The sequence below is a fragment of the Cyclobacteriaceae bacterium genome (assembly GCA_025808415.1).
Lineage (GTDB): Bacteria > Bacteroidota > Bacteroidia > Cytophagales > Cyclobacteriaceae > UBA2336.
The window spans coordinates 519044-634386 of the sequence record CP075525.1 but is presented as its reverse complement, the minus strand read 5'-3'; the positions used below and the strand labels follow the sequence as shown (position 1 = coordinate 634386).

General features: G+C 44.2%; 112 protein-coding genes, 1 tRNA gene and 1 pseudogene (3 of these 114 only partly in view). 53 read left to right on the top strand and 61 right to left on the bottom strand.

Annotation, left to right across the window (positions count from 1 at the left end; translation table 11 throughout):
* Positions 1–222: the 3' portion of an AraC family transcriptional regulator gene (locus tag KIT51_02930; GenBank protein ID UYN87247.1), read on the top strand. 660 nt of this gene lie to the left of the window's left edge; only the last 222 of its 882 coding nucleotides appear in the window; its start codon lies beyond the left edge, outside the window; its stop codon occupies positions 220–222.
* A 3-nt stretch (positions 223–225) separates the two neighbouring features.
* On the opposite strand, the gene KIT51_02925 is transcribed toward KIT51_02930, so the two are convergent.
* Positions 226–678 carry a MarR family transcriptional regulator gene (locus KIT51_02925; GenBank protein UYN87246.1) on the bottom strand — a complete coding sequence of 151 codons (453 nt, stop codon included), beginning with the start codon at positions 676–678 and terminating at the stop codon, positions 226–228.
* A 61-nt stretch (positions 679–739) separates the two neighbouring features.
* On the opposite strand from KIT51_02925, the gene KIT51_02920 reads away from it, so the two are divergent.
* Positions 740–1252 carry a DUF1905 domain-containing protein gene (locus KIT51_02920; protein ID UYN87245.1) on the top strand — a complete coding sequence of 171 codons (513 nt, stop codon included), beginning with the start codon at positions 740–742 and terminating at the stop codon, positions 1250–1252.
* Positions 1253–2135: 883 nt separating this feature from the next.
* Here KIT51_02920 and KIT51_02915 read toward each other — a convergent pair.
* Together KIT51_02915 and KIT51_02910 are read right to left on the bottom strand one after the other, a co-directional pair.
* Positions 2136–2210 (bottom strand) — tRNA-Val (locus KIT51_02915).
* Positions 2211–2311: 101 nt separating this feature from the next.
* Positions 2312–2872 carry a hypothetical protein gene (locus tag KIT51_02910; protein ID UYN87244.1) on the bottom strand — a complete coding sequence of 187 codons (561 nt, stop codon included), beginning with the start codon at positions 2870–2872 and terminating at the stop codon, positions 2312–2314.
* A 285-nt stretch (positions 2873–3157) separates the two neighbouring features.
* Between KIT51_02910 and KIT51_02905 the strand changes: the two genes are divergently transcribed.
* The 4 genes from KIT51_02905 to KIT51_02890 all read left to right on the top strand — a co-directional run bounded on the left by KIT51_02905 (position 3158) and on the right by KIT51_02890 (position 9546).
* Positions 3158–4495, top strand: coding sequence for an ammonium transporter (locus KIT51_02905; GenBank protein UYN87243.1), 1338 nt, complete (start codon positions 3158–3160; stop codon positions 4493–4495).
* Positions 4496–4618: 123 nt separating this feature from the next.
* A complete protein-coding gene (locus KIT51_02900) occupies positions 4619–5836 on the top strand; it encodes a porin (protein ID UYN87242.1) in 1218 nt (405 codons plus the stop codon).
* A gap of 28 nt (positions 5837–5864) precedes the next feature.
* Entirely contained in the window at positions 5865–6920 is a 1056-nt protein-coding gene (locus tag KIT51_02895; GenBank protein ID UYN87241.1) for a glutamine synthetase beta-grasp domain-containing protein, read from the top strand.
* A gap of 157 nt (positions 6921–7077) precedes the next feature.
* Positions 7078–9546: a hypothetical protein gene (locus tag KIT51_02890; GenBank protein ID UYN87240.1), complete on the top strand. Its 2469-nt coding sequence runs from the start codon at positions 7078–7080 to the stop codon at positions 9544–9546.
* A 4-nt stretch (positions 9547–9550) separates the two neighbouring features.
* On the opposite strand, the gene KIT51_02885 is transcribed toward KIT51_02890, so the two are convergent.
* Both KIT51_02885 and KIT51_02880 read right to left on the bottom strand, forming a co-directional pair.
* On the bottom strand, positions 9551–10210 hold the full coding sequence (locus tag KIT51_02885; protein UYN87239.1) for a DUF2461 domain-containing protein: 660 nt from the start codon (positions 10208–10210) through the stop codon (positions 9551–9553).
* A 59-nt stretch (positions 10211–10269) separates the two neighbouring features.
* Complete coding sequence (locus KIT51_02880) at positions 10270–11553, bottom strand: UDP-N-acetylmuramoyl-tripeptide--D-alanyl-D-alanine ligase (protein ID UYN87238.1); 1284 nt, start codon at positions 11551–11553, stop codon at positions 10270–10272.
* A 67-nt stretch (positions 11554–11620) separates the two neighbouring features.
* Between KIT51_02880 and KIT51_02875 the strand changes: the two genes are divergently transcribed.
* The 5 genes from KIT51_02875 to ftsY all read left to right on the top strand — a co-directional run bounded on the left by KIT51_02875 (position 11621) and on the right by ftsY (position 15598).
* The gene (locus KIT51_02875) at positions 11621–13810 is read left to right on the top strand and encodes a T9SS type A sorting domain-containing protein (protein ID UYN87237.1); all 2190 of its coding nucleotides are present in this window, start codon (positions 11621–11623) and stop codon (positions 13808–13810) included.
* A 128-nt stretch (positions 13811–13938) separates the two neighbouring features.
* Complete coding sequence (gene rpmB / locus KIT51_02870) at positions 13939–14178, top strand: 50S ribosomal protein L28 (GenBank protein ID UYN87236.1); 240 nt, start codon at positions 13939–13941, stop codon at positions 14176–14178.
* Positions 14179–14191: 13 nt separating this feature from the next.
* Positions 14192–14374 (top strand): 50S ribosomal protein L33, encoded by a 183-nt coding sequence (gene rpmG / locus KIT51_02865; GenBank protein ID UYN87235.1) that lies wholly within the window; start codon positions 14192–14194, stop codon positions 14372–14374.
* 2 nt (positions 14375–14376) lie between these two features.
* Positions 14377–14532 (top strand): DUF4295 domain-containing protein, encoded by a 156-nt coding sequence (locus KIT51_02860; GenBank protein UYN87234.1) that lies wholly within the window; start codon positions 14377–14379, stop codon positions 14530–14532.
* Between the two features lie 106 nt (positions 14533–14638).
* Entirely contained in the window at positions 14639–15598 is a 960-nt protein-coding gene (ftsY, locus tag KIT51_02855; GenBank protein ID UYN87233.1) for a signal recognition particle-docking protein FtsY, read from the top strand.
* On the opposite strand, the gene KIT51_02850 is transcribed toward ftsY, so the two are convergent.
* Together KIT51_02850 and KIT51_02845 are read right to left on the bottom strand one after the other, a co-directional pair.
* Positions 15599–16210, bottom strand: a complete 612-nt coding sequence (locus KIT51_02850) for a hypothetical protein (GenBank protein ID UYN87232.1) — start codon at positions 16208–16210, stop codon at positions 15599–15601.
* Between the two features lie 31 nt (positions 16211–16241).
* Positions 16242–16694, bottom strand: coding sequence for a hypothetical protein (locus tag KIT51_02845; GenBank protein ID UYN87231.1), 453 nt, complete (start codon positions 16692–16694; stop codon positions 16242–16244).
* An 85-nt stretch (positions 16695–16779) separates the two neighbouring features.
* Between KIT51_02845 and rimO the strand changes: the two genes are divergently transcribed.
* From rimO to KIT51_02830, 3 genes are all read left to right on the top strand, one after another.
* Positions 16780–18093, top strand: coding sequence for a 30S ribosomal protein S12 methylthiotransferase RimO (rimO, locus tag KIT51_02840; protein ID UYN87230.1), 1314 nt, complete (start codon positions 16780–16782; stop codon positions 18091–18093).
* 84 nt (positions 18094–18177) lie between these two features.
* Positions 18178–19743, top strand: coding sequence for a bacillithiol biosynthesis cysteine-adding enzyme BshC (gene bshC, locus KIT51_02835; protein ID UYN87229.1), 1566 nt, complete (start codon positions 18178–18180; stop codon positions 19741–19743).
* The gene (locus tag KIT51_02830) at positions 19740–20312 is read left to right on the top strand and encodes a 5-formyltetrahydrofolate cyclo-ligase (GenBank protein UYN87228.1); all 573 of its coding nucleotides are present in this window, start codon (positions 19740–19742) and stop codon (positions 20310–20312) included. Before bshC ends, KIT51_02830 begins: the two co-directional genes overlap by 4 nt.
* On the opposite strand, the gene KIT51_02825 is transcribed toward KIT51_02830, so the two are convergent.
* The 5 genes from KIT51_02825 to mnmD all read right to left on the bottom strand — a co-directional run bounded on the left by KIT51_02825 (position 20309) and on the right by mnmD (position 29361).
* Entirely contained in the window at positions 20309–21346 is a 1038-nt protein-coding gene (locus KIT51_02825; protein ID UYN87227.1) for an agmatine deiminase family protein, read from the bottom strand. The genes KIT51_02830 and KIT51_02825 overlap by 4 nt on opposite strands.
* A 77-nt stretch (positions 21347–21423) precedes the next feature.
* Positions 21424–22269, bottom strand: a complete 846-nt coding sequence (locus tag KIT51_02820; GenBank protein UYN88480.1) for a carbon-nitrogen hydrolase — start codon at positions 22267–22269, stop codon at positions 21424–21426.
* Positions 22270–22555: 286 nt separating this feature from the next.
* Positions 22556–24025 carry a glutamate synthase subunit beta gene (locus tag KIT51_02815; GenBank protein UYN87226.1) on the bottom strand — a complete coding sequence of 490 codons (1470 nt, stop codon included), beginning with the start codon at positions 24023–24025 and terminating at the stop codon, positions 22556–22558.
* Between the two features lies 1 nt (position 24026).
* Complete coding sequence (gene gltB, locus KIT51_02810; protein UYN87225.1) at positions 24027–28547, bottom strand: glutamate synthase large subunit; 4521 nt, start codon at positions 28545–28547, stop codon at positions 24027–24029.
* A 151-nt stretch (positions 28548–28698) separates the two neighbouring features.
* Complete coding sequence (gene mnmD / locus KIT51_02805; GenBank protein ID UYN87224.1) at positions 28699–29361, bottom strand: tRNA (5-methylaminomethyl-2-thiouridine)(34)-methyltransferase MnmD; 663 nt, start codon at positions 29359–29361, stop codon at positions 28699–28701.
* On the opposite strand from mnmD, the gene KIT51_02800 reads away from it, so the two are divergent.
* The gene (locus KIT51_02800; GenBank protein UYN87223.1) at positions 29360–30457 is read left to right on the top strand and encodes an AI-2E family transporter; all 1098 of its coding nucleotides are present in this window, start codon (positions 29360–29362) and stop codon (positions 30455–30457) included. The two genes, mnmD and KIT51_02800, sit on opposite strands and share 2 nt — an antisense overlap.
* Here KIT51_02800 and ispF read toward each other — a convergent pair.
* Genes ispF through KIT51_02780 form a run of 4 tightly spaced genes read right to left on the bottom strand, consistent with a single transcriptional unit; the run spans position 30454 to position 32839 of the window.
* Positions 30454–30936 (bottom strand): 2-C-methyl-D-erythritol 2,4-cyclodiphosphate synthase, encoded by a 483-nt coding sequence (gene ispF / locus KIT51_02795; GenBank protein UYN87222.1) that lies wholly within the window; start codon positions 30934–30936, stop codon positions 30454–30456. The genes KIT51_02800 and ispF overlap by 4 nt on opposite strands.
* 4 nt (positions 30937–30940) lie before the next feature.
* Positions 30941–32182 carry an insulinase family protein gene (locus tag KIT51_02790; GenBank protein UYN87221.1) on the bottom strand — a complete coding sequence of 414 codons (1242 nt, stop codon included), beginning with the start codon at positions 32180–32182 and terminating at the stop codon, positions 30941–30943.
* Between the two features lie 7 nt (positions 32183–32189).
* A complete protein-coding gene (locus tag KIT51_02785) occupies positions 32190–32600 on the bottom strand; it encodes a PIN domain-containing protein (protein UYN87220.1) in 411 nt (136 codons plus the stop codon).
* The gene (locus KIT51_02780) at positions 32600–32839 is read right to left on the bottom strand and encodes a hypothetical protein (protein UYN87219.1); all 240 of its coding nucleotides are present in this window, start codon (positions 32837–32839) and stop codon (positions 32600–32602) included. The genes KIT51_02785 and KIT51_02780 overlap by 1 nt, the downstream gene beginning before the upstream one ends.
* Positions 32840–32929: 90 nt before the next feature.
* Here KIT51_02780 and KIT51_02775 point away from each other — a divergent pair, with 90 nt between their 5' ends.
* From KIT51_02775 to ytxJ, 3 genes are all read left to right on the top strand, one after another.
* Positions 32930–34906 (top strand): dehydrogenase E1 component subunit alpha/beta, encoded by a 1977-nt coding sequence (locus tag KIT51_02775; GenBank protein UYN87218.1) that lies wholly within the window; start codon positions 32930–32932, stop codon positions 34904–34906.
* Positions 34907–34981: 75 nt separating this feature from the next.
* The gene (locus tag KIT51_02770) at positions 34982–37612 is read left to right on the top strand and encodes a hypothetical protein (GenBank protein ID UYN87217.1); all 2631 of its coding nucleotides are present in this window, start codon (positions 34982–34984) and stop codon (positions 37610–37612) included.
* A 10-nt stretch (positions 37613–37622) separates the two neighbouring features.
* Positions 37623–37955, top strand: a complete 333-nt coding sequence (gene ytxJ / locus KIT51_02765; GenBank protein ID UYN87216.1) for a bacillithiol system redox-active protein YtxJ — start codon at positions 37623–37625, stop codon at positions 37953–37955.
* On the opposite strand, the gene KIT51_02760 is transcribed toward ytxJ, so the two are convergent.
* Entirely contained in the window at positions 37952–38356 is a 405-nt protein-coding gene (locus KIT51_02760; protein UYN87215.1) for an OsmC family protein, read from the bottom strand. The genes ytxJ and KIT51_02760 overlap by 4 nt on opposite strands.
* A 70-nt stretch (positions 38357–38426) precedes the next feature.
* Here KIT51_02760 and KIT51_02755 point away from each other — a divergent pair, with 70 nt between their 5' ends.
* Together KIT51_02755 and KIT51_02750 are read left to right on the top strand one after the other, a co-directional pair.
* Complete coding sequence (locus tag KIT51_02755) at positions 38427–39155, top strand: hypothetical protein (protein ID UYN87214.1); 729 nt, start codon at positions 38427–38429, stop codon at positions 39153–39155.
* Positions 39156–39221: 66 nt separating this feature from the next.
* Positions 39222–39896 (top strand): TonB family protein, encoded by a 675-nt coding sequence (locus KIT51_02750; GenBank protein UYN87213.1) that lies wholly within the window; start codon positions 39222–39224, stop codon positions 39894–39896.
* An 85-nt stretch (positions 39897–39981) separates the two neighbouring features.
* Here KIT51_02750 and chrA read toward each other — a convergent pair whose 3' ends face one another.
* Together chrA and KIT51_02740 are read right to left on the bottom strand one after the other, a co-directional pair.
* Positions 39982–41193, bottom strand: coding sequence for a chromate efflux transporter (gene chrA, locus KIT51_02745; GenBank protein ID UYN87212.1), 1212 nt, complete (start codon positions 41191–41193; stop codon positions 39982–39984).
* 13 nt (positions 41194–41206) lie between these two features.
* Complete coding sequence (locus KIT51_02740) at positions 41207–42181, bottom strand: isopenicillin N synthase family oxygenase (GenBank protein UYN87211.1); 975 nt, start codon at positions 42179–42181, stop codon at positions 41207–41209.
* A 103-nt stretch (positions 42182–42284) separates the two neighbouring features.
* Here KIT51_02740 and KIT51_02735 point away from each other — a divergent pair, with 103 nt between their 5' ends.
* Positions 42285–43031, top strand: a complete 747-nt coding sequence (locus tag KIT51_02735) for a superoxide dismutase (GenBank protein UYN87210.1) — start codon at positions 42285–42287, stop codon at positions 43029–43031.
* A 7-nt stretch (positions 43032–43038) separates the two neighbouring features.
* On the top strand, positions 43039–43752 hold the full coding sequence (locus KIT51_02730; protein UYN87209.1) for a DUF2071 domain-containing protein: 714 nt from the start codon (positions 43039–43041) through the stop codon (positions 43750–43752).
* Positions 43753–43816: 64 nt separating this feature from the next.
* Here KIT51_02730 and KIT51_02725 read toward each other — a convergent pair whose 3' ends face one another.
* Together KIT51_02725 and KIT51_02720 are read right to left on the bottom strand one after the other, a co-directional pair.
* Entirely contained in the window at positions 43817–46360 is a 2544-nt protein-coding gene (locus KIT51_02725) for a phosphoenolpyruvate carboxylase (GenBank protein UYN87208.1), read from the bottom strand.
* Positions 46361–46491: 131 nt separating this feature from the next.
* The gene (locus tag KIT51_02720) at positions 46492–46902 is read right to left on the bottom strand and encodes a DUF1573 domain-containing protein (GenBank protein UYN87207.1); all 411 of its coding nucleotides are present in this window, start codon (positions 46900–46902) and stop codon (positions 46492–46494) included.
* A gap of 154 nt (positions 46903–47056) precedes the next feature.
* Between KIT51_02720 and KIT51_02715 the strand changes: the two genes are divergently transcribed.
* Positions 47057–48325 carry a HAMP domain-containing histidine kinase gene (locus KIT51_02715; protein UYN87206.1) on the top strand — a complete coding sequence of 423 codons (1269 nt, stop codon included), beginning with the start codon at positions 47057–47059 and terminating at the stop codon, positions 48323–48325.
* Positions 48322–49032: a response regulator transcription factor gene (locus KIT51_02710; protein UYN87205.1), complete on the top strand. Its 711-nt coding sequence runs from the start codon at positions 48322–48324 to the stop codon at positions 49030–49032. The genes KIT51_02715 and KIT51_02710 overlap by 4 nt, the downstream gene beginning before the upstream one ends.
* Here KIT51_02710 and KIT51_02705 read toward each other — a convergent pair.
* The 5 genes from KIT51_02705 to KIT51_02685 are packed head-to-tail and all read right to left on the bottom strand — an operon-like array spanning position 49010 to position 53282.
* The gene (locus KIT51_02705; protein ID UYN87204.1) at positions 49010–49366 is read right to left on the bottom strand and encodes a response regulator; all 357 of its coding nucleotides are present in this window, start codon (positions 49364–49366) and stop codon (positions 49010–49012) included. The two genes, KIT51_02710 and KIT51_02705, sit on opposite strands and share 23 nt — an antisense overlap.
* Before the next feature lie 28 nt (positions 49367–49394).
* A complete protein-coding gene (recO, locus tag KIT51_02700) occupies positions 49395–50063 on the bottom strand; it encodes a DNA repair protein RecO (GenBank protein ID UYN87203.1) in 669 nt (222 codons plus the stop codon).
* Positions 50064–50103: 40 nt separating this feature from the next.
* The gene (locus KIT51_02695) at positions 50104–52317 is read right to left on the bottom strand and encodes a T9SS type A sorting domain-containing protein (GenBank protein ID UYN87202.1); all 2214 of its coding nucleotides are present in this window, start codon (positions 52315–52317) and stop codon (positions 50104–50106) included.
* Positions 52310–52915 carry a thymidine kinase gene (locus tag KIT51_02690; protein ID UYN87201.1) on the bottom strand — a complete coding sequence of 202 codons (606 nt, stop codon included), beginning with the start codon at positions 52913–52915 and terminating at the stop codon, positions 52310–52312. The genes KIT51_02695 and KIT51_02690 overlap by 8 nt, the downstream gene beginning before the upstream one ends.
* 46 nt (positions 52916–52961) lie before the next feature.
* A complete protein-coding gene (locus tag KIT51_02685) occupies positions 52962–53282 on the bottom strand; it encodes a (2Fe-2S)-binding protein (GenBank protein ID UYN87200.1) in 321 nt (106 codons plus the stop codon).
* 77 nt (positions 53283–53359) lie between these two features.
* Here KIT51_02685 and KIT51_02680 point away from each other — a divergent pair, with 77 nt between their 5' ends.
* Positions 53360–54337 (top strand): hypothetical protein, encoded by a 978-nt coding sequence (locus KIT51_02680; protein ID UYN87199.1) that lies wholly within the window; start codon positions 53360–53362, stop codon positions 54335–54337.
* 10 nt (positions 54338–54347) lie between these two features.
* Entirely contained in the window at positions 54348–54875 is a 528-nt protein-coding gene (locus tag KIT51_02675; protein ID UYN87198.1) for a CYTH domain-containing protein, read from the top strand.
* On the opposite strand, the gene rodA is transcribed toward KIT51_02675, so the two are convergent.
* The 8 genes from rodA to dusB form a co-directional block, all read right to left on the bottom strand.
* Complete coding sequence (rodA, locus tag KIT51_02670) at positions 54872–56146, bottom strand: rod shape-determining protein RodA (protein ID UYN87197.1); 1275 nt, start codon at positions 56144–56146, stop codon at positions 54872–54874. The two genes, KIT51_02675 and rodA, sit on opposite strands and share 4 nt — an antisense overlap.
* Positions 56143–58005, bottom strand: coding sequence for a peptidoglycan glycosyltransferase (locus tag KIT51_02665; protein ID UYN87196.1), 1863 nt, complete (start codon positions 58003–58005; stop codon positions 56143–56145). The genes rodA and KIT51_02665 overlap by 4 nt, the downstream gene beginning before the upstream one ends.
* On the bottom strand, positions 58002–58385 hold the full coding sequence (locus KIT51_02660; GenBank protein ID UYN88479.1) for a Rod shape-determining protein MreD: 384 nt from the start codon (positions 58383–58385) through the stop codon (positions 58002–58004). Before KIT51_02660 ends, KIT51_02665 begins: the two co-directional genes overlap by 4 nt.
* A 125-nt stretch (positions 58386–58510) precedes the next feature.
* A complete protein-coding gene (gene mreC / locus KIT51_02655) occupies positions 58511–59338 on the bottom strand; it encodes a rod shape-determining protein MreC (GenBank protein ID UYN87195.1) in 828 nt (275 codons plus the stop codon).
* A gap of 4 nt (positions 59339–59342) precedes the next feature.
* The gene (locus tag KIT51_02650; GenBank protein UYN87194.1) at positions 59343–60368 is read right to left on the bottom strand and encodes a rod shape-determining protein; all 1026 of its coding nucleotides are present in this window, start codon (positions 60366–60368) and stop codon (positions 59343–59345) included.
* 108 nt (positions 60369–60476) lie between these two features.
* Positions 60477–62003, bottom strand: coding sequence for a bifunctional phosphoribosylaminoimidazolecarboxamide formyltransferase/IMP cyclohydrolase (gene purH / locus KIT51_02645; protein ID UYN87193.1), 1527 nt, complete (start codon positions 62001–62003; stop codon positions 60477–60479).
* A gap of 74 nt (positions 62004–62077) precedes the next feature.
* The gene (locus tag KIT51_02640) at positions 62078–62962 is read right to left on the bottom strand and encodes an EamA family transporter (protein ID UYN87192.1); all 885 of its coding nucleotides are present in this window, start codon (positions 62960–62962) and stop codon (positions 62078–62080) included.
* 66 nt (positions 62963–63028) lie between these two features.
* Complete coding sequence (dusB, locus tag KIT51_02635; protein ID UYN87191.1) at positions 63029–64024, bottom strand: tRNA dihydrouridine synthase DusB; 996 nt, start codon at positions 64022–64024, stop codon at positions 63029–63031.
* A gap of 203 nt (positions 64025–64227) precedes the next feature.
* Here dusB and KIT51_02630 point away from each other — a divergent pair, with 203 nt between their 5' ends.
* The 5 genes from KIT51_02630 to KIT51_02610 all read left to right on the top strand — a co-directional run bounded on the left by KIT51_02630 (position 64228) and on the right by KIT51_02610 (position 69407).
* Complete coding sequence (locus KIT51_02630) at positions 64228–65109, top strand: CPBP family intramembrane metalloprotease (GenBank protein ID UYN87190.1); 882 nt, start codon at positions 64228–64230, stop codon at positions 65107–65109.
* Entirely contained in the window at positions 65013–65936 is a 924-nt protein-coding gene (locus tag KIT51_02625; GenBank protein UYN87189.1) for a phosphatidate cytidylyltransferase, read from the top strand. The genes KIT51_02630 and KIT51_02625 overlap by 97 nt, the downstream gene beginning before the upstream one ends.
* Positions 65937–66097: 161 nt before the next feature.
* Positions 66098–67372: a Glu/Leu/Phe/Val dehydrogenase gene (locus KIT51_02620; GenBank protein ID UYN87188.1), complete on the top strand. Its 1275-nt coding sequence runs from the start codon at positions 66098–66100 to the stop codon at positions 67370–67372.
* A 141-nt stretch (positions 67373–67513) separates the two neighbouring features.
* Positions 67514–68170, top strand: coding sequence for a phosphatidylserine decarboxylase family protein (locus tag KIT51_02615; protein ID UYN87187.1), 657 nt, complete (start codon positions 67514–67516; stop codon positions 68168–68170).
* Positions 68171–68294: 124 nt separating this feature from the next.
* A complete protein-coding gene (locus KIT51_02610; GenBank protein ID UYN87186.1) occupies positions 68295–69407 on the top strand; it encodes an acyl-CoA desaturase in 1113 nt (370 codons plus the stop codon).
* Here the strand turns inward: KIT51_02610 and KIT51_02605 are convergent, their stop codons facing one another.
* The 8 genes from KIT51_02605 to ribD all read right to left on the bottom strand — a co-directional run bounded on the left by KIT51_02605 (position 69408) and on the right by ribD (position 75212).
* Positions 69408–70637, bottom strand: a complete 1230-nt coding sequence (locus tag KIT51_02605; GenBank protein ID UYN87185.1) for a CHASE2 domain-containing protein — start codon at positions 70635–70637, stop codon at positions 69408–69410.
* The gene (locus KIT51_02600; protein UYN87184.1) at positions 70634–71773 is read right to left on the bottom strand and encodes a histidinol-phosphate aminotransferase family protein; all 1140 of its coding nucleotides are present in this window, start codon (positions 71771–71773) and stop codon (positions 70634–70636) included. The genes KIT51_02605 and KIT51_02600 overlap by 4 nt, the downstream gene beginning before the upstream one ends.
* Before the next feature lie 13 nt (positions 71774–71786).
* The gene (locus KIT51_02595; GenBank protein UYN87183.1) at positions 71787–72815 is read right to left on the bottom strand and encodes a hypothetical protein; all 1029 of its coding nucleotides are present in this window, start codon (positions 72813–72815) and stop codon (positions 71787–71789) included.
* A 112-nt stretch (positions 72816–72927) separates the two neighbouring features.
* Positions 72928–73410 carry a GAF domain-containing protein gene (locus KIT51_02590; GenBank protein UYN87182.1) on the bottom strand — a complete coding sequence of 161 codons (483 nt, stop codon included), beginning with the start codon at positions 73408–73410 and terminating at the stop codon, positions 72928–72930.
* Positions 73411–73435: 25 nt separating this feature from the next.
* Complete coding sequence (locus KIT51_02585) at positions 73436–73624, bottom strand: type II toxin-antitoxin system HicA family toxin (protein UYN87181.1); 189 nt, start codon at positions 73622–73624, stop codon at positions 73436–73438.
* Between the two features lies 1 nt (position 73625).
* Positions 73626–73838, bottom strand: coding sequence for a type II toxin-antitoxin system HicB family antitoxin (locus KIT51_02580; GenBank protein UYN87180.1), 213 nt, complete (start codon positions 73836–73838; stop codon positions 73626–73628).
* 11 nt (positions 73839–73849) lie between these two features.
* Complete coding sequence (locus KIT51_02575) at positions 73850–74209, bottom strand: cupin domain-containing protein (protein UYN87179.1); 360 nt, start codon at positions 74207–74209, stop codon at positions 73850–73852.
* Positions 74196–75212: a bifunctional diaminohydroxyphosphoribosylaminopyrimidine deaminase/5-amino-6-(5-phosphoribosylamino)uracil reductase RibD gene (gene ribD / locus KIT51_02570; GenBank protein UYN88478.1), complete on the bottom strand. Its 1017-nt coding sequence runs from the start codon at positions 75210–75212 to the stop codon at positions 74196–74198. The genes KIT51_02575 and ribD overlap by 14 nt, the downstream gene beginning before the upstream one ends.
* Positions 75213–75277: 65 nt before the next feature.
* Between ribD and prmC the strand changes: the two genes are divergently transcribed.
* Entirely contained in the window at positions 75278–76135 is an 858-nt protein-coding gene (gene prmC, locus KIT51_02565; protein ID UYN87178.1) for a peptide chain release factor N(5)-glutamine methyltransferase, read from the top strand.
* Complete coding sequence (locus KIT51_02560; GenBank protein ID UYN87177.1) at positions 76132–76809, top strand: alpha/beta fold hydrolase; 678 nt, start codon at positions 76132–76134, stop codon at positions 76807–76809. Before prmC ends, KIT51_02560 begins: the two co-directional genes overlap by 4 nt.
* Here the strand turns inward: KIT51_02560 and KIT51_02555 are convergent.
* A complete protein-coding gene (locus tag KIT51_02555; protein ID UYN87176.1) occupies positions 76806–77378 on the bottom strand; it encodes a hypothetical protein in 573 nt (190 codons plus the stop codon). The genes KIT51_02560 and KIT51_02555 overlap by 4 nt on opposite strands.
* A gap of 56 nt (positions 77379–77434) precedes the next feature.
* Here KIT51_02555 and KIT51_02550 point away from each other — a divergent pair, with 56 nt between their 5' ends.
* The 3 genes from KIT51_02550 (at position 77435) to KIT51_02540 (ending at position 80245) form a co-directional block, all read left to right on the top strand.
* Positions 77435–78040 carry a DUF4254 domain-containing protein gene (locus KIT51_02550; protein ID UYN87175.1) on the top strand — a complete coding sequence of 202 codons (606 nt, stop codon included), beginning with the start codon at positions 77435–77437 and terminating at the stop codon, positions 78038–78040.
* Positions 78041–78108: 68 nt separating this feature from the next.
* Entirely contained in the window at positions 78109–79167 is a 1059-nt protein-coding gene (locus KIT51_02545; protein ID UYN87174.1) for a glycosyltransferase family 9 protein, read from the top strand.
* Between the two features lie 187 nt (positions 79168–79354).
* A complete protein-coding gene (locus tag KIT51_02540; GenBank protein ID UYN87173.1) occupies positions 79355–80245 on the top strand; it encodes a DNA-3-methyladenine glycosylase 2 family protein in 891 nt (296 codons plus the stop codon).
* Here the strand turns inward: KIT51_02540 and rocD are convergent.
* Positions 80235–81482, bottom strand: coding sequence for an ornithine--oxo-acid transaminase (rocD, locus tag KIT51_02535; GenBank protein ID UYN88477.1), 1248 nt, complete (start codon positions 81480–81482; stop codon positions 80235–80237). The two genes, KIT51_02540 and rocD, sit on opposite strands and share 11 nt — an antisense overlap.
* A 171-nt stretch (positions 81483–81653) precedes the next feature.
* Here rocD and KIT51_02530 point away from each other — a divergent pair, with 171 nt between their 5' ends.
* The 4 genes from KIT51_02530 to KIT51_02515 all read left to right on the top strand — a co-directional run bounded on the left by KIT51_02530 (position 81654) and on the right by KIT51_02515 (position 85387).
* The gene (locus KIT51_02530; protein ID UYN87172.1) at positions 81654–82943 is read left to right on the top strand and encodes a hypothetical protein; all 1290 of its coding nucleotides are present in this window, start codon (positions 81654–81656) and stop codon (positions 82941–82943) included.
* 410 nt (positions 82944–83353) lie between these two features.
* On the top strand, positions 83354–83743 hold the full coding sequence (locus tag KIT51_02525; protein UYN87171.1) for a hypothetical protein: 390 nt from the start codon (positions 83354–83356) through the stop codon (positions 83741–83743).
* A 13-nt stretch (positions 83744–83756) separates the two neighbouring features.
* Positions 83757–84548 (top strand): hypothetical protein, encoded by a 792-nt coding sequence (locus KIT51_02520; protein UYN87170.1) that lies wholly within the window; start codon positions 83757–83759, stop codon positions 84546–84548.
* The gene (locus tag KIT51_02515) at positions 84533–85387 is read left to right on the top strand and encodes a hypothetical protein (GenBank protein ID UYN87169.1); all 855 of its coding nucleotides are present in this window, start codon (positions 84533–84535) and stop codon (positions 85385–85387) included. Before KIT51_02520 ends, KIT51_02515 begins: the two co-directional genes overlap by 16 nt.
* Positions 85388–85424: 37 nt before the next feature.
* Here KIT51_02515 and KIT51_02510 read toward each other — a convergent pair whose 3' ends face one another.
* The 4 genes from KIT51_02510 to KIT51_02495 form a co-directional block, all read right to left on the bottom strand.
* Positions 85425–87602, bottom strand: a complete 2178-nt coding sequence (locus KIT51_02510; protein ID UYN88476.1) for a TonB-dependent receptor — start codon at positions 87600–87602, stop codon at positions 85425–85427.
* Between the two features lie 45 nt (positions 87603–87647).
* Complete coding sequence (locus KIT51_02505) at positions 87648–89192, bottom strand: phosphatase PAP2 family protein (GenBank protein UYN87168.1); 1545 nt, start codon at positions 89190–89192, stop codon at positions 87648–87650.
* An 11-nt stretch (positions 89193–89203) separates the two neighbouring features.
* Positions 89204–90118 (bottom strand): transporter, encoded by a 915-nt coding sequence (locus tag KIT51_02500; GenBank protein UYN87167.1) that lies wholly within the window; start codon positions 90116–90118, stop codon positions 89204–89206.
* A 149-nt stretch (positions 90119–90267) separates the two neighbouring features.
* On the bottom strand, positions 90268–90807 hold the full coding sequence (locus KIT51_02495) for a hypothetical protein (protein ID UYN87166.1): 540 nt from the start codon (positions 90805–90807) through the stop codon (positions 90268–90270).
* Positions 90808–90903: 96 nt separating this feature from the next.
* On the opposite strand from KIT51_02495, the gene KIT51_02490 reads away from it, so the two are divergent.
* Both KIT51_02490 and KIT51_02485 read left to right on the top strand, forming a co-directional pair.
* Positions 90904–91278, top strand: coding sequence for a co-chaperone GroES (locus tag KIT51_02490; GenBank protein ID UYN87165.1), 375 nt, complete (start codon positions 90904–90906; stop codon positions 91276–91278).
* Positions 91278–91484 (top strand): hypothetical protein, encoded by a 207-nt coding sequence (locus KIT51_02485; GenBank protein ID UYN87164.1) that lies wholly within the window; start codon positions 91278–91280, stop codon positions 91482–91484. The genes KIT51_02490 and KIT51_02485 overlap by 1 nt, the downstream gene beginning before the upstream one ends.
* Before the next feature lie 56 nt (positions 91485–91540).
* Here KIT51_02485 and KIT51_02480 read toward each other — a convergent pair whose 3' ends face one another.
* Genes KIT51_02480 through KIT51_02465 form a run of 4 tightly spaced genes read right to left on the bottom strand, consistent with a single transcriptional unit; the run spans position 91541 to position 96261 of the window.
* A complete protein-coding gene (locus tag KIT51_02480) occupies positions 91541–92602 on the bottom strand; it encodes a hypothetical protein (protein ID UYN87163.1) in 1062 nt (353 codons plus the stop codon).
* A 9-nt stretch (positions 92603–92611) separates the two neighbouring features.
* Positions 92612–93838, bottom strand: a complete 1227-nt coding sequence (locus KIT51_02475) for a right-handed parallel beta-helix repeat-containing protein (GenBank protein UYN87162.1) — start codon at positions 93836–93838, stop codon at positions 92612–92614.
* A gap of 60 nt (positions 93839–93898) precedes the next feature.
* Complete coding sequence (locus tag KIT51_02470) at positions 93899–95056, bottom strand: serine hydrolase (GenBank protein UYN87161.1); 1158 nt, start codon at positions 95054–95056, stop codon at positions 93899–93901.
* 11 nt (positions 95057–95067) lie between these two features.
* The gene (locus KIT51_02465; GenBank protein UYN87160.1) at positions 95068–96261 is read right to left on the bottom strand and encodes an acyltransferase family protein; all 1194 of its coding nucleotides are present in this window, start codon (positions 96259–96261) and stop codon (positions 95068–95070) included.
* 153 nt (positions 96262–96414) lie between these two features.
* Here KIT51_02465 and KIT51_02460 point away from each other — a divergent pair, with 153 nt between their 5' ends.
* Both KIT51_02460 and KIT51_02455 read left to right on the top strand, forming a co-directional pair.
* Complete coding sequence (locus tag KIT51_02460; GenBank protein UYN87159.1) at positions 96415–96933, top strand: GNAT family N-acetyltransferase; 519 nt, start codon at positions 96415–96417, stop codon at positions 96931–96933.
* A 23-nt stretch (positions 96934–96956) separates the two neighbouring features.
* Entirely contained in the window at positions 96957–98453 is a 1497-nt protein-coding gene (locus KIT51_02455; GenBank protein UYN87158.1) for a serine hydrolase, read from the top strand.
* Here the strand turns inward: KIT51_02455 and KIT51_02450 are convergent, their stop codons facing one another.
* Positions 98454–100265 carry a serine hydrolase gene (locus KIT51_02450; protein ID UYN87157.1) on the bottom strand — a complete coding sequence of 604 codons (1812 nt, stop codon included), beginning with the start codon at positions 100263–100265 and terminating at the stop codon, positions 98454–98456.
* Between the two features lie 154 nt (positions 100266–100419).
* Here KIT51_02450 and KIT51_02445 point away from each other — a divergent pair, with 154 nt between their 5' ends.
* Positions 100420–101892, top strand: coding sequence for an aminopeptidase P family protein (locus tag KIT51_02445; GenBank protein UYN87156.1), 1473 nt, complete (start codon positions 100420–100422; stop codon positions 101890–101892).
* 182 nt (positions 101893–102074) lie between these two features.
* On the opposite strand, the gene KIT51_02440 is transcribed toward KIT51_02445, so the two are convergent.
* Positions 102075–103124 carry an NAD(P)-dependent alcohol dehydrogenase gene (locus KIT51_02440; GenBank protein UYN87155.1) on the bottom strand — a complete coding sequence of 350 codons (1050 nt, stop codon included), beginning with the start codon at positions 103122–103124 and terminating at the stop codon, positions 102075–102077.
* Positions 103125–103302: 178 nt separating this feature from the next.
* Positions 103303–104448, bottom strand: a complete 1146-nt coding sequence (locus tag KIT51_02435) for an AraC family transcriptional regulator (GenBank protein UYN87154.1) — start codon at positions 104446–104448, stop codon at positions 103303–103305.
* Positions 104449–104531: 83 nt separating this feature from the next.
* Here KIT51_02435 and KIT51_02430 point away from each other — a divergent pair, with 83 nt between their 5' ends.
* Positions 104532–105752, top strand: coding sequence for a M20/M25/M40 family metallo-hydrolase (locus KIT51_02430; GenBank protein ID UYN87153.1), 1221 nt, complete (start codon positions 104532–104534; stop codon positions 105750–105752).
* Positions 105753–105811: 59 nt separating this feature from the next.
* On the opposite strand, the gene KIT51_02425 is transcribed toward KIT51_02430, so the two are convergent.
* Complete coding sequence (locus tag KIT51_02425) at positions 105812–106048, bottom strand: helix-turn-helix transcriptional regulator (GenBank protein ID UYN88475.1); 237 nt, start codon at positions 106046–106048, stop codon at positions 105812–105814.
* A gap of 218 nt (positions 106049–106266) precedes the next feature.
* Between KIT51_02425 and KIT51_02420 the strand changes: the two genes are divergently transcribed.
* The 5 genes and pseudogenes from KIT51_02420 to KIT51_02400 all read left to right on the top strand — a co-directional run bounded on the left by KIT51_02420 (position 106267) and on the right by KIT51_02400 (position 110111).
* Positions 106267–107079, top strand: coding sequence for a hypothetical protein (locus KIT51_02420; GenBank protein ID UYN87152.1), 813 nt, complete (start codon positions 106267–106269; stop codon positions 107077–107079).
* Positions 107080–107173: 94 nt separating this feature from the next.
* On the top strand, positions 107174–107638 hold the full coding sequence (locus tag KIT51_02415; GenBank protein ID UYN87151.1) for an SdpA family antimicrobial peptide system protein: 465 nt from the start codon (positions 107174–107176) through the stop codon (positions 107636–107638).
* A gap of 62 nt (positions 107639–107700) precedes the next feature.
* Entirely contained in the window at positions 107701–108384 is a 684-nt protein-coding gene (locus KIT51_02410; GenBank protein ID UYN87150.1) for a hypothetical protein, read from the top strand.
* A gap of 29 nt (positions 108385–108413) precedes the next feature.
* A pseudogene (locus tag KIT51_02405) lies at positions 108414–109477 on the top strand (IS3 family transposase).
* Positions 109478–109781: 304 nt separating this feature from the next.
* The gene (locus KIT51_02400) at positions 109782–110111 is read left to right on the top strand and encodes an SdpI family protein (GenBank protein ID UYN87149.1); all 330 of its coding nucleotides are present in this window, start codon (positions 109782–109784) and stop codon (positions 110109–110111) included.
* Positions 110112–110152: 41 nt separating this feature from the next.
* Here the strand turns inward: KIT51_02400 and KIT51_02395 are convergent, their stop codons facing one another.
* The 5 genes from KIT51_02395 to panC all read right to left on the bottom strand — a co-directional run bounded on the left by KIT51_02395 (position 110153) and on the right by panC (position 114422).
* Complete coding sequence (locus KIT51_02395) at positions 110153–111295, bottom strand: acyl-CoA dehydrogenase (protein ID UYN87148.1); 1143 nt, start codon at positions 111293–111295, stop codon at positions 110153–110155.
* Positions 111296–111395: 100 nt separating this feature from the next.
* The gene (locus KIT51_02390) at positions 111396–112091 is read right to left on the bottom strand and encodes a zinc metallopeptidase (protein UYN87147.1); all 696 of its coding nucleotides are present in this window, start codon (positions 112089–112091) and stop codon (positions 111396–111398) included.
* 87 nt (positions 112092–112178) lie between these two features.
* Positions 112179–113210, bottom strand: coding sequence for a flippase-like domain-containing protein (locus KIT51_02385; GenBank protein UYN87146.1), 1032 nt, complete (start codon positions 113208–113210; stop codon positions 112179–112181).
* A 19-nt stretch (positions 113211–113229) separates the two neighbouring features.
* Positions 113230–113577, bottom strand: coding sequence for an aspartate 1-decarboxylase (locus tag KIT51_02380; protein ID UYN87145.1), 348 nt, complete (start codon positions 113575–113577; stop codon positions 113230–113232).
* A complete protein-coding gene (gene panC / locus KIT51_02375; protein ID UYN87144.1) occupies positions 113574–114422 on the bottom strand; it encodes a pantoate--beta-alanine ligase in 849 nt (282 codons plus the stop codon). Before panC ends, KIT51_02380 begins: the two co-directional genes overlap by 4 nt.
* A gap of 119 nt (positions 114423–114541) precedes the next feature.
* On the opposite strand from panC, the gene KIT51_02370 reads away from it, so the two are divergent.
* Positions 114542–115343, top strand: the 5' portion of a protein-coding gene (locus KIT51_02370; GenBank protein UYN87143.1) for a glycogen/starch synthase. It continues 2 nt past the right edge of the window; 802 of the gene's 804 nt are visible here — the first part of the coding sequence; it begins with the start codon at positions 114542–114544; its stop codon straddles the right edge of the window (only 1 of its three bases is visible, at position 115343).
* On the top strand, positions 115329–115343 hold the beginning of the coding sequence (locus KIT51_02365) for a hypothetical protein (GenBank protein ID UYN87142.1). The gene runs 1422 nt beyond the window's last position; only the first 15 of its 1437 coding nucleotides appear in the window; its start codon is at positions 115329–115331; its stop codon lies beyond the right edge, outside the window. The genes KIT51_02370 and KIT51_02365 overlap by 17 nt, the downstream gene beginning before the upstream one ends.

Below are 115343 nucleotides of genomic sequence, written 5' to 3'. Positions count from 1 at the left end.
CCAAAATTGTTTGCCGACTTGATTCGCTTGCAGGAGACTGCAAAAAATATCCGCTACGACAAACATGATTCAATAAGTCATGGCGATTTAGTGGAAGCACTTGGATTTGGCTATTACGATCAATCACATTTTGTAAAAGCTTGCAAAAAAATTACGGGGTTAACGCCAAAGCAATTGTTCACAAAGCTTCCAGGGCAGGTAACGGATTTTCTGATTGAGTAAAAGTTATCCTCGTAATTTATCCAGTAATCGGTTTAATTCCTGTACTTCAGCTTTAGTCAGGTTCTTCAGCGAATTTTGCCATCCATCCGATGCACGATCAATTTTCACTAACAGGTTCAATCCTTTATCGGTAATGCTTATGTCCACCTGCCTGCGGTTGTTCTTGCAGATTTCACGTTTTACCAAACCCTTTACACGAAGTTTCTCTACCAAGCGTGTAGCATTGCTATTTTTATCAATCATACGGCAGGTAATGTCGGCCAGCATGATGGGTTTAGGATGGCTGCCCCGTAAAATGCGTAATACGTTAAATTGTTCCGGGGTAACATCAAACGTTTTTAGAAAAGTTGCGTTCAGGTTATACAGCCAGCTTCCGGTAAACAAAATGTTTACAGCCGCTTTTTGGAATTCGCTTTGAAATTTTTCCTGTTTAACTTCACTTTCAATGGAAGCCATAGCGCTGGTATTTTAGATCAAACCAAAATTAATACAATAGTTGTAGATACAATTAAATCCCATGATCGCTTTTACCGCCACCATACAACGTTTTGATAAAAAAGGAGAAAAAACCGGCTGGAGTTACATTGAAATAAGTGCTGCGCATGCCAAAAAACTCAAACCAGATACCAAGACTTCTTTTCGGGTTAAAGGAAAACTGGATCAATTCGACATCAAGCAAATTGCACTAATCCCGATGGGTGATGGGAAATTCATTATTCCCTTTAACGCTACCATGCGCAAGAGCACCGGTAAAAAGCAAGGCGACAAACTGAAGGTTGTGCTTGAGCCTGATGAAAGCAAGTTTGTGATGAATGCAGATTTCGTTGCCTGCCTGAAAGATGACCCGATGGCGAACGCCTTTTTCAAAACCTTACCGGCCGGTCATCAACGTTATTTCAGTAAATGGATTGATAGTGCAAAAACAGCACAAACCCAGACCAAACGAATTGTAATGGCTGTTAATGCGCTCGCGCGAAAAATGGGCTTTCCGGAAATGTTGAGGGAGGAGAAGCGGAATAAATTTAATTAAGGAGCTAATCCAAGGAGAAGGAGACTTGAAATGTGGGAGCTGAGGGATTCCCTGCCTGACTGCGTCACGCAGGCAGGGAACCCCTCGACCCTCGCAGTAGGCCGGATGCTGTAACCAGCTATACTTATCGGCAGTTGAAGAATTAAGAATATAAAATATGGCTTGCATAAAAAAGTCTCCCAAGATAAGGAGACTTCTTTACGTGGGAGCTGAGGGATTCCCTGCCTGACTGCGTCACGCAGGCAGGGAACCCCTCGACCCTCGCAGTAGGCCGGATGCTGTAACCAGCTATACTTATCGGCAGTTGAAGAATTAAGAATATAAAATATGGCTTGCATAAAAAAGTCTCCCAAGATAAGGAGACTTCTTTACGTGGGAGCTGAGGGATTCCCTGCCTGACTGCGTCACGCAGGCAGGGAACCCCTCGACCCTCGCAGTAGGCCGGATGCTGTAACCAGCTATACTTATCGGCAGTTGAAGAATTAAGAATATAAAATATGGCTTGCATAAAAAAGTCTCCCAAGATAAGGAGACTTCTTTACGTGGGAGCTGAGGGATTCCCTGCCTGACTGCGTCACGCAGGCAGGGAACCCCTCGACCCTCGCAGTAGGCCGGATGCTGTAACCAGCTATACTTATCGGCAGTTGAAGAATTAAGAATATAAAATATGGCTTGCATAAAAAAGTCTCCCAAGATAAGGAGACTTCTTTACGTGGGAGCTGAGGGATTCCCTGCCTGACTGCGTCACGCAGGCAGGGAACCCCTCGACCCTCGCAGTAGGCCGGATGCTGTAACCAGCTATACTTATCGGCAGTTGAAGAATTAAGAATATAAAATATGGCTTGCATAAAAAAGTCTCCCAAGATAAGGAGACTTCTTTACGTGGGAGCTGAGGGATTCGAACCCCCGACCCTCTGCTTGTAAGGCAGATGCTCTGAACCAGCTGAGCTAAGCTCCCTTGTTTTGGGACTGCAAATGTAGCAGAGAAAATTATTTACGCAAAAATCTTTTGTTGGCTATTAAAACTATTGAAGTAGCCCACAAAATCTCGTGGCCCAATTAGTCCCTTATCGGGGAATGATATTGCATAATGTCGAATGCATCGCGCAAACTTGTGCTCATCAGAATCATATCATTTAACTTTTTCTTTCTAAAGGTAGGTTCGCCCAGTTTCCAAACCTCGTTTTTATAAAATCCTTTGCGCGTTATCTTGCTTTGGTGACGGGACACCTGCTGCGGTTCGTTTTCAAAATAAAGCCCATAAATCGTTACCCGATAGCCTTGATCGGCCATTTCTACAACAAATTTACCTTTCCATTCTCCACTCCAGTATATTAGTGGGGTGTTGTTGTACTTTCGGCCATACCGCTGACAGTCAACCTGGTAATGACGGATTTCCCCATTATAACCAAGTTCGTTTCGCACCACGTTTTGGGTAAAAATTTTTGACTTCAGCATCGACACCACTTCGCGCCTCAGGCTGTCCTGCGGGCCATCGTACAAATAGGTACAGCGCCATACCAATTCATTGTTTTCGATTTCAAACAAATTGAATTTCTGGGCGTGACTCAATGTAGCAATGCCCAGGCACACAACCCACAACAACCGTAAATATGCCATGCTGCAACAAACTCACTTTTGATTGAAAATACAACCCACTAACGGACAGGAATCATATGTAAACTGTCTCTCTAAGAAAGTGGGTATTTACAGACTAATGGGTTAAAAAATACCCTTATTATTAAAAATAAATAAGTTTTTTTGAGAATCAGGGTCAAAAAATACCCTATTTAAATCGTTTTCGATACTTTTTATTAACAATACGGTAAAAATCCAATAAAACATTCTGAAGTTTGCTTGAGATTCAAAAGAAAATCCTTCAATCAAACCTAAACCCAGAATTTTATGAAACGATCCTTACTCTACCTTGCACTTCTGGTCGGGTTCAGCATACTGGCTGTATTTATGCCCGCTGTACCGGCCACCATCAACACCGAGGGCATCGACTCCGGGGATGTGGCCTGGATGCTTGCCGCCACAGCCCTCGTGTTATTAATGACCCCGGGCCTCGCCTATTTCTATGGAGGCATGATCAACACCAAAAACATCATCTCTACTATGCTTCAAAGTTTTATCGCCATGGGCGTGATTAGCGTACTGTGGATTGTCGTGGGTTTCAGCCTGGCCTTTGGCGATTCCATCGGTGGGGTTATCGGTAACCCAACCACCTACTTCATGTTCCAGAATGTATTGGACGCACCCGTGTTCGGTACAATACCATTGGTGTTATTTGCCTTCTTCCAACTCAAGTTTGCCATCATCACGCCAGCTCTGATTACCGGCACCTTTGCTGAACGCATACGCTTTAAGTCGTACATTATTTTCCTGGTACTGTTCTCACTATTCATTTATGCGCCACTGGCACATATGACGTGGCATGCTGATGGGTTCTTCTTCAAGCTTGGCGTTTTGGATTTTGCCGGAGGAACAGTTGTGCATATGTCTGCGGGCTTCGCGGCCCTTATCGCTTCCATGTATTTAAGAAATAAAACAGAAGTAAAAGAGGCGATTAAACCGGCTAACATTCCCTTTGTACTGCTGGGCACAGGCTTGCTCTGGTTTGGTTGGTTCGGCTTCAACGCTGGCAGTGCGCTCAGCGCAGGAACACTTGCAGCTTCAGCCTTTGCAGCAACAAACACAGCTTCGGCTGCTGCTGGATTATACTGGGTACTGTTTGATTCTGTTCGCGGCAAGAAACCCTCTGCCCTTGGCTTCTGCATTGGTGCTGTGGTAGGGCTTGTTGCCATAACACCGGCTGCCGGATTTGTAACTATACCGGCCAGTCTTTTCATAGGAACAATGGCCGCGCTGATCAGCAATGTGGTGGTGCATTGGAAATCTAAAACTTCCCTGGAAGATACTCTTGATGTATTCCCTTGCCATGGTGTGGGTGGTGCTGTAGGTATGGTAATGACAGGATTACTCGCCAGCACTGCAGTGAACAGTGGAAACGGAACAGGTAACGGACTGTTCTTTGGTGAGTTTGAATTATTCAAAGTGCAAATGATCGGACTCGTGGTTGCCGTTGCTTTTATCAGCATTGGGTCATTTGTCATCCTGAAAATTACCGATCTTATTTCACCGATGACCATCAGCCGAGAAGAAAAACAAGTTGGATCAGATTACAGCCAACACGGTGAAAACCTGAATTCATTAGAACTGGATAAGGGAATTGCTGCCTGATGCATCACCAAAGCGTTCCGGAGGGTGTAAGAGACCCTGCCGGAACCACTTTAGCTTATTGTTTAAAAAAACACACCCAAAAATATGAAAAATTCAGCTTTACACTTTTTGAAATATGTCATCATGCTTTTCGTTCTGATGAATGGTTTCAGCTTAATGGCCCAGGAGAACTTGATTGTTGCGTCCACAGTGAAGTTTCCGCCAAAAGAAGAACGTATTGTTACAGCCGGTGACCTGGCCGAGCAATCACTAAAGAAGGAAGAAAATGAGGAAGATGAAATCCCTAAACTGACTTTCTCCGGCTCGGTTGATACCTACTTTCACAGTTCATTCAAAACGAAGAACTTTTATTATGACGATGCCTTTGCGCCCTCCTCATCATTTGCAGATTCAAAAGGCTTTTCCATTGGCATGGTGAATCTTATTACTTCCTATGCCGGAAGCAAAGCAGGATTTACAGCCGACCTCGTTTTCGGCCCTCGTGGAAAAGCTGCCGTGTTCGGATCGGCATCCGGGCAGGCCATTATCAACCAGGCATTTGTGTACTATAACTTTTCTGACAAAGTAACACTCAATGTAGGGCAGTTCAATACCTTCCTTGGCTATGAGGTTATCTCACCAGCTGTAAACTTTCATTACTCAACTTCTTACTTGTTCTCTTATGGACCATTCAATCACACAGGTGCGCGACTTGATTTTGCATTAGATAAAGGAATTGTTGCCAAGATTGCCGTTATGAACCCAACCGACCTGGTTGAGTTCAATCCGGTAAACACGTATACACTGGGTGCTCAAATTGGAAAAACTTCTGATGCTGGCGGAATCTGGTTCAACTTTCTGTATGGTGATCAGGATGGAAAATTGGTAAAAGATGAAGCCACTATCGGTGAAAGCTCTGCTGGAAAATTATTTCAGGCTGATATTACACTGGGCTATGAGTTAACACCGGTATTTTACCTCGGATTCAATGCATCGATGCAAAGTACAGCAGCTGGTGAAGAGGTGAATGACAATGGCAACATTGTAAAAACAGCTGGACCAACGTCTTCCTTTCTGGGCTTTGCCGTGTATCCTAAAATCAGTCTTTCAAAAAACTTCGGCCTGGGATTGCGCGCTGAATACTTTTCGATCAAACATAATCACCTAAGCATTTTCGGTCTTGGCGAAGATGGCGCGGGAAGTGTTGCTGAATTCACTCTTTCTGGAAATTACAAAGTCGGTAACCTGATGCTTATACCGGAAGTACGCATCGATAAAACTTCAGAAAACTCCTTTTATAAAGGATCAAGCACCCAAGACACAATAGCTACACTTAACCTTGCTGCTGTATATAAATTTTAAACCACTATAAACTTTAAATTTTATAATTATGTCGAAAGTAAAACTCGAATACATTTGGTTGGATGGTTATACCCCAACCCAAAGTCTGCGGAGCAAAACCAAAATCATCAGAAACTTTGATGGCACGTTAGATGGTTGCCCTATGTGGTCGTTTGATGGCAGTTCAACCGAGCAAGCACCCGGGGGATCTTCTGACTGTTTATTACTGCCTGTTGCCTTGTTTCCTGACCCTGCGCGAAGAGATGCCTATCTTGTGATGTGCGAAGTGCTGAGCCCGGATGGGACGCCCCATCCTTCCAATGCCCGCGCCACCATTCAAGATGATGACCGCGATTTTTGGTTTGGTTTTGAACAAGAGTACTTTCTTTGGAACCCAGAAACCAACAAGCCGCTTGGGTTTCCTGAAAATGGTTATCCATCACCACAAGGACCCTACTATTGTTCCGTTGGTGCAGGTAAAGCCTATGGCAGGGAAATCATTGAAAAACATCTTGACTACTGCTTAACAGCCGGCATTAATGTAGAAGGTATTAATGCCGAGGTGGCACCGGGTCAGTGGGAGTTCCAAATTTTTGCGAAAGGTGCTAAAGAAGCAGGTGACCAGGTTTGGGTAGCGCGCTACCTGCTTGAACGAACGGCTGAGCAATATGGTGTATCCATAAATTGGCATTGCAAACCCTTGGGCCAAACCGACTGGAATGGATCAGGCATGCACGCCAACTTCTCTAATGCGTTGTTAAGGGAATGCGGCTCTCGTGAAGTGTATGAACAAATATGCCAGGGATTTGCTCCGCTTGTTAAAGAGCATATTGAGGTTTACGGGGCCGACAATCACTTGCGTCTTACCGGCAAACACGAAACACAGTCTATCGACAAGTTTTCTTATGGAGTTTCCGATCGCGGAGCATCCATACGCATTCCTATTGCCACCGTGGAAAATGGTTGGAAGGGCTGGCTAGAAGACCGAAGACCGAATTCATCGGCCGATCCGTATAAAGTTGCAGCCCGCATAATTACCACGGTCAAGCATGCATCAAACTTTGAGTTTGCCGCCATTAACGGAAACGGGGTAGCCCATTATTAGTCTATCTCTCTATATTCTATTTGTCGGCCTGTAAATAAGGAGGGGTAGGTTGCCCCTCCTTTACTTTTACCGCCTTAAATTCTTTTCACCAAACAATATATCAGGTTCAGGTTGGTTTAAACTTTGTGAGCTATTTTTGCAAAACCATTTTTTAAACTTGAAAACCTTCCGGAAAGTCCTTTTTTATGTGGTTCTCGTCATCCTGGTAACGGTGGTGTCATTGGTTGTTTCTGCTTTTTTATTTAAAGACCAGATCATCAAGCAATTCATACTAAAGGCCAACGAACAACTGAGCACACCGGTAAAGATTGGCAAGATTGACGTTTCGGTTTTTCAAAGCTTCCCTAAAATATCCATCGTGTTTAGGGACGTATATGTAGAGGATAGCCACGAAGGTTTGTATCCCCTCCTTACTGCCAGGCAAATATCCTTTCACCTTAACCCTATGGACGTTTATCGTGGGGAGTATACCATACTGGGCTTAAAAGTAGTTGATAGTGAGGCAACCCTTAAAGTAAACGCAAAAGGAGAAAACAATTATACGATAACAAAAGAAACTTCAGGCGGTGGTCTTATACGCTTTGAATTGAAAAACGTGAACCTCAAAAACACACGCGTTCGATACATTGACCTTCAACGGGTTGATGAATTCATTTTTACAAGTGAGCAACTCTATGCTTCCATCAAAGCTGTAAACGATAGTTACTCGATTACTGCCAAAGGCGATGTGGACACAGAAAAAATCAACATTGGCAATCAATCCCTGTTGGAAGGAAAGTCATTCATAGTAACTACTGTACTTAACTATGATGATTCGGAAAAGTTGCTAACCATTCAATCAGCCGACTTGCAACTGGGCACTTCCTTGTTTGCTGTTAAAGGAACCTACTACTGGAAAGAGAACAGTACCATTAACCTGATAACAGAAGGCGAGAATACTGATATCCAAACCTTGCTTTCATTATTACCCGAGACAATAGCCGGAAGCTTTAGTCAGTATAAAAGCCGGGGCGATGTTTACTTTCGTGCCATCATGCAGGGTGAAATAAGTGAAAAGAAAAGCCCCGCTTTCTCGGCCAGCTTTGGGTTTTCAAAAGCCACACTCTTTCACCCACAGTATAAGTCGAAAATTGAAGAGGCCAGTATGGAAGGTTCTTTTGCCACATCCTCTTTACGCGATCCGGCAAAGGCTGTTTTGTCTTTAAAAAATATCCAGGGCAAACTCAACAATAATCCCTTTCAGGCCAACCTTATCGTGCGGAATTTCAACGACCCTGATGTGATACTGGATTTTAAAGGCGATGTAGATTCCGAAGCATTGACAAATTTTTACCCCATGGAGAACCTGAGGCAAGTAAACGGGGTATTGGCAGCTGACATTGCCTTTGAAGGAAAATTATCGTGGTTGAAAAACAAGACAACAGCACAACGCGTTTCTACACGTGGATCTATTGAGGCTTACGATTTAAGTTTTACCTATGGAAAAGACGAAGCTCAGTTAAAAAAACTGAATGGTGTATTCCAGTTTAACAACAACGACCTGGCGTTAAGTAACGTTAGCGCTTACCTTGGCTCCAGCGAAATCCGTTTAAACGGATTTTTTAAAAACATCATTACTTTTTTGCTATTCGATAATCAACCGGTAGGCATTGAAGCCGACCTGAAATCATCATTCATGAATGTTGATGAATTGTTTACCTATGCATTTGGCAAGGAAGTAAAAGGAAGTTCAACCGGGGAATATGAATTTCAAATCTCACCGCACGTCTATCTTAACTTTAACTGCGATGTTAGCAGGCTAAAATATAAAAGGTTTACCGGCCGCTCGCTTAAGGGCGACTTGCTGGTAAAAAACCAAGTGGCCGTTTCACGCAGCATTCAGGTAAAGACCATGGGCGGCAGCCTCGCCTTAACCGGTATTGTAGATGCAACCAACCGTAAGGCCATTGATGTCTCCAGCACATTCAAACTCGATGGCCTTTCTGTAGACAGTATTTTCTATGTATTCGAAAACTTTCAACAAACATTTATTCAGGATAAGCACTTGAAAGGAAAAGCCTTTGCCGATATAACCCTGGAACTTACGCTTAACCAAAACCTGAAACTTTTCCCCGAAACATTGGTAGCCGACATTACGGCCAACATAAAAAATGGTGAGCTTAACCAGTTTGAACCCCTTAAACGACTTAACCGGTACCTGGATGATGAAGGGCTATATGCTTTACGCTTTGCTGAACTGAAAAACGAAATCCATATTGAAAACAAGACCGTTTACATTCCGCAGATGGAGGTCCGCAGTAACGTTACCGTACTTCAGATCAGTGGTACACACACCTTTGATCAACACATTGATTACCGGATTGTTACCCCCCTAAACAACAGGAGAAAAATCGATATTACGGAAGCCAGTGGTGCCATTGAGGAAATGGAAGGACGCACCAAGCTTTACTTGAAAATAACCGGCACCACGGAAGATTATCGCGTTCAATATGATACAGAAGCCGTTAAGAAAAAAATAATTTCCGACCTGAAAAAAGAAGTACAGGAGTTAAAAGATGTTTTTAAAAACAAAAAGAAAAAGAAAGAGGTCGAACTTTCAAAAGACGAGTTTGACTGGGACAATTAAGATTTTAACTAATCGCTTCGTTCAAAAAATCGTTTAGCGGCTTTAGGGCCTTGCATACTTCCGCAACCCGCTTCCCAAACTTTTTGTCCTTCACCTGTGTGTCATTAAAATAATAGGAAACCACAAAGCTTTTATTCTTTAACAATTCAAGGTGTGGATGATCTTTAGCATAGCCTTTGGGCGCTGTTTTTAACCGGTCGAAATCATCAAGGCCGGAAAAGTACTTTTTGAATCTTTTATCTTTAAGTATTTTCAAAAAATTTTCGGCATTATAATCAATCTCCTGACGCACCCTGGCAAGATTATCGGCATTGGGCATATACAATCCTCCCGCAACAAAACTTTTACCGGGTTCAATGTGCACGTAATAACCCGGTTCTTGTTCCATTTTGCCATGGGCAGAAAAACCAGCTCCCAGGTTTACTTTATAAGGCCGTTTGTCTTTGCTGAAGCGCACATCGCGATAAATGCGAAAAGCCTGCTTGCGCGGGTTCAAACCAGCAAGGCTTTCATCAAATTTTAATAATTCTTTGTGCAACTCTTCCAGAAAATCATCGAATGCAGTTTTAGCTTCGAGGTACCGGGGTTTATTTTTTTCAAACCAATCACGGTCATTATTCTTCGAAATGTCTTTCAGGAATTTTAAGATTCTATCGAACGGCATAGGTGAAAAAATTAGTAGCTGAATCAAAACACGAAGCGCACTTTATGGTATAATCTGAACTATAAAGCATCCATCACCGCCTCCAATCCAATTCCCCTGGATGCCTTTACTAAAACCGTTGCCTGGTTGATGGGGTTTTGCCGTAAATAATCAAGCAGCAACTCTTTTTTGTAAAAGTGCCGGGCTTTTGGGAGCTCTTGTAATGCTGCGGTCATTAATTCACCACATAATAGCACATCGGTAAAACCAAGTTCTCGGATAAACTTCCCCAGGTTGCGGTGTTCTGCCTCTGCCTCCTCTTCCAGTTCAAACATATCGCCCAAAATCAAAACCTTTCTAAGAGCCCTCATACCGGCCAGGGTTTCAATAGCAGCCGCCATAGAGCTGGGGTTGGCATTGTAAGCATCCAGCAAAATAGTATTCGTTCCCTTCTTTATAACCTGCGACCGCATATTAGCCGGTACGTAGTCAGCAATGGCTTTATTTGCCAGTTTTGCATCTACACCAAAATATTTCCCAACACATAAGGCAACTGCTATATTTTCAAAATTGTACTGACCAATTAGCTGCGTTTGAACCTCATCGCCCGATTCAGTTTTAATTTTGATATACGGATCGGCTCCCACCAGTTCACATTGGTAATAATCTCCAACAGCAGGATAAAACAACGGATTACTAAACCGCTTCGCCATGTTGGTCAAAATACGATTCTGTGAATTGATAAATACAACGCCACCCTGCTGTATTAAATGATTATACAATTCTGACTTACCGCGAATAATATTATCAAATCCACCAAACGTGCCGATGTGGGCTTTTCCAATATTGGTAATAAATCCATGGGTTGGGTTTGCCATGTTGCACAGTTCAGCGATTTCACCAACATGGTTAGCCCCCATTTCAATTACAGCCATTTCAACTGAGTGATCGATGGAAAGCAAGGACAGGGGCACACCAATGTGATTGTTCAGGTTTCCTTTTGTGGCAAAGGTTTTATACGTTGTGGCCAGCACGGCATACAACAATTCTTTTGAGGTGGTCTTTCCGTTTGATCCCGTAAGCCCGATTACCGGAATGGTTAGTTGGTCGCGGTGATATCGGGCCAACTGCTGCAAAGTTTTCAGTACATCGCTCACCACCACGTAACGGTTATCTTTGGCAAAACCAACATCATCTATTACAGCCAATTGAGCGCCCTTTGCCAATGCCTCTTCGGCAAACTGATTGGCATTGAATTTATCGCCTCGCAATGCAAAAAAAATCGAACCGGGCGTGATCTGCCGTGTATCGGTAGAAACTTTACCGCTCTTCAGGTAGTTTTGATATAAGTTCTGAATATCCATGATTATCTTACCCACCAAGATAACAGGAGGATAAACGCCAGCGTTAAATCATCATAAAAAAGTTTCCATGCGCCTGATTGTAGTTTTTGTTTTTGTTACGCGCTTCGCGGTGGCGCAATTCACCTACACGTTTCATCAGCAGGTGCCTGTTATCGTGGGGCAGGATACGTTAAAAATGCCGTGGGCGGGTGGATTAAATACGGCTCAGTTCAATACAATTGATTTAGATGGTGATGGGAAAAACGACCTGGCTTTATTCGATCGTATGGCCAACCGGGTTATCACTTTTCTGAATGTCGATAATACCTGGAAATATGCGCCAGAATATGAACCCTTCTTTCCGGATGAAGTATCCGGATTTATGATCTTGCGCGACTACAACTGCGATGGGAAAAAAGATTTATTTACAAAGGATGTTCAGGGTGTAAAAGTTTTCAGAAACACCACGCAAGCCGGTCAGCCTCTTTCGTGGGAACAGGTACTTTTTTATACAGGTTATCCCGGGGCCAAAAGCCCGGTTTTGCTAACAAAAGGTTTCTCCGGAAAAATCAACCTTCAACTGCAGGCCGATGATTTACCCGCGTTGGTAGACTTAGATGGCGATGGGGACCTGGACATCCTGAACGTTAAATTTGTCGGCTCCAGCACCATTGAATTCCACAAAAACTTCAGCAAGGAACGCTACGGCACCTGCGACTCGTTGGACTTTGAGCGCATCACACAAACGTGGGGCGATGTAGAAGAATGTGATTGCGGGGTATTTGCTTTTGGTGAACCCTGCAACACAGGCGGACGCACCAAGCATGCCGGTGGCAAAAGCCTGCTCGCCCTCGACTTGGACAACGATGGCGATATGGATATCCTCTTTTCGGAAGCCGGATGTACACGGATCTATCAACTTACCAACACCGGCACCCATGAAACCCCGCTGATTACATCGGCCTCAAACTTTCCTTCCGGTGCACCCATTTCCATTCTTCAATTTCCAGCCGTATTCTATGAAGATGTGGACTTTGACGGAAGGAAAGATCTCATGGCTTCGCCCAGCATTTTTGCGCGCGAATTTATTCAAACCGACCTGCAACAATCTACCTGGTTTTATAAGAATACCGGTACGCAGCAGCTTCCACAATTTACTTTTGAAAGAAGAAATTTCCTTCAACACGAGATGATTGACGTAAGCGACAACGCTGTTCCTGCCTTTTACGATGCCGATGGTGATGGAGACCTTGACATGTTTATTGGCACGTTTGTAAACGGAACCCGCGGATCAATCTACTATTATGAAAACATAGGCAATCGCAACGACCCGGTATTTAAACTGGTAACGGATAATTTACTTGGTCTTTCATTCTATAATTTCACCAACATCAAACCCCAGTTTGCCGATGTAAATGGCGATGCAAAAATGGATTTGGTTTTTACGGCATCCAATGCAACTGGCATTGGCACCAATTTGTACTACGTACTTAATAACAATAATGTAGGCTTGAATTTCAACGAACAGCAGGTGCAATCGTTGAACTTCCCGATTTTCTCATCCGAGAATATTTTAGTGACCGATATCAACAACGACCTTAAACCCGATTTACTGGTAGGCAAGCGCGATGGCTCATTGCAATATTGGCAAAATATGGGAACAACCTCTGTACCTGTTTTTATCCTTACCAACAATGCTTACCTGGGGTTGGGTGCCAGCATTTTACGGCAAAACCTTTCCATGGCGGTTGGCGACTTAAATGCCGATGGCTTGCCCGATCTTATCCTGGGTGACCAAAATGGCAAACTATCCATCATCAATAATTTCAAGGAAGGCACAAACGCCAATAATGCCGTTACTGATATTATCTATAACCCACTTAATCAAAATTATGTAAGCCATAACCTGGGTGGTCGGGTGTGGCCCGCCATTGCAAACCTATTTAACACCACAAAACCCGCTATTGTGGCAGGCAATATCCTGGGCGGCTTGCACATGCTTCAGCACGATGAAAGTGTGGCTTTACCGGAAGATCCGCAAATAACCATTTACCCAAATCCCGTAAGGCTTGACCTTTCGCCCACAATTAATATTAGTGTAGACCGGCCTGCAATGGCCTATGTGCTATCCCTTACCGGTCAGGAAGTTGGCCAACCTATACTGCTACAAGGCCAGCAGCTTTACCAATTCAAAGTCGATTCCCTGGCTCCGGGCATGTACATCATGCGGTTTTTCATAAACCAAAAGTCGTATGCACGAAGGTTTATCGTGCATTAAATGCTTTCATAATGCCGATTTTCAGCCCCAAAACCGCACCAAAGCTAATTTTGGCTTAGGCTTGGAAAATTGGGGGTGTTTTCCCGATATTTGCAGTCCCTTTTTAAGGGGTAAACTATTAAAAGCACATGGCGCGAGTTTGTGAAATTACCGGAAAACGGCCTCAGGTTGGAAACAACGTTTCCCACGCGAACAATAAAACCAAGCGCAGGTTCTATCCGAACCTTCAAAAGAAGCGTTTTTTTGTTCCTGAGGAAGGGAAATGGATTACCTTAAAAGTATCCACAAAGGCTATCAAAACGATCAATAAGCTGGGTATTTCTGCGGTTTTGAAAGAAGCAAAACAAAAAGGAACCCTGGCTAAATAAATAAGAAGCAATCATGGCAAAGAAAGGCAACAGGATTCAGGTGATTTTAGAGTGCACAGAGCACAAGGCTACCGGTATGCCGGGCATGAGCCGTTACATCACTACCAAAAACCGTAAAAACACTACCGAGCGCCTGGAGTTGAAGAAATACAACCCCATCCTCAAAAAAGTAACTGTTCACAAAGAAATTAAGTAATCATGGCAAAGAAGGTTGTTGCTACATTGAAAAAAGGTGACGGAAAAAACTTCGCGAAAGTGATCCGTGCCGTAAAGTCTGAGAAAACCGGTGCTTACACATTCAAGGAAGAAATCGTTCCTGCCGAATTGGTGAAGGAAGTATTGGCCAAGAAGTAAGCATTCAGGAACGAAGCATTGCAAAAAGTCCCTGTTGGGACTTTTTTTATACCCATTCAGTAACAGCTCGCTATAGAGTTGGGATTAATTTTTACTAAGTTGTGCTATGGCATTTTTAGGCGGATTATTCTCTAAAGAAAAAAAAGAGTCGTTGGATAAAGGGCTCGAAAAAACTTCCAGCAATATCTTCAGCCGTCTGGGTAAAGCTCTTGTGGGTAAATCTACCGTTGACGATGATGTGCTGGACAACCTGGAAGAAATCCTGGTATCGTCCGATGTAGGCATCAACACCACATTGAAAATTATTGAACGCATCCAACAACGGGTAGCGCGCGATAAATACCTGGGCACAGGTGAACTTGACAAAATACTTAAAGAAGAAATCGCTGCTTTGCTTTCCGAAAACCAATCTGCCGATCAGGCAGATTTTGACATCCCGGGAGGTAAAAAGCCCTATGTAATAATGGTGGTAGGGGTAAACGGTGTTGGGAAAACAACCACCATAGGCAAGTTATCTGCCCAATTTAACGAGCGAGGCAAATCGGTAGTGTTGGGCGCAGCAGATACATTTCGTGCTGCTGCGGTAGATCAATTAAAACTTTGGGGTGAACGCGTTGGTGTGCCTGTGATTAGTAAAGGCATGAACACCGACCCTTCCGCTGTAGCTTTTGAAGCCGTGCAGGAAGGCGTTAAGCTGGACGCTGACATTATCATTATTGATACCGCAGGACGTTTGCACACCAAAGTTAACCTGATGAACGAGCTCTCGAAAATCAGAAGGGTGATGCAGAAAGTAATACCGGATGCGCCACACGAAGTGTTGCTGGTGTTGGATGGCAGCACCGGGCAAAATGCGGTAATCCAGGCCCGCGAATTTACCAAGGCTACTGATGTTACTGCTTTGGCCATAACCAAACTTGATGGTACCGCTAAGGGCGGTGTGGTCATCGGCATATCGGATGAGTTTAAAATCCCGGTGAAGTACATTGGTGTGGGCGAAAAAATTGGCGACTTGCAGGTATTCAACAAAGCCGAGTTTGTTGATTCGCTCTTCCGGAAAGGGTGATTACTTTTTTACACCCTTAAACGGCACCCGAACTAAAACATAATAGGTAAATCCCCAGGTTGTATTTTTATCGGTGCGGCCATAGCCCGGCACATCATAGGGAACCAAACCACTGGATTCATTTGTATTCAACCCGAATTTATAACGAATGGTATAGCCCATCCACAACACGCTGAACATCCGCACCCGTAAACCGGTTGTCAACTCAGCCCAAGAGGCGCCAACATCGATATTTTCATTTTGAATGATGCCCTCACCAAAAACCGGATCATTTACCCGGGTAATCAGCTGCTCAGAAAACGAACCCCGTGCATAGCGAAGGCCCAGAAAAAAATTATTCCGTTCAGGGTCGTTCTTTAAAAAATTCATATCAACCCCTGCACGCCAAAAATTTCCCCGATTGGAGTAGGTGTCATTTTCAGAACTAAGATCGCGAGACCATCGGCCCGCTTCAAGCACCAGGTAATACCTATCAAAATCGATATCAGCCGCTGCTTCCCATCCGCTAAACTTTGGCTCAATAGGAGTGCGAATAATACTGATCATATCCACGCCAAACCGAACACCGGTAGGTACGTAACTCCGTTCCACCGTATCGGCCTTTTGAGCCATTACATGTAGTGCTATAATTAAAAAAAATATGCTAATTAAATATCTCAATGTTAACAGTACGGTTTCGGGTAAGCTGACGGTTTACGACTCGGACAGAATCGAATGTGGTATTTAAAATTTCCAGCGATGACAGAAAAATTTCGCTGCCGCATTCATCCGAAATGAAGCGCGCTTCCCTTCTATATCCTACCAACAATTCCTTCTGGTTCTGGTGAAAATAAAATGTAAAAAAAGTTTCGTTGCTAAATGGGCTTACCGCAAGGATTGCATTGGTGCCCCGCAGGGTATCCGGCACATTACCCGGGCTATAAAAAATACTATCGGCACCAGTGGCCACAACCTGGTACAGCACAACGGTGTCCCTCACTCCGCCTTCCAACTTCCTGAAGGCAACAACCAGGGCCGTATCAGCTGTGCGCAAACAATCGGGCTGGTCCAAACAGGAAAACAAGGGTAAAAACAGTATCCAAAACGCTTTTTTCACGGTTGTAAAGATAGTTTTTGATCCCCAAGGCCAAACTTCACGCCCGTTTATTTTTAGTACTTTTGCGGATTCTTATCCGGCTTACGTGAAAACAAAAGGAAACAGGAAAACAAAAGTCAACATTGTTACGCTGGGGTGCTCCAAAAATGTGGTGGACTCAGAAGTATTGCTGACCCAACTTCGGGGCAACGGCATTGAGGCCATACATGAATCCAAAACCGATGATGCCAGCGTAGTGGTTATTAACACATGCGGTTTTATTGACAATGCCAAGCAGGAATCGATTGACACCATATTGCGCTATGTTGATGCCAAAGAAGAAGGTATTGTTGACAAGGTTTATGTTACCGGATGCCTGTCAGAACGCTATAAAACTGATCTGGAAAAAGAAATTCCGGATGTAGATGCCTGGTTTGGAACGCGTGATTTGTCGCGCTTACTCAAGCAGTTCAAAGCTGATTACAAGCAAGAACTGGTTGGCGAGCGAATCCTCACCAACCCCAGCCACTATGCCTACATGAAAATTTCAGAAGGCTGCGACCGCCCGTGTTCTTTTTGTGCTATTCCGCTTATGCGTGGCAAGCACATTTCACGGCCTATGGAGGAACTTGTGCTGGAAGCGAAAAATCTGGCGAAAGGTGGCACTAAAGAATTACTACTCATTGCCCAGGATTCAACCTATTACGGACTCGATCTTTATAAGAAACGAAACCTGGCTGAATTACTGCAACGGCTTTCCGATGTGGAAGGCATTGACTGGATCAGGTTGCACTATGCTTTTCCGTCAGGCTTTCCGTTGGATGTGCTTGATGTAATGGCCGAACGCACCAACATCTGTAATTATTTGGATATTCCTTTACAGCATGGCTCAAGTCGCATATTACAACTCATGCGCAGAGGCACTACCCGTGAAAAAACAGAAGAGCTATTACAAACCATTCGCGATAAAGTTCCGGGTATCGCCATTCGTACAACACTTATCGCGGGCCATCCCGGGGAAACGGAAGAAGACTTTCAGGAGATGGTTGATTTTGTAGAAAAATCCAGGTTCGACAGGTTGGGGGTTTTTAGCTACTCGCACGAAGAAAATACCCACGCTTATTCCATGGTTGATGATGTGCCCGCTGAAGTCAAGCAGCAACGCATAGATGAGATCATGGAAATTCAGCAAGGGATTTCACTGGAGCTGAACCAGGAAAAAATTGGTAAGACTTTTAAGGTGCTGATCGATCGTAAAGAAGGCGGTGAATTTATCGGACGAACGGAGTTTGATTCACCCGAAGTGGATAATGAAGTGATCATTAGTGCGGCACAGGAATACCTTCGTATTGGGGATTTTACTAACATCAACATTACTTCAGCCACTGAATTCGACCTGTACGGAGAAGTAGCGAAGTAATCTTCGTGTAAATTATGTGGAACTCAATGGCGAAATAAACGTTATTTCGGTATGTTTTTACTCACCTCAAGCTGTTGTTAACCCATGCACCGCCAGAAAATTCCTTTTGAGGCCACCAACTCGTTTACCCCGTTTTTTCTGGACTATATCCACCAAAAGGAATCGCTGAAACCCTTTTATGGTCGCTTCCCAACCGTTGCAAATTTCAGTGATCAACTCAAAGAAAAGTCTGCTTCTTTTGCGGTTCAAAACCGGGAAGTATTAGTAGCCGCTTTACAACAACAGTACAAACCTTTTGACATTGCTGAACAGGTTAAAACCAACCTGGAAAAACTAAAACATAAAACCACCTTCACCGTAACAACCGGTCATCAGCTAAATGTTTTTACTGGTCCTCTTTATTTCATTTATAAAATCGTTACGGTTATCAATACCTGTAAACGACTAAAGAAAGCCTATCCAGATTACGATTTTATTCCGGTTTATTGGATGGCCGCGGAGGATCATGACTATGAGGAGATCAGGAGTTTCCGGTTATATGGCAAGAAGTACACCTGGGAAACCAATCAGCAAGGAGCTGTCGGCAGGTTTAACACCAACGATTTTAAAAAACTGCTGGCTGATATTCCGGGAGACATCAATCTGTTTAAAGAAGCTTACACCAAGCACAAAAAATTAAGTGATGCCGTTCGCTATTATGTGAACGCATTGTTTGGCAACGAGGGGTTGATTGTTGTTGATGGTGATGATCAGGCGTTAAAAAAATTATTCATTCCGGCTATTGAGCAGGATCTTTTTGAGCAACGCCATAAACCAGTTGTTGACAAAGCTGATGCCGCATTAGAAGCAATCGGGTACAAAACTCAAATTCATTGTCGTGAAATAAATCTTTTTTACCTGGAAGATGGATTAAGAAATAGAATTGAAAAAATTGGAAATAACTTCAACGTAGTCGATGCTAACATTTCCTTTACAGAATCTGAACTACGAGAGCTGGTACAGAAATCGCCAGAAAAATTCAGTCCCAACGTGGTGCTGCGCCCACTGTACCAGGAAATGATTTTGCCAAACCTGGGCTACGTTGGTGGCCCCGCAGAGGTGGTGTACTGGCTTCAGCTTAAAGGCGTTTTTGAACAGCATGACACTGCATTTCCGATATTGATGCCTCGTAATTTTGCTTTGGTGTTGGATTCACCAACCGAACGAAAGCTTACCAAAACAGGCCTTACACTCGAGGATTTTTTCTTAGACAAGCATCATCTCTTCAATAAGGTTGCCCTAAAATTTTCCGCCAGCCCGATTATGCTGAACGGTGAAAAAGATTCCATTATTAAGCATTTTAAGGTTATCCAGCAGAATGCACTAGCTATTGATAAAACGCTTGGCGGATTGGTCGATGCAGAAAAACAACGGGCCATTAATAGTCTGGAGAAAATTGAAAAGAAACTGCTCAAGGCTGAAAAAAGAAAACAATCGGATCGCTTACAGCAGGTTGAAGCCGTAAAGGACAATTTGTTTCCAAACGGAAGTTTACAGGAACGCACGGATAACTTTCTGAATTTCTATCAGCAAGACCCAAATTTTATTGCCTCATTGATCCAGCATTTCGATCCATTTGATTTCAGCTTCAACGTGCTCCACTATTCATGACCAAACAAGAGCTTCGCAAAGTCTACCTCGAAAAACGAATGGCACTTAGCGAAGCTGAGTACCAACAATTGAATTACAGGCTCTGCGAAAATTTCTTTACTCATATTGACCTGTCTTTTCTAAAGGTCATTCACACCTTTCTGCCTTTAGTTGAAAAGCGAGAGCCGGATACCTGGCTGATTATCGATCGCATCCGAAGAGAGTTTCCGCACATACGGTTAAGCATTCCGAAAGTAAACCCTGAAACCAATCAGCTTGATAATTATTTTTTTGAAGGCTTACATCAACTAAAGAAAAATGAATGGGGCATTATGGAACCACAACAAGGTATACCAACACCTCCCGAAAAAATTGACTTAGTGCTGGTTCCGCTGTTGGCCTTTGATAAGCAAGGCAACCGGGTAGGATATGGCAAGGGGTATTATGATAAGTTTCTGGCAACCTGTAATCCTTCGTGCACATTTGTTGGTGTCTCACTTTTTGCCCCTGTTGACAGGATTGACGACATCCATTCAAATGACTTTTTATTATCGTCAACAATTACCCCACAACAGGTTTACTATTTCTAAACCTCAGGCTCCTGTTGGCTCAGGCAATGAAAGGAACCTAATCCCCAGATTATGTCAGTCGAGTCAAGACCAATTACTGTTCGATCCTTAAAACATTCCTGAAGAATGGCACAGGCCTTATCATCGTTTTTATCACGGAAGGTTGGCACGACAATATACTTGTTGGTGATATAAAAGTTGGCATAGGATGTTGGCAGACGCATGCCTTCGTAAACCAGGGGCGAAGGCATGGGCAATTCAATAATATTCATCTGCTTGCCACTCTCAAGCCGAAGGGTCTTTAACAACTTCAAATTTTCCTGAAGTGGTTCATAGTTCGGGTCTTGTTTATTCGTCTCAACTACTGTTACAACAGTGTCTTCATTCACAAACCGCGTCAGGTCATCAATGTGGCCATCGGTATCATCGCCCTCAATGCCATCGCCTAACCAAAGTATATGGTCAACACCATAGTAACTATGCAGATATTCTTCAATTTGCTTTTGGGTGAGTTGCGGGTTACGGTTTGGATTTAATAAGCAGGCTGTTGTTGTCAATAAAGTTCCTTTACCATTAAATTCTACAGAACCACCCTCCATGACAATGCCCGGATGAAATACCGGGATGTTATAATGCTTTGCAATTAATGTTGGTATAATATCATCCAAATCATACGGTGGATACTTTCCGCCCCACGCATTGTAGCCCCAGTCAACGATTGCTTTCTTTTGTTCGGCTTTAGGATTAATAAGAAAAGCCGGGCCATGATCCCTGCACCAGGCATCGTTGGTAGGGTGAAAGAAAAAATTAATCTTCGAGAGATCAGCCTTTACTTTTTCCAGTTGCTGAACAGCAAACTGTTTCATGGCTTCATCAACAACATTAATGTTCACCAACTCACCTTCTGCTACAAGTTTTACAAACTGGGCATACACCGGAAAAATGGTATGGATTTTTCCGGGCCATGAAGCTTCCTTGTGCGGCCAGCTAAGCCAGGTGGCAGTGTGTTTGGCAAATTCTGCTGGAAAATAGTAACCGAGTTGTTTTGGAGTCATACCATTAGTTGTTGGTTGTTAGTTGTTAGTTCATGGTTAATTTTTCTAACAACCATCAACGAAAAACTAACAACTGTTTAGTCTTCATCAATAAAACGTTTGGTTATGGGCTGATAGGAATCAATCCTCCTGTCGCGCAGAAACGGCCAATGCGTTCTGTAGCTGTCAGTCTTATTCAGATCAACCTCAAGCACATGCACTTCTTCCTGATCGTGTGAAGCTTTGTACAGAATGCTACCGAAAGGATTTGCTATAAATGAACCGCCCCAAAACTTCATTCTTCCTTCTTGTTCAAAACCAACACGATTCACACTTACAACATGTACTCCGTTGGCCACGGAATGACTTCGCTGTATGGTTTGCCAGGCATTGTATTGTTCGGTGTTGGTCGCCTCATCCTGTGATGTTGCCCACCCGATAGCCGTGGGATAAAATAACACTTCGGCACCCATAAGTGAAGTTATGCGTGCAGCTTCAGGATACCATTGATCCCAGCAGATAAGTACACCAATGGTGGCAAATTTTGTTTTGAACACTTTGTACCCCAAATCGCCTGGTGTGAAATAAAATTTTTCAAAATACGATGGATCATCCGGGATGTGCATTTTTCTATACTTACCCAGGTACGAACCATCGGCATCAAGCACAGCGGTTGTATTATGGTAGATGCCCTGTGTGCGCTTTTCAAATAATGAAGCTATTATAACCACACCCAATTCTTTCGCTATAGCCGTCAACGCATCGGTTGATGGTCCCGGAATGGCTTCGGCCAACTTGAAGTTTTCGTAATCCTCTACATCACAAAAATAAAGTGAGGTAAAAAGCTCTTGCAGGCAAACAATTTGTGCGCCCTTCTTTGCGGCCTCACGAATACCTTTAATGGCTTTGTGAAGATTTTCCTCTTTGTTGTTCGTGCACGACATCTGCACGGTGCCTATTTTAACAAGTTTACTGGCCACGCTACTGAAATTTAGGTGGTAAAATTACTCCGATTAATTAAGTCCGGAAAGCGTGGCGTGAGAAAAGTATATAGCCGACTTATTGTGCCAAGCAATCCATCATAAGAAACATGGTTTGTGAGGACACAAACCACAGAAGTAGAGTATAAAATTGATTTATTGCTCCATACCGCACAGATCGTAAAAAAACGTGGTTCGTGAGGACACGAACCACGGACTTAGAAGTAATAACAAGTATATCAGGTCCTGATCAGACAGAAACCCTTACAAAGGATTCGTCTTTTGATTCAAGCTTCGATTCGCCCATCAGCCATTCATCGACTGCGCGCGCAGCTTCCCGGCCTTCGGATATAGCCCACACCACCAGCGATTGTCCCCTGCGGATGTCGCCTGCAGCAAATATGCCTACCTGGTTTGTTTGGTATTGCTGGGTTTTGATATTGCCCCGCTCGTCCAGTTCAAGGTCTAATTCCTTAACAAGCCCGCCTTTTTCAGCCCCGGTAAAGCCAATGGCCAACAAGGCCAACTCGCACGGTATAATGCGTTCTGAATCTTTCCGCTCAACAAAACCCTGCTTTCCATTTTCCCCAATCGTCCACTCAATGTCCACCACTTTTAAACCGGTAAGCCTGTTGAGATGATCGCCTATAAATTCTTTTGTCAGTATAGCCCACTTACGATCCACACCTTCTTCGTGTGAAGAAGAGGTGTTCAACACCATAGGCCACAACGGCCAGGGATTGGTTTCTTCATTTCGTGTAAGTGAAGGTTTGGCCAGCAGTTCAATTTGCGTTACCGACTTTGCCCCCTGCCGGTTTGAGGTTCCAACACAATCCGAACCGGTATCCCCACCGCCAATTACCAACACTTGTTTTCCACCGGCCAGAATATCACCCGAAAAAATCCGGTCACCGGCAACGCGTTTGTTTTGCTGACTGAGAAAATCCATCGCAAAGTGAACACCTTGTAACGGTCGTCCCGGAATGGGTAAATCACGCGGAGCGGAAGCACCACCACAAACAACTACCGCATCAAATTCATCGTGTAAAAATTTCGCGCTAATATTTACACCAACATGCGCATTGACCCGAAAAATTATACCTTCCTGCTCCAGCAATTTCAATCTTCGGTCCAGTACTTTTTTCTCGAGTTTAAAATCAGGGATACCATAACGAAGCAATCCGCCAATACGATCACTTCGCTCAAACACGGTAACCCAATGACCTGCCTTATTAAGTTGAGCGGCAGCGGCTAAACCTGCAGGGCCCGATCCTACTACAGCAACGCGTTTGCCGGTTCGGTGTTTGGGTGGTTGTGGTTTTATATAGCCTCGCTCAAAAGCAGTCTCGGCAATACTTTTCTCGATGTATTCAATGGCCACCGGTTTGTTGTTGATGCTCAGCACACAGCTGGCCTCACACGGTGCCGGGCAAATTCTTCCGGTAAACTCAGGGAAATTATTTGTTGTACTCAGTATCGTAATTGCTTCTTCCCAATCACCACGATAAACAGCATCATTAAAATCAGGAATGGTATTGCCCAGCGGGCAACCATGGTGACAAAATGGAACACCGCAATCCATACAACGGGTCGACTGTGTATGGACATGTTGATGATCCAAGGGCGGATAAATTTCCTTATAATCTTTAATCCGCTCGTGCGGATCGCGAGTCTTGGGCATCTCGCGGTTGAATTTCATAAATCCGTCTGGCTGGCCCATATTATAATGCTATCTTTTCCTTTTGTGTATTCACCTTCCTCAACAGGAGCACTTTCTTATAATCGCGCGGCATCACTTTAACAAACATTTCTGTAGCGAGCTCCCAATTCTCAAGTATCCAGTCGGCAGGATCGCTTTTGGTGTACTGAAAATGTTTTTCAATCATACCATGCACATGCACCTTATCTTCCTCCTCCATCTTCTCCAGTTCAACCATTTCCGGGTTGTACAATTCCTTCAGGGTTTGTTCCGGATCAAACACGTAAGCAATTCCACCACTCATGCCTGCGGCAAAATTTTTACCGGTCTTCCCTAATACTACCACGCGCCCACCGGTCATGTATTCACATCCATGATCACCCACGCCTTCCACCACGGCATTTACGCCTGAGTTGCGCACACAAAAGCGCTCGCCTGCCTGCCCGCGTATGTAAGCCTCACCTGATGTAGCACCATAAAAGGCCACGTTGCCAATGATAATATTGTCTTCCGGTTTAAAGGTTGCTTCTTTATCAGGATGGACAATAAGCTTTCCACCTGATAACCCTTTGCCGAAATAATCATTGGCTTCGCCTTCCAGTTCAAACGTTACACCTTTGGTAACAAATGCCCCGAAACTTTGCCCGGCTGATCCCTTAAACTTAACGTGAATCGTATCTTCAGCCAGTCCATTGCCTTTATAAAGTTTTGATATTTCATTCGACAACAGTGCGCCCGTAGATCGATTGGTATTCTCAATGACAACTGCGGTTGTAACTTTTTCAAGATGCTCTAATGCTGGTTGTGCCGCAGCTAGCAGCTTCCAGTCCAACACTTTCTCCAATTCAAAATCCTGCTCAATTTGTTTGTACAAACCAACACCTTCTCCAGCTGACTCGCGATATAGCAAAGGTGACAGATCGAGTTTCTTTACCTTCCAGTGTTCAACATCCTGACGAACGCGCAGCGTATCCGTGCGCCCGATCATTTCGTTGATAGTACGGAAACCAAGGGAGGCCATAACTTCACGAAGATCTTCAGCGAGGAAGGTAAAGAAGTTTACCACATGATCAGGATCACCGGTAAATAATTTTCGCAACTCAACATCTTGGGTAGCAATGCCAACCGGACATGTATTGAGATGGCACTTACGCATCATAATACAACCCTCCACCACAAGTGCAGCCGTGGCTACGCCCCACTCTTCGGCACCCAGCAGTGCAGCAATGGCAATATCACGGCCCGTTCGTATTTGTCCATCGGTTTGAAGCGTTACCCTGCTTCGTAAATTATTTTTTACAAGGGTTTGATGCGCTTCGGCCAAACCAAGTTCCCACGGCAACCCGGCATGCCGAACAGAACTCAACGGAGAGGCTCCGGTGCCGCCATCGGCACCAGAGATTAAAATAGCATCGGCTTTTGCTTTTGCCACACCGGCCGCCACGGTGCCCACGCCTGCCTGCGAAACCAGCTTCACATTTATACGCGCCTGACGGTTGGCATTTTTTAAATCAAAGATTAGCTGTGCTAAATCTTCTATGGAATAAATATCGTGATGAGGTGGCGGAGAAATTAACCCGACACCCGGTGTTGAATGCCGTACTCTGCCAATCCATTCGTCAACTTTATCACCGGGCAACTGGCCGCCTTCACCGGGTTTAGCCCCTTGCGCCATTTTTATCTGAAGTTCATCAGCATTGGTCAGGTAATAACTCGTTACACCAAATCGCCCGGAAGCCACCTGCTTAATGGCTGAGCGTTCCCAATCCCCATTAGCCTTTTTTGCAAAACGTGCCTCATCTTCACCACCTTCGCCACTATTACTCTTTCCGCCAATGCGGTTCATGGCAATAGCCAAGGTTGTGTGTGCTTCGTGTGAGATAGAACCAAACGACATGGCACCCGTGGCAAAGCGCTTAAAAATTTCTTCTGCGGGTTCAACTTCATCCAACGGCACAGGATTGCGCTTCTTAAATTCCAGTAATCCGCGAAGGGTTAATTGATTTTTCGATTGATCGTTAATTACCTGTGCATATTTTTTATAGAGATCAAAATTGTTGATGCGTGTGGAGTGTTGCAGCCAATGGATTACCTCAGGGCTGAACAAATGTTTTTCACCTTTGCGTTTCCACTGGTAGATACCCCCAACGGGAAGATTTGTGTTTGAAGATTGAAATGCATAACGATGCCGTACCAGTACTTCTTCGGCAATGTCATCAAAGCCCAACCCTTCTATACGACTGATGGTTCCGCGAAAGCTTTTATCAATAACTTCCGTGCTTAAGCCAATGGCTTCAAATATCTGTGCCGACTGATACGACTGAAGGGTGCTGATGCCCATCTTCGACATTACTTTCAGCAACCCATTGCCAATAGCTTTCTGATAATTCGAAAAGGCTTCTTTATCGGTTAGCTTTTTACTCAACGCATCCTGTTCATTCAAATGATGCACAACTTCCAGCGCGAGATAAGGATTAATGGCGCTGGCTCCATAACCAATTACCGTGGCAAAGTGGTGTACCTCCCAAACATCACCAGCTTCCACCACCAACCCCGCATGCGTACGAAGTTTTTTATCGATAAGATGATGATGAACTGTACCTGTTGCCAGCAAGGAAGGTATTGGTGCATACCCTTCGTTAATCTTTTTATCCGAAAGGATGATAATTTTTTTGCCGGATTGCACGGCTTGTTCAGCTTCCCGGCAGATAGCCTCCAAACCTTCTTTCATTCTTCCCGCTTTCCCATCGGCTTTAAAAACACAGTTGACCACGGCATAATCATAGCCTTGATCATGCATGGCTTTCAGCTTGGCTAAATCAGAATTCAATAGTACCGGTTGAGAAATATGGATTTGTTGGGTGTGATCCGGACTTTCCTCCAGCACATTTAAGCTCGCCCCAACACGGGTAAACAACGACATCACCAATCGTTCACGAATAGGATCGATGGGCGGATTGCTGACTTGCGCAAAATGTTGTTTAAAATAATTTGAAAGATGCCGGCTTTCTTTTGATAAGACGGCCAAGGGTGTGTCGTCACCCATGGAGCCAATGGCCTCATAGCCTTTCTCCGCCATGGGTATGATAATCGTTTTAATATCCTCGCTGGTATAACCAAAAGCCTGTTGGCGTTGTGCGAGGGTTTCGATGTCAAAATCTTCTTCAAACGTTAATGGAACGGGTTCCAGCCTAAGCTTAATCCTGTTTTCAATAATCCATTGATAGTACGGCTTGCCTTCATACACCGAGCGCTTCACACGATCATCATCAAAAACTTTTCCTTTCTCTAAATCCACCAGCAACATTTTTCCCGGTGTAATCCTTCCCTTCTCCAGTACATCTTTTGGATCAACAGGAAGTGCGCCAACTTCAGATGCTGCCACCACACGGCCTGACCGTGTTATACAATACCGCAAGGGGCGCAATCCATTCCGATCGAGCGTGGCACCAATGCGGCAACCATCAGTAAACACCAGGGCAGCAGGGCCGTCCCACGGCTCCATCATCGAAGCATGATATTTATAAAACGCTTTACGGTGTGGATCCATTAGTTTATTGTCTTGCCAGGCTTCTGGCACCAACATCATCAGCACATGCGGCAAGGAACGACCGGACAATACCAGCATCTCCACCAATGCATCCAGGTTGGCGGAGTCAGAGCCTGTGGGATTGGTTATAGGCAACAGCATTTTCAATTCTTCATCAGTAAAGTTTGAAGATTTGAACAATGCTTCTTTGGATTTCATTTTATTCACGTTGCCACGAATGGTGTTGATCTCACCATTGTGTGCGATATACCGGAAGGGCTGAGCGAGTTTCCAGTTTGGAAAGGTATTAGTAGAGAAACGCGAATGCACCAGAGCCAGTGCAGTAGTAAGTCGTTCATCTTGCAGATCGTTGTAATAGGCGCGCAATTGATCTGTACGCAACTGGCCTTTGTAGATTATGGTTTTGCAGGAGAGGCTGGTGATATAGAATTCCTTCACCGCAGCTTTTAGCTGCTTGGCAACCGTGTGGGTAACAGCATTGCGAAGGATGAAAAGTTTGCGCTCTAAGCTCTGTCTATCAAGATCATCATCAATCGGGCGTATAAAAATTTGCTCAATAACAGGTTCCACTTCGGAAGCGCCAGGCCCGGGGATACTGTGATCCACCGGCACCGGACGATAACCGATTAAAGCCAACCGAAGTGTTTTGCTTAAGCTTATCAATACATCTTTGCATTGCTGCCTGATTTTTTTGTTTCGCGGAAAAAAGATCATCCCAACACCATACTTTCCAGGATCGGGTAAATCAAAACCAAGGCGTGTGGTTTCTGTTCGGAAAAAATCGTGTGGAATTTGAAGGAGAATACCCGCACCATCTCCTGTTTTAGGACTACTACCCCGGCCTCCACGGTGCTCCATATTTTCGAGCATCGATAAAGCATCGCGCAGTACCTGGTTGCTTTTTGATCCGTTTATGGTGGCGATAAAACCTATGCCACAAGCATCGTGTTCAAGGGTTGGCGTATAGAGCCCATGACTGGCCTTTCTTGTCATCAGTCGTAAAGGGTGGTTGTTCTGACTAAAAAGATTATTTCAAAATAATATTTCGAAATAACTTGAAAGTGCGGAATAATAGTAGCTAAAAGCTAAAAAAATTACAACAAACGTTTGCTGCAAACGTGTTCGAAAAATGAGGATGCAGAATTTACCCTTTTATGGCCCGAATCATCTCCCGTTTGCCCGGAGGGCCGGGCAATGTTTCAACCACCAATCCCAGGCTTTTCAGGTCACGCTTTACCTGGCCCTTGGCACAATAGGTTACAAACGCTGCATCAGGTTTCATTGCCGCAACGACTTTTTCCAGGGATGGAAGTGTCCACATTTCAGGTTGTTTTTCCGGAGCAAATGCATCGAAGTAAATCAAATCAAATGCTGCTGAAGATAGATTCGCTTGTTGCAGGGTCGACTTGATTTTGTGCAAACTGAAATTCGGGGTAACCAAAACCGGTTCATCCCATGTTGCGCTATGGACTTTCTCAAAAAGCTCTAAACCCTTCGGATCGCTGGCATAATTCAGTTTACTCCAGAGGGCATGATCCAGCGGAAAAGACTCAAGGGAAACATAGGAAACCAAATCTTCCCTTCCCCAAATCTTTTGCGCGGTAAGCCACGCATTTAAACCGGTACCAAAGCCTACTTCAAGGATGGCCAACCGTGGCAAGTGTTGTTTCAGCTTATACTCCAAACCTTGTTGTATAAAAACATGCTGTGATTCCTGCAGGGCACCATGAATGGAATGATAAGTTTCATTTAGTTCAGTATTCCGCAGTGTCTGCGATCCGTCTCTTGTTAAGATGATTTCTATCATGGTTACTTTAAAGACGAATGGTTTACTTTCCGGTGTGAAATTACAAGGTCAGGTTAACAACATTACCACATTAACCATCCTTCAATACATTGTATTTGGTGGCATTATCCTTTATGTGGGTCGGCCCCTGTTTATTCCATTATCGTTTGCCCTGCTTATCAGTTGTATTCTCTATCCTATCTGTATTTGGCTAGAGCAGCATAAGATTAAAAAAATGACCGCAATAATTCTTAGCCTGTCACTGATTTTAATTTTAATTGCCTCCATACTTTTTCTGTTCGTTCTACAGCTGCGTAATTTCTCAACTGAATGGTCGACTTTGCAGGCCAAGCTATCCCAAACACTTACGGAGTTCAGTGTTTGGATAACCCGCGAGTTTAACATCAGCGAAGAAAGGCAAAATCAATGGCTCGAAAATATATCGCAGCAATCAAGCGCTGATGCCATGGGCTTTCTCAAAAAAACAATTTCGGCCGGAAGTGTTTCTGCCGTGCTGTTTATTTTAATACCCGTTTACGTGGTGTTGATGCTCTATCACCGCGACCGGTGGGTAGAAGTACTTTACCGGATTTTTCCCTCAGAACGAAAAGAACGCATTCGGGAAATTCTTCACTTGAGCATTGCCTCCTATTACAACTTTATAAAAGGTATGCTGCTGGTGTACCTTATTGTTGGCATTCTTAATAGTTTGGGATTATATATGCTCGGTATTCCACATCCGGTTTTATTCGGTTTCACTGCCTCCATACTCACCTTTATTCCTTATGCCGGAATTCTGATTGCCTCCTTGTTACCCATTACTATTTCTTGGGTTACGTACAATTCCATTTGGTACCCGATTGGTGTTATTGCTGTGTTTTCCATTGTGCAATACCTGGAAGCAAACGTTATTTTTCCATTAGCCGTAAGCAGCCGGTTAAAGCTTAATGCTTTGGTAACCATTGCTGCCATTGTAATGGGTGGCGTGCTGTGGGGTGTTGCCGGATTAATTCTGTTTATACCCTTTTTAGGTATTCTAAAATTGATAGCCGACAGAACTCCGGCATTAAAAACATGGGCACTGGTGCTGGGTGGGGAAAAACAATCTGCTGATTAAGAATCCCTCGTGATCAGCGCTACGGCATACGCATTTACGCCTTCATCACGGCCAACATACCCCAGCTTTTCATTGGTGGTCGCTTTTATGGATACGTCCTCTTCCTGAACATTCATAAGAGGCGCTAATGTCTTCTTCATCTCGTCAATATGCCGATTGATCTTGGGGTGCTCCAGGCAAATGGTGCAATCCACATTACCAATTTTCCATCCGCGTTCTTCCAGCATGCGCGTTACCTCTTTTAGGAAAAATTTACTGTCCATGCCACTCCAACGCGCATCGCTGTTCGAAAAGTGAAAGCCAATGTCCCGCAGGTTCGCAGCGCCCAGCAATGCATCGCAAATGGCGTGAATCAAAACATCGGCATCGGAATGACCCGTAGCACCCTTCGTTGACGGAAGTTTTATACCCCCTAACCAAAAGTCGCGACCCTCTTCCAACTGATGCACATCAAAACCTAACCCCACCCGAATTTTCATGATATTAGTTTAGTGTTGCCTTGTAATACATTACACTTGAATTCTCTTCCTTCAGGATATCCGATGCCGTGCGCTGAACATCCTCAACCGTAATACCATTTAATTTTTTACGCTCCGTATTAACACGATTGGTGTCACCCGATAACGAGGCGAACGCCAGGTTCATGGCACGGTTCATTACCTCCACCTCATCAAACTCAAAAGTTGTTTCAGCCTGGTTCTTTACTTTCTGAAGCTCTTCTTGATCAATACCGTTTTGCAGAACGTCATTGATAATCTTATTCACTTCTTCTTCGGCTTTATTAAAAGAAACACCGTCTTTCAAACGACCATTAATCACCAGCAATCCAGGATCAATGGTACCCATCACAAAGGACGATAACGATGTAAAAATTTCCTGCTCCTTTACCAATTTACTATACAACCGGCTTGATTGCCCTCTCCCCAATACATCACTTAACAAATCAACCGTAAAATAATCATCATGAAACCGGCCGGGCATGTGGAACATTTTGTAAAAAGCATTAGCAGGCACCTTGGCTTCAACTTCAAGCAATCGCTTTTTTGATTGTAGCGGTTCTGCAGGCAATTTCCTTTCACGCTTCTTACCGGACGGTATCGGGCCAAACCATTTTTCGGCCAGCGCTTTTACCTGATCAACCTTAACATTACCCGCTACCACCAATATGGCATTGTTGGGAACATAATGGGTGAAGAAAAAGTCCTTTACGTCATCCATCGTAGCATTTTCAATATGGCTGATTTCCTTTCCGATGGTTGCCCATTTGTAGGGATGAACCTGATAGGCTAAAGGCCGGAGTTTCAGCCACACATCGCCATAAGGTTGATTCAAATAGCGTTGTTTAAATTCCTCAATCACCACTTTACGCTGCACTTCCAACACGTTCGGATCGAATGATAAACTCAGCATGCGGTCACTCTCCAGCCAAAATCCTGTTTCCAGGTTGGCCGCGGGTACGGTTAAATAATAATTGGTAATGTCGGTATTGGTAAAGGCATTATTTTCTCCGCCCACCCGCTGTAGCGGCTCATCATAGTTAGGGATATTAACAGAGCCCCCGAACATAAGGTGTTCAAATAAGTGGGCAAAACCGGTCTTGTCTTCGCGTTCATCGCGTGAGCCCACATCGTACAGAATATTCATCACCGCGATTTGTACCGTTGGGTCTTCATGTACGATTACATGAAGGCCGTTTGCTAAAGTAAATTCCTGGAAAGAAATCATAATATCGTTAAATGCTTCTCAGATAGGTATCTGCGGTCATCACTGGAATTTTAGCCTGGCGGTAATCCTTCAGGTTTCGTGTAATCAAGGCCTTCATGTTGCCTTCAGAGGCAGTATAATACTGAACGGCATCTTCAAAGTCTGAAAAATTTGATGCTAACGCTAAATCAATAATTTTATCATTTACCGGAAGTACCGAAACCAACACCTTAAACCCGGATAGAATTTTCCTCGCCTCGCGGTCCGGGAATTTTTTCCGCAGAACATAGTGCATGTTTGCAAAACTTAGTGACGAAACAAATACGTTGATCTCACCCTTGTCGGCTTTTGAAAACAACTGCGCTGAAGATTTGTAAAATGGCTGGCGTTCGCCCAGTAAATCCAATACCACATCGGTATCAACAAAAACGCGCTCCATTATTTGTATTTGCGTTCTAAAAAATCGGAGTACCCACGCCTGTATTCCATCGATTCACCTTTCAAAACACCGGAAAGGTTTTTTACCAGTGGGGTTATTTCATCTTGCTCCTGCTGGGTGATTTTTTCGAGATAGTTCTCAATCATCCGCGATAAACTGGTTTTGCGTTTACGGGCATAGCTTTTCCCCTTTTCGATGGTTTTTTTATTGAGCTTCAAGGTGAGTTTAACTTCTTCCATACCCGGTTTTGCTACGTACAAAAATAAACTATAAATACGTACCAGCAAGTTCCGCCATCCCGGTTAAATTTGTGTGTATTTAGCTTGTTTATGCAATTTAGGCATCAGGATTATTCTCATTCGCTTTTAAAATCTTTGTATGAAGCTATTCTTCGTCCACGGTTGATCGAAGAAAAAATGCTCATCCTGCTTCGGCAAAACAAAATCAGTAAATGGTTTAGTGGCATAGGCCAGGAAGCCATTGCGGTAGGGCTAACCGAAGCGCTCCAAAAAGATGAATACATCTTACCCATGCACCGCAACCTGGGTGTTTTCACTTCGCGCAACATGCCGTTCGAACGGTTGTTTGCGCAGTGGCAAGGAACCATGATGGGCTACACCAAAGGCCGCGACCGCTCCTTTCATTTCGGCACCAATGAACATCACATTGTCGGCATGATCTCACACCTGGGGCCACAAAATGGTGTTGCCGATGGCATTGCTTTGGCGACAAAACTGAAAAAGGAAAAGAAAGTAACCGCTGTGTTCAATGGCGATGGCGGAACCAGCGAGGGTGACTTTCACGAAGCAGTGAATGTTGCGGCCGTGTGGGACCTTCCTGTACTTTTTGTAATTGAAAATAATGGATACGGATTGTCCACGCCCAGCAACGAACAATTCAGGTGTAAAAGTTTTGTCGATAAAGCTATCGGGTATGGAATAGAGGGCGTTCAGGTAGATGGTAACAACATTCTTGAAGTCTACTCTACTGTAAAAAAAATCGCTGAAGACATTCGCAAAAATCCGAGGCCTGTATTGTTAGAGTGCATAACGTTCCGGATGCGTGGCCATGAAGAAGCCTCCGGTACGAAATACGTTCCGCAAGAACTGATGGACACCTGGGCGAAGAAAGATCCGGTAGAGAATTATGAAAAGTTTCTGTTGGCCGAAAGTATACTCGATCAAAAAGAAACCGATACCATCCGAAAAAAAATAAAAAAAGAAATTGAAGCCGGACTGGAAACAGCTTTTGCCGAAACACATCCGGAAGCAAACACAGAAACAGAAACAAATGATGTGTATGCTCCGTTTACACCAACCATTGCATCGCCCTCCGAGAAAACTTCCGAGAAAAGATTTATTGATGCCATAAGCGATGGACTTCGGCAAAGCATGGAGCGCCACTCAAACCTGGTGTTGATGGGACAAGACATTGCCGACTACGGTGGTGTGTTTAAAATTACCGATGGCTTTGTGAAACAATTTGGCAAAGCGCGTGTGCGCAACACACCCATATGTGAGTCGGCTATTTTGGGTGCCGGACTTGGTCTTTCCATTAAAGGCATGAAGGCCATGGTAGAAATGCAGTTTGCCGATTTCGTGTCGGAAGGCATCACACAAATTGTAAACAACCTGGCCAAGGCTCATTGGCGATGGGGACAAAATGCCGATGTGGTAGTGCGCATGCCCACCGGTGCCGGCACCGCAGCGGGACCGTTTCATTCGCAAAGCAACGAAGCCTGGTTTTTTCACACCCCCGGTTTAAAAGTGGTTTATCCTTCCAACCCCTATGATGCAAAAGGATTGCTCTGCGCCTCAATCGAAGATCCAAACCCGGTAATGTATTTTGAACACAAATTGTTGTACCGTTCCATCAAAGAAATGGTACCCGATGATTACTATACCGTTGAAATCGGAAAGGCTAAGTTGGTAAGCGAAGGCAGTGATGTTTCCATTATCACTTACGGCATGGGCGTACACTGGGCAAAAGAACTACTGGAAAGCATGCCCGAAGTTCAAGCGGATGTACTCGACCTGCGTACACTACTGCCATGGGATAAAGAAGCCGTACAACAAACCGTAAAGAAAACCAATCGTGTACTCATCCTTCATGAAGACACCCTAACCGGTGGTATCGGTGCGGAAATCAGTGCATGGATTAACGAGCACTACTTCCAATACCTGGATGCGCCCGTGATGCGCGTGGCTAGCCTCGACACAGCCATTCCTTTTGCACCAACACTTGAACAAAATTTTCTGCCCAAAGGCCGTTTAAAAAACAAGCTAACAGCATTATTGGCGTTTTAAATGGTGATTGAGAAATCCTTAACCTGACCTCTACTACCTGATTTTTACTATCTTAGCACGTTTCAGCGGCATTTTTTGAGCCTTTTAAAGCAGCATACCGCCACCCCCTCATTCAGGCTTATAATCATAGGCGTGGTGTTATTCCTATTTATACTGAATACTCCTTCTTTTTCACAAAACACGAAAGGTGATCAACCCTCGAAACCATCACGCGAAACCCGGTTTAAATCAAAACCATCAAAGAGCAAATCAAAAGGTGTTGGCAAGCGTGTGAGTCCGCAAGGAAAGTCAAGAGCCGCCAGCGCAACTAAAAAGGGAGAAAAAGCAGGAAGACCTGTTAACCCATTATATCGGGCAAAATCACCTCAAGGGAAAGAACGTGCATGGAAGGGCGATATTACCGGACGAAGAATTCCCGCCACCCGTTCACAGTCGAATGAGGCGCGCAATGTTTACCCGCAAAGCGGAAGATACATGGGCCAAAAAGGTCCTTCAGAGAAAGATCCTCAACTGAAGTGGCGAGCCGTAGAGCGGCAGCGCGTACAGGTTCGTTCGGCAACCGGTAAAACCCGGAACGTTTATCCGCAATTCAATAAGTACGTAAATAACCCTTCCCGAAAGCCACAGCCCGTAGAACGACCCGTATCGAACGCCCCTCAATTGGCCAAATTAAAAAAGATGGGTAGCCAGCCGCAGCCACCCGATCGTAAACGCGTAGTGCCTGCAACAGCATCACGACCTTACCTATCCCGAAAAAGTATTAACCCATATGCAGGCTTTTGGAACCGCAAGCAAAAGGGCGAGCGCCCTTACACACGCGACATATCCGGCAGAAGACTGCGCACGATAAATTATCAAACCCCTCCACAAAAAGTAATGCGACCGACCACTTCACCATATTATGGCAGAAAGGGAGTTGGCGACAGGCCTTACAAAGGTCCGGCTGCAGGAAGTTATCGCACGGCTACTTCAACATCGAGGGCATGGAAAGGTGACATTTCCGGCAGGCGAATCCGAGGGCGAAATTTTTCGAGTAAACCGGGCACAGAAGGCGCAGTAATGTTATCCCGTAGCCGAAGGCCTGGCTATGGTGACAAACCCTTTAAAGGCATGATGCCCGGTGGTGGGTACCAATCCGCCACACAGCCGGGCGAACGCAGGACCGGTAAAGCACCCTTGCCAGGACGCGCTCCGGGAATTGGAGCAAGAGGCGTTGATACCTATCAGGGAAATATTCGCTTTCGAAAATCATTTGATACACAAGGTGCAGGTTATAGTGGCAGCATAAAGGCCCGAAGACCATTAAAAGGTGGCGGAAGTGTGAGTGGTAAAAGTTGGAACAACCAGGGTCAGGCTATTCAAGGCCGAACACCAGGTGCGGGAGCAAAAGGTGCTGACACGTACCAGGGCAACATCCGGTTCAGGAAAGGGTTTGATGATGTGGGCTCTGATTATACCGGCAACATAAAGGCCCACAAACCCTTGAAAGGTGGTGGGAGCGTTAGCGGGAAGTCATGGAACAACAAAGGACAGCCAGTGCTTGGTCGTGCCCCCGGCAAAGCTGATGAGCAGATGGCTTCATACCAGGGCAACCTTCGTTTCAGGAAAAGTTTTGAAGATGCCGGTGCCGGATACAGCGGACACATAAAGGCCCATAAACCTGTTAAAGGTGGCGGCAGTGTTAGCGGCAAACTATGGAACAACAAAGAACAACCGATACAGGGTCGGTCCCCCGGAAAAGAGGATGAGCGTATGGCTGCCTTTTCCGGAAACCTGAAAGGCAAGGCTCCGCAAAAAGGTGGTGGAAGCATCAGCGGAAAGCTATGGAACAATAAAGGTCAGCCTATTCAGGGTCGCCCTCCCGGAAAAGAGGATGAACGTATGGCCGCCTATTCCGGAAACCTGAAAGGCAAAGCACCGCAAAAAGGTGGTGGAAGCATTAGCGGAAAGCTATGGAACAATAAAGAACAGCCTATTCCAGGTATGTACCCACCCGGCAAAAATGACGAACGCATGGCCGCTTTTGGCGGAACCGTTAAGGTGAAGAAAAAAGAACCTAACAAAGATATTGGAGGCTTCCCGGGCAAATTGATGGAGTTTGACCTTCATCCCGACATGCGCGACCAGGGCGAAACCTTTACGGGCTATACGCGCTTATCGCGATTTAAGAAAAATTATGTGCGTAACCCCAATGCCGATGAATTGGCTTTGAAGAAAAAACGACCCGGTGAATCCACTTATAAAATTGATGGCCTTCAAGTTAAAGTGAAGGAAAAAGATTATGATAAAAAACCTCATGCTGCCGATGGATCATTGCCGGGAATCAGTCCATCTAAATCATCAATTAAAGCAAGTGAATATGCGCGTGGTATAAAAATGGATTGGCGTTACGTGCGTAACCCCAGCAGCGATGAAGATGCCTTAAAAGTAAGGGAACCCGGAAAAGCCTTCGCCAAAGTCACCGATTACCAGGGCAACATTAAAATGAAAAAGTACGAACTGTTCGCGCAGAAAAAATTGCACCCCGATGCCCAGTTTGTAAAAACCAACCAAAACAATGTGAAGGAAGAAAAAAACATGCTCACGAACTTTAAACTATTCTGGGCACGTTTGTTTAAGAAAAGCGATACCCAGCCCGAACACCTGAAAGAAAAAATTCAGAAGCCGCGCTACGATAAGCGGGAGCAAGGCCTGTGGTACGATTAATTCAAAATTTATGCAATGGACAAAACTGACTGATCTGCAACAACTGGATGAGATCCGTCACGAATCAACAGAACAAAAAATCCTGATCTTCAAACACAGCACCCGGTGTTCAACCAGCCGCGCTATGCTCGACCGACTGGAACGCAACTGGAAAGAAGATGAGATGCAAACTGTAAAACCTTATTTTCTCGACTTGCTAAGTTATCGCCAAATCTCTAACGCGATTGCCGAAAAATTCAACGTGGAGCATGAATCACCCCAGGTATTGATCATCCAGAATGGTAATGCAATTTATCATGCATCGCACACGAGTATCAACTACTCTGCCATCAAAGAAACTTAAAAGTCAAATTCAACCGTCTGCTTAACAGAATCGTGCAGGCTAAGGGCTACCGGGCAGTGTAGGGCAATGTCCTTTAGCTTTTCTTTTTGGTCCGCAGTTGCCACAAGGTCCCGCTGTGAAAGCTTCACTTTTATCTCAGCTATTTTTCGTGGATTGGCACTCATTATTTTGAGGACCTCCGTGTGCATACCTGAAATATCCACACCTTCGCGGGCCGCCCAAATGCCCATGGTGGTTAGCATGCAGGTACTAAGTGCCGTACAAACCAGGTCGGTAGGACTAAAGGCCTCGCCCTTGCCGTTATTATCAACGGGGGCATCTGTTACCAACACATTGCCCGACCGGGTGTGGATAGATTGTGTGCGTAAACCTCCCTGATATACTGTAGTTAATGTTGTCATGGCTAATACCTTATATTTGTATTTTGCGTTACTTTAAAGCTTAAAGGTATTTCAAAAAGTTTTGGTTAAGATGCGCGAGCCCCGGAAAACAAACAGTATAACCTTATTGCTCTTTGTTATTTGCTTTGCAGCTTATGGGCAGACCCAGGATAGCTACGAGTACCAGTCAGAATTTACCTGGGGAATCAACAAAAACACTTCTGGTGGCCTTATTGGGGGGTTTACCTTTAAAAAGGCGCGAAAACTTAATGATCGTGTGCTGGAAACATTCGGATTAGAAATTATGAATGTGAAGCACCCGCAGGAAGTAAGGCGTAATTCCATTATTACCGGAAATTTTTTCATTTTCGGAAAAAGCAACTACCTCTATGCCTTCAGGTTACAATATGGCCGTGACATTATTATGTACAAAAAGGCACCTTATCAGGGCGTAGAGATAAAAGCTGTTTTCGCGGCCGGGCCTAGTTTGGGTGTAGTGGCCCCGTATTTTGTCGAATATTCTCCCGACAGTGGTTTCCTCACATTCCGGGCACAATATAACCTGGGCATCCCTCCCGATCAGATTTGGGGAACCGGCCGTCTTTTTGAAGGCCTGGGCAATTCAACCATGGCTTTGGGCGGAAATGCCAAAGCAGCCCTTAATTTTGAAACAGGTGCGATTAAGAGCTCTGTAGTCGGTTTTGAAGTAGGTGCGCTGCTGGATGCTTACGCCAAAGAAATAGAGCTTATGCCCTCGGCAAAAAAATATGCCGTTTATCCCACGCTTTTCATCACGTTATTCTACGGAAGCCGCAAATAACATTTTTTTATTTCCGGATTGTGACCTTTTCCTATATTTGGGATTCTATTGCCAAACGTTGAACCTATGGAACCGAAAAAGACAGAAAAAGCAGATTTAACAAACAAATCCTGGTTGTTTTTCAACATTGGATTGGTGATAACCCTGCTTATTGTGGTAATGGCTTTTGAGTATGGGGTAAAGGATGACTCTGACGCAAAAAACCTGGCCAAAAACCAAAATATCGTTGAAGAAATATTAGAGGTGCCGCCTACGGAACAGCCACCGCCACCACCACCAAAAATCCAGCAACCCCAAATCATCGAAGTACCTAACGAAGAAGAAATCAAAGAAGAAATAAAGGTTGAGTTTGACGTTGAGGTAACGGAGAATACAAAGGTCGAAGAAATCGTTATTGCACCGGTTGAAGAAAAAGAAGACGTTGATCAAATCTTTTTGGTAGTGGAAGAAACCGCTACCCCGAAAGGAGGAATGGGTGCTTTTTATAAATATGTGGCCGATAAAATGAAATACCCGGCACAGGCACGCAGGATGGGCATTGAAGGAAAAGTTTTCGTAGAGTTCGTTATTAACCGCGATGGCTCCATTACGGATGTTAAAGCGATTAAAGGCATTGGTGCCGGTTGCGATGAAGAAGCTGTTCGCGTGGTGCAAAGTGCGCCCCCTTGGAACCCCGGTAAGCAACGTGGTAAGCCCGTTCGCCAACGCTATGTTGTTCCTATTACGTTTAAATTAGGTTAATACATTTTCAAGTAATTAGAAATATTCAGAGCCCCGCCAACAAGCGGGGCTCTTCTTTTTTAGCATTACTTGAGTTGACCTTATTTTAAAGTATAAACCCCAATAAGAATCCGCAAATGATTATGACAGGCGATGGTATTCGTGTAAAGGCGAGTATGCCAAAAGTGCCAATCGTAAAAGCAAAATTCATAAACGTATTGTCAAGAGGCTGAAATAAAATAATAGCTGCCGCAGCCACCAGCCCAGCGCTGGCAGCTGTTAACCCTTCCAGCGATGCACGGACAGCCCGGTACTTTTTCAGGCTATCCCAAAAGCGTATTACAAAAAATATCAAAAATGTTCCCGGCAAAAATATTCCTGCTGCCGACATTAGCGCACCAATAAGCTCACCACCAAAGCCATATTCACGCATAGAGAGCGATCCAATAAATGCACTGAATGAAAATACGGGGCCCGGTAAAGATTGTGCTACCGCATAGCCCGACAAAAACTCATCATGATTCAGGTATTCCTTTTTTCTAAACTCAACGCGTCTTCTAGGTTCAGATTCCTTCTTTACAAATTCAGTATACAATAAGGGGGTTAGGGCCTGGCCTCCTCCAAAAATAAGACTTCCGTTACGATAGAAATTTTCAAACAACAAAACAGGACGAGCCTTGGTAATTCCACCCAATACAGCAGCCAAAACCAGCACACCAATCCACAAAAGAAAATTAGACCACTGGATTTCAATTTTCTTCTTAATTTCTTTAGGCTGATTTTTAAACTTCAAAGCTGTTACAAGGCCCGCCACCAGTAAAATAGCAGGAAACACAAAGGGTGTTTGAATAAAGTAGGAAACCAGCGCGGCCACAACCATAATAATACCACCAGTTTTTGTATGAATTGTTTTTAAACTGATACTATACGCTGCATAGCTTACAAAACCCACTGCAATTGGCTGTATAAATCGGGTGAACTCCAACGATAAATCCTTCTCCTGGATATCCGAAAGGAAAATGCCGGCAAACGCCATAAACAATACCGATGGTAAAACCCAAACCAGCAAAGTAAGGTAAGCGAGGTTGGGGCCACCAATCTTAAAACCGATTGCGGTAAGTGTTTGTGTTGAACTGGGGCCAGGTAAAACCTGGCAAAGTGAGTTCAACTCCATCAAATCGGAAGAAGAAAGGTAGTTGCGCTTTTTGACTAAAATTTTTTGAAAGTGCCCGAGGTGCGCCTGAGGGCCGCCAAATGTGGTAAGGGCAAGCCAAAGCACGTCTTTCAGAAATATGTAATATCGGACCCGCCTGATCAAGCGCTCCTGAAGGTTATTTTTTCTTCAAACCAATTTCAGCCAAACGCTCATCCAAAAATTCACCAGCCGTAATATCAGGCCACAGTTTTGGATGCTCAGCATCCACACAGCCGGGCAAAGCAGCCAAGTTCATTTCGCTACGCGGATGCATGAAGAAAGGTATTGAGTACCGGGGGGTATTCATCTTTTCTTTCGGGGGGTTGACCACACGATGAATTGTAGATTTCAACTTCTTATTGGTGTGGCGCTCCAGCATATCACCAACATTCACCACCAATTGTTCAGGTAAAGCCGTAATCGGAATCCACTTTCCATCTCTTCGTAACACTTGTAACCCATCCGCACTGGCGCCCATCAGCAAGGTGATCAGGTTTATATCGCCATGTTCCGCAGCCCGAACGGCATCAGCAGGCACGGCATCCGGGTTTTCAATAGGGAAATAATGGATAGGGCGCAGAATACTATTACCATGACGGACCTTCGCATCAAAATAATTTTCAGGCAAGCCCAGGTACAACGCAATTGCGCGCAGCATGTGCACTCCGGTTTTCTCCAACCTGCGATAAACTTCTAACCCAATCGCCTTAAACTCGGGTAGTTCATCAGGCCAAACGTTTGCCGGGTATTCCTTCTTGATCGGGTCATCGTCCTCAACCTCCTGACCAATGTGATAAAATTCTTTTAAATCACCTGTATTACGGCCTTTGGCATGCTCCTTACCTTTTCCGATATAACCCCGCTGGCCGGCCAAACCCGGAATTTCATACTTCTGCTTAACCTGATCGGGCAAGGCAAAAAACCCTTTGATCACATCGTAAAGTTTAGCCGATAAGTCATCGGTGAGGTAATGATTTTTTATAGCTACAAAACCGATATTATTATAGGCTGCGCCTAAATCGGCTACAAATTTTTTCTTCTTCGCTTCATCCCCGCTGGTAAAATCGGCCAGGTCAAGGGAAGGAACTTCATCATAAAGTATTTCGCTCATACCGTTGGTGTTAAGACCATCTGCAAGCTAAGGATTTTTAGGTAAATTTACTTCCGCCTTAAATTCCCCAACCGGGGCTTTGCACTCACTAAATGAAATTGCCATGAAAAAAACCAACCGCAGGAAATTCGTTCAAACCACCATAAAAGCAACCGTACTAACCTCTATTGGTATGCCGGCCATTATCACAACAAGCTGTTCAAACAAAACTGCTGAAGAAGCAGCAGAAAATAACACTACAGCAAATGCCTCCTTAGCATTTGCCCAAATAAAACTGCCTTACGATTATGCTGCATTGGAACCGAGCATTGATGCCACCACTATGGACATTCACTACAATAAGCACCATGCTGCTTACATAAAAAATGTAAACGATGCGATTGCCGAAGAAAAAATATCCTTCGGTACGGAAGCTGAGTTTTTTGCCAACACCTCAAAGCTTTCCGCTAAAGCACGTAACAATGGTGGCGGTGCCTGGAACCATAATTTCTTTTGGCAGGTAATGAAGCCGGGCGGAGGCGGCATACCTTCCGGTAAACTGGCTGATGCCTTCAACGGAAGTTTTGAGTCATTTGAAAAATTCAAAGAACAATTTACTACGGCCGCGATAACACGCTTCGGATCAGGCTGGGCCTGGTTGGTAAACGATAATGGGGTACTAAAAATTGGCTCCACGCCAAATCAAGACAACCCCCTGATGGACATCAGCGATTTTAAAGGAACCCCGTTATTGGCCATTGACGTTTGGGAGCACGCCTACTATTTAAAGTACCAGAATAAACGCAACGAGTATATAAATAATTGGTGGAGTACAGTGGACTGGGATTTTGTTTCCAGCCGACTTCAGTAAAAAGCACATGGCGGCTTCAACCTTCCTTAAGGCCGAATGGCGAAAGCTGGCCATGGCTAATTATGCGGTAAGGCCGGAGTTGCTCTTGCCATTCATGCCCGCCAAAACAGCGCTGGATGTATGGAACAATACCTGTTATGTTAGCCTGGTTGGGTTCATGTTTCTGAATACCCGTGTGTTGGGTATCAAAGTTCCCCTTCACGTCAACTTTGAAGAAGTAAACCTTCGTTTTTATGTACGCTATCGTGACCAGGATGAATGGAAACGGGGCGTGGTATTTATAAAGGAAATTGTTCCCAAACATGCCTTAACGTTTGTAGCCAATACGCTGTATGGTGAGCATTACGAGACTATGCCCATGCAGCACAAGTGGAAAACAGAAGGCGATACACTGCATGTTGAATACCGTTGGAAAAAATCAACCTGGAATACTTTTGCCGTACAGGCGCAGACAAAATCCGTTCCTTTGGAAACCGGTAGTGAGGCAGAATTTATTACAGAACATTACTGGGGGTACACGAAAATCAACCCGTATAAAACCTCCGAATACCAGGTTGAGCATCCTCAGTGGGAAATTTATCCTGTTAAAAACTATACCGTTAATGTTGACTTTGCCGGTGTATACGGTGAAGAGTTTGCATTCCTTTCAACTGAAAAACCGGTTTCTGTATTTCTGGCCGAAGGCTCCCCAATCCGGGTAATGCGTGGAAAAAGGATTTGACCTTAATAAAAGCATTCTGTATAAATGAGCATGACTGACTTAATTTTTTAAGCTGTTCTTCCAATCATGCTGAATTTCGCGCGGCATTTATAATTCCAAACATGCAACGCAGCACCAGCTTTTGATAGTGTGCGGTATATTTTTTATCCGCACCGCTCCTTAACCGTTGTAACGCAAATTGTTGCATAACAATCAATGGCATTACAATGCGCTCGCGCAGTTTTACCGATGCACGGTTTACGGGGTTGTTTTCCATCAACTCATCCAATGAGGCTACCTCCAATACGCGCTTGCGCGAACGCTCAAACTCATCGAACATCAGGTTCCAGAATGCACCGAACTCCTCATCGTTGGAAAGGTACCGGGTGGCCGGGTAATACGTTTTGGTAAGCGACATCATACTATTGGCCAGCAAGGTGCGGAAGAACAACGAACGCCTGTATAGATTTTTCAGTTTAGTGAACTGGCCCTGGCTTTTCATTTCCTCCAGCGCTGAGCCCACGCCATAAAACCCGGGGATGTTCTGCTTCATTTGTGCCCACGCACCTACAAAAGGTATGGCCCTAAGGTCTTCAAACTTCAATCCATCCGATGCATTTCGTTTTACCGGCCGCGACCCGATGTTGGTTTCCCCAAAAAACGATAGCGGTGTAATTTTTTCAAGGTAGGGCACAAATTTCTCGTGCAGTTTCAACCCGAGGTATGACCGGTAGCCGGCATCAGCAAATGAATCCAACAAGGCCTTGTCTTCTGCCGTGAGGTCCCCCGACTCTTCACCGAATACATCCTGCTCAATGCCAGCCGAAAGCAATTGTTCAAGGTTAAACCTGCAGGAAGTAACTTTGCCGAAATTTGAGCTGATGGTTTGCCCCTGAACGGTAAGTTGCACTTCATGATCTTCAATGGAGCTTCCTAATGAAGCATAAAAATCATGCGTATTTCCTCCTCCGCGTGCGGGTGGCCCTCCTCTTCCATCAAAAAATAAAACCGTTATACCATGTTTGCGCGAAATACGGGTGAGGTTCTCTTTCGCCCGAAAGATGGACCAGTTGGCGCGTAGGTAGCCACCATCCTTCGTGCCGTCTGAAAAGCCAAGCATAATCGTCTGCCGGCTTCCGCGTTTCTGTAAATGTTTTTGGTACTCGGGTATGGCGTACAAGGTCTCCATCACCTCTCCTGCATGCTTCAGATCATCAATGGTTTCAAACAACGGCACAATGTCAAGCGCCAATCCTTGTTTGGTGCCGATGGCCAACCGGGCTAATTGAAACACATTGATTACATCGCGTGCGCTGCCGCAGTTGCTGATTACGTAACGGTGGCAACCTTGTGTCCCATTTTGATTTTGGATTTTTTCAATACTAAATACTGAATCAATCAGCTCACGCACAAAAGGGTCTTTCACGTTGGCTTTCCGCAGATCAATCTTGGTCTTGAGAATGAGTTTGATCTTCTGTTCTTCCGAAAGCGAATCAACATGCTTTACCTTGTTTATCCTCAGCAATTCGTCCCATGCCAGTTGGTTCTTACGGCTGTCCTGGCGGATATCCATGCTGGCAAAAAAGAATCCGAACATGCTTACTTTCACAATAAATGCATCGAGCTGGTTGAGGAACAATCCCTCATGGTCTGCTTCAATTGTTTCCCGAATGCGAAACAAGTCTGTCAAAAGCTCATCAGCTTGCTGGTATCCCTTACCGTCAACATAAATGGCTTCATACACTTTACGTTCTGCCTCCACAATAAGGTTATCAACACCACGGAAGGTTAACCTGCGCCTGAGCATGCGAAGATCACGGTGATAGCATTTGAGAATAGTTTCTCTTAACCTAGCCGCTACCTTCAATGTAATATCGTGTGTTACAAATGGGTTCCCGTCACGATCGCCACCCGGCCAAAACCCAATGCGGAATAAATTGAAGTTTTTCCACGCGGTAACGGGCACCTGCAATTCCCTGAGCAATCGGCTCACAATTTGGGGCGCGGCATGATAGAAAACATTTTCCAGGTACCAGCACAAACTTACCGCTTCTTCGAAGGGCGTAGGTTTCTCCCGGTTAATAATGGGGGTTTTACCAAGTTGCTGCAGCAATTGGTTTATACCGGCAAGATCATCTTCACGGATGGCTTCTTCAAGGTCGTTGATTATCGCCAGCACGTTGCCGGGATAAAACTGCGTGGGATGTGCCGTTAACACCACCCGCACACTAAATTCTTCAAGTTTCTTTCTAAGCTTTTCCTTTTTCTCATCAGACGCTGCACGTACCAACAAGGCAGATACTGTACCTTTCCCATGCAGGTCGTTTACTTTGTCAAAGGCAGCATCTTCTATGGAATCAAAAAGCACCACTTGACGTTCGGCATATTGGATGAAGCTGAACAACAAATCGAACCTTTCTTCAGGGGAGGCTTTTGGGGCAAAGTCGGCAAAAAAATTTTCCATAATTTCCTGCGGATCTTTACGCTTTTCAAATCCCTCTTCTGCGTATTGCTGAACAAAGGGCAATAGCGTGCCCGTTCGGTATATTTTACTGAACGGCAGGTTCAGGAAAAGACTGTTATAGATGTGATACCGAGTTGAAACGATTTGATCGAAAGCTGAAGCCATGAACAAATCTAATTCCTACTGGGCAGATATTCCAAAGAAATGGAACGCTGTTTTCGCTAACAGTTGTGAGGTAGAAAAAAGAAATCGCGGCCCAAGGCCGCGATGACTCAGAAAAATACCGGATGAAAAAATCACTCCATCACTTCACCTTTAATAGTGAGCAACACTGTACTTTCAGAGGTGTTTGCTGTAACGGTTACCGTTTTGGAAAACACACCAGCCTTAGCTGCGTTGTAGGTAGCCTTAACAAAACCTTTTCCTCCGGACGGAATCGGGTCTTTGGTATACTCTGTAACAGTGCAACCACACGAGGCCTGAACGGTTGCAATTAGCAGCGGTTCATCTCCGGAATTGGTGAAGGTGAACGTGTGGGCTACCGGTTCATTCAATTTGATCTTACCGAAATCATAAAGGGTTTCATTCCAGGCAAAAGCTGCATCGGCTGTTGTTGCCGGTAATGGGCTGGTTACTACAGCCAGTTGTTGGGCTACGGCAACCACTGCTACTATGGTGGCCAGCATTAAAATCATAGTTTTTTTCATTGGACTTAATTGGTTTAGTTGAAACATTTAACTACTCGATCGATGCCTCAAACCACGGCATTCCTTTCAAAACCATGTGTTAACAAGTTGCCAAAAAATGTTAACGACTTGTTAAACCCTGTTTCCTGGCAAATTTTCCTTGTACTTTTAACATGTGAAAAGTTCCACCATCAGGCTTATTGTTGTGCTGGCTACCATTAGCATTCTGGGCATTTCGGTTACCCAGGTTTATTGGGTTAAGCGTGCCTTCGGTTTAAAAGAAGCAGAGTTTGACCGGCAAGTGAATACGGCATTAATTAATGTAGCCACACAAATCTTTTCCTTGAACAACACACCTTCGCCCGCCAACAACCCGGTAAAACAAATTTCTACCAATTACTATGTGGTAATGGTAAACAGTGAAATTGATGCAAGCCTGCTGGAGTTTCTGCTGCGCTCGGAATTTGAAAGGCGAAACATACAGGCCGACTTTGAATACGGCATATACGATTGCACACATGAAAAAATGGTTTACGGCAATTATGTTAAACTAAGCGACAAGGCCAGCAAACGTGAACAAAATCCAAACCTGCCCAAGTGGGCCGATGCCGGTTATTATTTTGGGGTTCATTTCCCGAACCGCGAAGCGCAGATACTAAACCAAATGGGTATTTGGTCGTTTTCAACGGCTGTGCTACTGATCGTGATCGTGTTTTTCGGATATACCTTATTTGTGATCCTCAAACAGAAACGTCTTTCTGAAATACAGAAAGACTTTATCAACAACATGACGCACGAATTCAAAACACCCATCTCAACCATTGCCGTTTCTACCGAAGTGTTGAAGGACACCAACATCATCCAACAACCCGAGCGCTTATTGCAGTATGCTACCATCATTGAAAATGAAAATAGACGCCTGAAGCAGCACGTTGAACGTGTGTTGCAAATGGCTAAACTGGACAAAGAAGATGTTGGACTAAAGAAAGAGGTAGTTAACCTGCACGAGCTTATACAGGAAGTAGTCCAGAGCATCGGCCTTGCATTACGGGAAAAACAGGGTTCAATCCAGTTGAACTTATCGGCTGTCTCCGCTAACCTTCAAGCCGACAAGCATCACCTTACCAATGTAATTTTTAATTTGCTTGATAACGCCATTAAGTATTGTACTGATAAACCTTCCATAACCATACGAACCGAATTGAAAGGAGAAGTACTTTCCCTAACCGTTGAGGATAATGGCATTGGTATAAGCGATGAAAACAAACGAAGGATTTTCCAGAAATTTTATCGTGTGCCTACCGGAAACGTGCACGATGTAAAAGGTTTCGGCCTCGGCCTGCATTATGTGAAACAAATTGTAGAGGCCCATCGTGGAAGGATTACCGTGACCAGTGAGCCCGGAAATGGCTGCGCATTCACCATATTATTACCAACCACATGAGTAAACCCTCCATACTTGTTGTTGAAGACGATCCGAACCTGGGGTTCGTTATTCAGGATAACCTGGGCACCAAAGGCTACGCTGTAACCTTGGGGCGTGATGGCGAAGAGGGATTGAAATTTTTTCATGAACAAAAATTCCAGCTTTGCATTCTGGATGTGATGATGCCTAAAAAAGATGGGTTCAGCCTGGCACGCGCCATACGTGAGCACGATCGCGATGTTCCCATTCTGTTTCTTACAGCCAAAACCATGACAGAAGACAAACTGGAGGGCTTTAACACCGGTGCCGATGACTACATTACCAAACCCTTTAGCCTCGAAGAACTGTTTTGCCGGGTAGAGGTATTCCTTAAACGTGCGAAAGCAGCAACCGCACCGGAAAAAACCATTTCCCTGGGCATTTATCTTTTTGATTATGCCAACTTCAAATTGAAAAACCACGTGGGTGAACGCACGCTCACATCGCGTGAAGCGGAAGTGCTCAGGCTGTTATTCATGCACCGCGACCGTGTACTGAAACGCGATGAGATCCTTAAAGCGGTATGGGGCGATGATGATTACTTTTTAGGTCGCAGCATGGATGTGTTTATCTCCAAGCTGCGTAAATATTTAAAAGATGACCCCTCCGTTCAGATTGTGAATTATCACGGGGTTGGGTTTAAACTGGAAATCGACCCGGTGGCTAACCCCTTACCTCACGGATAACTTTTCGCAAACGCTCAACACTAACAGGTTTGGAAACAAAGGCATGAACGCCTGAGTTTAGTGCCATGGTCACAACCTCCTCCTGGCTATCAGACGAGATCATAATAACGGGTGTCTTTTTGCCTTGCCCCTTATGCACGAAATCCAACACGGCATCACCATTTACATACGGCATATGAATATCGGTAACGATTAAATCATAATCGTTTTGCGCCAGCAAGTCCAATGCTTTTTGACCATTGTTAACCAAAGTCGCCTTAATCCCTTCTTCGGCCATGGCCACTTCAATTACCTTTAACACAACCTTATCATCTTCACAAACCAATGCTTTCATAATTATTTTAGATTTCAGGTAAGGCAAATTACGCGAATATTTCCTTTAAAACGGGAATGGACTTAAACTCCGCTGGCGAATCCAGGTGATCTTTATAGAAGTTCAGCAATACATCCAGCAAATTTCTGCGCTGCAACACGGTTAAGAAAAGATTAGTGTTAAAGTCGGCTGCTAAAAGTTCAGTCAACAAATCTTCCAACGTGCTGTCAACCATCCTTCGACCGATCACCTCCTGCACATCGTGGGCACCAAACCCGAGTAACCGGCTTAGCTTCACCATAAAAACCAGGTGAAAATTTTCAAAATCCTTCTCAGCATCGTCCAGCCCGATCAATGTGTGGGATATAAAGTCATATAATTCGTGTGCATGGCTTTCATCTTTTACAGCCCTGTTCAGCAGTTCAGCCAAAAACATGGCAATGGCCGATTTTTTTACATCAGCGTGCAAGGTGCGGTACTGGTGCAGGCATTTCACTTCTTTCATACGCTTTACCTGCGCATTTTCTTTGTGGTACACCACCATATCCAATAGGGTAAGTGGCTGGTAAAGTGCTATTTTTCCTTTGGCCGATGATGTTCGGACGCCATTAACGATATAACCCTGCAGGCCGAACTGTTCGGTAAACACATTTACAATAATGGAAGTGTCGCCAAACTTGGTAAAGCGAAAAACTATACCTCGGGTTTTATTGAGCATGATGCAAAGGTAGAATCAAATTGCTCCACTATTTGGTGGATTAGTTTACTACTGCAATCTTACCGATCACACTATTGGAGCCGTCTTGTGAAATAGCGATTACCAGGTACATACCCGTGGCTGCACGTTTGCCGTTGTAATCGCGAACATGCCACGTGGCCGTGCCGCCACTGGCCATGGTTTCCCAAATCAACTTACCGGCAATGTCGGTAATTTTCACCCGGGCATCAGTGGCCAACCCCGAAATACTAACCTGGCCTGTAAATTCAGCAGTAACCGGGTTTGGGAAAATTTTCACCAGGTCGAACGTTGGTTTACTCACCGTAGCATCTGAACGGTAAGATGCAATACCTTTATCGGTTGCAAAAAATACTTCACCGGTTATCGGTTGGATTTCAATATCCACAATCCGATCGGATAGCAGAGGGCTGTTGGCGGTATTAAAATTCAAAATCTGTTTTTCACCAAACGGATCAAACAACCATAGCCCCCGCTGTGTACCCATCCATTTTCGGTTTCCGCCATCCACCGCTATTGCCGTTACTGTTTCATCACGCAATAAAAAACGACCCTCAAAAACAGGTTTGGCAGAATTTACAGTTCCGGAAAAAACCTGGGCAGGGTTTGGAAAGTAAGCAACACCGGCATTGGTACCTACCCACACCTGGCCTTCGCGGTCATTGGCAATTGAAAATACCGACCGGCTGGGCAAAGCGCCTGATCCGGCCACTTCATTCAGGTAAACATGTTGGGCTCTTTCGCGGTTGTAAACCAATATGCCACCGCCTTGCGTAGGGTTGAGTACCATCCAAACCTGGCCAATCCGATCAATTAAAAGTTCTGTTGGGAATTGCGCTGCAACCACCGGAAACGAAAAAGATTGCCAGGTGTTATCGTTTTTTAATAAGTGCAACGATGAAGCAGAACCATAATTGGTTACCCAAAGGCCATCTGGCGATGAGGCGATAGCCGTGATTCTATTGGTTGAAAGCGGACTGTTACCGTTGTTGTAAATTGTACTTGATCCGTTATCGATTACCTGAAGTCCGCCACCAAAAGATGAAGCAAAAATTTTACCAGGCTTAAAGTCAACATCGGTAACATCGGTGGTGATCAGCGAAGCAGCAGTACTCCACATGCCCGATGCAAATACATTTACTTCTTCATTTTTATCAGCCGGCAAAAAGTTAACCGTATATCCTCCAGCTGTAGCGAAAACTTGATTGGAGGGGCTCAAAGCCAACCGAAAGGCACCAGAAAATGTGGGGCCGTTCGGTATATACGACTGAAAACTTCCGGCCTTATCGGAGACCAGGCCATTTCGCAAATCACCGATCCAAAACTTTCCCGAGCCGTCCTGGAGGGCATACACTGGCTTTTGAATTTTTTCATGCTGGATTTGTGTAAGCGTTCCGGAAGGATTTAGCGACCACAGGTTATTGCCTTCTGTGATAAACAAATTGTTAGTAGTCGTTAAAGCGCCAAAGCCTGAGCCCGGAAAGTAGGCGAGAGTCCATATGCCGTTTTCCCTCGCATATAAACCAGCCCCATCAATGGCGGCATAAACTTTCCCATTAAAAGCAGCAATTGATTTTACACTGGAATTGAAGGCACCCGGGTTAAATCTTTTCCAATTGGCAAAGTCAAGTAGGTTATCCGTTAGTAAGCCGGCCAGCACACCATTTTGCGTGGCTAGAAAAATACTATCACCGAGAATAGTCGATTGCCGGATGGCCAATAATTGTCCTGCGGGGCCAAGGTCGCGCCAGGTTTCTTTTACTTGCAGTTGGTTTAAATCAAAAACGACCATACCATAATCGGCCGATAAAAAGGCAAGCCCACCCGACACATAAACATGGTTGATCTTTTTCGAGCCCGGTATAGTTGAGGAGCTTTTCAGGCTGCTGAAAGAGATTATTTCTGAAGCACGCACGATATCCAACATACCATCGGCATAGCTAATGAGCAATTGACTGCTTGGTTGATCGAACGCCATGGAAGTGATGTCAGTGCCGCTTAAACCATCCATTTTTGTGAGGGTTGAAAGGCTGTTATCGGCATGTACAACCACAATGCCGTTTGAAGATGCCGCATAAACTTTACTTGCGCTAAGGGCAACGGCATGTATGGCGTTATACGAATTATGGGTACGCCAGGCACCCGTTGGAATTTCTTGTGCGTAACAATAGCCCACAGTCGATGGCCCATGGACTATCATAAAAACAACCCATAAGAAGTAGAAGAATTTACTCATCAATCATATTTCGCCTTTTCATCCCCTCCACAAAACTCCTGCGGCTTCGGGCTTCGTATTCTGCTTTCTCACCCAGCATTACCTGCTCATTATTTTGGGATAATCGGTAAGAGAACGAAGCGAGTTCACCGGTTCGTGCGCAAATCGCATGAACTTTGGTTACAAATTCTGCAATGGCCAGCAAGTACGGCATGGGGCCAAAAGGTTTACCTTCAAAATCCATATCCAGCCCGGCCACAATTACGCGCTTGCCGCCATTGGCCAACGTGTTGCAAACCTCAATAATGGCATCGTCAAAAAACTGGGCTTCGTCAATCCCTACCACATCACAATCACCGGCCAGTAATAAAATATCACTGGCAAAGTTTACCGGTGTTGAGCGAATAACGTTTTCATTATGCGATACAATATTTTGTTCATGGTACCGCTTATCGGTTACAGGCTTAAAAATTTCTACTTTCTGCTTGGCAATAAGGGCCCGGTTAAGCCTGCGTATAAGCTCTTCTGTTTTTCCTGAGAACATGCAGCCACAAATCACCTCAACCCAACCGGTTCGGCCGTGGGGCTCCTTTTTACCTAAGTGTGGTTCAATAAACATAGGTGCAAGTTAATAGTACACAGCCGATACTCCATAGCTATTCCCCTTAAGGCAAATAGTGGACATGCGGAAATTTGCCGGCCTCCGAAACATTTATAATTATATCTCCTTTGAGTTTTACCTGACACGCCAAACGCTCATGGGGCCGTAGCAGTCCTTGCTTTTCAAACCTTAGTTCTGCCGGGGTTAACGGCATCAGGCTGTCCTCCCCCTCAATGATAATCGCCTTGCAGGTGGTACACCTTCCCTTTCCTCCGCAAGCATGCATCCAATCAAGTCCCTGCTCGTGTATAAGCGAAAGCAAGGGTTTTGAGAAATCTGCTGTTTCAAATGATTTTCCGAGATTCTGTATCACAATTCTTGCCATCTTGCGTTCAAGAGAATAGCCGTAAACATTATTTTTACAGCTAACAAGTATACACCAATAATTGATTACCAACCACTATGGATGAAAAGATCAGCCTAGAAGCCATTGCCTTATACAGCGATGCCTATGCGGATAAAATGCTGAAGAAGTTTTTTGCCGTTAAAAACAGGATTACCGGCCAAGAGGTATTGGTGTTCTCCGATATCCAACAGGTAAACCTTTTTATTGTCCGTGAATTATTCAAAACCTGGAAAGAAGAGATAAAGAAACTAAAGAGCCCATTTTTTGATTACGATAAACCCGATGTAAAAGAAGCCCTTGAAACTTTTATGAATGTGCTGTCGAAAAACATTTCGATCGATCAGGCACATTTTGCACCCTTGCTAAAAAAAGCAGTCAGCCAAACCTTGTTGGTGATCTTCAATCCGTACGACTATTTCTCCATGATGGTGTCAGGACCTCATAATAAAATTGTGGTCGACAGCTTTAAAGAAGACATAAAATACCTGCGTATTAATAAAGCACCGCTTGAAAAACTACTGGAGCATTTTGAAGAGAAAAAAATAAATGAACTATCCGGCAATGAAGCCTTTGCCATGCTTGATCACATACTGGAGGAAGTGAATTTTACCCCTGAAGATGTTGATTCATTTATAACGCGGTTTAGTGCCGTTGAACCGCTTGACCCGGAGAAACTATACGTAAAAAAGCCTGAGCCACCGCCACCGGCCATACCGTCAACACCTAAGCCGGACAAAGCTGAAAAATCCACCCTGCATGATTCGTTGGCACAAGAACCTAAACCAACCCTGGCCGATAACTTCAGGAAGATTGATCGCATTAAAGACCGGCTCACCATTAACCAGAAATTCATGTTTACGAAGGTGCTCTTTCATGGCGATTTTGAATTGTTCAGCAAGGCCATTGACGACCTGGACCGCTTAAGCGATATGCCGGCTGCCCTTAAGTACATGGAAAAAATGTATGACGAATGGGACCGTGAAAGTGAGGAATTTCACGAATTTATGGAGATGGTGGAAAAACGATTCAGTTGATCCCCCGTGCATGCATGGGTATAAAGATTATACGCTAAAAGCCAAACTCAATAGTTTCAATGCTATTGAAGATGAATTATCCCGGTTGAATGCCTTGTTTGTTGGTACCGACAAACAAACCGACTACTATTTTCAGGTTGCAAAGGGAAAACTAAAATTAAGGCAAGGCACAATTGAAAATTTAATCACGCATTACGAGCGGATACCCGAAAACGGAATTGAGAAAACCATTGTTTATCGCTATGAAAAAAATCCCTCCGTTGAGGAAATAGAATCCTTAAAAGAAAGCAGAAACATTATTGGTAAAGTTGAGAAGCAAAGAAAAATTTACTGGCTTGAAAATGTAAAAATCCATTTGGATAAAATGGATGACGGGCAGCAGTTTATTGAAATTGAGGCCATTGATGTTAGCAACCGGTTTACTGAAAATGATTTGAAGGAACAATGTTTCGACATCAAATCGAAACTTGCCATTAACGATGAAGACGTAATAAGAACTGGATACCTGCCCCCTCCCTATAACACCCCACAGGCTTAGAGTCGCTGCAGCATTTGGCTACGGTGGGCATCCAACTTGAGCAGGATAAACAACAAAATAGTAAAGCTCCACAGCGATGAACCACCATAGCTGAAAAACGGCAGGGGTATACCAATAACCGGAAACAACCCGATAGTCATGCCGATGTTCACGGCAAAATGAAAGAAGAAAATACTGGCCACACTATAGCCATAGACCCGTGCAAACCGGCTCTTCTGGCGCTCGGCCAAAAAAATCACCCGTAAAAGAAGCGCAACAAACAATACAATAACCACCAGGCTGCCCATCCATCCATGTTCCTCACCTATCGTGCAAAAAATAAAATCGGTACTTTGCTCGGGAACAAAATCAAACTTGGTTTGTGTGCCCTTTAAAAATCCTTTACCCGTAAAACCCCCACTGCCAATAGCAATTTTTGATTGGGTCACGTTCCAGCCGTATCCTAAGGGATCGGCCTCCGGATTGATCAACGCTTTAACCCGGTTTTGCTGGTGCGGCTTTAATACATCGGTAATGATGTAGTCAACACTTTCAATTACCCCCACAATGAGTAAGGCCCCGATGGAAAGTAAGGCAATCCGTTTAAAACTTTTACGGCCCAACAAAATGGTTACCCCTAAAATAACCGCCATCCCTGCGTATAGATAGAATTCATTTTCGATGAGCAGGGTAAGTATAAAAATTACAGCAGCGGCCAAACCCACCAAAATCAGGAAGGGCGACATCCCTTCCCTGAAAAATACAATTACAAACACGGTAAACACCAATGCGGTTCCGGTGTCCTTTTGCAGTAAGATCAGGGCCATGGGCACTCCAATCATTATAAACAGGATAATTTGATTGCGTAACCTGTCCATCCTGAAGCCCACCGTGCCGATAAACTTCGCCACGGCCAAAGCGGTGGCAAACTTGGCAAACTCCGATGGTTGAACCCCGAACGAACCGATACCAAGCCAGGCTTTGTTTCCGCCTACTTCCTTACCCACTACCGGAACCAAAATCAACAAAAAAAGTATTGAGCCGTAAATCAGGTAAGCAGCAGCCTCGTAAAAGCGCATGTCAACAATAAGTATGGCCAGTATTATAATAGCCGAGGCTGCAATAAAAATCAATTGCCTTCCGGAGTTCAAAGAAAGATCAAAGATGCTTTGGTGTGCCGTTTCATCATAAACGGCTGCAAAAATATTAAACCAGCCCAGCATTACCATTACCATGTAAATCAACACGGTAACCCAATCCATTTTATTCGATATGGCTTCTTCCCTTCTCATTCCATATCCATGTTAACTTTTACCGGTTGTGCCGTTGGAGTGGCCCGAACAACAGGATCAAGAAAATCTCCTTTCAATACATAAGCTTCCAACGGTTTTCGCTTCACTTCACCGGTTAAATATTTTTCAATCATTAAACTGGCGATAGATGCAGCCGAGCGCCCACCCCAGCCTGCGTTTTCAACATACACGGCAATAGCAATTTTCGGATCTTCTTTGGGGGCAAAAGCCATGAACACGGAGTGATCGTATCCATGCGGGTTCTGCGCTGTTCCTGTTTTTCCACACAATGCAATACCAGGAATGATCGCACGCTGTGCGGTACCGTAAATAGCATCGCTCATGGCATCCTGAACAAACGAAAAGTAAGCCGAATCAATGCCGGTTTCGTGGCGTAAGGTGTACCGTGGATCCATTTCAGCACCGTCAATAGCTTTTACCAGGTGTGGTGTGTAGAAGTAACCCTTGTTCGCCATAATGGCCGCAATGTTTGCCATTTGCAGGGGTGTTACCAGCATTTCGCCTTGCCCTATACTGAGTGAGTAGATTGTAGAAAATTTCCACCTTCCCTCGCCATAAATCCGGTTGTACAAATTGCTGGTAGGCATTTGTCCTCCTTTTTCGCTGGGCAAATCAACACCCAGGGGTTCACCTAAACCAAAGCGCTTCACATATGCGCGCCAATTGTCCAGGCCTATGCGTGAATCAATAAATGTATTGGGCGATTTATTTTGATTAATGATCCTGCGAAAGGATTGATGAAAATATGGATTGCAGGAATATTGAATGGCCCCATGCAAATTGGTTGGGTTTGGATGGTTATGACAGTTTACAAGGGACCGATCGCATGGAAAACGAGTGTCGTAGGTCAGCACGCCTTCCTGTAACCCGATCAGTGATTGAACAATCTTAAAAATAGATCCGGGCGGGTACATGGCCATAAGCGGCCTGTTAAACAAGGGCTTGGTGGTATCACTGCTGACCAACACAAAGTTGGCGCTAAACTTTTTTCCGGTAAGCATGGAGGGATCGTACGAAGGGCCCGAAACCATCGCGAGCACTTCACCGGTTGAAGGCTCAAGCGCCACAATACTTCCCACTTTACCATACAGCAGGTATTCACCATATTCCTGAAGTTTCAGGTCAATTGAGGTGATCAGGTTTTTTCCAGGAATGGATAATGTATCATACGCACCATCTTTAAAAGAACCCTTTTCGATACCTTTTACGTTTCGCAATTTGTACTGAATACCCCGCTGGCCGCGAAGAAAAGTTTCATAATAGGATTCAATGCCACTTTGCCCGATGTAATCCCCCTGCCTGTAAAGTTTTGATGAGTCGCGGTCAAGCTGCGGTTTGCTGATTTCGCTGACGTACCCAACGGCATTTGCGAGCGAACGCGTTGCATAAGCGCGTGAGGTCCGCGGTTGAATGTAAAATCCCTTAAACTCATCCAGGTGTTCCTGTATTTTGGCAAAATCGTAATTTGACAGTTGCTTAATAAAAACGGTAGGCTTATAAGGGGAGTATTCCTTGCGGGCACGCAACTCTTTAAACTTTACATTCAACTCGTGTTGTGTCATGTCAAACACCTCACAAAAACGCGCTGAATCCAGGCTGGATACTTCCCGCTTTACAATAAGCAGGTCATATTCGGGTGAGTTGTAAACCAACAAGTTCCCGTTTCGGTCGTAAATCAAACCGCGAAACGGGTACTCAATATTTTTCATGATCGAGTTGCTGTCGGCTAATTGAGCGTACCGGTCATCCAACAACTGGATAAAAAAAAGCTTACCCAGAAATACTATTCCGGTAAGTACAATAACAACTTGCAATATCTCTTTCCTTCCTTCATTCATGAGCTTCTTCCGGGAAAGACGTACTCTACAATCAGCATCACCAGTAAGGTGTAGGCCGTACTGGTAATAACTTTAATAAGGGTATGCCAAAAATAATCAAACCCACCGGCTTCTGTATAAAATAATACAGCATGATGGAGGAAGATAAGGGGAAGCGCATAGGTTATAAACCATTGAACACCATTGTTGGCCACACTGGGCAGGGCATTGGCATCATACCCACCCTGGGGTGTTAAACCAGCCAGCCAATAATTACGCACGTACATCAGCAGCACACTGGCCAAGGCGTGCAGCCCGAGACTGTCATAAAATACATCAACGGAAAAACCCATAACAAAACCCAGGGCCAGCAGGATGAGCGGGTTGGTTTCAACCGGCATGAGCAACAAATAACCTACGTACAAGAAGCAAAACGCTACATGAAACATCACGGCATTCTTGAGAATGATTACCTGGAAAAACAGGTAAACGAAGAATACCAGTACTTGTACAACAATTGATCTGCTCATCGCTTCATGTCGGGAATTTGAAGTTCAAGTGAATCAAGTTCATGCAGCAGGTTGCTTTTCACTACCGATACAAAGGATAGTTTGCGGAAATCCTGCGCCAGGCGTACCCGCAACTCATAAAATGGTGCTTCTTCACGCAACTCTATTTTTTCGACCGTGCCAATCATTATGCCTTCCGGAAAAACCCCGCTGTAACCTGATGTAACTACGGTATCGCCAACCGTCACACGCACATGCCGGGGAATAAACTCAAATTCAACTACCTGTGGATCGCGCCCGTCCCACTGTACAGTGCCAAAATGCCCGGTGCGTTTAAGCAAGCCCGAAATACGCAGGTTAATATTCAAGAGCGAAGTTACTACACTAAAATGACCGGAGGTCATTTTAACCTTACCCACAACACCGTTGGGGCTTATTACGGCCATGCCCGAAGCAATGCCATCACGGCTCCCTTTGTTAATGGTTATAAAATTTGTGTAACGATCGGTAGAGTTATTGACCACCTTGGCACTTTCAAAATCGAACCTACTGGCAGAATCGTGTTGGTTTGTTCCTGTTGCACGAAGTTGGTTTTGTTGCTCCACTTCCTTTCGCAAACGGGCATTTTCTTCGGCCAACTCCTTGTTTACCTCACGCAGCGAAAAATAATCGCGCATGGTTTGCGAAAAATTGTTCACCCCGCCCACAAAACTATTCGATGAATTGAAAAAACGGGCTCCCTGGTATTGATTGTTTTGGATAATTAACCAGGCACAGAACAATTCCAACAAAAGGAAAGTAAAGAAGGCGCGATATTGATAGAGAAATAAAAATATCCGCTCCATGGAATCATGTCATCAACACCGCGCGATATTGATGCAGGTTTTTAAGTGCAGCCCCGGTTCCGCGCACCACGGCACGCAGTGGATCTTCTGCCACATGTATGGGCAATTTGGTTTTAAGGGCAAGTCGCTTATCCAATCCCCGAAGCAGTGCACCTCCACCCGTAAGGTAAATGCCACGCTCATAAATATCGGCTGATAGTTCCGGAGGAGATGTCTCCAGCGCCTTCAACACGGCCTCCTCAAGTTTTGATACCGACTTGTCCAACGCAAAGGCAACTTCGGAATAGGAGATCTTAATAGTCTTGGGTATGCCGGTCATTAAATCCCGGCCACGAACTTCGTAGTCATCCGGGCCGTCATCCAGCTCGGTCAATGCCGAGCCGGCCTCAATCTTTATCCGCTCGGCCGAGCGCTCACCAATCAGCAGGTTGTGCTGACGCCTCATGTAATCGAGTATGTCGCGGTTAAAGGTATCACCTGCAACACGAATGGACTGATCGCATACAATACCGGAAAGGGCTATTACGGCAATATCCGTAGTTCCTCCGCCAATGTCCACAATCATATTGCCGATTGGCTGTTCAATGTCAATGCCTGTACCAATAGCTGCGGAGATTGGCTCGTAAATCATGTACACCTCTTTGGCACCGGCATGTTCGGCACTATCGCGCACAGCTCGTTTCTCAACCTCTGTAATGCCCGATGGAATGCAGATTACCATGCGGTAGGATGGCGGGAATAAACGCTTACCTGTGTCGATCATCTTGATCAATCCGCGGATCATCAACTCGGCCGCCTGGAAGTCGGCAATCACTCCTTCTTTTAAGGGGCGTATGGTTTTTATATGATCGTGAGTCTTTTCATGCATCTGCATGGCCTCCCGGCCAATGGCGAGTACCTTGCTGGTAGCTTTGTCCAAGGCAATTATGGATGGTTCGTCCACCACGATTTTGTCTTTGTAGATAATAAGAGTGTTTGCTGTGCCAAGGTCTATAGCAATGTCGCTGGTGAAAAAATCAAAAAAGCCCATGTATCGGTTTAAAAAATTGGTTTATGGATTAAGGTTTGAATTTACCAAAATATTCATTGGGTGCCCCCTTGCAGTAATATTTTAACTGCTTTTTCGTGATTTTGCCGATCAATGCTTAAAGTGACGGATGCCCGTGAAGGTCATTGCCATACCATGGGCATTACAATAGTCGATCGAATCCTGATCGCGTACTGAACCGCCAGGCTGAATGACAGCTTTAATACCCTGCCCATAGGCAATCTCTACACAATCCGGAAAAGGGAAAAAAGCATCGGATGCCATAACCGCTCCGCTAAGGTTAAATCCAAAAGCTTTGGCCTTTTCAATGGCTTGCTTGAGCGCATCAACACGTGATGTCTGCCCGACACCGCTCGCCAATAACTGGCCATTCACCGCCAGCACAATGGTGTTCGATTTGGTATGCTTGGCAATTTTGCTGGCAAACAATAAAGCCTTTACCTGGTCGGGTGAAGGGGCAACGGTTGTTACTACTTGCAAATCTGATTCGGAATCTGTTTTGCGGTCGGCATCTTGCTCAATTACGCCATTGAGCAAACTTTTGAATTGTGTCTTTTCAGAAAGGGGTTGCTTTTGCAGCAATAGCATTCTGTTCTTCTTTGATTTGAGCAGGGTAAGTGCATCATTATGGTAAGCCGGGGCAATCAGTATTTCGAAAAACAGTTTATTTAATTCTTCAGCAGCTTCCAAATCAACCGGCTTATTGGTTGCCAACACACCACCAAAGGCTGAAACGGTATCGGCCTGAAAAGCTTTCAGGTAGGCGCCCTTAACCGTGGTATCTGTTGCTGCACCACAAGCGTTGGTATGTTTAATAATGACAAAAGCGGTTTCATTTTCAAATTCCTGCAGCAAGTTCACAGCAGCATCAACATCTACAAGGTTGTTGTAGGATAATTCTTTACCATGAAGCTGTTCGAATAATTCCTCCAGGTTTCCGAAAAACGTTCCATGTTGATGGGGGTTCTCACCATACCGGAGCGCTCTGCCCTGCTGAACGCTTTTCTTAAAAGAAGAAATTGTTAGATCCTGTTTGAAATAATTAAAAATCGCTGAGTCGTAATGCGAGGTGACATCAAATGCCATGGCCGCAAAAGTTTTTCGATCAGCCAGGTCGGATGAACAGTTTTTTGATTCGAGCAACTGTAATACTTGTGCATATTGCTTGCGGGAAGAAACGATGAGCACATCCTTGAAATTTTTTGCCGCACCACGAATCAGTGAAATGCCACCTATGTCAATCTTCTCTATAATCTCCTCTTCCGAACCTCCGGCTGCAACGGTTTCTTCAAACGGATATAAATCCACGATGACCAAATCAATAGCCTGTATGGAGTGCGCTTTTGCTTCCGCAAGGTCGTCCGCTTCATTGCGCCTAAACAATATGCCCCCAAAAATTGCCGGGTGCAGTGTTTTAACACGGCCGCCAAAAATAGAGGGATAGCCCGTGAGTGTTTCCACCGGAATTACCGGATAGCCCAGCTTTTCTATGTATTGTTGTGTGCCCCCGGTAGAGACAAACTCTACACCGACTTTACCCAAAAGGTGCACGATCGGGTCGAGGTTCTCTTTGTTGTAAACTGAAATAAGGGCGCGGGCAATCTTACGATTGGACATGACGTGATGAGGATGGTTATCGAAACCGCAAAAGTAGAAGTAATGACTTAAGGTTCAAGGCGAACCGGAAAATTTTAGGACTTCTTGCGATTGGCCAGGTAAACCCCACCGATAATGGCAACCATGCCGATATAATGGCCCAGGTACAAACGCTCCCCATCCAGCACGCCCCACATCACCGCCACAATGGGCATTACATAGGTTACTGAACTGGCAAAAAGTGGTGTGCTGATTTTCACCAGTCTGTTAAACAGAAAGGTGGCGATGGCAGTACTCATCATACCCAATAACACAATATAGCCAAAAGCCGGCCATGCCCCTTCATGCGTTGAAAACTTGTCGGTAAAATCGGTGAAGACAAATAGATAGGTAAGCGCCAGCGGGCCAATCAGCAACAACGAAACACTGGTGATGGCCAACGAACCAACATCGGCAATTTTAAACTTGATGAAGTTCAGGTTTGATCCGTACAACACGCAGGCAATTACAATCAACAAAGCATAAAGATTAATGCCCTCCACTTTACCTTCCGATCGCGAAAGCATGAGCATAAATGTTCCGGCAAAGCCAAGTACGATACCCACTACAGCAATGGCCCGAAAACGTTGTTTAAAAATAACGGCACCTATTAACATGGTAAAGATTGGTGTAAGCGTGTTTAGTATTCCGGCTATGGAACTATCCATTCGGGTTTGTGCCACCGAAAAAAGAAAAGCCGGAATGAAAATGCCCATAAGGCCGGAAAGCAATAGCCTTGGGAAATGTCTCGATTTAAGTTCGCGCAACTTTACCAACGCGGCCGGCAATAAGAACAGGGCTGCTGCTGAAACACGCATGGCACCCACTTCGTCCGGATCAAAAACTTTCAACCCTTGCTTTATGAGTATGAACGAGGTTCCCCAGATCAAGGAACACGTAATTAGCAAAAATACGGCAGTGCCTTTTGTAGACTCGGACATAAAGTAAACCGGGTGCAAAGATTGACAAACAGCCAGCCATTTCAAATCTGTTTTCTTGCGATTATTTTAAGCCGGTGTGGCAATGCCTGAATAGGCCTCGCTTACTTCGTCCAGTATGGCAAAGAGTTCAGGCACGTCAAGGGTTTCAACCAGGCGCATGCGAAAGGGTTTGAAATCCGGGATGCCTTTGAAATAATTAGTGTAATGCCTGCGCATTTCCAACACACCTGTTTTATCCCCTTTCCAACGGATGGAAAATTCGAGGTGTTTTTTGGTAACCCGAACTCGTTCCGAAATATCCGGTGGCAACGGACGTTCACCGTGTTGAACATAATGTTTAATTTCGTTGAATATCCAAGGGTAGCCAATGGCCGCCCGGCCGATCATTACACCATCAACACCATAACGGTTTTTGTATTCCAAGGCTTTTTGTGGTGAGTCGATATCGCCATTGCCAAAAATTGGAATTTGCAGTCGCGGATTTTCTTTGAGCCTTCCGATCAATGTCCAGTCGGCTGAACCTTTATACATCTGTGCGCGTGTTCGCCCATGTACTGTTAAGGCCTGTATGCCAATATCCTGAAGCCGCTCGGCTACTTCAAGTATATTCTTCGTGCTGTCGTCCCACCCCAAACGGGTTTTTACTGTAACCGGAAGGTGAGTAGCTTTTACAACCGCTTCCGTCATCTTTACCATCTTCGGAATATCCTGTAACAAAGCTGCACCAGCTCCGCGGCAGGCAACATTCTTCACCGGACAACCATAGTTAATGTCGATTAAATCGGGTTGAACAGTTGTGGCAATTTCTGTCGACTGAATCATGTGTTCAATGTCGCTGCCAAAAAGTTGTATGCCGATGGGCCGCTCGTATTCAAAAATGTCGAGTTTCTGTTTGCTCTTGGCGGCATCACGGATCAAACCTTCAGAAGAAATAAATTCCGTATACATTAAATCGGCCCCATTCTCCTTGCACACGGCACGAAAGGGCGGATCGCTCACATCCTCCATCGGTGCCAGCAGCAGCGGAAAATCCCCCAGTTCTATTTTGCCGATTTTGACCATAATCAATTTAACCCCCTAAACCTCCATCTTTAAACCTCCAAGGTCTTAAAAACCTTGGAGGTTTACTAAGAGGTTTTAGGCTATTTAAACCGCAAAGATAATACGTATTTGGAAGGATTTACTGATTTTTGGGCTCCTTCAAAAGAAGGTAAAATTCTATGCATAGCGCCAGCGTATCCGACAGGCATCCTTTAGTATCACTCTTGTTCATCATCATTATGGTAGGCACAGGCTTTTTGCTTATCGGGCCTGCCCTGGGTATTGGTGTTGCCTCTTCCTTTTACGAAGGAGATGACCTTTTGCATGCGCTTACTTCCGATCCGGATTACTCGGTATACATTCCCCTTATGATCACCCAAGGCATCGCCAGCTTTGTTGGATTGATTTTGTTCCCGTTGTTACACATTCGATTTCTTGAACAAAAACCGCTGCGGCCATTTTTTACTTTACAGGAACCCTGGTTTGCGCTTATCCCTTTAATCGTCATCATTGGCATCGGCTTTCAGGTTGCGCTTACACCTGTTATTGAGTGGAACATGAATATCCAGTTTCCGGAATTCATGAAAAGCTTTGGTGAGTGGGCACGCGAACGCGAAGATGCATTAATGAGGCTCACCAAAACAATCACCAACTTTCAATCCCAACGGGATTTGATCATCGGTGTTTTTGTAATTGCAGTAATACCGGGTATAGGGGAAGAACTTGTATTTCGCGGGTTGATTCAAAATGAACTGAAGCGTGCCACTGGCAATGCCCACATGGCCATTTGGGTTGCGGCTATTTTGTTCAGCGCCATACATACACAGTTTTTTGGCTTTGTGCCCAGGGTAATGTTAGGGGCTTTGTTTGGTTATTTATACTTATGGTCCGGCAATTTATTTATACCCATGATCGCACACTTTTTCCATAACGGCTTTACACTGATCATGCTCTACCTCTATCAGCAGGGTTTAATTGACGTGGACATGGATAGTGATCAAGCAGCGCCATGGCCTTGGGTAATCACCGGCCTTATTACCACATTTGTACTTTTGCTTTATTTCAGAAAGCTTTACGCCACCAAACAATCAACCTTTACTCCGTGACGAAAATTTTATCCGGCTATAGCAACCTTACCCAACGATTAGTCACCGCCATTATTGGAGCAGCCGCCATTATTGCAGGTGTGGCTTATGGTGAATGGACTTACTTCGCGGTGTTTTTCGTTATTTGTTTTTTCTCGTTACTTGAGTTTTATAAACTGGCCGGCCTTGATGGCTTAATACCCCTGAAAACACTCGGTACGTTTAGTGGCATAACCTTGTTTGCCCTTTCATTTTTTATTGAGCGCAATACCATCTCTCCCCGGTACTACCTTTTGTTTTTTCCGCTGGCATCGTTGGTTTACCTGGTGAAGCTTTATAAAAAAACCGAGCGAAAACCTTTTACCAACATAGCCTTTACATTTCTGGGTATCTTTTATATAGCCGTTCCGTTCGCGTTGTTAAACCATGCTGCTTTTGAAAACGGCTATTACAATTATGAAATAATACTGGGTGCCTTGCTAATCCTGTGGGCCAGCGATACCGGGGCCTATTTTGCCGGCACCTTATTTGGTAAGCATAAACTCTTTGAACGTATCTCACCCAAAAAATCGTGGGAAGGGTTTTGGGGCGGGGCAGCCCTGGCCATTGCTATGACCTACGGAATAAGCCTGTACTTTCAAAGCCTTACCATTGTTAACTGGTTAATTGTTTCCTTTCTGATTATTATAGGGGGAACCTTTGGCGACCTGGTGGAATCCCTTTTAAAAAGAAGCATTGAAATAAAGGATTCCGGTGATAGCCTCCCGGGGCACGGTGGTTTTTTAGACCGGTTTGATGGCTTGTTTATTTCGGCACCCTTTATTGCCGCTTATCTTGAAATTTTTTGAGTGGCTACACTTTACCGTTCATACCTTTTTCCTTCTAACCCCATAAGGCAGGATTGGAATTTACCCTATCTTTGCAACCGATTTAACGTTCTGTTTTAAGTGATTTAAATCAGATGGTGCTGCTTTAGAAAAACCTACTTTTACCGCTACTTTTTACAACTATGGCATATATAGAACCTGCTCCCCTTAAAGACAAAGAAAACCCGTTTGAAGCAATGATGTCGCGCTTTCACGAAGCGTCACAGTTACTCGGGCTTGAAGAAGAAGTTTATAACGTTTTAAAATCGCCTGCCCGCCAGGTAATTGTTTCCCTGCCGGTAACCATGGATGACGGCAGCATTAAAGTATTTGAAGGCTACCGCGTGGTGCACTCAAATATTCTTGGCCCTTCAAAGGGTGGTATCCGATATGATCCGCACGTTAACCTGGATGAAGTGAAAGCATTGGCAGCCTGGATGACCTGGAAGTGTGCCGTTGTTGATATTCCCTATGGCGGTGCAAAGGGTGGCATAACTTGTAACCCCCGCCAGATGAGTGCCGGTGAAATTGAACGCCTTACCCGTGCATACACCAGCGCGATGATCGACATTTTTGGGCCCGACCGTGATATCCCCGCGCCTGACATGGGAACGGGCCCGCGCGAAATGGCGTGGTTAATGGACGAATATTCCAAAACACAAGGTATGACGGTGAACGCAGTAGTAACCGGCAAGCCCCTGGTATTGGGTGGATCACTCGGAAGAACCGAAGCCACAGGTCGCGGAGTAATGGTTTCCACCATGTCGGCCATGGAAAAAATGAAAATCAATCCATATAAAGCTACCTGTGCCGTACAAGGTTTTGGTAACGTGGGTTCATGGGCTGCACGGCTTTTAGCCGAACGCGGGCTCATTGTTCAGGCGGTGAGTGATATTGGTGGCGCTTATTACAATGAAAAAGGAATTGATATTGAAGCGGCCGTTACCTACAGCGCACAACATAAAGGCTCACTTGAAGGATTTGGTGGCGCTGAGAAAATTAAAGGTGATGAAATCCTTACCCTACCGGTAGACGTGTTGGTACCAGCTGCAACGGAAGATGTCATTAAAGCATCCAACGCCCCGAACATAAAAGCAAAATTGATTGTAGAAGGAGCCAATGGCCCAACCTCATCAAAGGCTGACAGTATCATTAATGAAAAAGGAATTATTGTGGTGCCGGATATTTTGGCCAATGCCGGTGGTGTTACGGTATCTTATTTCGAGTGGGTTCAAAACCGCTTAGGATATAAGTGGGAAGCCGAGCGGGTTAACCGCAGGTCGGACAGGATTATGAAAGATGCTTTCAACAATGTTTATAAAATCGCCAACGAATACAAAGTATCCATGCGCATCGCTGCGTATATGGTTGCCATTGATAAAGTAGCCAAGACATATAAATTCCGTGGAGGATATTGATGTAGGGATTCAATAAGCAATCATTACTAAAAAGGTGGCACCCTTCATGGCGCCACCTTTTTTATGGGTCGGTATTTTAAACTAATTTTGCACCATTAATGCACACAAAACTCTAAATACTAATTACAACTATTCACCATCATGACTATTCACAAAGAAGGACGCACACTGCTATTTGTATTGTTGGTTTTATTTGTGGGCATTATCTGGGCCTTCGATTATTTTTTACCGGAAGCAACGCTTGCCCGCAATATCGTGATCGGTGTGTGTGTTGTTTTCTACCTGGTGGTTCTCCAATTTTTCAGAAGTCCCATTTTTACCGTAGAAAAAAATCCCCGGTATGTTATTGCCCCTGCTGATGGCAAAGTGGTTGTTATTGAAGACGCTGAGGAAACTGAGTACCTTAAAAGTAAACGCAAACAGATATCAATTTTCATGTCGCCCATTAATGTGCACGTTAACCGCATGCCCGTTGGTGGAAGCATCAGTTATTACCGCTACCACCCGGGTAAATATCTGGTAGCCTGGCATCCTAAATCAAGTACAGAAAACGAACGCACGACAGTGGTAGCAAAAATGGACAATGGCGTTGAGGTGTTGTTTCGTCAGATTGCAGGTGCCCTTGCACGAAGAATTAAATGCTATGTAAACGAAGGCCAAAAACTGGAGCAGGGCCAGGAGTTCGGCTTCATCAAATTTGGTTCGCGGGTCGACATTTTCCTGCCCCTTGATGCCTCGGTAAAAGTAAGCCTGGGCCAAAAAACCACGGGCGGCAAAACCATTCTGGCTGAACTTTAAATAAGCCCCATGCTCATTCAGCCGCACTTTAAGCCTTTAGAAATATAAAAGGCACTAACAGGCGTTTATCTGCCGCTTGCTGCCTACCTTTCACAATTAATCTTCAGTAATTTTTCCATTTTTCATGAGCCGCGCTTCCTCCATTAAATTTCCACGCACCCAGCAGGATTTCTTTTTTACGTTAAACCAACGTGTTAATGACTATTTTAAAAACCAGGGTATAAGCAGGAATGCCAATACCGAGATGGTCTTGAAGACCTGCGTTATGTTTGCACTGTACTTTGTTCCTTATTTTCTGATTATATCAAGTGCGGTAACCATAGGCTGGGGTGTATTGGCGCTTGTAGTTGTTATGGGTTTTGGTGTAGCCGGTATCGGTTTGTCCATCATGCATGATGCGAACCACGGAGCATATTCCAACAAAGCCTGGATTAATAATTTAATAGGTTATTCCTTAAATCTGGTTGGGGCGAATGCCTTTAACTGGAAAGTACAACATAATGTTTTGCACCATACTTACACCAACGTGCATGATGCCGATGAAGACATCAGTCCGCGTGGTGTATTGCGTATGCATCCTAACTCCGACTGGAAACCCATGCACAAATTTCAGCATGTGTATGCCTGGTTCCTGTACGGATTAATGACAATCGTTTGGGTGCTGGTGAAAGATTTTGTTCGGCTGGTACGTTACCAGAAAGATGGTTTGGTGAAAAAGCAAAAGGCCAATATTGTTACCGAATGGCTAATCCTATTGGGCACTAAAGCCTTTTATGTAGGCTACATATTCGTTATTCCTGTTTTGCTTTTGCCCTTTGCCTGGTGGCAGATTCTGTTGGGTGTATTGCTGATGCACTATATCGCTGGATTTATTCTGGCCATCATATTTCAACCGGCACACGTAATTGAAGGCACTGAATATCCCGAACCTGATCAAGCCGGCATGTTGGAAAACACGTGGGCCATTCATCAACTGCACACGACCACAAACTTTGCTAACCGAAATAAAATACTTTCGTGGTACGTTGGCGGATTAAACTACCAGGTTGAGCATCACTTGTTTCCGAATGTCTGCCATGTACATTACCGGAAAATTTCCGGCATTGTACAGGAAACCGCTAAAGAATTCGGACTCCCATACAAAAGCGAGCCAACATTTATAGGCGCCCTTGCAGGCCACGCCCGGTTATTGAAAGAGCTGGGGAAACAACCGGCAATGCGCTTGTCGGTTAGCTGATTAGTTCGCTACGGCAAGAAACTTTATTCGCTTAATCTTTGGATACAATACCTCAAACAAATCTGAAGCAAAGATTAAATAGAAAATGCCGTAGCGCAGATCAATCTTAAAGAGAAAATAGTGGTAGATGAGTAAAGGAACTATCACCATCAAATTGATCATCACAAAAACCACAATCTTTGATGTAAACGAGTAGTCCTCCTCGCTCTTGATAAAGAGATGGCGAAAGATGATTATGGCCATTAACAATAGGAACAAATCCAAAAACCTGTCGAGTAGTTTTGATTGATTGATATAGTTTCCCGACAGGATCATGCTCGCCATGTTTGCCTGTACTTCAACCCCATACATATCTGGTAGTGATCGTCCCGCAAATCGCTCATTCATTGGGGAATAGAATTTATCCTCCGGGCTTTGATCATAAAGATGGTTACCCATATACCCAAGCAAAACGATTTTATCCCTTATCAAATTTTCATGGATATTATTTTCGAGTACATCAAGATAATCAATAGTAATATAGGTCGCATCGCTAATGCTGCCTTCAAACATCAACAAACGGTGACCCGTGAAATTAATTTGTTCGTTCTGCTGATTACGCTTTAAATAGGAATCAAAACGTAATGGATCGTAATTCTTTGCAAGTACTGCAGCAAAAGGAAAGTGGTATTTATCTTTGATATAAGCTGAAGAAATAAATGAACGAATTGTACCAAGTCCTGGATCATCATCAGGAACATTAAGATTTGCATAGCCAGTAAAATCAGCAGACAGACCTGCCACATCAGATGGAAGAATAACTGAATCGGGAGAAGGGCTATCTTCACCCAGATAGAAGAGCCGACTTGGCAGAACAATATTCGGTGTGCTTTTAATCACCTGCCACAGATATGCCGTCTCGGCAGAGTCGGTAGCTATTGAAAAAAATACGTCTACCCCAATCACTTTGGGATTAAACTGACTTAGTATTTCAATTTGACGGGCAATAGCACTCTTGCCTAATGGGCCAATATTAACCAATATGATATTCGTGTCAATCGGGCTTGGTCTGTAGCCACCGGAATAATAAATATCAGTAAAATCAAAATCTAAAACGGAATGTTCAAGGGAATCCAGCAAACTGATTTTACCTACCCCCCACGTTAGTGCATGAGCAAACGCAACAATGAGCAAAGTTAACAAGCCATATTGCAATGTTTTACGAAACCTTCGCAAAACAACTGACATCATGAGATAACCTGATCAAAAGCTTTGGTAAATCCTTTCATCTCCTCCAGCGTGCCAATGCTTACGCGGCACCATTCTTTATCCTGGTAATCCCACACCCGAATCTGATATCCTTTCTTTTCGGTTTCTTCTAAAATCGTTTTTCCATCTATAGGTGCCGGAAAGAAAACTACGTTAGCCATTGATTTTCCGTACGACCACTTTTTGCTGTCAAGATAATTGAACAGGTGCTGACGCGCTTCCGTATTTTTCTTGCGTGTCATCGTCACAAAATCCTTGTCATCAAGGCTGGCTTTTGCTGCGGCTAAACCTGCTTGATTGTTGTTACCCCAGATTTGTTTCTCCGCCATTTTTTTAAGTGTATCCGGTTGTCCGATCAAGTAACCAACACGCAAACCGGCCAATCCATAAACTTTCGAAAACGTGCGCGATACAATTACGTTGTGCCCTTGCTTCACAAGGTCAACCATCGATTTTTTTTCATGTTGATCGAGGAATTCAATGTAGGCTTCATCGGCAAACACCGTTGCCTTCTTTGCCATTTCCATACAGAAGGATCTTAATTTATCATTATCAACAATGGTTCCTGTGGGGTTATTCGGGTTCACCACAAAAATGATCTTTGTGTCTGGCTTGACAGCCGATGCCATCGCTTCCAGATCGTGTACCATATTGGCATCCAAATCAACCCGGTCCCAACGGGCATTGAATTTTGTAGCATAGTCCATGAGCAAACGAAACGTTGGAAAGGCCGATAGCACGGCACCACCCTCCAACCCGGCCGTCATGCCGGTAAGGCACAACAATTCAGATGAGCCACAACCCATCAGTACAAATTCTGGCGCTACGCCCTCACGCTGGGCAATAACTTTTTTAAGTTCCTGTGCCACGCCATGGGCGTAACGGTTCCCCTCCTTCATACTCTCCACAATAGCTTTGCGCGCCTTATCCGATGGGCCATAAGGATTTTCATTGGAGCCCAGCAGAACAAGTTTGCCATTCCTTAAAGGTTCAATGCCATGCAGTCGTTCTGCCCGACTAACCGGTGCTGCCATCAGTTGGTCAGCCAATGCTAAACTGAGCGGTAATCCCGCACCGGCTGCCACTGCCGTCTTAAGCCATTGTCTTCGTGTTGTCATAATTTTATTTGGTTTACCACCGTGGTTTTTGATAATACGTTACATAGGTCTCACCATCCAATACAATCATCGGGTCATTATTCTTTGGATGATTTCGTTTTTCCAAAAGATAAGAACCGGAGCCCTGACCTGCCTGAGAGTTGTAGTAAATGCGAACACCATCATACGACCATGTGCCACGGTCGCTGCTCTGGGAATTCGTCCCACCTGCATAGGCGTTTGTATTTACACTCATCGAACTTTCGGCTTCGTATTGATAGGTGCCATCGCCATTCAAGGTAATACAACGTTCTGAAATTCTCCCACCTGAATTGGTGGAAGTTACGTTGGTCCAGCACCATTTACCTACCAGTTCCTGAGCAACACGTTTATTGCCGGCTACGGGTTGAGCCTGGCCTGTTCCAGTTGTACCTGTTCCACCGCGCGAATAGGTAAAGCTTTGACCGTTGACCGTTAACGTGAGTTGATTTCCGCTTAATGAATAACCCATGGAAGCACTGCCTTGAGCCGCCTGAAGTATAATGTTGTTACCGGAAAGTTGATAGCCTAAGGTTTGGCCTGCATATATGCACTGACCATTCTTATTGAATTCAATGGTTTCACCATTTCCTGTCCACACGCCCACAATGTCGGCTGAGCCGCCCGTTGTTGAGGCTGATGAATTTTTTTGTTGTGTGGGTGGAAGATTAGAAGAAGGTGTAGTGGCTTTCTCTGCACCGGCTTTAGAAAAAACTATGCTACCATCAATATCACCACCCGAAAGCGTAAGAGAGTTTTGTTGCTGGGTGAAGTTGTATTGGGTTGAAGTACCGGAAAGATTCAAGGTGAGTTTATTTCCTGCCACGGTATACTTCATAGGCTCACCGTCAAACTCACCGGAACCATCGGCATTTAACATCAACGTCATTTGATAGCCAAACTGGTTGTTGGTCCAGATGCCCTGAATACCGGAACCTTGTTGTGCTTTTGCCCCGATTTGCGCCAGAATAATAATTGGATTCAAAAGAAGAAAAAGAAAGACAACCGTGATATATCTTTTCATAGCAATACCGATTAAGGGTTTCACTAATGTAACAAAACGAATTCCGTAAGGAAAGATCTTTCTTGACAGTAGGGCTAAAACCCCATTAAGATGGGGGTATGGAGAAGAATAATCAGATCAACCGCTCAATAATTTGCATAACCTGACCCAGGTACTGCGCATCTGTTTCGTCAAAATCATTCAGTTTATCACTGTCCACATCCAGCACCAGAAAGACCTCTCCGTTCTTAAAAGCCGGCAATACAATTTCTGATTTGGAGGCCGAGCTGCAGGCAATATGACCGGGAAATGCCTCTACATCCGGAACAATAATAGTTTTCCTTTCCTTCCACGAAGCGCCACAAACACCTTTGCCAAAATTAATTCGTGTACAGGCAATTGGGCCCTGGAATGGCCCAAGTACCAGTTGGTTTTCTTTTACAAGATAAAATCCAACCCAAAAGAAATTCATGGTTTGCTTTAAAGAAGCTGCAATGTTCGACAAGTTGGCGACAACATCCGGTTCACCTGAAACAAGCGCTGAAAGTTGTGGCACCAATGTTTCGTAACGTTGTTGCTTATCGGTAGAGGTGGAGATGATGAGTTCTTCGGCCATTGTCACGTAAATCTTACAGGTTGTATTATTTTAGTTCTGCTTGTTTTAGAATACTATTTAATGTTCCGCGAGGTACTTCATCAGACAAACGATGACACGCGATTGTTACAATTCCTCTTTTTAAATTGTGCTTGTAGGTTACATGGCTTCCTTTTTGTCTTACCGGGAACCACCCATCTGATTCAATAATTCTGATAATCTCCCGATATTTCATGTTAGGAGATCACAATCATCTCAGAATCTGATACCGATTGAGGTATCTCTAATCCCTCATCCTGAAGAACCTCCAAGTGAAGTTTTATTGCTTCGATGATATTAAATTCGACCTCTTCCTTACTCTCTCCTGCAGAGGTACAACCCGGTAAATCTGGAACATATGCACTGTATCCATCAGAACTCCTTTCATAAATAACAAGGTACTTTCGCATAGCTAAAGATATTAAATCTTATCTAAAACTTTTTTTGTTCTGTCATTAATAATATTACCCGTATTTAAGGTAGAAGCAGGTTCAAACAATAAAACCTCTACTTCTTCTTCGGCCATCGGCTTATGCTCAACTCCGCGTGGCACAATTATAAATTCACCTTCACCAATTTCTACGGTCTTATCACGAAAGGCCATTTTCAGCTTCCCTTTAATTATCAAGAAGAGTTCGTCTTCATGTTCGTGGTGATGCCAGAAAAATTCACCTTTCAACTTAGTGACTTTTACCTGCTGTCCATTAAGTTCTCCTACAATGCGTGAATTCCAATGATCAGAAAACTGTGCAAATTTTTCTTTGAGGCTAATCTTTTCCATAAACAGGGTGATACGTAAACAAGGTATCGTTCATTACGGTTTCGGTAGAAGAAAGTTTTCCATTTAATCGCGGTGCCGGAATTCCTTTTCCAAATGCTCTTGGAGCAGTGAAAACCCTTGCTTCATCCCACAAACCAGCATCAATAAAGAATTTTAAGGTTTGCGCCCCACCCTCCACCATTACCGATTGAATGCCGCGCTTGAGCAAATCCTGCAAAAGCTGGGGCAGAAAATCCGTTTCATCAATCCTGGCCAGTATCAGATTTTCATGCTCTTCGTGCTTCAATACATTATAAACAATTGTTGGCTGACTTCGATCGAACACGTTCAGCTTCTCGTTTAGTTTTAAAAACCGATCGACCACAATGCGAACCGGATTTCGTCCTGTCCACTCCCGCACATTCAGTTGTGGGTTATCATGATTTGCCGTTTTTGCACCTACCAAAATCCCATCTTCTTCGCTTCTCCATTTATGCACCAACTGACGGGAATACTCGTTACTGATCCATTTCGAATCGTAATTTTCGTGGGCTATGAAGCCATCTGCCGTTTGTGCCCATTTCAATAAAATGTGCGGGCGCCCTTTTTCAACAGACGTAAAGAAACGCTTATTCAATTCACGGCCTTGTTTATCGAGAATACCGGTGATTACTTCTATGCCTGTTTCCCGCAATTTCTTTATTCCCTCACCCGATACTTTTGGGTGTGTGTCCAGGTTGGCTATTACCACTTTCTTTACCCGATGCTGAATCAGTAGATCAACACAGGGTGGTGTCTTTCCAAAATGAGCGCAAGGCTCAAGGTTTACATACACCGTACTTTCTTGCAATAATTCTTTATTGGCTATGGAGGCAAGGGCGTTCACTTCCGCATGCGCTTCACCAAATTTTTTATGCCATCCCTCACCAATGATTTTTCCGTCATAAACAATTACACATCCCACCAAGGGGTTAGGGCTTACCGAACCATGGCCCAGGCTGGCCAACTCAAGGCAGCGCTGCATAAAAAGTTCGTCCCGGTGGCGATCGTGCTTCTTCATCCGTATTATTGCAAAGATTGGCAAATCCGATGAACTCCAAAAAACTCTTTTCTGAACTGGTGCTACAGATTGATCTTGACGAACGGGTGGATGAAATTAATCAATTGGTGTTGATGGCCATGGAGTTTGTATTTGGGTTTACGCCAACCGAGTCGCTCATGGGTAAAGAAATCGCCATAACCCGTGAGCAACAGGAACAACTTAACGGCATCATAACCCGCATTAATCAGCACGAACCAATTCAATACATCACCGGCTATGCTTATTTCTATAACAGAAAGTTCAGTGTTAATCCTCAAGTGCTCATACCCCGGCCGGAAACGGAAGAACTGGTTCAACACGTAATCCAAAGCTTAGAAGGCCAAGGACATGGTCTGAAAATTCTGGACATCGGTACCGGTAGCGGATGCATACCCGTAACGCTAAAGTGTGAGTTGCCTTCTGCTCAAGTATTCGCTACTGACGTTAGTCCCGATGCGTTGGCTGTAGCCAACATAAACGCTGTAACTTTGAATGCCCCGGTAAGTTTTTTACAGCATAATATCTTAAAAGAAGGTATTCCCTGGAATAACCTGGACAGTATTGTTAGCAATCCACCCTATATTACACGATCCGAAATACAGTTGATGCAGGAAAATGTACTGCGCTATGAACCACACCTGGCCTTGTTTACTCCGGATCATGATCCCCTGATTTTTTATAAAGCGATAGCCGCACAGGGCAAGCGCGCACTGAAACCAGGTGGAAAAGTATGGGTTGAAATAAATGCCCAATTGGGAAAAAATACTGCTTTCGTTTTTGAAGCAGAAGGTTATTTGAATGTTACAGTAGTTAAAGATCTGAACAGCAAAGACCGATTTATTACCGCAACCCATAACCCTGCATGAATCCTGTACTTCTGCTTCATGGCGCACTGGGCGCCAGCACACAACTCGAACCGCTTAAACACAAACTGGAAGCATCCGGCAGAACAGTTTATGTTATAAATTTTTCAGGACATGGCGGTGAGCCTTTTCGTAAATCGTTTGGTATTGAAATTTTTGCTGATGATGTGTTGGTGTTCTTGAGGAAACATAACCTTAATCAGGTTGATGTATTTGGGTATAGCTTGGGAGGATACGTAGCTGTTTGGCTCGCCTTGATGCATTCTAAGCGAATCGGAAAAATTGTAACGCTAGGCACTAAATTCGATTGGTCAGTTGAATCGGCTGAAAAAGAAGTTCGAAAACTAAATGCTGATAAAATTCTGGAGAAAGTTCCAGCCTTTGCCCGAGTCCTTGAGCATCGGCATGCTCCTAACGACTGGAAAGAATTGTTAAATAATACGGCAGAAATGATGATGGGATTAGGAGGCAACCCTTTGCTTACAGAAGAAAACCTGAAATCGATACAACAACCCGTTGTTGTTTGCCTTGGCGATGAGGATGATATGGCCGACCGGTCTTTTGCGGAACAGGTTGCCCGTTGGTTACCGAACGGGAAATTCCATTTATTGGAAAACACCCCGCATCCTATTGAAAAAGTTGATCTGGATAAACTGATTGGCCGAGCTGGTTTTTAGAGAATTTCCTCCCCCATCCAAAACGGGCCATCGGATTTTACTTTAATGACACCATCATTCACGACAACACCGTTATCATCCAAACCGTTAACTGTCGTAATCTTTTCGGGAAAAAAAATTTTTGTCCCCTTGGTGAGCCATTTTTCAAACTTACTATGGCGCGCATACAACCAGCGCTTGCCGGCATAAAAAGCAACCACATCAAGTTGATCGGTAAACGGTGACAATTTCCTAAACTCCACACCAAGCGTATTTACAGCCTTGTATTTTGCGGCCACTAAAAAGTAAAAAGCTGTTTGTACCGGATCTTCACCTTCGGCATACGATAAAATCTTTACCGGAGCCTGATCGCGCAATTGTACCGTGTGTCGAACTACATTTTTTTGTTGACTGATTACCACGTCCAATTTAATTCCCCATTGAGTTACATCATGCAACGCTGGCTCCAGCACAATTACTGTCGGGCTCCACTCCAACAATTCTTGAACAATGGCAAATGGCGCGGCTTGTGCATCGGCAATGATCAATGCAGGCTCCTGGTCTTCTTTTACAAAATGATGCGATGACATACTGACCGTTGAGGTGAGGTGTAAATTAACTAAATTGCAACACGTAAATAAAAGCTATGCTCAACGCCTCTTCCTGTTATACCGTCTTTCAGCAAAGTATTGATGACTATCACCTTCACGATTACGTAGACACGCCCATAAAAAATCCCTTTCCGGAAAGCAGTTTCGAATACCTGCTATATTTAAAGAACTGGATCGACACAGTGCAATGGCACCTGGAAGACATTATAAGGTTGCCGGATATTAACCCAACGGAAGCCTTGGCCATTAAAAGGCGCATTGATAAGTCGAACCAGGACCGTACCGATACGGTAGAAAAAATGGACGACTATTTTATGGAGCAATTCAAAAATGTAGTGGCAAAACCTACCGCAAAGATAAATTCCGAAACACCCGCCTGGCTGCTGGACCGTATGAGTATCCTCATGTTGAAGATCTATCATATGAAGGAACAAACCGAACGTACCGATGCTTCACCGGAACACATCGCTAAATGCGAAGCCAAACTAAATGTGTTGTTGGAGCAAAAAATGGATATGCACATGGCCTTTGATCAACTGATGGAAGACATTGGTAATGGCGACCGGAAGATGAAAGTTTACCGCCAGATGAAAATGTACAACGATGCCTCGCTTAACCCCATGTTGTACCAAAAGAAATAGCCATTCGGCAGGTTTAAGGTTGGCAACCAGAATTTTCGCGCAAAGCTTGTTGAATGCAACTTAAGAATATGAGAAAAATCCTGATCCTGCGATTTTCTGCCATGGGCGATGTAGTGCTGCTGGTACCCGTTATCCGTTCATTGGTTGCCGCTTATCCTGATGTTGAGGTAAAAGTAGTAACCCGGCCGAAGTTCGCAGCTTTTTTTGAAGGCATAGCACGCGTACTGGTATATGAGGCTGATGTAGACAAAAAATATGCGGGCTTTTTTGGCATTCGGAAATTGTTTATAACGCTTCTGGCCCGCGCCAATTATTCTGTAGTCATTGACATGCACGACCATGTACGCACCATGGTATTGCGAAACCTGTTTAAACTGGCCGGGAAAAAAGTATTGGTGTTTAAAAAGGGGCGTGCCGAAAAAAAGGCTTTTGTGAGGAGGGAGAGAAAAATTGTTAAACCCTTGCCTCACACCGTTGAGCGTTACCGGGAAGTTTTGCAGCGTGCCGGTTTTGATTTTCCAATAATCCCAGGGCCCTATTTGATTCCTTCCACCGAGTCGAAAAACATTGTTGCTGAATGGCTTAACAAAAATCAATTCATTAAAAAAGAACCTTGGGTTGGCATAGCACCCTTTGCCCTTCATCCTTCCAAAATCTGGCCGATTGCCAACTACCCGGTATTGATCGATTCATTGATCAAAAAACATTCGACAAAAATTTTTCTGTTTGGTGGAGGCGAAATTGAAATCGATTACTTCAACGACCTTCACGAACTATTTCCGGAACATTGCGTGGTGGTGGCCGGTCAATTAAAACTGCAACAGGAAATTGCCCTGATGCACCAGTTGGATTTAATGATCTGCACCGACTCGTCCAACATGCACCTGGCAGCCCTTTGTAGTACGCCCCTTTTGTCAATCTGGGGTGGAACTCATCCCGATGTTGGTTTTGCCCCTTACGGAAAAGGCAAAGAGAGCATACTTCAAACAAGCCGTGACGAACTGCCCTGCCGGCCGTGTTCGGTTTTCGGAACAAAAACCTGTCATCGGGGCGATTTTGCCTGCTTGACTTCCATTACCGCGGAAAACGTGTTTACGCGAGCAACTCACCTGCTGCAGCGTGCGTGAACTGAATTTCCCCAACCATTTTTCAGTTAATGATTCATATACCCTATCCCAATTCATGGCGTCAACAGGTTTCATCGGTCATAATTTCAACATAAAATTGGAGTATACCTAACCACGGTTCAACCTGAAACTTGCTGATCAGTAGTCACACCTTGCTTTCCAGGATTCTTTAAACTTATTTTCCCGCATGATGCTTACGCTCACACCTCCAAAAGAGTTTGATTACAACTTATGCTTTCAATTTTTAAAAAGATCGCCCAAAGAATTACTGCATACACTATATGACAAGGCCGTTTATAAAGCCATTCGAATTGATACCGAAGTAATCCTGTTTCGTGTAGAAGAGAAAAATGGGTTGTTGATTATAGATTTCCTAAACGGCAAGCCAACCTTGTCTCACCAAGAAAGAGTAAAGCAATTTGTAACCGAGTGGTTTGATCTGGATACTGACCTGAAGCCATTTTACCGGATGGCACAAAATGATGAAATCCTGGGGCCGTTGATTAAAAAGTACTTTGGTTACCGGATTGTGGGTCAGCCCGATTTGTTTGAATCGCTGGTGTGGGCTGTGCTTGGCCAACAAATTAATCTTGACTTTGCCTATACTTTAAAGCAACGCTTTGTTGAAAAATTTGGCGATGCCATTCAATGGAACGGAAACACCTACTATCTTTTCCCGTCAGCCGAAATGGTTGCCCGGTTAACCGATGCGGACTTGCTTCCGCTGCAATTCTCGCGACAAAAGAGTAATTATTGTACAGGCATTGCAAAAGCCTTTGCCGAAAGAATTATCTCAAAAAATCAACTCACTGGCTTGGCCTTTGAAGAGGCCAAAGAAAAACTGATGGCACTAAAGGGTGTTGGCAACTGGACGGCCAATTACGCATTGATGAAAACCTTCCGCTATCCAAACGCCTTTCCGCTTGAAGATGCCGGCTTGCACAACGCTTTAAAAAACCAACTTGGGCTTGCTAAAAAGCCAGGCCTCGATCAGATAAAAAAAATATTTAATAACTATTCTCGTTGGGAGTCGTACGCTACGTTGTACTTATGGAAAAGCCTTGAATCTACTTCTTGAAATTTAAGATTACCTTTTCGATAATATCGCAACACTCATGAAGCTGCTCTTCCGTAATCACCAGGGGAGGTGCCAACCGAATAATATTACCATGAGTCGGTTTGGCTAATAAACCATTCTTCGAAAACTCTACACAAATATTCCAGGCGGTTTCGCCTGCCTGTCCGGCAGGCAGGCTTTGTGGTGTATCGTTAATTACTATTGCGTTCAATAAACCCTTGCCGCGTACTAACATTATCAAATCCGATTTTTTGATCAATGCCTGCATGCGTTCACGGAAAATTCTTCCGAGGTGATCAGCGCGTTCGGCAAGGTTTTCGTCTTTCACCACCCGCAAGGCCTCTATGCATACTACGGCAGCCAGCGGGTTACCGCCAAAGGTTGAACCATGTTCACCGGGTTTGATCACAAGCATAATTTCATCATCGGCCAACACTACCGAAACCGGAAGCACCCCTCCGCTCAAGGCCTTGCCCAAAATCAACAAATCCGGGCGCACATCTTCATGATCGCTGGCCAACATTTTACCGGTGCGCGCAATGCCGGTCTGGATTTCATCCATCATAAGCAACACATTGTGCTGCTCACATAAATTCTCTGCAGTTTTTAAATAACCTTCGGCCGGAACATATACACCTGCCTCCCCCTGCATGGGTTCAATCCAAAGGCCGCATACGTTAGGATTGGCCAATGCTTTTTCCAGTGCAGGGATATTATCATAATCAACAATTTCAAAACCCGGCATAAACGGTCCGAAGCCCTTGCGGGCAGAAGGATCAGTAGATGCAGAAATAATGGTGGTCGTGCGTCCATGAAAATTTTTCTTTACCGCTACAATCACTGCTTCATTTTCAGGAATGCCCTTTTTGGTGTAACCCCACTTGCGTGCCAGTTTAATGGCGGTTTCATTGGCCTCCGCCCCACTGTTCATGAACAAAGCCTTTTGGTAGCCGAACGTTTCGCAGACATACTTTTCGGCAAGGCCGAGTTTATCATTATAAAAAGCACGTGACGTTAACGTGAGTTCTTTAGCCTGTTCAATCAACGCATGGATAATACGCGGGTGGCAATGGCCTTGGTTAACGGCACTGTAAGCCGACAAAAAATCGTAGTAGCGTTTGCCTTCCACGTCCCACAAAAACACACCCTCGCCTTTGCTCAATACTACCGGCAACGGATGGTAGTTGTGTGCCCCGTACTGATCTTCCAACAAAATCGCTTCCCTGCTGTTTGAAATGGCTTCTACCATAAAATTATATGCTTTTACTACGAAATTAAGGGCGCAAGTTATCAAATAAGGTACTGAAAGCCAATGGTTTCCTGATGTACTGGATCAATGACACGCCTTGTCAGTTATCGGTTTTGATATTAGCCGAAGCATCGGCATAATTGAATTACCTTTACACCTATGGACAGTGGTATCGACAACATTAAAAAACTCTTTAACGACCTTAAGACCTTCACGCTATGGGACAGGCTGTTTCATTGGGGCAGGATTCGCACCCTGTTGATTGAAACGAGTGCCGACCTGCAAAAGCTGGTGTCGGAAGTGAATGCGTTACAAGCCGATAATCTAAAACTTGAAGGATCAATTGAAAGGATTAACGAGGACAAAATAAACTTTCAAAAAGAAATTAGCGTACTCAAGGAAAAAAACGATAACTACCTGAAACGCGGCACCGAATTAGCCAATGAGAAAGAGGCTTTTAAAAGCAAAGTTGACCTGCTCGATAGAGAATGTGGCCGGTTGCGCGAAGAAATCCTTCAACTGAAAGCCAAAGAAGAGCAACGGAGAACCGAATACGATAAAGCCGTAAACCAACTTTTTAAATTACGCGAAGACATATTAAAGGAGCGGAGCGATAAGGAAGAGAAAGAAAAACAAGCTGTATACGAGCGGCTGCGAAGACTGAAAGAAACCTGGTCGAAACATGAGGCCGATGTAAAAAACCGGATAAAAATTATCTGCAATAAGCACGGTGTAGAATATTTGGAGTCGGTGCCGTTTAAAGGCAAACCCGACAATACCCTAAAGATCAATGATGAGTTTATTGTATTCGATGCCAAAAGCCCGGGTAGCGATGACCTTTCAAACTTCCCGCTTTACCTGCGCAACCAGGCTGAAAGTGTAAGCAAGTACGTAAAGGAAGAAAATGTTCGAAGGGAGGTTTTTTTGGTTGTACCTACTAACACACTTGATGTAGTAGAACAATTTGAATATAAACTGAGTGACTATACGGTTTATGTGATTTCCATAGATGCATTGGAGCCCATCATTCTCTCACTGCGTAAAATTGAAGACTATGAATTTGCCGAACAGTTAAGCCCTGAGGAGCGTGAAAATATCTGTCGGGTAATCGGCAAGTTCGTACACCTATCGAAAAGAAGAATTCAGATTGACGGTTTTTTCGCCAAGCAATTTTTTGAATTGGTGTACCGCAGCGAGGCAGACCTGCCAAAAGATTTTCTCGACAAGGTTATTGAATTTGAAAAGGCCGAAAAACTCAACCCTCCCATTGAACGCAGGGCGAGGCAGATCAGCAATAAGGAACTCGAGATTGAAATACGCGAACGTAAAACCGATGCCGAACAAAAAGGCATTGAAATGGATGAAGCCCTGCTCACCAAAAACCTGAACAAACTTCCGCTGTATACTGATAAGTCAACAGAAGATATACAAAAGGATTTATTTGAGTAACAAAAGTGACCTGTGTAAAAACAACATACCCCTCATTGCAAGCGGAAGCCAAGGAATAAGTATTGGAGCGAAGCAATCCCACACTATAATAGTGGGAACTAAACTTGAAGATGGAGATTGCTTCACCCCAATACGCACCCCATCTCTTCTGTTCTCAATGATGGGCTGACTAGAATCTCAAAAAAAATAAGTTTAACCACCAAGGGCAAAAAGAAAGAACAAAGTTCACAGGGAAGAAGCCGCTGAATTGTAGCGCTTTGTGCCCTTTGTGCAGACCTTTGTGTACTCTGTGGTTTCAATAATGGTATTTTTGAGATGGCTTTTAGTATTGGCATAATCTCACGGTAGTGATGATTTGTCTTTTTTCAGTCCAATCGCGTATCTTCGGGAAACACAAATGCGCAACCTTTATGAGAAAATTTTTACTGTTCCTGATGGCAGCCACCCTGTTAACCGCCTGTTCTTCCACTCAAAAAACAACTTCTGCATCAAAAGTAAAAGCCCCAACACCGGAAGGCCAGTGGGAGTATTCTATTACGGATACACCTGAAGGAAATTTTTCCGGCATCATGACGGTTTCAAAAAATGGTGATGGTTATGCTGCATCCTTAAACACTAACGGTAACGATTTGCCGTTTGAATCTTTCAACTGGAACGAAAGTGAAAAGAAAGCCACCGGTGAACTTTATTATTCAGGTACATCCGTACAATTTCAGGCGTCCATGAATGAAGACCAGATGGAGGGCGGCCTGGCCGCTATGGGCATGGTGTTTCCATTTAAGGCGATGAGGAAGCGTTAACCAACTTTAAAAAATGAATAGGCTTCAACAAGGTTGCATGCTGGCAATATTCACTGCAACTATTCCGGTATTGTCGTTTGCACAGGAATCAAAAATGTCAGGTTGGGATATTTCCTTTTCAGGTGGTTTAGCTATCCCATTCGGAGCCTACAGGTCTTCTAATCCTGAAAGCTCAGTAATAACAAGCGAAGCAGGATTTCCAATATTCAATGGATTTAATAAGCGCGGCAATTCAGCAGCGTTGAATGGACATGCTTGGAATGCCGAGGTGAGTTATACGCTTAAATCAAATTGGGCATTCTCGCTTACTGCAACCAGCACATTAAACCCCGTAGAAACCGGAGTAGTTAATGCCTACCTTAATGATCAACTTGATATGCAGAATACTTCGCGCATTATGGTGAATCAGGACGATTATCAGGCAATGTTCTATACCCTTGGAGTGAGGAAAATAAAACACTGGAAACATTTCTACGGTAGTATGGGAATAGATGTTGGCCTTGCTGTTATGGACTATCCCTTCTATGATGTATCAATTATTGAGAATAGCTCAGGGAATAATTATCCCCTGTACCATATTGGATTTAAACCGGTGAGCAAATCATACACCATGGGGGTAAATGGCGAAGTGGGCTATAGACTTTCTCGCCATTTAAGTACGGCCTTACAAATTAGGTATCGTTTTGCAGACTTCTTGTATGAAATTGGCCTTCATCCGGTTGGCGGTTCATCATCGTTTCTATTTGTTGACACCATTAACTATCGGCAGCTATTGCCATGCCTGAAAGTATGTTACCATTTCTAAATCAAAAAACTGCTTTCATTCTTTCACTCATGTTTTACATGAGCCTGGCCGCTTTTGGTCAAGGTAATAACCCCGACAGCAGCCGAATTTCGATCTCTATTTCCTCCGGATGGGCCATTCCTCTTGGTTCATTTGCCAAATCATCACCTGAAAAAATAGTGCGGGTTTACAATAACGATCCGTATCCGCCTTATATAAGAGTCGAAAATTATGCCAGGGAAAGCTCAGGTGCAGCCATAAAAGGGAGTTTTATTAACATCCACTTCGCCTACAGGCTAAACCAAAAATGGCTTATGCTGGCCCAAGCCGGATTCACCAGGAATGCAGTAAATGCTCAAGGTGCCTCCGACTTCTTGAATAAATTCCCCTCAAGTTCACCCTTTAACTCTTTTAGCATTCGTGCAGTTGACTACACCGTTTTAACCATTTCCAGCGGTTTAAATTATCAACTTACGTGGAGAAGAAATGGGTTAAACTTTGGACCCATGCTTGGCATAGGAATAATGGACTACCCCGATTACGAAATCAGTTTCAAAGAATCAGACTTTGCACCATTAACAATACGCAGGCACCTGGGGGCACAGCCCAATCTTGTGGGCTTATTGTATGGAGGGGTAGCTGAAATTTATCACAAGTGGAATTTGCGACAAAAGGGTACTTATAAACTACTGGCTAGAGTAGATGTGGGCTTAAGACTAAGTTATTCAGCAGCAGACTTTACTTATTATTCAACATTGGGAAACCGAGACACCAACCCTAGAATCTTTGAATCTTATAAAGATGAAGTCAATTATCGATTGCTAAATCTTGGGTTAAGCATAGGGTATAAATTCAATTAACCCATCCAGAGGCTATCGACTATGGACTAATTGCATCCTACACTTTAAATCCTACTGAAACGACAAGCGATCGGCCGTCTGATGGCCAGATGCCAGGACCCGGATAAAATGATGGACGCTTGGTAAAGTATTGTTTGTTGGTAATGTTGTTAACATTTATTCGCACCGTAACACTACGAAAGACAAACGTTGAGTTAAGATCAAACAACCCGTAGCCAGGCACCAAACCCACTGCACCTGTAGCCGAAGGATTTACCGTGTTCATGGCATCGGCAAATGTTTTACCCACATAACTATAAAGCAACGATACGCTTCCCAGTGCCGAGCGCAGGGTTATGCCATTGCGTGTGATCACATCCGGAACGCTTTCCAGTTTATTACCGGAGATGTCCACATTGCTTTCGCCAGAACGGATTTGTGCATGCGTGTACCGGCTGTTGAACACGGCTGTTGAAGTAAATGCTGATAAGGAAACACGCTTGTAAAGCGGGGCCACATACTCCAAGTATAGCTCTGTTCCGGTTGTTGCTGAATTACCGATATTCGTGCGATAGATGTAAAATTCATCCTGCCCATCGCGTAGGGCTTGTGCGCCAAGCCGGTTGTTGTATTGCAAGTGAAATACGCCAACATCCCAGCGCAGGTGTTTTGTGTTTCCGCGAAAGCCTGCTTCCAGGTTATACCCGTAAGCATCCTTCAGGTTTTTATCCACACGTTCATAAACCGATGCCGGTATGATGTCTTTAAAAATCACCGGCCGGTATGCTTGCGCCCAACCGGCATAAAGCGATCCATGTTTCAACGAATACCGGGCACTAACCCCCAACAAAGGGAATTTATGTTCGATTGTATTCGGAACCTCATCGGCATCGTAATAGGAAATAATGCCGGTTAGGTTTGATTGGCCCGTTTCATAGCGAATACCCGGGGTAATGGATAACTCATCTGTAACTTGAAACTTGTTTTCTGCAAACAGCGCAACATTGGTCGACTTCAGGTGCATGTCGCGACCAAATACTAGATCGGTAACGGTGAGATCAAAATCGGTACCGGTAGTTCCTTTTCCTTGTTGCCTGCGATGCAAATCGTTATTGAAATATTGCATACCGGCTACCAGTTTGCTTTCCCGTCTGTTTAAAGTATACGTATGAAGCAGGCGCAACTCTGAAGTATAACTGTTGAAATTATCAATGTCAACCTGGCGTGGCGCAAACTGATTGGTTATTGGGTCAATCACATCCGGAACATTGGCCGGCCTGTCAAACATAACACTATTGCGGTCACCCAACACCGCTGAAGTGAGCCATGATACTTTTGTATTGTCGCTCAATTTCCAATCAACCTGAAATGACGGCACATAAATTTCCGGATTAAAATAATTGCGCGACCGGGTTGCTTGTCTTGAATCTTGCGCAAACATTTCATCTGTAAGTGGCCCGGGAATTCGATACAAATAATTCGACCGGCTTAATTCGGCTGTAAGCTTTAAAGAATTAACAGGGGAATAAATCAATTGCAACGACTGCGCATCATAATCAGTTTCACTGTTTTCACGATACCCATCCGATACCCGCTTAGTGTAATACGTGGCATATTGAAATTTCCCAACCGTACCGCTTGCCGCGATGTACGTACTTAATAACCCGTATGATCCTGCTGTTGAAATGCTTTCAAGACTAAAAGCTTGTGTACTGTCAGGGGCTTTCGTTACATAGTTAAGCATGCCCCCGAATTGCGCACCATATTGAAGTGATCCAGTACCTCTAACCAATTCAATCCGATCAACAGCTTCCATTGGAATACTGTAATGGCTGGCCGGATATCCATACATATCCGAATTGGTGATGGAACCATTTCTGCGGATGTTGAATTCCCACCCGCGGTGCGGGTCAAGCCCACGGGTAGAAATATTCATTTGATTTCCACTGCCATCCATATCGTATACAAATACGCCCGGCACTTTGGCGAATATCTGGCGACCTGTCTTCTCGGCTATGTTCGCATTGGTGCCCCCTAAACTAATCACCTCATTTTTCTTGCCCGACCATAAGTAGGTGCCGGATGATTCCGGCAAGCGGCTCATGTCCAGAAGTCTTTGAGCCTTTACTTCTACTTCATTGAGTTGACGTATGCGCAAAGAATCCTCCTGTGCCATAAGTGCCAATGGCAACAGGAGGATTAACAAGGAATAAATCAGAAGTGACCTCAAAAAAATTATGCCTTTCAAGTGGAGCCAGTTTTTGAAATGGTTCTGGGCATTTTAGTTATCCGCACCATCTTGTTGTGCCCTTGCAATGGTATAAGCTGCTACCGCTCTTCCTTGCGCCAAGCCAACCTCCGCATCAAAACGGTAGTGAATGCCCCCATAAATCCTTGATTCACCGGCTTCATCGGCCCAGGCACGAACAGCATTTGTTTCAGCTGGGAAAATATAGGCCAACACATCGGCAGCCGCGCCTGAAAACGTACTGTGCCCCGAGGTATAAGCCGGAAAGTTTGGTGTACCCAAAATCGTTTTGAAGCCTTTTATCGTTTGGATGGGGCGTGGATAGTGATAATAATACTTGGCATCCCAACACGCAATTCCGGCATCCATCACAGCCATGTTCAAATACGCAAACGTGCGTGCCGTACGGATCGGATTCAATCCATATTTAACGATGTATTCTTTTGCGCGCCTGTTCCAATGCCCGGGAGGTGTATAGGTCCCTAATCCATCCGACCACCAGTTGGCTATTTTGCGTTGCTTTTCAGTAAGGTTCTTAGCAATACTTTTTAGCTCAGCAGCATCCCTTTCAAATTCGGCTGAACCGGGGGCCGGGGGCGGGCCGGGCCGAACATCTTCTACATTGGGTACATTCCACATGGTTACCTGTCCAAACAAAGGCGTAAGGCCAACCAGTCGTTGGGGAGCCTCCTGGTTGTCCCACGACCAACCGAACCGATCAATCGCTGCTTGCTTAATGGCATCCGATACGGGGCGTGGTGCCTGGGCCGCGCTCATCTTATCGGTTGAAGCGCGAGCCAATGCAGCTGTTTTAACAGCAGTACCTATTGCTTTACCTGCTTCAATATCGCTGGTGGTATTGGAGCCCGACCATGTTAAGCTGTTCAAATGTTCTTCTGCCAGCGCGTTCAGGTAATCATGTTCCAAAGGAAACATGGCTTTGAGTATGTCGCGCGATACAATGGCGATTACCGCACCATCACTTGGGTACGAAGGAAGTGTATTCTTTTTATATGCATACGGAATGCTGTTATCCGTAACATACGGTGCAGGGCGGTTGTACTCATATTTGTAATACCATGCAGCAATTAAACCATCGAATTGTGCAACACTTAAATAGGCAAGCATGCGGCTGGTGTAAGGCGGGTGGGCAAAAGGGAATGGTGGCGGGCCTTGAGGATTAGCCGGTGATGGCAATGTATACGTACCGTCAGGATTAGGAGGCGGAATGAGATTGTATTTGGCGGCCAGTTCAAGCGCTATTTCATTCCAACGAATGGCCGGGTTGTTGGTCCAGTATTCAACCGCATTCCGTTGGCTTCCGTTAAGGTTTTGCGTAGCCGATTTTAATGCTGCTAATTCAGCCAGGTATTCAGCTGAATTAACCGCTGCAGGCGCATCGATTACGATATCACTGCCGCTTGAAAACAAGATGGGGTGCCAACTGCCTCCATCAACATCTAAATCGGTAAACTCGTAGGCTGAAAACTTAAAAAATGTAGGCAAATCGTTTTCACAACTGGTGGCCGCAGCGATAATCAGCAGCACGCTTAAAGTAATAGTAAATATCTTTTTCATAACAAGAAAAATTAGAATGTAAACTGATAGGTAATGCCTCCACCGAAGTTGGTAGACTTGCCCATGTTGCGGCCTTCCAGCACCTGGTTATATGAAGCCATCAGGCTAAAACCCTTTAATGGTTCAATGGCTTTAAGGTAGTACTGTGCAAAAAAGCCGGCCTGGGTAACTTCCATTTTGTTGGTAGGTTGAGGCATGTTCCACCTGCGTATATCATCACCGCTTACACAATTCAGAACATTGTAAATAACCTCCAATCGCAGGTTATGATTCAATGCCCATCCTCCTACAATAGCCTGGTAGTTTACTGCGCTGGGCACATCCATATAGGTTGTATAATAACTTCCGTTGGCGTAGTAATAGGATCGTTCAACTTCGGTTTGTCCGCGCCAAACATAAGCGGCAGTACCACGCAGGTAAACCATTTTGTTAAACTCGTATTGCCCGATAATGCGCCCGGTAAGTTCTTGTGTTCCCAAGCCCAGGCTATAGGGCATGTAATCCGACAAGTAATTTGTCATGGGCGTACCAAACTGCGCAACAGCCAGCGCTGAAACACGATGTTTACCAAAGTCCTTTTTAAAGGCCTCGTACTTCACACCAATGTTCACATCCTGAAATCCCCGCACACCGGCCAATTGGCCTCCGTTCGAGTGGGTTTTTACATAGGGTGTTACCAGCAAAACATTAAGCTTATCGGTAATACCATAGGCAATCATGGGCATATAGGTGTTGCGGGTAAAGGTGCCTATGTTCATGTTTGTTATCAGGGTGCTCCCTTCCCAGTATTGATCCCATTTGCCTTGATCGAACATAAAAGCAAAGCAGATCTCTCTTTTTTTCATCATTATGGCATCAGAAAATGTCTGGCCATACAACATGCCGGCACACAAAAAACATGAGCCGAGCAGTATCATCTTCTTCATTGGGGTACTTGATTTTGTTTAGGTTAATTACATTGGTTGATAGCAAAACTTTCGAATGGTGTAATTTCCAAATGAAAGATTCTGCAATCATTCACACGACAATACCCGACATGCGGGATGCCATAAATCCAAAAGGAATTGAATTGTAATTATGCCTGAGGAGGCGGACTGGTAATTGGAATGCTTACCGATTGAAATACATTCAAGATGCAACCTGAAAGCAACTGGTAGTTCCAACCCATGTTGGTGGACTGCAAAACAGTTGAGGTTGCCATAAAATCCTTAATGAGATTTTGTAAACCTTTTGCCTGGTTTTTCTCACCCGAAGGCTTATCGGTGAACGACTTTACATAATCGGCTAACTTCTGCTTCAGGGCTTTTGACTTGAAATCTTTAACACATACGATAAACAATGTATCGCTTTGAAGCTTTTGCTTGACCATCCGGTAAACTTCGCCCTGGTATTCAAACTCACCGTTCACCCGTGTGTACTCTCTCGAATCTGTAGCATAGGGTATGGCAATCGGTACTTTGATCGTTACTTCATGGTCGCGCGCATAGTCATCATCATCAAATTGGGCTAATAAATTTTGAATATGTTTGAGCTTCAGGCCCATCAAAACGCCATAGTAGCCCAGCACATTGAGCAGGAATACAAAGAGGAGAAATATGGCGAATACTCTTTTCACAATCTGAAATTTATAAAATAGTTTGATTTCCACAAACTGTTGTAAAAATCTGGATAAGAATAAGGCTTGAATCTGCGCGCATAGTACTTTTGCCCCATGAAACTCACACCTGATAACAAACTCAAAAAACTCATCGTGGTGGGGGATCGTGTATTGATCAAACCGGCCAAACAGAATGATAAAACCGATAGCGGGCTCTACCTTCCCCCTGGTGTTCAGGAAAAGGAAAAAATACAAAGTGGTTACATTACCAAAGTAGGTCCCGGATACCCCTTACCCCTTCCGGCCGATGAGGACGACATGTGGAAAGGAAAAGATGAACAGGTAAAGTACTTGCCCTTACAAGCGCAGGAAGGCGACCTGGCTATCTTTCTGCAAAAAGGTGCGATTGAGGTAATCTACGAAAATGAAAAATACTACATCGTTCCCCAGTCTTCCATTTTAATGCTGGAGCGCGAAGAAGATTTATAATGAAAGGCTTATCGTTTGATGTGTTGCGCGTTGGGAAAAGATATAAACTCATCAACTTTGGTGAGGTCAATGAGTTTGTAGTGGAGTACATTCTCGCCAATGGTGATTTCAACGTGAAAAATATACACACGCTCGAGCGCTATTTACTGAAAGACCTCATTAAATATGGAAAGGGAAATGATTTTGAGATTCGGGAACTGGAGTGAGTACCAATTCTTCAGGTAGTCCGAGCTAATACTGTACAGAATACTTCGGTACAATTTTATTTCATCTCCCTGATCCACTCCTCAATCAGCTTCACTCCCTCTTCATGCACTAACTTCTTGCCCAACTCCGGCATCATCACTCCCGGATCATCGGATTTGATGCGGTAATATAATATGGATTGCTCAGGCTTACCCGGCACAATGTCGTAGTTCAAACCACCCGAACCACGACCGGCAGCCACGGGGGCTTTTCCAATTCCCAACTCAAATGGATTTTTTACATCAGCCAGCAAATGAAGGCCGCTGGTTTTGGCTGGGCCATCCGGACGATGACAATGGGCACAGTTTACTTCCAGCCAGGCACGGGCGCGCGAATCAAGTGCTTCTTCTGTATTGTCGTAAGATGCTAATCGAGCAATTTTTTCCGCGGGTGGAAGTCCGGTTAACCAGCCGTTTTCCGCCAATTGAACAAGTTGGTTATGATCGTGCCCTTTTATGGAGCCGTTAAGTTGTCTCGCGGTTGGACCGATGGGCATTATTTTATCGCCTCGCAGGTGACAGCCCTTACATTGATTCGTGTTGGGCACGGAATAGTTTACGGTTCGCGCATTACCATCATCATGCGTCCACTTCACGTCAATATTTTTCCCGCCTATTTCAAGATATGCATCAGTCTGTTCGTCATTCCAGATGTAAGGCAAGGCTTTCCAGTTTCCTTCTTCCAAAATCAATAATCGTGTTTCCAGGATACGGATGTCCTTTTCGGGTTTTCTGAAATCCGCAGGGTAATAAAAATTTTTAATCAGCACTGTGCCTTCGGGAAAATCCAACACATCATCGGCACTGAAGCGTGCGCTGGTGCCTTCCGGAAATTTTATAAAACGCTTTTTAAAGGCATAGTCCGTGAAGAGCGGTGAATTCAATTCGTAATGAATGACACCGGGCACAGGTGTAAGCTCTTTTAAGGGCTCAATAAAAAACTTGTAATCGGATAGCTTTTCTTTGCCAATCGCCTGAACATTAGTACCCAAGGATACTTCTTCCACCACAACAACCTGTTGCTGCTTTGGCTGACAGGCCACCAGCGCCAGAACAAGCAAACCTACCCAGCGAATCATACCAACTGCTTAATTACACTTAAATGGCGTTACATCTTTTGAAAGACCTTTGAAATCATTTCCTGCATCCAGGTTAATGAATGTAAGCTTACCGTTTTCACCCACGCAAATATTTCGGTCTTTGCGATCCGGATCTTCAATGCCATCATAGATAATGTCGGGCGGATTAAAAAACGATTTCATCAACAGCAGTTTACCAATGTCGCTCTCCATTGTTGGAAACCAATGTTTATTTGAAAAACGATTGTTGCGGATTTTAACATTGTAAGGATAGGGATTATACAGCGAATCTTCACGAAAACGATTGTCTACCGTTTGCACGCCCCCAATAGCATTTTCCTGCTCCTGCTCCCCGGCATTCAATGCAGCCACCAATTCATAGCTTACTACTGCTATGCCTACCGACCGGTTGTTGATAAAATCGTTATCGTAAATGTCAACGGTATTGGTGGCCAATATCATCATGCCCGAACCTGGTGGAATACTGGCCACTACATTTCCCTTTTGGGCAAAATTTGTGTGGTTGTTGCTGCGCACCGTATTGTTATACACTTTGGTAGTATGGCCATACGTAGTCAGGCCGGGCAAATCAAAAACTAAAATACCTCCCGTATTATCATAGGCCTCATTGCCGTAAATTTCCACCCACTTTGAGTTTTCACTTTCAATGCCGGCCACATTCCAATAGGCTTTGTTATTTCGGATGATGACGGAATCAGATTGTCCCACATAAATGCCGGCATCGGATGAGCCCATAGCAATACAATCTTCCATCAGCACATTTTTACACAGCACCGGGTAAAGTGCGTAGGCGCCATTTTCAGTTTTTGGTCCATCGGCCCAAACCGACCGGATTCTGCGCAGTACAATACCATCGGTATCATTCACTTTTAAATTGTCTCCTTTGGCATCTTCTACCGAAAAATCTTCCAGCACAATATTTTTTCCGTTGCTTACCTGTAATCCCTGGGCACCTTCAGCCTGATTTTTCCACGAAAGAATGGTTTTATCCATGCCCTTTCCGCGAATGGTGATGTTCGACTTTCCATCCATGCTCAGGGTACGGGTGAACATAAAGTTGCCCTCGGGCAGTTCAATTACATCACCATCCTGCGCCAAAATAAATTGTGCCTGCAAATCCTTTTCGATGGATTTCCATACGATGGGTTCTTTGGGTGATTCGCTGCATGCCGTGCATATCACTAAGGCAATTAGACCTAATTGAAATTTTTTCATAAGGCTATGAAGATAAAGAATTTCTCACACATAAACCGCTGGTTCGTAAATCTTAAAAAATTATCTAACAGCATCCACGACCTGAAGAAAAATATTTTTCCAGCTCCCAACACGACCTAAATCTTTTCCCATTCGAACAATAATAATTTTCTCATCCGGAAAAATGTACAAGTACTGCCCCAGGTGACCCCAGCCTGAAATGATGTAGGCATGCTTTTGGTCTTTGCTGTGCAGCCACCAGAATTTTTCGTAGTGAATCTCATTACCAAATTCCGGAACATGATTTTCCGGTGAAACTACAGTGCTTGCCTCAATCCATTCTTCAGAAATAACCTGTTCATCATTCCACTTTCCATTATTCAGTACCAGTCGGCCGAATTTGGCAAAATCAATTGCACGAAGGTTTAGTCCGCTTTCCATTTTCATCATGCGCGACTCGTCACTATCCATACTCCATGAACCGCTGTACTCCATGCCCAGCTTATTCCAGATGTTCCTTTCAAAGTATTCGGCCGGAGACTGCCCGCACGCTTTTTCCAGCACCATGCCGATAACTATCGGATTATAGGAATTGTATTTAAATGCCGTCCCCGGTTCAGCTTTTATTGGCAATTCATAAATACGTTCACGCAAACGCGGATGGTAATAAGCCTTTGGCTTATCGCCCCATGGCAAATCATGATCCTTAAACTGGATGCCACTGCGCATATTCAATAAATGTGATAGTGTTAGTTTCGAATAGCGCGCATCCTGTTGGGCAAGTTGCGGAAGGTACCGGGTGACCGTATCGGTTAACGATTCAATCAGTCCATCATCTATTGCCTTACCTAACAGTAATGAGGTAATGGATTTACCAACTGAAAACGATGTGTTAATAGATTCGCGTGAATATCCATTAAAATAGCCTTCATACAACAATGAATCATTTTTAATAACCAGGAAGGCTGTTGTTTCGGATAATTCCAGAACCTTTTCCAATTCAGTCTTACCTTTTCTGGTTTCAATCATTAAATCAGCAAGCCTGCTTTCCGTTGCTTCAATGAATGAAAAAGGATGAGGAGAAGCATCAAACGGATGGTTAGGGAATTTTTCATGATCAAGTATGTCGGATGCACGCCACTTCATCCACCGGCCCATATAAGTTTTTGTGCTGCACGAAGCAAAAGCAATACTTAGCACCGCCAGGATTATTAATGCATATACAATTTTCTTTTTCATGGTGCGAGAAGTTAGGCTGCTTTTTTAATTTCTTCCAACTTGTTTTCAGCAGGCTTTTGTTTTGGTTTCATCCCAAACAAAAAACGCATCACATTAAACGGACGAATCAAAACCAAATAAAATCCAACACAACTGATCAGCGTAAACATAGCAATCGACCAATACTTGGCGGCAATGCTCCAATCCAACTGACAGATGTAATACCCGATGGCAATAATTACCGTTTGATGCAGAATGTAAAACGGATACAGACCTTCATTGAGTTTGCTGATCCATGGATGAGGTTTGTTCAGGTAATGTTGTCCATAGGCGATCACCGTAAGCACCGTAAACCAGCTCATAAACATGCCGGTAATATCAAACAACGTTTCGATGGTATCCTCCGGCCATGGAAAATTCACAATACCTCTGAAATGAAAGTACAGGAGATAAAAAGGAATCAGCACAAATAGCGCAGCCATCAACAAGTGCTTTCGGTTTTGTCCGACTGACAACCAAAGATTCTTATCAGCATAAAACAGCACACCAAAAAAGAAGAAGCACATGTAGAAAACAAAAAACGCCAGGTCGGTGAGGTCGTGCGTTTCATCCGGGAAGTACGGACGTAAGAGGGCCTGCGTGAAAATGATAAGCAGGGAAGGTATCAATAACATGCCTGCCGGGCTTGCCAGCCAACGACTAACGGTTGCCCTGAATTTTGCAGAACGCTCGGAACGGATGTACTTGAAAAACGGAATGAGCAGTAACGAATACAACAACAAGTACAATATAAACCACAGGTGGTGCCAGCTGAAACTTCCCTCGGGGTATGGAACGAAATTGAAAACGGTTTTATAGAAATCCCAATAGCTTCCATACTTCAAAATATGTTCATAGTAAATCTGTGGCGGCACCACCACAAACATGCCGAACACCAGGGGAATGAACAGCCTGCGAAAGCGTTCACCGGCATATTGCTTAATGGAGCGTTTGCCCAACGCCATGTACGTGCCTGCACCGGAAATAAACAGCAGCAACGGCATGCGCCAGAAGTGCAGCCACACCATCCAGTACCTGAAACTGCCGCTGAGTTCATTGTTCTTAACGTGCCAGTCCCACGGCACGAACCACATACCGGTATGGAAGAAAAGCAGAATTAAAATGGCGATAATCCGAAGCCAGTCGAGGTCGTGCCTGCGGGTTGATTGGATGAATGTCGTTTCCATAGTTTTTCTTTTTTGCTCAAAGAAACAGGCACGAACCCCGAAAATACGACTGTTTTTATAAGCTGGAAGGACGATTTTATAAAGTCGAACAGCAATAATCCCTGCTTCCTGCACAAATAAGTTGCCTATATTCGTAATCACTATCCTACTTCCATGGCTGATATATTGCCAGCATTACCCGAAGACGCACCCGAACTCAGTGAATTAGTCAACTCCGCTTATCGTGGTGATACCGGCCGCCAGGGCTGGACCACCGAAGCCGATTTGATTGACGGATCGCGCACCGATGCCGAGTTATTGAAAGCCGTAATCGAAATGCCTGGCAGTGTGATTCTAAAATATGTTGAGGATGGAAAAATTAAAGGGTGCGTAGAGTTGCGTAAAGAAGAAGATAAACTCTACCTGGGCATGCTCACCGTTAACCCAACCATCCAGGGCAAAGGCATTGGTAAGGCATTGCTGAAAGCATCAGAAGCAGAGGCGGCCAGGCAAGAGTGCAATGCAATTTTTATGAATGTGCTCACTGTACGTAAAGAACTAATCGATTGGTACATCCGGCATGGCTACCACGATTCCGGAAAACGAAAACCATTCTCTTTTACCGATCCACGGTTTGGATTTCCAAAGCAACCGCTGGAGTTTATGATTATGGAAAAACAGATTTCTTACTGAGCACTCATTAACCTTAAACTATTATGCGATTAATTGTTCTATTGATTTTGTTTTCCTTCACACAGGGCCGGGCGCAAAAACCATCAGCTGTCGATAAGAAAGTCCAGGAATTTGAAGCCTACATTATTAAAGGCATGAAGGATTGGGAAGTGCCCGGTATGGCGGTTACCGTGGTGAAAGACGGAAAGGTGCTGCTGGCCAAAGGGTATGGCGTGCGCGAACTGGGAAAGACCGATCCGGTAGATGCACAAACCCTGTTTGCCTGTGCCTCCACAACCAAAGCCATGACAGCCGCCTGTATGGGCATGCTGGTGGATGAGGGCAAAGTAAGCTGGGACGACCCGGTGTATAAACACCTGCCCGAATTTCAGTTGTACGATCCGTACGTTACCCGTGAACTGCGCATCCGCGATTTGTTTATTCACAACTCGGGTGTGGGCAATGCCGATTTTCTTTGGAGCGTGATGAACATTCCCACAGAAGAAGTTATGCACAGGATGCGTAACGTGGAGCCCAGCTACAGTTTACGTTCAGGTTTTATTTACCAGAATATTTTTTACGTGGCGGCTGGCGAAATCATCAACAAACTCAGCGGCAAACCCTGGCACCAGTTTATGCGCGAGCGCATTTTTCAGCCCCTTGGCATGACACGCACAGTTCCTTTATTAAAAGACGTAACGGATCTCAACCAAACTAAACCGCATTATAAAGTCGAAAGAATCATTACCGTGATTGAGCATACCAGTGCCGATCAGGTGGGCGCGGCCGGCAGTGTGTGGTCGTGTGCCGATGACATCAGCAAGTGGGTGCTTTGCATGCTCGACAGCAGCAAGTACGCAGGAGGAAGATTATTGTCGGCCAAGACGTGGACCGAAATGTTCAAGCCACAAACCCTGGTAACGGCCAGCGGGTTCTATCCTACAGCACGTTTAACAAAGCCCAACTGGACAACCTACGGACTGGGCTGGTTTCAGCACGATTACAAGGGCAAGAAAGTGAATTTCCATACCGGTAGTCTGGCCGGTGCCATTGCCATCCACGGGCAGTTGCCCGATGAGAAACTTGGCATATATGTGTTCGGCAATTTCGATCATGCCGAGTTGCGTCACGCGCTCATGTACAAAGCCTTCGACTTGTTTGCGCTGGGCGGTACCCGCGACTGGAGTGCAGAGTTTTTGCAACTGTACCGCGGCATCCAGGCCGAAAGTGAAAAGAAAGAAAAGGAGTTTGAAGGCAGGCGCATTGAAGGAACAAAACCAACACTTTCGCTGGATGACTATACCGGCAAATACACAAGTCCGCTGTTTGGTGAGTTGATCATTACCCGCGAAGGTGATCAACTGATTGCGGTGGCCAATAATTTTCTGAAGGCCACCTTTACCCACTGGCATTACGATACCTTCCGCGGCTGGTTTGATAAAAAGTGGTATGGAAAAGCAAACATGACCTACACGCTGGAACCAACCGGCAAGATTGTTTCTGTGCAGGTTGCCGGTATGGATTTTAGCCGTGTAAACTGATTACTTCCGCTTCGCCACAAACGTTCCGTTGGGCTGGATAAACGTTGCCTCGGTTATTTTTCCGTTGGCTTCGGTGAATCGTACTTTAAACCCATCCAGGCTTTTAATTACAAAAGCATGCTTCTCGGTGGCGAGCAACTCATATTCAGGCTGGCCCGGAACAAACAAGTACAGTGTTTTCCCGTCTTCTTTCAGATAGAACCTGGCAACCATACCGGCCAGTTCGTACTCACCGGCATAGGTTTGCAGCGTTTGCCGGTCAACCGCCACAGCCCGTGGTGTGCGTTTAAACTCGATCGGGTCGGTGGCGGGCTCAAGTTTGGCCGTCAGCGAGGAAATATCTCCGGATTCATTGGTGCGGAAATTAAAATGGAGGTTGGCCTGTTGGGTTGTATCTATCTTGCCGTTTTCTATTTCGTAGGGTAGAAAAATATCGTAGTGATAATGTTTAAGCCACAGCATTTGTAAAGGTGTTTTGGCAAACAACGAATCGCGTTCTACCGTTACATCAAATTTGCCGTAACCGGGATGGTGATACCTGCCCGTGTACTCATAGAGTACATGCGATGGTTTTGTGTTTTTCTTTTGCGATGACTGCATGGTAGCTTTAGCAGCAGCCTGCTGTTTTTCGGCATCGTCAACGCGTTTGGTGTACACCTTGTTCCAGTCGGTGGGTTTAACATTCAACAGTTTATCGCTGATGGTGTTGCGGATAAGGGAGGGCAGAACCGAGCCATTTTGATTGACCAACACCACAATACCGATGCTGTCAGTTGGGAAGAACGATACATTGGCCGAAAAGCCGTCAATATTGCCGCCATGCTCAACGCGGTAATGGCCTTTGTAGGAAGCGGTGAACCAGCCATAACCATAGTTGCCCATGTGTACATCGGGAAATTCCGGATCAGGCGGGTCGCTGTTGATGATCATCTGTGAACCCATCGCTTCCTTTACATAGCTCTGAGGCAATATTTGTTTGCCCTGAAATTTTCCTCCGTTAATCCATGTAATCAGCCAGTTGGCCATTTCGTTTACCGAACTGTTAATGCTCCCGGCTGGGCCCATCGCGGCAATGTCGTAGTAATCCATTTTAGTAATCTGGGTTTTATTTTTTACCTGGTAGCCGATGGCCGCCTCGGTTCCTTTGCGCAGACCGTCAATAACGGTTGTTGAGTTTTTCATCTGCAGCGGCTCGAAAAAACGCTCGCGGATATTGTCTTCCCAGCTTTTACCGGTAATCTTTTCGGCAATTACGCCCTGTGTTAAAAACATAAAGTTGTTATAGTACCACTTTTCGCGCACGGCCGCAAAGGGTTGCTGATGTTCAATGCGCATCATCAGGCTGTCGCGCGAATGGGTTGGAAAAAGATACCAGCTGAAATCATGGCGGGGCAAACCGGTACGGTGTGTCATGATATCCTTAATGGTGATGAGGTTGTTCATCTCCGGTTTATTGAACCGGAGGTCAGGTACGTATTTAACCGGGCTGTCATCAAACGACAGTTTTTTCTCTTCACGTAAAATGCCCAGCAGTCCGCAGGTAAAAGCTTTGCTGCTGGAGCCGATGGCAAACTGGGTATTAGGTGTTACCGGAAGTTTTTTATCAACATCGCGGTAGCCAAACCCTTTGGCATAGATGACTTTATTTTTCTCTACAACAGCAACAGCAAAACCCGCGGCATGCCATTTGGCGGGCAGTTGTTGTAACTCGGCATCCAGGCCGGCCAGCCGTTTATCCAGGGGCGTTGGTTTTTTTTGTGCCATGGCATGGAGCGAGCACAACAGCAGGGCAACTAAAAGTAAGCTTTTCATGATTGAAGGGGTTGGCTCGGTAATGTAGCAAAATCCGTATGGATTAATGCGTCTGAGCTTCTAAATCCTATTTTATAAATTTCATTAAAGCCATTCCATTAAAATCCATTTTTCAGGTACAATAATTTATCGTTTATTTATCAAAATACTATCTATGAAACGATACCTCATACTGCTCCTGCTTTTTGCCAGCTTTTCATTGCTCGCCCAAAACCCCAACATGCCCACCGATTTCCTGAGCAAGGAGTGGCACAAGGAGCGCAGGCAAAAACTTCGTGAGAAGTTACCGTCCAATTCAGTTGCTGTATTTTTTGGGAATGCGGTGCGCAACCGCAGTAACGATGTGGATTATGTGTATCATCAAGACCCGGATTTCTATTACCTCACCGGCTACCGCGAACCCAATACTGTATTGTTGATTTTTAAAGATAAACAAAAGGGCACCGGTGATGCGCTGTATGATGAGATTGTATTTGTACAACCTAAAAATGCCATGAGGGAAATGTGGACCGGGCGCAGGCTGGGTAACCTCGGCACGAAAGAGCAACTTGGCTTTGAACAGGCCTTCAACAATACTGATTTTAAAGACTACAACATCGACTTCTCATCCTTTGATCAAATTCTGTTTCTTGACTTTCATAACGATGTTCGGGATGATGCCCGCGATAAAGGCGACCTTTATGATTTGATCGAACAATTTAAAGTAAAGGTAAACTACCCACGCAAAGATGCGTTGAGCGTTCAACGCGAACAACCCCCAAACAACCTGAACACACGTGCACTCATCGGCATCATGAATGATTTACGCGGTATTAAAACAAAAGAAGAAATTGAATTGCTGCGCAAAGCCGTAATGATTTCCTGCATCGGGCAGGTGGAAGTAATGAAGGCCATGAAGCCCGGTATGAGCGAACGCGAAGTACAAGGCATACATGAATATGTGTTTAAAAAATACCAAGCCGAAGACCTCGGCTATCCTTCTATTGTGGGCGGAGGACATAACGGCTGCATTCTGCACTACATCGACAACTACAAACCCTCGCTTACCAATAAAGAATTAATTCTGATGGACCTTGGTGCCGAATACCACGGATACACAGCCGACATTACCCGCACCATACCCGTAAGCGGCAAATTTTCACCGGAACAAAAACAGATTTATGACCTGGTGCTGGCCGCGCAGGAAGAAGCCATGAAGATTTGTAAACCCGGCACACCCTTCAGCGACTTGTATGCAGCCACGGCTAAAGTGATCAACAAAGGGTTGAAAGAACTAAACATTATTGAAAACGAAACTGACCGGCATTTATACTACCCGCACGGCTGTTGCCACCACATTGGGTTGGATGTACACGACCGCGGCAATTACGATGTGCTTCAGGAAAATATGGCCATCACCATTGAACCGGGTATTTACATTCAGGAAAACACTACCAAAGACCCGAAGTGGTGGGGCATTGCCGTGCGCATTGAAGATGATTACTTGATTACGAAAAACGGCTGCGAACATTTGTCATCGTATGCACCGCGCACCACTGAAGCTATAGAGGCCATGATGAAGCAACCCAGCCCGCTGGATAAATTTGTGTTACCAGAATTAGATAAGGTTGTACCTAAGAAAAATTAAAATCCAGTATTAAGAGTAACCACTAAATATCTTAATTGAATACCTACAATTATTATCCCGCGGATGACGCTGATAAAACGCAGACAATAATCTGCGAGCTTCGCGGAATCAGCGGGAACAAAAGTTTAGGACTTAAAGGGGATACTCATATATTTAACCGGAATTTTAATGCATAATCCGGTTTAATTTTTTAGAGATGACATATCAATTACAAACCGGTAGCGCACATCACTTTTTAACATCCGATCAAATGCCTCATTGATTTGTTGAATTGGAATCACCTCAACATCGGCTACAATATTTTTTTCAGCACAAAAATCCAGCATCTCTTGAGTTTCAGTTGTTCCGCCAATCATTGAGCCGGTAACGCTTCTTCTGTTTTTTAACAGATCAAATGGATCTACGCGTGGCTCTTCAGCCGGAAGCCCCACCACCATCATGCGGCCATTCATGCCCAACAACTTCAGGTAAGGGGCATAATCATGGTTAGCGGACACGGTATTCAATACCACGTCAAAGTAACTACTAAACTTCTTCATTTGATCTTTGTCGGTCGACAGGATAAAATTGTGCGCACCTAATCGCCTGGCATCAGCCTCTTTCCCTGGCGATGAGCTTACCAAAGTCACTTCCGCACCAAAAGCATGGGCAAACTTCAGTCCCATGTGCCCAAGCCCACCTAACCCGATAACAGCAACACGCATACCTGATGTAACACCGGCAAACCGGAGCGGTGAGTATGTGGTAATACCTGCACACAACAGCGGAGCCACACCGGCCAGACTAAGTTTATCCGAAATGCGGTAGACAAAACGTTCATCCGTTACAATGTGCGTGGAATATCCTCCCTGAGCCAGCGTTTTGCCGTCACGTTCGTAGGCGTTGTATGTTCCCGTAGGGCCTTCTTCGCAATACTGTTCAAGATGATTTTTGCAATTATTACAACTTCTGCATGAATCCACAATTACACCAACGGCAGCAAGGTCGCCTGCCTTGAAACGCGTAACCGCTGAACCTACACTCACCACGCGACCAACAATTTCATGACCGGGCACCATAGGATACATCGATCCTCCCCACTCATCGCGCACCTGGTGCAGGTCGCTGTGACAAACACCACAGAAGAGAATTTCTACATGTACATCACCTGGGCGAGGTTCTCTTCGCTCGAAGGAATATGGGGCAAGAGGACTCTTTGAATTAAAGGCTGCATAAGCATTTGTCGCTATCATAGTATTTTGTGAGTATCCGTTTAACGTCCTAAAATTAATAGAGCATCACCACATTAACACCTCACCCCTTCCCCTCTCCCGCAGGAGAGGGGTGTTCGAGGTACGAGAACGGGGTGAGGTTTTAATTAGGACATCAAACGGACATTCAGATAGTATTTTAAAAATCAAGTTTAAAAATTCATTTTGTATTCATGGCCCGGTATTCCGATGGTGTATTACCCGTAATCTTCTTAAACACCGTATTAAAAGAAGACTTCGAGTTGTAGCCAACCTGTTCGGCAATTTCTTCAACCTTTATGTTGGGCTTATCGATTAACAATTTTTTAGCCTCTTCTACCCTGTACCCAGCCACCCATTCAAAAAAGTTTTTTCCTAACCCTTCATTAATAACCTGTGATACCTGGTGCACCGATATTCCACAGGCCTTGGCGAGGTCGGGTTGTGAAAAATCCGATTTCAAAAAGGGCTTCTCATCCGTCATAATTTTTTTAAGCCTTGTCAATAACACTTCCTGCTGGTCTGCTGTAAGTGAGGAACTCTTGTACCTCAGTTGTTCATTCAGCGCGGGCTGCTTAAAAAACCCTGATCCTTTCATTACCGAAAAGCTTGTGGAGTAAATAATGAGCGAGCCAAAGGCAGCAAATAAGTGATCGCCAGTATCATCTACATTGAGCAACTTCACAACTACTATAAGTATGGCAAAAGCTGTCATTTGCAGCACGCCATTCCGAAGTGTTTTTAATGTAGCCGATTCAGGCCTAAAGAAGGATTCTTTTTTCTCACGGAATGATCTCGAAATTATACCTCCGCATAATGCCAGGTAAAAAAACAAGCTAATCAATACCAGCTCAGTATGCCATTGGGTGAGGATGAACATCCAGGGATCAAACTGTTGGGCGACTTCACGAAACGGTAAGCCGGGATGGTAGGAAGCCACCCAAGCATTATACTTTACATCAACCGATGAAAGAAGAAACGGTATCATGAACAGGGCGTAGACAACCGGAAAGATGAGATTCAGTACCATGGATTGCTTGCTTACCTGCCCTTTTGCCAGGGCAACCACAAACAAAAAAAGAAGTGGCCCGATTGCCAGCGCAAAAGGTTCAGAGAAATCTACCAGGTGCAGTACATGAATGATGTACCCCGTGTACATTAAAAAAATCTCCAATAAACAAGCGACAATGGCGATTAACAGCAAACCATACATGACGTTGAACTGCCGGGCTCTGTTCTCTTTTGAGAAGAAAAACAAGGCGAGGAAAACCGCTTGTACCAAACCCAGAAAAATAAACACGGCAAATAAATCAACCCGGTAAGCCATGCCCGAATTTATCACTTTTTAAACCTGTACGCGTATAAATTTAGGGTTGCCCTGCTGTATCTTGCGGCATATTCTTATCCATCATGAAAAATTTTTCAACATTATTTACACTTTGCTTGCTGACTTTTACGCTTAAGGCACAACAGTTTAATGAGTCAACCATTCGTAAGCATATTAAGATACTCGCCAGCGATTCGTTGCAAGGCAGAGGAACGGGCACCGAAGGTGAGCGCATGGCTGCAGCCTACATTGAGAGTGAATTCAAAAAATTGAAACTAAAGCCAACAGGTAAATCCAAAAACTATTTGCAGACTTTTGAATTTAAAAGCGGAGCACACGGTGAAGGCGCACCGGGCACCGCGCACAACATTGTAGCCTATCTCAATAACAAAGCTGCCAACACTATTATTATTGGTGCCCACTACGATCACCTGGGTATTGGCGAATTCGGTAATTCTTTGGAAGCTAATCCGGCTGGGAAAATTCACAATGGCGCAGATGACAATGCTTCCGGTGTTGCTGGCGTTTTGGAACTAGCCCGATACTTCAGCACCAATAAGGTGAAGGAAAAAAATAATTTCCTGTTTCTGTGCTTTTCAGGTGAAGAGCTTGGACTTTACGGATCAAAGTATTTCACAGAAAACCCCACCATTAACCTGGCGCAGGTCAATTACATGATTAACATGGATATGATTGGCCGGTTAGATCCGCAAACCAAAACGGTGGTTGTAAACGGTACAGGAACCAGTCCGGTGTGGGAACCTTTGTTGAAGAAACTGGAAACAGAAACCCTGAAAATAAAAACCGACTCATCAGGTATTGGTCCCTCCGATCACACTTCATTTTATTTAAAGAATATTCCCGTACTTCATTTCTTTACTGGTGCCCATGGTGATTACCACAAGCCCACAGACGACTGGGATAAAATAAACTACGCGGGCCAGGTGAGTGTACTTAACCTGATTGCGGAAGTGATTAATAGTTTAGACAAGGAACCTAAACTCACTTTCCTCACCACCAAGGCCAAGCCTATGGCGAGCCGTTCAGCATTTAAGGTTACACTTGGCGTAATGCCCAGTTATACAAGTGATGGTGATGGCGTAAAAGTTGACGGTGTTACCGAAGGGCGCCCCGGACAAAAAGCCGGCATACTAACCGGTGATATTATTATTCAGATGGGCGACCTTACTATTAAAGACATTCAAGATTATATGGGTGCATTGGGCAAGTTTGATAAGGGACAGACAATACCGGTGAAAGTAAAACGGGGCGGGGAGGTACTCACTTTTTTGGTGGTATTTTGATGGTTTGACCTCTCCAAAAAATACGATTTGATAGAAAATCTTACATGATGCTGCCACGGTTACGGTAGATTTGTGAAAAACTCTTTCAGGGTTAAACCGTGAATTCTCAACAGACGCATAAGGCCTTTCAATGTTAGGTTTGTTCTTCCTTTTTCAATGCGCCAGTACTGCACACGAGATAAATCGTGGTCGTAGGCAAAGGTTTCATGGCTGGTATAGCCTTTTTCCTTGCGCAGTTCGGCAAGCTGCCGGCCAATGCGCTCGAGTTGTTTTTGGAAGTCCGCCTCGTTTTTCACGGCTTCCAAATTCCTGCAATTTATCTTTAAATATTACAGCATATAAGTGTACAGCTTATAAGTTGTATTTTGAAATATCATAACCCCTTTAGTATGTTCGGTTCAAGGTTCTAGTTTTGAGTTGGGCCGGTTAAAAAAAATCTTAGCTATTCACTGAATTCATTATCAGGGTGTTATTAAGGTTTTATCAGAGCTATAAAAGTTAAACTTATATTCATATGAAAAGATTAAGAGTAATATCACTAAACCCCGCTGTACTTCTTTTTGTTGCATCAAGTATACTTCTCTTTAGTTGTAGTAAAGATTCGCTGCTAATCAAAGCAAAAGAATTATCTGGAAGGGATCTTATGCGCTCCATTTACTTCCTTGATGGCACAGGAACAGATTTCATTGAGCCTTTACAGGAACTTAAGTTGGAGAACTTATTTAGTACTGAAGAAGTCACATACATCAGAAGTCATATTGATCTTTTTCTTGAGCAAATCGAAAATAAAAATCCGGGTATATTCGAATCATTCAAGGCTGACATGTGCAGTGGTGATCATCTAGTTATAAAGCAATCCTTAGCACGAAATGCAACTTTAATTCATGAAACTGCTAAAAACGTTAATAAGGAAGATCAACTTTTAGCTAAATTAATTGCAAACGGTCAAAAGCCCTTAGCTTCTTTAATAAATGCACATTTCCCGCAAGCTGGAATATCAGATTTATCACCTTCAGAAATAAAAGTAGTCTTGCAATCCGATGAGTTTAAAAACAATATAAAAGAGTACTTTAGTAACCTCGAAAGTAAAATTGATGGGAAGTCTGGCCGAGCAGAAGAGCAACTTGGACTGATTATATTTGCCGCGGCAGTTCTTGCTTTTGCTGCTATAGCTGTTGCAGTAATTTACGTTGTATGGGTTTTAAATGCAGTGCAATTATACCACTATAGTGATGTAGACTGGCATCCAATTAAACGAGGGTCAGGCAATTCGGAACTCTTAATGGAACAGATAGTTAATTCAATTGCTATCAATTTCATAGACTAAAAAACAACCTGATGAATCCACGTATTATTTTTTTACGTTGTTATTCGTCATAATTCTATGGATTCTTCTATTGTATACAGTTATAGTAAGTTCAATGCCATACAACAGTTTGAGGTCGCAGTTTTATAATAAAGATCATTTATTTGTCAGGAGAATATTTCCCGAAGGTTTTTCGTTTTTTACTCGTGACCCTAGAGAACCTCAAGTGATTCTTTACACAAAGAATGCAATCACCGAGGTTATAGAAAGGAGTAATTCCATAAATTATTACTTCGGCTTTAGCAGATATGGCAGAGCACTCAGCATCGAGTTAAGTTCTATTTGGGAAACGGTGCGCAATCAGAAATGGTATGATTGCTACACCTGTACCCAAAATTGTTTTAACGATGAAATACTTCCGCACTATTCAATTCAAAACTCAACACCTTCACCATTTATTTGTGGGGAGTATTATTTAAAAATAACTGAACCTATCCCATGGGCATGGGCGAAATCTTTCAAAAGCAGTAACAGATCAATGCCTTGTAAAATGATCAGTATATCGATAAAGTGTAATTAATAGTGTTTATCAAAATAACGTCCTGGTTAGAAAGAAATGTCATATGGACAAATACATATGGGTTGGCAAGATCCTTATTAGGATTAGGGACTTTTTCTACGCTAATTTTAAATAGTACTGATGTTCTATTCAAAACAACTTATGAAAGTATTTCGTTTTGTGACCCTCTTGGACTAAGTCTGTACTGCATATTCGACAATTTGCTAGTAGGAAAACTTATTTCAATTGCTTTTCTCATTCTAATTATATCTGGTTGGCGGCCTGTAATTACAGGTATTTTGCATTGGTGGGTTATGTATAGTTTTACTAATTCGGCAGTTGTTCTAGATGGCGGAGATCACATTGCCTCTATTATCACTTTACTTTTAGTTCCTATTACTTTGACAGACAACCGAAAATGGCATTGGAATAAACCAAAATTAAAACCTACAAATACATGGTTTGGAGTTAAATCATTGATTGGACTATCTTCGGTGCTTGTCATAAAAATACAGGTTTCAATAATTTATCTTAACTCGGCAGCAGCTAAACTTAGTGTTAGAGAATGGACTGACGGAACAGCAATTTACTATTGGTTTAAACATCCCGTCTTCGGATATCCTAATTGGTTAGATGCCATACTCGAACCATTGATTCTGAATGGAACAATACTTTTCATTATTAGTTGGGGCACAATAATATTTGAGTTTATCCTCTTCTCTGGTCTTTTTGTAAGCTCCCCCGAAAATAGGACAGTTTTGAATTAGACAAAAGGTCTAACTTTAAACTGTTAAAAATGAAAAGAACACGATTTACCGAAGCCCAGATTTTCACTATTCTCAAGGAGTTTGATGCTGGCAAAAACATCCAGGACATTGCCCGTTCGCACGGAGTGTCCAAAGCCACTATTTATAATTGGAAGGCTAAGTACGGAGGTATGGAGATGAACGAACTTAAGCGCGTTAAGGAGCTTGAGGAAGAAAATCGGAAGCTCAAGCAGATGTATGGTGACCTGGCGCTGGACAACAAGATGCTCAAAGACGTTTTGGGAAAAAAGTTCTAAGGCCCGCTGAGAAGCGAACCCGTGTAGATTATCTGAGAACGACTTTTCAAGTCAGCCTCGGTCGGGCCTGTGAAGTGATGGATCTCTCACGTTCGGTTTACTACTATCGAAGTAAGACGGACGATCATGCGGTGATTGATAAACTCCAGAACTTAGCTGAGAAACGGCCTACCGAAGGATTTTGGAAAATGTATTTCAGGATAAGGAAAGAAGGATTGTTGTGGAACCACAAACGCATCCATCGGGTGTATAAATTATTGAAGTTGAATATGAAACGAAAAGGAAAAAGGAGATTACCAGCACGCGTTCTTCAGCCCCTGGAGGCTGTTAGCCACATCAATGCAAGCTGGTCGATGGACTTTATGAGTGATTCCCTTCTATCGGGTCGCAAGTTCAGAGTACTCAACTTGCTGGACGACTTTAACCGTGAGGCCCTTGCTATTGAAGTTGATACTTCGCTACGGGCTGAGCGAGTGATACGGGTACTTGAACAAGTCATTCAATGGAGAGGAAAACCACAGCGAATCAGGGTTGATAATGGCCCCGAATTCATCTCAAGCAAACTCGGCCTATGGTGCGAAGAACGCAACATCCAGCTTCAGTTTATTCAACCGGGCAAGCCTTCACAGAATGCATACATCGAGCGTTTCAATGGAAGCTTCCGAAGAGATGTTCTCGATGCGTACTTATTTGAATCCCTTATCCAGGTAAGAATCCTAGCTGATGAGTGGATGAATGATTACAACTATGACCGTCCACATGATGCGCTCGAAGGGCGCAGTCCTGCGGACATGCTGGCCGTGGATTTATGGGAAACTCGAAACGAGTTTCCCACAAACCCACAACCGGTTACAACAATAACAATGAATAAATTTCCTAATTTAGAGTTGTCCTAAAAATGGGGAGCTTACATTTTTATGGGCAATCAGTTTAAAAGATTTTTTTTAATCTTAGCTATTGTCTTTCATTTCAGCATTTTTATTATTCACGGGCTTTCTTCATTTTTCTTTACTATGTGCGCTTGTTTATTATTATACCTAGGACCAATTTTTAAAGGTTTAGAATTTTTAAAGACATTTGTAAATCTAAAAACCAAAATTTATGTTCATCTACATTCTCTTAGGAATAGTATTGGTAGTTATTGGCCTGTCTCTTAAATTTGGTAGAATTGAAAAAAACTATTTTTTTGGTTACCGTACACCTCGGTCAATGAAAAATAAAATGAATTGGGAATTCGCTAACGGTCTTATGGCAAATTATTCAATTATTGTCGGAGTTTTATCAATATTAAGTGGTGTTATTGGATGGTATTTCAATCTAAACAGTAAGTATATAATTTACATTACAGTTGGACTAATGGCTGTGTGCCTGATCACAACAGAGATACGATTATATAAATTTGATAAGGCTAAGCGTGAAAACAAAGGATGATGTGATTTAAGTAGAATTATAGAAGGTAAAATTCATAGCAATCACCCTCGTAACAACTCTCTTGATATAACCAACTTCTGAATTTCCGTTGTGCCCTCGTATATCTGTGTGATTTTTGCATCGCGCATCAGGCGCTCAACATGAAATTCTTTTACGTATCCATAGCCACCATGAATCTGAACTGCTTCGGTGGTTACCTCTTGCGCAATTTGTGAAGCGAAGAGTTTAGCCTGTGCTGCCGCCTTTACAAAATCCTTTCCCTGATCTTTCAGGTATGCCGCCTGCCATACCAGTAATCGGGCCGCATCAATTTTGGTGGCCATTTCAGCCAACTTAAATTGTATAGCCTGGTGCTCGGACAAATGTTTTCCGAAAGCTTTACGCTCCTTGGAATATTTTAGTGCAAACTCATAGGCACCGGATGCAATACCTAGTGCTTGTGCAGCAATACCAATCCGGCCTCCATTAAGCGTTGTCATGGCGAAGGTGAAACCAAAACCATCCTCACCAATACGATTGGCTTTTGGTACTTTAACATCAGTAAACATAAGGGAGTGCGTGTCTGATCCACGAATGCCCATCTTGTCTTCCTTTTTACCAACCACAAAGCCAGGCATTCCTTTTTCAACAATCAATGCATTAATTCCCTTGTGGCGTTTAGCTGCATCCGTCTGCGCTATAACTATATACACAGTGGCGCTGTTGCCGTTGGTAATCCAGTTTTTAGTTCCGTTCAACAGATAGTAATCGCCTTTGTCTTCGGCAGTAGTTCGCTGGCTGGTGGCATCTGACCCGGCTTCGGGTTCAGAAAGACAAAACGCACCAATAATCTTACCGGCCGCTAATGGCTTCAGGTATTTTTCTTTTTGTTCTTCCGATCCAAATTTTTCCAACCCCCAACATACCAATGAATTATTCACCGACATGCACACCGAAGCCGAGGCATCAATCTTTGAGATTTCTTCCATCGCTAATACGTACGAAATGGTATCCATGCCTCCTCCGTTATATTTCGGATTGGTCATCATGCCCAAAAAACCAAGTTCACCCATTTTCTTTACCTGCTCGGCAGGGAATTTTTGCTCTGTGTCACGATCGATTACACCAGGGAGTAAATCATTTTGGGCAAAATCACGTGCAGCTTGCTGAACGCTCAGGTGCTCTTCGGTGAGTTGAAAATTCATAAACGGTTTTTCAGGTTAACAAAAACAACGGCCTGAGGTTATCCCTCAGGCCGCAAAAATACTTCTTATCAAGAATTTCCTAAAAACTGTTCAGGCAATATTAATCACGCCTACCCAAAAAGATCATAACCCAATACATAAGTGATGCTAGCGCTGCCAAAGCCGCAACCACGTAGGTCATGGCGGCCCATTTCAAGGCATCCTTGGCCATATCATGTTCCTGGCGGTTAACGATTCCCCGGTTTTCGATCCACGCTAAAGCCCTGCGGCTGGCATCAAATTCTACGGGCAAGGTGATTAAGGCAAACAAAGCAAAAACCGTGTATGAACCAATAATTACGATCAAGGCCGTATCAAACGAGAACAATCCCTTTGCCGCAAACGCACCGAACATCATGGCGATGAAAATGAAATTCATAACCTTGGAGGTCACATTTTGTATCGGAACCATGGCCGACCGAAGTTCCAGCATCGAATAAGCGGTTGCATGCTGAACAGCGTGGCCGCATTCGTGGGCTGCCACAGCGGCTGCAGCTGCATTGCGGCCATTATAAACCTCTTCACTTAAATTTACTGTTTTGTTGGCCGGATTGTAATGGTCGGTTAATTGACCTTCAACACTGGTAACCTTTACGTCATAAATACCATTGTCGGCCAACATTAGGCGGGCAATCTCGGCACCGGTAAGATTTTGTGTTAAGCGTGTTTGCGAATACTCACGGAATTTACTCCTTAACCGGCCACTTACCAGTGAGCCAATCAACATAAACACAACACCAATTATTAATAATCCCATAGTATTTCAAATTTTAGATTCTTCAAACATCAACTTCCAGGCCACTGATTTTTTCCTGACATTTAGTCATTTCACATTCTAACAAAATCATCCATTGGCTTGTTCCAGCCCATTCTTTGCTTTACTCCTAAGACGAAAAGATGTTAAGATTAGTGAGATAACCCCCGCGACAATTAAAATCAATGTTTGCCAGCCGTGAAACACAAACGTAAAGGCCACTGCATTGGCCTGAGGTACCTGGTAAAGGAACACCAGCCCGGCCGGTAAAAGAACGTGATAAGAACCGGCACCACCCGGCAATGGTGCTGCCATAGCAATCGTGCCGATGGCGAACAGGGAAAGAACAGCACTTAGCCCCAGATGCGATGTTTCATTGAATGCCTTTATAACGGCATAGCTCATGGCGAAGTAAAGCAGCCAAATAATAACCGAGTACCCAACGAACAAGGTTTTATTCTCAAGTTTAGCCACTGATGTTAAACCGGCTTTAAATCCTTTCCATACTTTTTGAAGGCGATTTCTTAACTTATTATTTCGCTTTATAAGCCAATAGACCATGGCTGCCATTACCAAAAGGATTACCATAACCAAAACGATTATCCCAACCCTGCCCTTACCCACTACCGGCTGCCATGGCAGGGTTTCCAAAAAACCAATCAGCTTATCGTATTCGGCAACAAACGCAAACACCAACACCACAACCAATAAAATCAAATCAACAATGCGCTCCAACACCACGGTACCGAAAGAAACCTCGACCGGAATTTTATTTAACCTGTACAGGTTGTAACAACGCGAAACTTCACCACCACGCGGAATGACCAGGTTTACCAGGTAACCAACCATAAGCGATAAGAATCCGTTGTAAAATGAAGTTGAATGGCCTGTTGAGTGGAGTAACATACGCCAACGCTCGGCACGAAGCGCATGACTGATCATGACAAAAACCAGCATTAGAAAAAGCCAAAGTTTATTCGCTGAGTAGAGGGTATTCAGAATGTAATCCCATTTATTCTCATCTCCTTCCACCGGTATGGCCCGCAACGAAAACCAAACCAGGAAGACAGTAATGGCAAGAAGAATAATATATTGAACAAAAACCCGAATACGTGATTTCACCCTGGGGAAATTAAACGCGTTAAGTTAGCCGGTTATCGGGTGAGGGAAAAACAATCGATGGTTTAAAGTTTTTTGCTTCCTCGAATTCCATAGACGCATAAGAGAAAATTATCACGATATCACCAACCTGAACTTTCCGCGCGGCAGGCCCGTTGAGGCAAATCATGCCTGAACCGGGTTCGCCTTTAATAACATACGTTTCCAGGCGCTCGCCATTGTTTACATTCACTACGGTAACCTTTTCACCTTCAATAAAATTGGCGGCTTTCATGAGGGTCTCATCAATGGTTATACTGCCCACATAGTGCAATTCGGCTTGGGTAATTTTAGCGCGGTGTATCTTTGATTTTAAAACCTCAATCATCATAGCAAAAACATATTATCAATCAGTCGCACATTACCTGCAAATGCAGCTATGCATGCCATGGGCCTTTCGGCTTCATGAACGTTATTCAACGGCATTAGGTTCTCACTGTCAACAACCTCAAAATATTCCAACGAAAAATCAGCTTTCGATCTGAAGGTTTCATTTACAAATTCTTTGACACTTAAAATGGAGTCGCCCGCCTTTAATTTTTGCCTTGCCTGGCATAAGGAGCTGTACAGTAAGGTTGCCTGCTTTCGCTGGCCTTCCGATAACCGCAAGTTTCGGGATGACATGGCCAGACCATCCTGTTCTCGCACTGTTTCTACAGATTGAAGCTTTACATTAAATCTTAACCCTTCAACCAAAGCCCGAATTATCACAAACTGCTGCCAGTCCTTTTGGCCAAAATAGGCAGTGTCCGGTTCTACAATGTGTAAAAGCTTAGCCACTACCTTAGCTACCCCGTTAAAATGACCCGGTCTGAATTTGCCCTCCATAACGGTTTCCAGGGTTCCAAAAGAAAAATTTAGCAGAGAATGTACGCTCATTTCCATTTGCGCTTCATCGGGGCAAAAAAGCACATCACATCCTGTCGAATTGAGAAGGGTTAAGTCCTTATCCAGGGTTCTAGGATAAGAAACCAGATCGTTAGGGTTATTAAACTGTATAGGGTTAATGAAAATTGAACATACTGTTATTTGATTTTGAGCCCGGGAGGCAACGATAAGGGAAAGGTGGCCGGCATGGAGGGCCCCCATGGTTGGAACAAATCCAATGGAAAGTCCTGCCCTCCTTTTTTCAACCAAAAATGCCCTTAACGGCTCAATTTCCTTGAAAATCTGCATGTTAATAACCCCGCAAAAGGCGCCAAAGATAACGGTAAAACATAAATACAGTTGAATAAGGGGGGCGATTTTCGTACTTTTGTCCCTCGTTTTGCGTTAGTCAACTAATCACCATTATTATGTCAAAACTCCGTATTCTTTATGTAGCCAGCGAAATCAACCCTTTCTTGCAAACCTCAGAAGTAGCCGACTTTGTTCGTAAACTTCCTCAGGCAATGCAGGAAAGAGGTATGGAGATTCGCATATTGGTGCCGCGCTTTGGGATTATTAATGAGCGGAAGAACCGGTTACATGAAGTTGTCAGGTTATCAGGTATAAACATCGCTGTTGGCGATGAGGAAAAGCCGCTTACCATCAAGGTAGCTTCTATCCCTAATGCCAAGCTTCAGGTTTATTTTATCGACAATGAAGATTACTTCCACCGTAAGTCAGTCTTTCACGATAAAGAAAATCGTTTCTATGCTGATAACGATGAGCGTGCTATCTTCTTCTGTAAGGGTGCTATTGAAACCGTTCGTAAACTGGGATGGGCGCCCGATGTGGTTCACTGCAACGACTGGATTACCAGCTTTATACCGTTGTACCTGAAAACCACCTATAAGAACGACCCTTTGTTTAAAAATGCGAAAACTGTTTTCACGATTTACAATAACAGCTTTACCCATAAGTTTAAAGCTGATATTATGGATAAGGTGAAGATGATGGACATTGAAGACAAAATGTTGGGCAACCTTAAAACGGCCGACTACGAAGGGTTTATCCGTATGGGCGTTGAATTTTCCGATGCCGTAATTGTAGCAGGGGAAAACAAAAAGCTTGAAGACCTATTCAAAAAAATAAAGGAAAAGAAAGTCGAAACCATCGACAAAGACGAAAACTATACCGAATCATATTTCAATCTCTATAATGAACTTGTGGGTT

Coding starts and splice junctions, on each gene's coding strand:
- KIT51_02925 (UYN87246.1), bottom strand. CDS start 678: ATGGCTTCCATTGAAAGTGAAGTTAAACAGGAAAAATTTCAAAGCGAA.
- KIT51_02920 (UYN87245.1), top strand. CDS start 740: ATGATCGCTTTTACCGCCACCATACAACGTTTTGATAAAAAAGGAGAA.
- KIT51_02910 (UYN87244.1), bottom strand. CDS start 2,872: ATGGCATATTTACGGTTGTTGTGGGTTGTGTGCCTGGGCATTGCTACA.
- KIT51_02905 (UYN87243.1), top strand. CDS start 3,158: ATGAAACGATCCTTACTCTACCTTGCACTTCTGGTCGGGTTCAGCATA.
- KIT51_02900 (UYN87242.1), top strand. CDS start 4,619: ATGCTTTTCGTTCTGATGAATGGTTTCAGCTTAATGGCCCAGGAGAAC.
- KIT51_02895 (UYN87241.1), top strand. CDS start 5,865: ATGTCGAAAGTAAAACTCGAATACATTTGGTTGGATGGTTATACCCCA.
- KIT51_02885 (UYN87239.1), bottom strand. CDS start 10,210: ATGCCGTTCGATAGAATCTTAAAATTCCTGAAAGACATTTCGAAGAAT.
- KIT51_02880 (UYN87238.1), bottom strand. CDS start 11,553: ATGGATATTCAGAACTTATATCAAAACTACCTGAAGAGCGGTAAAGTT.
- KIT51_02875 (UYN87237.1), top strand. CDS start 11,621: ATGCGCCTGATTGTAGTTTTTGTTTTTGTTACGCGCTTCGCGGTGGCG.
- rpmB (UYN87236.1), top strand. CDS start 13,939: ATGGCGCGAGTTTGTGAAATTACCGGAAAACGGCCTCAGGTTGGAAAC.
- rpmG (UYN87235.1), top strand. CDS start 14,192: ATGGCAAAGAAAGGCAACAGGATTCAGGTGATTTTAGAGTGCACAGAG.
- KIT51_02860 (UYN87234.1), top strand. CDS start 14,377: ATGGCAAAGAAGGTTGTTGCTACATTGAAAAAAGGTGACGGAAAAAAC.
- ftsY (UYN87233.1), top strand. CDS start 14,639: ATGGCATTTTTAGGCGGATTATTCTCTAAAGAAAAAAAAGAGTCGTTG.
- KIT51_02850 (UYN87232.1), bottom strand. CDS start 16,210: ATGGCTCAAAAGGCCGATACGGTGGAACGGAGTTACGTACCTACCGGT.
- bshC (UYN87229.1), top strand. CDS start 18,178: ATGCACCGCCAGAAAATTCCTTTTGAGGCCACCAACTCGTTTACCCCG.
- KIT51_02830 (UYN87228.1), top strand. CDS start 19,740: ATGACCAAACAAGAGCTTCGCAAAGTCTACCTCGAAAAACGAATGGCA.
- KIT51_02825 (UYN87227.1), bottom strand. CDS start 21,346: ATGACTCCAAAACAACTCGGTTACTATTTTCCAGCAGAATTTGCCAAA.
- KIT51_02820 (UYN88480.1), bottom strand. CDS start 22,269: ATGTCGTGCACGAACAACAAAGAGGAAAATCTTCACAAAGCCATTAAA.
- KIT51_02815 (UYN87226.1), bottom strand. CDS start 24,025: ATGGGCCAGCCAGACGGATTTATGAAATTCAACCGCGAGATGCCCAAG.
- gltB (UYN87225.1), bottom strand. CDS start 28,547: ATGACAAGAAAGGCCAGTCATGGGCTCTATACGCCAACCCTTGAACAC.
- KIT51_02800 (UYN87223.1), top strand. CDS start 29,360: ATGGTTACTTTAAAGACGAATGGTTTACTTTCCGGTGTGAAATTACAA.
- mnmD (UYN87224.1), bottom strand. CDS start 29,361: ATGATAGAAATCATCTTAACAAGAGACGGATCGCAGACACTGCGGAAT.
- ispF (UYN87222.1), bottom strand. CDS start 30,936: ATGAAAATTCGGGTGGGGTTAGGTTTTGATGTGCATCAGTTGGAAGAG.
- KIT51_02790 (UYN87221.1), bottom strand. CDS start 32,182: ATGATTTCTTTCCAGGAATTTACTTTAGCAAACGGCCTTCATGTAATC.
- KIT51_02785 (UYN87220.1), bottom strand. CDS start 32,600: ATGGAGCGCGTTTTTGTTGATACCGATGTGGTATTGGATTTACTGGGC.
- KIT51_02780 (UYN87219.1), bottom strand. CDS start 32,839: ATGGAAGAAGTTAAACTCACCTTGAAGCTCAATAAAAAAACCATCGAA.
- KIT51_02775 (UYN87218.1), top strand. CDS start 32,930: ATGCAATTTAGGCATCAGGATTATTCTCATTCGCTTTTAAAATCTTTG.
- ytxJ (UYN87216.1), top strand. CDS start 37,623: ATGCAATGGACAAAACTGACTGATCTGCAACAACTGGATGAGATCCGT.
- KIT51_02760 (UYN87215.1), bottom strand. CDS start 38,356: ATGACAACATTAACTACAGTATATCAGGGAGGTTTACGCACACAATCT.
- KIT51_02755 (UYN87214.1), top strand. CDS start 38,427: ATGCGCGAGCCCCGGAAAACAAACAGTATAACCTTATTGCTCTTTGTT.
- KIT51_02750 (UYN87213.1), top strand. CDS start 39,222: ATGGAACCGAAAAAGACAGAAAAAGCAGATTTAACAAACAAATCCTGG.
- KIT51_02740 (UYN87211.1), bottom strand. CDS start 42,181: ATGAGCGAAATACTTTATGATGAAGTTCCTTCCCTTGACCTGGCCGAT.
- KIT51_02735 (UYN87210.1), top strand. CDS start 42,285: ATGAAAAAAACCAACCGCAGGAAATTCGTTCAAACCACCATAAAAGCA.
- KIT51_02730 (UYN87209.1), top strand. CDS start 43,039: ATGGCGGCTTCAACCTTCCTTAAGGCCGAATGGCGAAAGCTGGCCATG.
- KIT51_02725 (UYN87208.1), bottom strand. CDS start 46,360: ATGGCTTCAGCTTTCGATCAAATCGTTTCAACTCGGTATCACATCTAT.
- KIT51_02720 (UYN87207.1), bottom strand. CDS start 46,902: ATGAAAAAAACTATGATTTTAATGCTGGCCACCATAGTAGCAGTGGTT.
- KIT51_02710 (UYN87205.1), top strand. CDS start 48,322: ATGAGTAAACCCTCCATACTTGTTGTTGAAGACGATCCGAACCTGGGG.
- KIT51_02705 (UYN87204.1), bottom strand. CDS start 49,366: ATGAAAGCATTGGTTTGTGAAGATGATAAGGTTGTGTTAAAGGTAATT.
- recO (UYN87203.1), bottom strand. CDS start 50,063: ATGCTCAATAAAACCCGAGGTATAGTTTTTCGCTTTACCAAGTTTGGC.
- KIT51_02695 (UYN87202.1), bottom strand. CDS start 52,317: ATGAGTAAATTCTTCTACTTCTTATGGGTTGTTTTTATGATAGTCCAT.
- KIT51_02690 (UYN87201.1), bottom strand. CDS start 52,915: ATGTTTATTGAACCACACTTAGGTAAAAAGGAGCCCCACGGCCGAACC.
- KIT51_02685 (UYN87200.1), bottom strand. CDS start 53,282: ATGGCAAGAATTGTGATACAGAATCTCGGAAAATCATTTGAAACAGCA.
- KIT51_02680 (UYN87199.1), top strand. CDS start 53,360: ATGGATGAAAAGATCAGCCTAGAAGCCATTGCCTTATACAGCGATGCC.
- KIT51_02675 (UYN87198.1), top strand. CDS start 54,348: ATGCATGGGTATAAAGATTATACGCTAAAAGCCAAACTCAATAGTTTC.
- rodA (UYN87197.1), bottom strand. CDS start 56,146: ATGAGAAGGGAAGAAGCCATATCGAATAAAATGGATTGGGTTACCGTG.
- KIT51_02665 (UYN87196.1), bottom strand. CDS start 58,005: ATGAATGAAGGAAGGAAAGAGATATTGCAAGTTGTTATTGTACTTACC.
- KIT51_02660 (UYN88479.1), bottom strand. CDS start 58,385: ATGCCGGTTGAAACCAACCCGCTCATCCTGCTGGCCCTGGGTTTTGTT.
- mreC (UYN87195.1), bottom strand. CDS start 59,338: ATGGAGCGGATATTTTTATTTCTCTATCAATATCGCGCCTTCTTTACT.
- KIT51_02650 (UYN87194.1), bottom strand. CDS start 60,368: ATGGGCTTTTTTGATTTTTTCACCAGCGACATTGCTATAGACCTTGGC.
- purH (UYN87193.1), bottom strand. CDS start 62,003: ATGTCCAATCGTAAGATTGCCCGCGCCCTTATTTCAGTTTACAACAAA.
- KIT51_02640 (UYN87192.1), bottom strand. CDS start 62,962: ATGTCCGAGTCTACAAAAGGCACTGCCGTATTTTTGCTAATTACGTGT.
- dusB (UYN87191.1), bottom strand. CDS start 64,024: ATGGTCAAAATCGGCAAAATAGAACTGGGGGATTTTCCGCTGCTGCTG.
- KIT51_02625 (UYN87189.1), top strand. CDS start 65,013: ATGGCCTTGGGTAATCACCGGCCTTATTACCACATTTGTACTTTTGCT.
- KIT51_02620 (UYN87188.1), top strand. CDS start 66,098: ATGGCATATATAGAACCTGCTCCCCTTAAAGACAAAGAAAACCCGTTT.
- KIT51_02615 (UYN87187.1), top strand. CDS start 67,514: ATGACTATTCACAAAGAAGGACGCACACTGCTATTTGTATTGTTGGTT.
- KIT51_02610 (UYN87186.1), top strand. CDS start 68,295: ATGAGCCGCGCTTCCTCCATTAAATTTCCACGCACCCAGCAGGATTTC.
- KIT51_02605 (UYN87185.1), bottom strand. CDS start 70,637: ATGATGTCAGTTGTTTTGCGAAGGTTTCGTAAAACATTGCAATATGGC.
- KIT51_02600 (UYN87184.1), bottom strand. CDS start 71,773: ATGACAACACGAAGACAATGGCTTAAGACGGCAGTGGCAGCCGGTGCG.
- KIT51_02595 (UYN87183.1), bottom strand. CDS start 72,815: ATGAAAAGATATATCACGGTTGTCTTTCTTTTTCTTCTTTTGAATCCA.
- KIT51_02590 (UYN87182.1), bottom strand. CDS start 73,410: ATGGCCGAAGAACTCATCATCTCCACCTCTACCGATAAGCAACAACGT.
- KIT51_02585 (UYN87181.1), bottom strand. CDS start 73,624: ATGAAATATCGGGAGATTATCAGAATTATTGAATCAGATGGGTGGTTC.
- KIT51_02580 (UYN87180.1), bottom strand. CDS start 73,838: ATGCGAAAGTACCTTGTTATTTATGAAAGGAGTTCTGATGGATACAGT.
- KIT51_02575 (UYN87179.1), bottom strand. CDS start 74,209: ATGGAAAAGATTAGCCTCAAAGAAAAATTTGCACAGTTTTCTGATCAT.
- ribD (UYN88478.1), bottom strand. CDS start 75,212: ATGCAGCGCTGCCTTGAGTTGGCCAGCCTGGGCCATGGTTCGGTAAGC.
- prmC (UYN87178.1), top strand. CDS start 75,278: ATGAACTCCAAAAAACTCTTTTCTGAACTGGTGCTACAGATTGATCTT.
- KIT51_02560 (UYN87177.1), top strand. CDS start 76,132: ATGAATCCTGTACTTCTGCTTCATGGCGCACTGGGCGCCAGCACACAA.
- KIT51_02555 (UYN87176.1), bottom strand. CDS start 77,378: ATGTCATCGCATCATTTTGTAAAAGAAGACCAGGAGCCTGCATTGATC.
- KIT51_02550 (UYN87175.1), top strand. CDS start 77,435: ATGCTCAACGCCTCTTCCTGTTATACCGTCTTTCAGCAAAGTATTGAT.
- KIT51_02545 (UYN87174.1), top strand. CDS start 78,109: ATGAGAAAAATCCTGATCCTGCGATTTTCTGCCATGGGCGATGTAGTG.
- KIT51_02540 (UYN87173.1), top strand. CDS start 79,355: ATGATGCTTACGCTCACACCTCCAAAAGAGTTTGATTACAACTTATGC.
- KIT51_02530 (UYN87172.1), top strand. CDS start 81,654: ATGGACAGTGGTATCGACAACATTAAAAAACTCTTTAACGACCTTAAG.
- KIT51_02525 (UYN87171.1), top strand. CDS start 83,354: ATGAGAAAATTTTTACTGTTCCTGATGGCAGCCACCCTGTTAACCGCC.
- KIT51_02520 (UYN87170.1), top strand. CDS start 83,757: ATGAATAGGCTTCAACAAGGTTGCATGCTGGCAATATTCACTGCAACT.
- KIT51_02515 (UYN87169.1), top strand. CDS start 84,533: ATGTTACCATTTCTAAATCAAAAAACTGCTTTCATTCTTTCACTCATG.
- KIT51_02505 (UYN87168.1), bottom strand. CDS start 89,192: ATGAAAAAGATATTTACTATTACTTTAAGCGTGCTGCTGATTATCGCT.
- KIT51_02500 (UYN87167.1), bottom strand. CDS start 90,118: ATGAAGAAGATGATACTGCTCGGCTCATGTTTTTTGTGTGCCGGCATG.
- KIT51_02490 (UYN87165.1), top strand. CDS start 90,904: ATGAAACTCACACCTGATAACAAACTCAAAAAACTCATCGTGGTGGGG.
- KIT51_02485 (UYN87164.1), top strand. CDS start 91,278: ATGAAAGGCTTATCGTTTGATGTGTTGCGCGTTGGGAAAAGATATAAA.
- KIT51_02480 (UYN87163.1), bottom strand. CDS start 92,602: ATGATTCGCTGGGTAGGTTTGCTTGTTCTGGCGCTGGTGGCCTGTCAG.
- KIT51_02475 (UYN87162.1), bottom strand. CDS start 93,838: ATGAAAAAATTTCAATTAGGTCTAATTGCCTTAGTGATATGCACGGCA.
- KIT51_02470 (UYN87161.1), bottom strand. CDS start 95,056: ATGAAAAAGAAAATTGTATATGCATTAATAATCCTGGCGGTGCTAAGT.
- KIT51_02465 (UYN87160.1), bottom strand. CDS start 96,261: ATGGAAACGACATTCATCCAATCAACCCGCAGGCACGACCTCGACTGG.
- KIT51_02460 (UYN87159.1), top strand. CDS start 96,415: ATGGCTGATATATTGCCAGCATTACCCGAAGACGCACCCGAACTCAGT.
- KIT51_02455 (UYN87158.1), top strand. CDS start 96,957: ATGCGATTAATTGTTCTATTGATTTTGTTTTCCTTCACACAGGGCCGG.
- KIT51_02450 (UYN87157.1), bottom strand. CDS start 100,265: ATGAAAAGCTTACTTTTAGTTGCCCTGCTGTTGTGCTCGCTCCATGCC.
- KIT51_02445 (UYN87156.1), top strand. CDS start 100,420: ATGAAACGATACCTCATACTGCTCCTGCTTTTTGCCAGCTTTTCATTG.
- KIT51_02440 (UYN87155.1), bottom strand. CDS start 103,124: ATGATAGCGACAAATGCTTATGCAGCCTTTAATTCAAAGAGTCCTCTT.
- KIT51_02435 (UYN87154.1), bottom strand. CDS start 104,448: ATGGCTTACCGGGTTGATTTATTTGCCGTGTTTATTTTTCTGGGTTTG.
- KIT51_02430 (UYN87153.1), top strand. CDS start 104,532: ATGAAAAATTTTTCAACATTATTTACACTTTGCTTGCTGACTTTTACG.
- KIT51_02420 (UYN87152.1), top strand. CDS start 106,267: ATGAAAAGATTAAGAGTAATATCACTAAACCCCGCTGTACTTCTTTTT.
- KIT51_02415 (UYN87151.1), top strand. CDS start 107,174: ATGCCATACAACAGTTTGAGGTCGCAGTTTTATAATAAAGATCATTTA.
- KIT51_02400 (UYN87149.1), top strand. CDS start 109,782: ATGTTCATCTACATTCTCTTAGGAATAGTATTGGTAGTTATTGGCCTG.
- KIT51_02395 (UYN87148.1), bottom strand. CDS start 111,295: ATGAATTTTCAACTCACCGAAGAGCACCTGAGCGTTCAGCAAGCTGCA.
- KIT51_02390 (UYN87147.1), bottom strand. CDS start 112,091: ATGGGATTATTAATAATTGGTGTTGTGTTTATGTTGATTGGCTCACTG.
- KIT51_02380 (UYN87145.1), bottom strand. CDS start 113,577: ATGATGATTGAGGTTTTAAAATCAAAGATACACCGCGCTAAAATTACC.
- panC (UYN87144.1), bottom strand. CDS start 114,422: ATGCAGATTTTCAAGGAAATTGAGCCGTTAAGGGCATTTTTGGTTGAA.